Below are 115,343 nucleotides of genomic sequence, written 5' to 3'. Positions count from 1 at the left end.
ACGACGGATGCCTCCCTCGAGGCTGCGCGCGCCGACAAGTCCGGCCATGCCAGCACGGGCCGGCCGCTCGCTGTCGTGCACGCGCGCACGGTGAGCGACGTGCAGGCAACATTGCGCATCGCCTCGGGCACGGGTACACCCGTCGTCACTCGCGGCGCCGGGACAGGACTTGCCGGCGGCGCGAACGCCGGGCCGGGCGAAATCGCCCTCTCGCTCCGCGCGATGGACCGCATCCTGGAGGTGCGCCCCGATGACCTGCTCGCCGTCGTCGAGCCCGGCATCCTCAACGCCGACCTGAACCGCGCGCTCGCCGAGCACGGCCTGTGGTGGGCACCGGATCCCGCCAGCCGCGACATCTCCACTGTCGGCGGGAACATCGCCACCGGCGCCGGGGGCCTCTTGTGCGCGAAGTACGGCGTGGTGCGCGATGCCGTCCTCGGCGTCGACCTCGTCCTGGCCGACGGCCGACTGTTGCGCCTCGGGCACCGCACGGTCAAGGGTGTGACCGGCCTTGACCTCACCTCTCTCGTGATCGGTTCGGAAGGCATCCTCGGTGTCGTTGTCGGTGCCACCCTCAAACTCCGGCGGCTCACGCGCGGCGCGGTGTGCACCATCGCGGCGACCTTCACGGATGTCGGGACCGCCGCGAGCGCGTGCAGCGCCGTCACCGCGGCGGGGCTGCAGCCGGCGATCATGGAGCTGCTCGACGCCGCGTCGCTGGCCGCCATCCACGACCTTCTGGGCCTTGCGACACCGACGCCGGGCGAGGCACACGTGACGGTCCAGACCGACGGGGTCGCCGCAGCAGCAGACGCGGCGGCGATTGCCACGGTGCTCGAAGCGGCAGGTGGCCGGGTCGCGGTGTCGACGGATCCCACGGAGGGCGAACGGCTCCTCGCGATCCGGAGGTCGATGCACCCGGCGATGGCTCGGCTCGGCACGACGCTCATCGAGGACGTTTCGGTTCCACGCTCCGCGCTGGCCGCGATGTTCACGCGCATCGCAGAGATCGAGCGCCGCTACGGTCTCGTGATCCCCACGGTCGCGCATGCGGGCGACGGGAACCTGCATCCGAACTTCATCTTCGACGGCCCGGACGTCCCCGCCGTGATCTGGGAGGCCGCCGACGAGCTGTTCCACGCGGCACTCGATCTCGGCGGCACGCTCACCGGCGAGCACGGTATCGGGGCTCTCAAGCGCCGGTGGCTTGCCGACGAGCTCGGGGATGACCAGTGGGAGCTGCAGCGCCAGATCGCTCGCGTGTTCGATCCGCAGGGGATCCTCAACCCCGGCAAGGTGTTCGCAACGTGAGCGGCGTCGTACACGTGAGCGCGGCGGTGATCGTGTCCACCGATGGTCGCGCGCTGATCGTCCGCAAGCACGGCGCTGTCGTCTTTCAACAACCGGGCGGAAAGCCCGACCCGGGCGAGAGCGCGACGGATGCCGTCCTCCGTGAGGTCGCGGAAGAGACCGGCATCCGTGCCGCGGTCGAAGACCTCGTCGCGCTCGGCCGGTTCGAAGAGGCCGCCGCCAATGAGCCGGGGCATCGCGTGGTGGCGGATGCATATCTGCTGCGGGTCGGCGAGGCGCACGCGCAGGCGAGCGCCGAGATCGCGGAGCTGCGGTGGATCACCGAGGACGACGTGGCGTCGACGCCGCTGGCACCTCTCAGCCGCACGCACCTCATCCGCGTCGCCTGGAGCGGCGTGGCAGACGTCGACGTATAGACCCTGCCGGCGCGCAGCGCTCGACCTACAGGCCCTGCGAGGCGCGGAGCGCTCGGCCTAGAGACCCTGCCAGGCGCGGAGCGCTCGGCCTAGAGACCCTGCCAGGTCGGCTTGTTCGCGTAGGCGTAGCGGTAGTAGTCCGCGCGGGTGAGCTCGGCTGCAGCATCCTCGTCGACAACCACCGTGACGTGAGGGTGGAGCTGAATCGCCGAACCGGGAACGGATGCTGACACCGGGCCCTCGACGGCTGCCGCGAGGGCTGCCGCCTTGGACCTCCCGAAGGCGAGGAGCACGAGTTGGCCTGCCTCAAGGATCGTGCCGAGCCCCTGCGTGATGCAGTGCATTGGCACCTCGTCCGGCGAGGCGAAGAAGCGCGCGTTGTCGGCGCGCGTCTGTTCGGTGAGCGTCTTGACACGCGTGCGGGAGGCGAACGACGAGCCCGGTTCGTTGAAACCAATATGACCGTCGGTGCCGATCCCCAGGATCTGCAGAGCGATGCCACCGGCATCCATGATCGCTGCCTCGTAGACCTCGCCGGCGTGCGCGATCCCGTCGAGGCGCCCATCGGGGACTCGGATGCGCGCAGGGTCCAGTCCCAGCGGCTCGACCACTTCCCGCGCGATGACCGACCGGTAGCTCTGCGGGTGCGCGGGATCGAGCCCCACATACTCGTCGAGCGCGAATCCGCGAACGCCTGACACGTCGACTTCGGCGAGCGCGGGGCGTAGCGCCTCGTAGACCGGGAGCGGCGTCGACCCGGTCGCCAGCCCCAGCACAAGATCGGGGGTGGCGCGGATGCGCCGCGCGATCTCGCTCGCGACCAGGTTCCCGCCCTCCGCAGACCTGGGAACGATGATGACTTCAGCCACGGGATACGACCTCTCTCTCGCCCGCCGCTTCGGCGCCGATGAGGGCGGCTCCGAGCGCGGCGGCGGGGGCACCGACGGGAAGGATCTCGACGCGAGCAACCAGTTGGAGCGATCGCAGGAACGCGGACTCCCGGGCGCTCGCGTCCAGGTGAGCGGCCACCTCGCCCTGCAGGCGGGTGCCCAGAGTCGTGATGCCACCTCCGAGGACGACGGTGTCGACATCCGCCGTGAGCACGAGGACACGGATGGCGGCAGCAACGCCTCGGGCAAGGTCGGTGCGCAGGCGCACGGCCACCGGATCACCGGCGTCGGCAGCGTCGAACACGTCCCGGATCGGCAGCGCCCCCGGCTTGCCCCAGCGGGCCGAGACCGCGCCGCCGCCGGCGAGCGCCTCGATGCAGCCGCGTTGGCCGCACCGGCACACGGGGCCTGCCGGGTCGATCGACAGATGCCCGATCTCTCCCGCACCGCCGCGCGCACCGCGCCACAGGGCGCCGTCGGTCACGATGGCGGCCGCGATCCCCGTGCCGAGGTTCAGGTACCCCATGGACTGTGCCGCACCCCGCAACGAGGCTGCACCCAGCGCAGCAGCCTTGACGTCGTTCTCGACACGCACAGCAACGCCGAGCACGGGCGCCACGGCTGCGGCGAGGTCGAGCGTTTCGACACCGAGGTTGACGGCGTGTTCGACCCGCCCCGAGCCCGGTTCGATCCGGCCGGGGATGCCGATCCCGACCGAGCGGATATCGGCCGCCGCGAGCGCGGGGTCGGCCCGTAGCGCGGCGACGGCGTCGAGGATCGTCCGCACGACGGCATCCGCTCCCCACCCTGTCGCGAGGCGCGCGCGGGCGACGATTGTTCCGTTCGGGGCCATCGCGACAGCGTCAGTCTTGGTCCCTCCGACGTCGAGGCCGAGTCTCATCGCCCGCCCCCGATCGGTGGGCGGTGGGTGGTGCACATGTTCATCAGCCCTTGACCGCTCCGGCGACGAGTCCACCGGTCATCCGACCCTGGACGATGAGGAAGAAGATGACCACCGGGAGGGCGATCAGGGTGGATCCGGCCATCACCGCGCCCCAGTTCACGGCACCGCCGACCGACGAGGACTGGAAGGCGTTCAGCCACGGCATCAGCGTGAGGTTGTAGCCCTTCATCATGAGCAGGGCCATCGTGAACTCGTTCCACGACTGGATGAACGCGAAGATCCCCGTGGCCACGAGGCCGGGTGCCAGAAGCGGGAAGGTGACCTTCCAGAACGCCTGGGACTTGGTGCAGCCATCGATCATGGCTGCCTCTTCGAGGTCGGCCGGAACTCCCGCGACGAACCCACGGAGCGTCCAGATGGTGAACGGGATCACGGCGGCGGTGTAGACGATGCCCAGGCCCAGGAGGGTGTTCATGAGGTGCCAGTCGTCGATCATTCCGTAGATCGTGAACATCATCGCCTCGCCGGGGATCATCTGCACCACCAGCACGGCAACGATGAATCCGCGCTTGCCGCCGAACCGGAAGCGCGCGACGGCGACGGAGGCGAGGAAGGCGAACAGCAGCGTGACGATGAGGACGCCGATCGTGACCGTCACGGTGGTGCCGAGCGCGTGCGGGAAGTCCGTCTGGCCGGGAGCTGCCTCGCGCGTCCAGGCCGTGATGTAGTTCTCGAGCGTGAAGTCGAGCGGGACGAAGCTGGGGTCGCGGCTGATGATCTCGTTCGTGGGCGTGAACGACATGTTCACCATCCAGTAGACCGGGAACACCGACATCACGAAGACGACAGCTGCCGCGATGTTCAGGAACGTGCGCGTCAGAACCTTGCGGGGGCTGGGCCTGCGCAGTCCCTCTCGCCTCGGAGAACGCGCGCCGCGCGGACGGATGCGGGGCTCGTCGTCGATGCCGATCGTGCCGAGCTGGGTGGCGGGGGTGATCTGGGTGCTCACAGCTCCTCCTCCTTGAGCGTCGTGCGCACGTATCCCCAGGAGAGGATGAGCAGCAAGATGACCATGACGACACCGATCGCCGCGGTGGCACCGAACTCGCCGACACCCTGCCGGAACAGGTAGGTCCCCAGGACGTTCGTCTCGGAGGCCAGTCCCCGCGGCTTTGCAGCGCGTACACCTGCGTGAAGATGCGGAGGTTCCAGATGATCTGCAACACGAGCACGACAGTCAGGACGCTCCGCAGGTACGGAAACACGATGAGACGGAATCGCGACCATCCTGTTGCGCCGTCCAGCGACGCCGCTTCGAGCACCTCGTCGGGCACCTGTCCGAGCGCGGCGTAGGTCGTGAAGGCCACGAACGGCACGGACTGCCACACGACGATGATCGTCAGGACCATGAAGAAGGACCACGGGTTGAGCAGCCACGAGTGGTTCGTCCAGTTCTCGGTACCGGTGAGCGCGTTGAGCGTGGCGTTCACGAGGCCGTACTGCGTGTCGAAGATCCAGCCCCACACGACAGTCGCGGTCAGGGGCGGCATCGCCCACGCGACCAGGAGGCCGATGGAAACGACGATCCGCCACGCGCGGCTCAGGCGCACCATGAGGACGGCGACGAGAATGCCGAGACTGAGGTTCAGGACCGTGAGCACGACCATGATCCCGAGGCTGCGCATGAGGACGGCGGGGAAATCGGATGTCGTGAACAGATCGATGTAGTTCTCGAAGCCGACGAAGTTCGGCCAGGTGCCCTGGACCTTGTTCTTGACGGTGTAGTCCGTGAAGGACTGCACGACCATCAAGACGGCGGGGTAGATCGTCATCACCCCGATCACGATGAGAGCCGGCGTCAGCAGGCCCCAGGCGTTGCGGGCTTCGCGGCGGCTTCTGCGCTTCACGCGGTCAGCGATACGGTCCGGCGGCGGCGGCGCATCGGCGGCCGGCGGTGCGATGAGGGTGGTGGTCACGGCGATCCCTCCTTTCTGCGACGGATGAGGGGACGCGATCGACGTCTCGGGTGATGGCGGGGACGACGAACGACGGTGTGCGTCGATCATCGCGGACGGGGTGTCCGATCACTCGGTTCGATGCACAATCGGGGAGTTCATGCATCGGACGGAGCCATCGGGCGCGTGGTCGGGGTGCCGCCGCGCGGGTCTCTCCGCGCGGCGGCATCCGTCGATCACTGGTTGAGAATGGCCTCGATCTGCTCGTCGAGGGCGGTCGCTACCGCCTCGACGTCCTCACCTTGGGCGATGCGCACCAGAGCATCGGGGATGATCTGAGCCGCTTCGACCTCAGCCCAGTTCGGGCTGGCGGGCGTGCCCTTCGAGTTGGCGAGGGCCGCAGCCTGCGCCTGGGCGATCGGGGTGTCCGGAAGCGCAGAGGCCGCCGAAATGATTCCGGGAGTGAGGCCCTGCTCGGCGAGGAGCTTCTGGTAGTCCTCGGAGAGCATGATCTCCAGCGCAGCCTTGGCCTTCGTCGGTGCGGCGCTCTTGGTGGCGACAGCGACGTTGGAACCACCGGCGAAGATCGGGGCGGTCTCGCCGGCCTCGAGGCCCGGCAGGGCGAACGCGCCGAGGTCGGCAGCGTAGGTGTCGGGGCAGCCTTCGGAGTTCTGCCCGGCATCGTCATCAGCCCACGGCCACGCACCGGTCAGGTTGCCGGCGGCCCAGGCGGGGCTCGAGATGAACCCGGCTTCACCGTTGCAGAACGCGATGTTGGCCATCAGCTCGTTGCCGTCGGCCGGCGCGACCGTGGCATCCTCGTACACGGTCTGCAGGAGATTGAGACCCTCGAGGCTCTCGGGGCTCGAGAACTGCGCATCCCAGGTGCCGCCGTCCTGAACGGCGATCTCGCCGCCGTAGGCCCAGATGTAGGGAAGCGCGTTGTACCAGTCCTTGCCGGGCGCATAGATGCCCGAGACGGTGTCGGTGGTCATGGCGACGCCCTCGGCCACGTAGTCATCGAGGGTCGCGGGGACCTCGTCGACCATCATGGGGCTGTAGAAGACGATGCGGCCGCCCGCGTAGTAGGGCGCGGCGTACAGCGAGCCGTCGTACGTACCAGCCTCGACGAGACCGGGAAGCAGATCAGACCCGCCGAGCTGCTCCTGGATGTCGGAGATGTCGAGGAACAGGCCAGCGTCGGCGAAGCCGAGCGCCTGCGTGTTGCCGACCTCGACGACATCGGGCGAGTCGTTGGAAGACAGCGCGGCCGTGTACGTGTCGGACACGTCAGCCCAGGTCTTCTCCTCGATCGTGAGGGTCCACCCCTCGTTCTCGGACTCGAAGGTCTGCTTCAGGTAGTCACGAGCGGTCTGTGGCGTGTCAGCTCCGACGAGCCACACCGTGATGTCGCCCGTTTCGGGCTCCGCGGGGGCACCGCCGGCGCAGCCGGCCAGCACGACAGCCGCGGCGCCCGCGAGGGCGACGGCTCCGAGCGTCTTTTTCATGGTGTCTTCCTTCGTGTTTCTCTTGGTTTCGGAAGAGGTCGGGCGACCTATCCGGGGGGGGATGGATGGGGTGCGGGTCACGACACCCCGAGCTGGCCTGACAGGACCATGACAGCCGCGCCGCGCAGGACGATGTCCTGGCCTTGCGCTGTCATCCGGACGCGCACGCCGTCATGGAACCGGGCGAGTGTGCGGGTACGGATCGTCTCGACGGTGGCCTCTGCGAGAAGTCCGGCGAGAAGTTCATCGGGGCCGGAGAGTACGATCTCCGACACATCGAGCGCACCGACAATGGGCGCGAGGGCGATGCCGAGGCGTTCACCGGCGTCGCGCAGCTGCTGGTCACGGTCGGCGGGGGTCTTGGCGTCGGCCATGCGAGCGGTCAGCGCGGGCACCGAGAGCCACGCCTCGAGGCATCCGACCTTGCCGCACGCGCACTGAGGACCGCCGTCGGTGCCGACCGTGACGTGACCGATCTCCCCCGCGGCGAAGTGCGCGCCGCGCATGGGTTGACCGGCAGAGACGAGTCCGGAACCGACACCGCGCCCGACCTTCACGAGCACGACGTCATCGCCAGCGCCGCCGAAGGTGTATTCGGCGAGGACGGCGGCGTTGGCGTCGTTGGCGACGAGCACCGGCAGGGCGAGCGCCTCCTCGAGGATGCTGCGCAGTGGCAGCTGCGTCCACCCGAAGTTCGGTGCGCTCAAGATCACGCCACGGTCGTCGACGACACCGGGGGCTCCGACACCGACCCCGAGCACCGGGGCGTGCGCATCCGCGACGAGGCGCCGGGCCAGCTCGATCACGGCATCCCGGGCATCCTCTGCTCCGCGCGGCGCGGCCACCTCGTGGCGCGCGACGATGTCGCCGTCGATGGTCAGGATGGCGCCGAGGAAGGTATCGGGTCCCGAAAGGTCGATCCCGAGGATCCGATGGCCTGCGCGGTCAAGGTCGACGACCATCGCGGGCTTGCCCGGGCCCGATGCTTCACGGATGCCGAGCTCGGCCACGAGGCCGTCGCCGATGAGCTCGGCCACGAGGTCGGAGATCGTGACGCGGGTGAGGCCCGTCTCGCGAGAAAGATCGGCGCGGCTCATGGCGCCGTCGTGGAACAGCGTCTGCAGTACGAGCGAGCGATTGTGGGCCCGGGCGTGCTCGGGAAGCACCTTGACCCGGCGAAGACCCCGGCGCTGCGCAGTCGCGTGGCCGCCCGCTACAGCATCCGTCGAACCGGAAGACTGCTCGCGGGGAGCCGTGAGGGTGTGCGCGGATTCAGTGGAAGAGCCGCGCTGCACTTCCGATGCAGTCATGTTTGTTAGTACAGCTTACGAACAAAAGATCCGCAAGCGTGTGGACTGGTTTGGATGGACAGTTTACAAAACCGTTACATCTCACCGGACGCGACGCAGACGCCGCGCTACCACGCGGAAAAGGAACAGACCGCCACCTTCCCACGGCGGACATCCCCCGGACAGTGCTTGACGCGCTGCGCCCACGCGCATGAGGAAAGACCAGATCAAACTCATGTTCGCTCTCCCCTATGGCGGAGGACAGTGAGGGACAGCCGAGGGTTCAGCGTGTTGCCGCGACCGGCTGCGGTGCCTATCGTTGCCATGCCGACAATCACACACGGAGTTCTCATGCCCAGATTCGACCTGCCCCTCGACGAGCTTGAGCGCTACCGACCTCCGGTCAGGGAGCCCGCCGATTTCGACGACTTCTGGGCGACGACCCTCGACGAGACCCGCGTGGTCGGCGGTGAGGCGCTCGTCGAGGCGACCGACTCGCCGTTGCGCGCGTTCGAGGTCTTCGACGTCACGTTCCCCGGCTTCGCGGGAGACCCCGTGAAGGCATGGATGCTCACGCCCGCCGGGGCTTCGCGGCCGCTGCCGGCCGTCGTGGAGTTCAACGGCTACGGCGGTGGCCGCGGCCTCGCGGTAGAGCGCCTCGGATGGGTTTCGGCCGGCTATGTCTATCTGCTCATGGATACCCGCGGACAGGGGTCGATGTGGGGCAGCGGTGGGGCCACCGCCGACCCGCACGGCACCGGTCCCTCCGCGAGCGGATTCATGACACGCGGCATCGAGCGCCCGGAGGACTACTACTACCGACGGGTGTTCACGGACGCCGTCCGTGCGGTGGATGCCGTACGCACCCTTCCGCAGGTCGATCCCGACCGGGTCGCGGTGGTCGGCGGCAGCCAGGGAGGTGGCATTACGATCGCGGCTGCCGGATTGACCCCGGGGCTCGTCGCCGCGATGCCGGATGTGCCCTTTCTCAGCCACTTCGAGCGGGCGGTCGGCCTCACCGACGCGGACCCATACCAAGAGATCGTGCGGTACCTGTCCGTCCACCGCGGCGCTGAGGAGCGGGTCTTCGATACGCTGGCCTACTTCGATGTCGTGAACCTGGCCAAGCGCGCCACGGCGCCGGCACTGTTCTCCGTCGCACTACACGACCCGGTGTGCCCGCCCTCCACGGTCTTCGCTGCCTATAACCACTACGCCGGTGCGGACAAGGCGATCTCCGTCTACCACCACAACATGCACGAGGGCGGCCAGGCCTACCAGTGGCTTGCTCAAACCGCGTTCCTGAACGCGCGTGTCTAGCCCTCAGACCGACCGCATACCGCTCGTCGACGCCGAGGCCGTCCTCACAGCCGACGTCGAACGCGCACGGCCGCTGCGCTCGCTCTTGCGCCTGCTGCGGCCCTATCGCTGGGCGCTGGGCGGCGCACTTGGCGCCTTCGTCATCAAGGACAGCCCGACGTGGGTGCTGCCGCCCGTGACGGCCGCGGTCATCGACATCGTGGTCGCCGGCGGTCCGCTCTGGCACATCACCGTCTGGGCGGGTCTTGCTCTCGTGCTGCTGATCCTCAACTATCCATTCCAGATGATCTTCATCCGCATCACCAGCGCCGCGACCCGGAGCCTGGCGTATACGGTGCGCACGGGACTGGCCGCTCGCCTCCAGAGGCTCTCGTTCGGCGTGCACAACCGCCAGAGCGCATCCGTCGTACAGACGAAGATCGTCCGCGATGTCGAGAACCTCGAGCTCATGCTCGCGCAGTTGTTTCCCACGGTGCTCTCGGCCGCCGCGACGCTCGTGGGCGCGATCGTGATCACAGCATTCAACGTCCCCGCCTTCGTGCTCGTGTTCGCGCTCGCGATCCCCCTGGCTGCTGGCCTCGTGGCCTACATCCGACGTCGTGCAACGGAGCGCAACGAGGCCTTTCGCCGCGAGGTCGAACTTCTCTCGGCGCAGGTGACGGAGATGGCGGCGCTGCTTCCCATCACCCGAGGCCACGGACTGGAAGATGTCGCCACCGCGCGGGTCGCTGCCCGTGCCGAGTCGGTGCGGGAGGCGGGACGACAACTCGACGTTCTCAACGGGCGCTTCGGAGCCATGTCGTGGATCTCTTACCAGGTGCTGGGACTGATCTGTCTGGTCGGAGCCGCCACTCTCGCAGTGACGGGCGCTCTGCCGATCACCCCCGGCCAGGTCGTGTTGCTGAGCACGTACTTCGGATTGCTGACGAACGCTGTGGTCATGCTCATGAGCGTCGCTCCGCTGCTGACGCGGGGACTGGATGCGATGCGCTCGGTCGCCGATGTCGCCGAGGAACTCGATGTCGAAGACACGCGGGGACAGCGCGACCCCGGCCGTGTGACAGGTGCGATCGCACTGGAGGACGTCACCGTCCGGTATCCCGGCGCCAACGTCGCGGCGCTCGAAGGTGTCTCATTCCGCATCGAACCGGGTCAGACCGTCGCCTTCGTCGGGCCATCCGGATCGGGCAAGTCGACGATCCTGAACATCGTGCTCGGGTTTGTCCGTCCTACCAGAGGCCAGGTGAGGATCGATGGGATGGACCTCGCCACGCTCGACCTCCGCGCGCTGCGCCGCTCCGTCTCGATCGTTCCACAGGAGACGGTGCTACTGGCGGGCACGGTGCGGGAGAACGTCGCGTACGGCACGACCGATCTGAGCGACGAGGAGATTCTCCACGCCCTGCGCGACGCCAACGCGATGGACGTCATCGCCGACTCGCCGGATGGCCTGGACACCCTCGTCGGAGAACGCGGATCGCGGCTCTCGGGTGGTCAACGCCAGCGACTCGCCATCGCGCGCGCCCTGGTCCGCGAGCCGCGCATCCTGGTACTCGACGAGGCCACGAGCGCTCTGGACGCGGAGTCGGAGTCGAAGGTCACCGAGGCTCTTGACCGGGCGCGGCGCGGGCGTACGACGCTCATCGTCGCCCACCGGCTCTCGACGGTGCGTGGAGCGGATCGCATCGTCGTCATCTCGCACGGCCGTATCGTCGAGTCAGGCACTCACGAAGAACTGCTGCGGGCGGAGGGAGCCTACTCGCGTCTGACGTTGCTGCAGCGCTCCGCCGAGTGAGGGGCATACCCCTCACTCGGCCTCGAGGTGGATCACGAACGCCTGCAGCGGCCAGACCGTCGGAAGCTGCAGGCCGACCTCGTGGAGGAAGGCGCCGGTCAGGACGATCTCTCCCGCTTCTCCCAGCGCAGCGGCGAGTCCGCGTCGATCGCGTTCACGCGTCCTGGTTCCGTGGCGCCCTCTCGCCGGTGCCTCGCTCGATGATCCAGGTCGGCAGCGCAATCTGCTGGGTGAACCCGGCCGGATCCCGCATGCGCTCGAGCGCCAAACGCGCCGCCTGCCGGCCGAGCTCGACCGGGTCATAGGTGATGACGGTGACGCCGATGACATCAGCCGTGTCGAAGTCATCGAACCCCACAAGTGCCATCGATTCCATGATGCCGAGCTCGCGGAACACGCGGAGTGCGCCGATGGTCATGCGGTTGTTCCCCGTGATGAGCGCCGTCGGCGGACTCTCCGAACTCATGAGGTCGCGCACGATCACGTCCGGCGCAATCGAGAGATCGTCCTCGAGGCGCTCCCAGGGGCTCGTGTCGGCGATCCCGTCGGCGGCCATCGCGTCCCGGAAGCCGCGGAGGCGCTCAGCCTGGGTGTATACCGAGGCGGGGTTGCAGACATAGCCGATGCGGCGATGCCCGCGGGCGAGCAGGCGCCGCGTCGTCTCGTAGGTACCCTTCCCGTTCTCGAGCACGAGCGAGTCGGCGACGAGGTTGCGCGCCGGTCGGTCGATCGCGATGACGGGAGTGCCCAGCTGCCGCTCCCCCTCGAGATAGGACTGGTCGTCGGAGACGGGGATGATCAGGAGCGCCCCGATCCGCTGCGCGAGGAGCGCGTCGGCGACGCGCTCCTCGCCTTCGGGCGAGTCGTCGGTGGTGGCCACGATGAGCGCATAGCCCTGGTCGGCGAGCTCGCGCTCGATCCCCGAGGCGACCTTGTAGTAGAAAGGGTTGCTCAACTCGCCCATGATGAAGCCGAGGGCGTTCGTGCTGCCCCCGCGTCTGAGGCCGCGCGCCAGGGTGTTCGGCCGGAACCGCAGGCGCTTGGCTGCGCTTAGGACGCGCTCGACGGTCTCCGGCGAGACGAGCTCACGCTGGGTGAAGACGCGGGACACGGTCTTCGAGCTCACCCCGGCAAGCCGGGCCACATCATCGAGCGTCGCGCGTTGTTGAACCGTCATCGTCCTCCGTCCCGCGGATAGGCTAGCAGTTCGTTCACCAAATGACGACGATGGACATCGCAGAGACATTTCGGGTCATTTCGAATTAGTCGTGCGCTGAAAATGCCTGTTTAGAAGGATATTTTTGTTCTGCGAAGATCCTCAGACAAGAAAAGACAGCGTTGTCATATGTCCTTGCAAAGGCGCTCTCCGGCCCCTAGTGTGGGCGCGAAATAACGGCAGCGCGGCGGCGCCGCTCATCGCTTCAAGGGTGAACCGAAGAGGAGAAACGACCATGGCAAGAAAGATCTGGACCGTTGCCGCGGGATTGGCGGCGACGGGACTCGTGCTGACCGGATGCTCAGGGAGCGGCGGCGGCAACTCGACCGAGGGCACCGACGGAGACGTGTCCGGCGACGTGACGTTCGTCACGTGGCGCACCGACCTCATCCAGGACGGCACGTTCGACGAATACGCTGCTCAGTTCCACGAGATGTACCCCGATGCCACCGTCACGTTCGAGGGCATCACCGACTACGAAGGCGAGATGCGCACGCGCCTGAGCACCGACAACTACGGCGACGTGCTCGGCATCCCGAACAGCGTGCTTCCCGACCAGTTCTCGGACTTCTTCGAGCCGCTCGGCCAGACCGACGAGCTCGCCGACACCTATCGCTTCCTCGCGCCGAAGAGCTATGAGGGAGTCCAGTACGGCCTGGCGCTCGGCGGCAACGCGAACGGCATCGTGTACAACACGGACGTGTTCGAGCAGGCCGGCATCACCGCGCTCCCCAAGACGGAGGACGAGTGGCTGGACGCGCTCGCCAAGATCAAGGAGAACACCGACGCGATTCCGCTCTACACGAACTACAAGGACGGGTGGCCGCTGAGCCAGTGGTCCGGGAACATCGGCGCGATCACCGGCAACCCCGACGCGCAGAATGACATGGCGCACGACGACACCCCGTGGACCAACGACACCGACATCTATGCGATCGACTCGCTGATCTACGACTCGGTGGCGGCTAGACTCACCGAGGAAGATCCACTCACGACCAACTGGGAGCAGTCGAAGGTCGACTTCGCGACGGGCAAGATCGCCGCGATGGCCCTCGGATCGTGGGCGATCTCACAGTTGCAGGGCGCGGCAGAGGACAACGGCATCGACCCGTCCGTCGTCGGATACATGACGTTCCCGGCCACGGCTCCGGACGGCGAGCAGTACGCGGTGGTCGGCGGGGACTACAACCTCGGCATCAACGTGCACTCCGACGTGAAGCCGGCCGCCAAGGCGTGGATCGACTTCCTGCTGGAGGACTCGGGGTTCACCGACACTCAGGGCATGGTCTCGGCCCTGCTGGCCGACCCACTGCCCGACAACCTCGCCGGTCTCACCGACGAAGGCGTGCAGCTGATGGAGCTCAACCCCGCACCCGCGGGCGAGGAGGCGCTGTTCAACAACATCGCGGACGCGGCACAGATCGACATCTGGGGCAACATCTACCGGCAGAAGCTCATCGACATCGCTCGCGGCGCGGCCCCGGGTGACAAGCAGAGCTACTTCGACGAGCTCAACCAGCGATGGACTGACGCGATCGCCCAGGTGGGCTGAGCACCCGCAACCGCCCTCTCCCGCGGGGAGCCGCACCCGAGCGGCGCCCGCGGGAGACCATCGAGGAGCCTGACTGACAATGTCGATGTCCACCGCAGGACCAGAGACCACCGGCGTGACCGGGCCGATGACCCATGAGCGTCCGACGCGACGCCTGTTCCGGTCGCGGGCGCGCGCCACCCGCGCGACCGGAGCGCCGGCCGGCCGCAGCATCGTGGAACGTCTCACGCCATACCTGTTCATCGCGGCCGCTCTCGCGCTGCTCCTGCTGCTGACGTACCTGCCCGCCGCGAACATGGTCTGGTACAGCCTCACCGACTGGGACGGCATCGACAAGGAGCAGAACTTCATCGGGCTCGACAACTACGTCGCCGTCTTCACCGATCCGCGCATCTTCGGCGTCTTCTTCGTCAGCGTCTACTACTTCGTCGGGTCCTTCGTCCAGATGGCGATCGCGCTCTATTTCGCGGCGCTGCTGTCGAACTCGACCCGATTCTCCAACTTCTTCCGGGGCGTGCTGTTCTTCCCGTACCTCATCAACGGCGTGGCCATCGGGTTCGTCTTCCTCTACCTCTTCCAGCCGGGCGGCACGCTCGACGCCTTCCTCTCGTGGTTCGGAGTCACGAGTCCGCCGCAGTGGCTCGGCAACCCCGAGATCGCCAACTACTCGCTGGCCGCGACCAGCGTATGGCGCTACACGGGCCTGAACTTCGTGCTCTTCCTCGGCGCCATGCAGTCCATCCCCCACGAGCAGTACGAGGCCGCCGACATCGACGGCGCGAACAAGTGGCAGCAGTTCTGGGCTCTGACCTTCCCGGGCATCCGCCGGATCATCGGGCTCAGCTTCATCCTCGCCATCGCGGGCAGCCTCTCGGTCTTCGAGATCCCCTTCATCATGACCGGTGGCGCCAACGGGACCTCCACCTTCGTCATCCAGACCCTGCAGACCGCGTTCACCTTCCGACAGGTGGGCCTGGCGAGCGCCATGGCGATCGTCCTGCTGGTCATCGTGCTGGTGATCACCTGGGTGCAGCGAAGAGTGTTCCCCGACGAGAAGGTGGACCTGACATGAGCACGCCGATCCGCAGCGACCGCAGCATCCTGCTCTCGCGACTCTCGGGAAGCACCGTCAAGTACGTGTCGCTCATGCTGGGCGTGCTCGTGACCATCCTCCCGCTGACGGTGGTCTTCATCGCGAGCTTCAAGACCTCGGCCGAGTTCGGGCAGACCGGACCCTTCGACCCGCCCTCCAGCTGGTTCAACCTGGAGAACTACGTCGTCGCCTTCGAGGACGGCGGAATGGTCGAGGGCTTCATCAACACGACCATCGTGCTCGCCATCTCGCTCGTCGGCACCATCCTCATCGGCACGATGGCCGCCTACGCGATCGACCGCTTCCAGTTCCGCGGCAAGTTCCTGATCGTCGCGCTGTTCCTGATCGCCACGCTGATCCCGGGCGTGACCAGCCAGGTCGCGACGTTCCAGATCATCAACGGGCTCGGCCTCTACAACACGATGTGGGCGCTGATTCTGCTGTTCATGGGGACCGACATCATCTCGATCTACATCTTCATCCAGTTCATGCAGTCCATTCCGACCTCTCTCGACGAGGCCGCGATGATCGACGGCGCGAACCGGTGGACGATCTACTGGCGCGTCATCCTTCCCCTGCTCAAGCCCGCGATCGCGACCGTCGTGATCATCAAGGGGATAGCGATCTACAACGAGTTCTATCTCCCGTTCCTCTACCTTCCCAGCCGCGGTCTGATCTCCACCTCGCTGTTCCGGTTCAAGGGACCCTTCGGCGCGCACTGGGAGATCATCGCCGCCGGCACGATCCTCGTGATCGTGCCGACTCTGATCGCGTTCCTGCTGCTTCAGCGCTTCATCTACCGTGGACTCACGACGGGAGCAGTCAAGTGATCGCACGTCCCCTCCACTCGGGATGGACCCTCCGGGCCTCGGGCGGTCCCGCCCCCGACCCGGTCGCCGGCGCGACCGTGCCGGCCGCCGTCCCCGGGTGCGTGCACACCGATCTGCTCGCCGCCGGCCTCATCCCCGACCCGTACCTCGACGACAACGAGGCGCTACTGGCCTGGATCGGACTGGTCGACTGGACGTATCGCACCTCCTTCGACTGGTCCCCCGACGGGGCCGCCCGGCACGACCTCGTCTTCGACGGGCTCGACACGGTCGCCACGGTCGTGCTGAACGGCCGGGTGCTCGCCGAGACGGCGAACCAGCACCGCTCCTACCGGCTCGCCGTCGACGGCGTCATCCGCGAGGGCGCGAACGAGCTGGAGGTGAGATTCCGCTCGCCGGTGCGATACGCGAACGCCCAGAGCGTGGCGCTCGGCCCGCGCCCCCGCCCGTATCCCCTGCCGTACGAGGCGATCCGCAAGTCCGCCTGCAACTTCGGGTGGGACTGGGGCATCGCGACGTTCACGAGCGGCATCTGGAAGCCGGTGCGGCTCGAGTCCTGGTCGCGGGCGCGGCTCGCCGAGGTGCGGGTCGCCGCGCTCCCCGACGGCGACTCCGACGGCCGTGTCGTCGTCGACGTGCGCGTCGAGCGGGAGCCGGGCGACGAGGCGCCGCTCCAGGTGTCGGTCGACGTCGCCGGAGCGCACGTCGCAGCTCCCGTGGTCGACGGATGCGCACACCTCGAGGTCGCGGTCGCCGACGTCGAGCGATGGTGGCCCGTCGGCTACGGCACGCAGCCCCTGTACGACCTGTCCGTCGCGCTGCACGACGAGGACGTGCTCGATCGGACCTCGCGCCGCGTGGGCTTCCGCACCGTCGAATGGGAGACGACCCCCGACGAGGAGGGGACGCCGTTCACTCTTGTCGTGAACGGTCAGCCGGTCTTCGTCAAGGGTGCGAACTGGATCCCGGATGACGCCCTCCCGGTGCGCGTCGATCGCGCGCGCTACGAGAGGCGGCTGCACCAGGCGGTGGACGCCAACCTCAACCTGATCCGGGTGTGGGGCGGCGGGATCTACGAGAACGACGACTTCTACGAGCTCTGCGACGAACTCGGACTCCTCGCCTGGCAGGACCTCCTCTTCGCTTGCGCCGCCTACCCCGAGGAGGAGCCCCTCCGCTCCGAGATCGAGGCCGAGGCGCGCGAGAACGTCGTGCGGCTCGCCCACCACGCCTCCCTCGTGCTCCTCACGGGCAACAACGAGAACCTGTGGGGCTTCGAGGACTGGGGCTGGAAGGAGCGGCTCGACGGTCGCACGTGGGGCGCGTTCTACTATCACGAGCTCTTCCCGCGCCTCGTCTCGGAGCTGGCACCGCACGTCCCCTATGCGCCGGGCAGTCCGTTCAGCCCGGGCGGGCAGCATCCGAATGCCGAGGAACACGGCTCCATGCACCTGTGGGAGCAGTGGAACCGACGCGACTGGCTCACCTATCGCGAGCACCGCCCGCGCTTCGTCGCGGAGTTCGGGTGGCAGGGCCCTCCGACCTGGTCGACGCTGACGCGATCGATCGCCGACGACCCGCTGACCCCCGAGTCGCCCGGGATGATCGTGCACCAGAAGGCGATGGAGGGCAACGTCAAGCTCGCGTCGGGACTCGTGCCCCATCTGCGGGTGCCCGACGACATGGAGACGTGGCACTGGGGGATGCAGCTCAACCAGGCCGTCGCGGTGCGGACGGCGCTGGATCACTTCCGCTCCTGGGCTCCGCGCACGATGGGCGCCATCGTCTGGCAGCTCAACGACTGCTGGCCCGTCACCTCGTGGGCGGCGATCGACGGCGACGAGCGGCCGAAGCCGCTCTTCCATGCGCTGCGGAACGCGTTCGCGCCGCGGGTGGCCTCGATCCAGCCGCGCGACGAGGGGCTCGCGGTCGTCCTGGGCAACGACACTTCCGCCGCCTGGACGTCCGTGGTGCGCGTGCGCAGGCTCGGATTCGACGGCAGTGAGCGCGCGACCCAGACCGCGTCCGTCGATGTGCCGGCGCGCGGCAGCGTCACGGTCCCGATCGATCTGGGCATCGCGACGCCCGACCATGCGCCCGGAGAGCTCCTCGTCGCGGAGGCCGACGACATCCGGGGCTGGTGGTACTTCGCCGAGGCGCGCGACAGCGAGCTCGGCGACCCCCGGCTGACCCTCACGGCGGCGCCGATGGACGGGGGCACGGAGGTGACGATCACGGCGGCCGGGCTCGCGCGGGACGTCACGCTGCTGGCCGACAAGGTGCTCCCCGACGCCGTGGCCGACGAGGGACTGCTGACCCTGCTCCCGGGCGAGAGCGCTCGCGTGCGCATCCGCCACGGCGGAGAGCTGGATGCCGGCGCCCTCGCCGACCCGCGGGTGCTGCGCAGCACGAATCAGCTGGTGACGCGATGAGCGCCGGCTTCGCCGCACCGGTCTGCGGCATGACCTGGGGCTGGGTCGGCACGCGGGGGACGTGGGCGACCCCCGAGGCCGAGTCGTCGATGCGCGCGATGGCGGACACGAACGTCACCTGGGCGGCCATCGCGTATGCGTCCGTGCAGGCGACGCCGTTCGACACCGAGATCCCGTTCTCGGAGGCGCCCACGGTCACCGACGCCGAGATCGTCTGGGCGATCCGGGAGGCCAAGTCGTCGGGCATGCGCGTGTGCCTCAAGCCCGTGGTGAACTGCGCCGACGGCTCGTGGCGCGCGCACATCGGATTCCTCTGGCCGGACGTTCCCGGCGAGCCCACCTGGGACGAGTGGTTCGCCTCCTACCGCGCGTTCATCCTGCACGCGGCGCGTCTGGCGGCCGCCGAGGACTGTGAGATGCTCTGTGTCGGCTGCGAGATGGTGCGCGCCGACGCGCAGGACGCGCAGTGGCGCCGGCTCATCGCCGAGGTGCGCGAGGTCTACTCGGGGCTCATCACCTACAACTGCGACAAGTACCAGGAGGATCGTCTGACCTGGTGGGACGCCGTGGACGTGATCTCGTCGAGCGGCTACTACCCGATCGACGAGTGGGAGGCGCAGCTGGATCGGATCAAGGCCGTCGTCGACCGCCACGACAAGCCCTTCCTCTTCATGGAGGCGGGATGCCCGAGCCGCGAGGGCTCGGCTCAGCGCCCGAACGACTGGACGCTCGCCGGCGCACCGTCGGGTGAGGAGCAGTTGCGGTACTACGAGGCGATGTTCGCGCACTGCCGAGAGCGGACGTGGGTCTCGGGGTGGATGCTGTGGGACTGGCCCGCACGGCTGTACTCCGCCGCGGACGCGGCGAGCAACGACGACTACTGCCCCTGGGGCAAGCCCGCGGGCGCGTTCCTCCGGGACGTCTACGGCGCGATGAGCAAGGGAGAGGCGAGGTGAGCCGCAACGTCGTCGCCGTCGACGCGGGACAGACGTCCATGAAGGTCCGCGTCGTGACCGCGACGGGTGCGCAGGAGTATGCCTGGCCGGGCATACGCACGCACGAGGCACTGCTTCCGCAGCTCGCACGGGTCATGCGGGGGGCGCTGGCGACGCTGCCGCCCGACGATGGCGCCATCGTCACCGCCGGCGTGTCGGGTCTCACCGACGCCGACACGGCACCGGACGTGCTCCTCGGCCTGCTGCAGGGGACCGGTGCCGAGCACGTCATCCTCGCGCACGACTCGATCACATCCTTCCTCGGCGCGATCGGCGACCGGTGCGGCGCCGTCGTGGCGGCCGGGACCGGCGTGGTGACGCTCGCCGTCGGAGCGCAAGAGGTCGCCCGGGTCGACGGCTGGGGCAACATCATGGGCGACGCCGGCAGCGGCTATTGGATCGGTCGCGAGGCGCTTGAGAGCGTCATGCGCGCTCACGACGGACGAGGTCCGCGCACCGCGCTTACCGATGTCGTGCGCGAACGGTGGCCGAGACTGGAGGAGGCCTACATCGCGATCCAGACCGCGGACGATCGCATCCAGGTCGTCGCGGCCTTCGCGGAGGACGTCGCACGTCTCGCGCACGACGATGCCGTCGCGATGCGGATCACTCGGGCCGCGGCCCGCGAGCTCGCGCTGAGCGCGGTGACCGCCCTCGAACGGGTCGGGTGCCCGGCCTCGACGCATCCTGACGTGTGCGCCATTGGCGGCGCCTTCCGCTCGCAGCCACTCCTGGAGGCGTTTCTCGCGGAGCTCGTCGATGCAGGATACGACGACGGCATCATCGCCGCGCGCGGCACGGGTCTGGATGGCGCGACTGCGCTCGCCCACCTCGACGACGGCCACCCGCTTCACCGGCGCGTCAGCGTGGCCGACCCACCGTGAGCGCGTCCTCAGAGCCGCGTGGGGGTGGATGCCGCCGCATCCACCCCCACGCTTCAGCTCCGTCCGGCGCCGGATTCTGACTCGGACGCGGAGCCGACGTCCTCGTGACGCGCGACCCAACCGCCCAGAACCGGAATCCCCGACACGTCAGTCGCGACAATCTGCGAGGGCCGCACCCCCAGGGCCGCAGCACGGCGCGACCCAATGGTCCCGGGGCCGAACGCGTGGGCCCGGCCATGCCGCCAAGCCCATTTCCTTCAGTCGCGCCGTCGTGCGGGTGCGGCGCCGCGCCAACCGCGCCACGGCGCGACTGAAGGAGCAGCGCAGGCCGCCGCGCAACCAGGTCCGAGGTCAGCGCAATGCGTCGATGACGGCGTTGAGGGTGGCCGACGGGCGCATGACCTCGTCGACGAGCTCGCCATTCGGACGGTAGTAACCGCCGATCTCCACGGGAGAGCCCTGCACACCGTTCAGCTCTGCGACGATCTGATCCTCGTCAGCCGTCAGCTTCTCAGCGATCGGCGCGAAGATCGCCGCAAGCTCGGGATCCTCGGTCTGCTTCGCAAGCTCCTGCACCCAGTAGAGCGCGAGGTAGAAGTGGCTGCCGCGATTATCGATCGTGCCCAGCGCGCGCCCCGGGGACTTGTCGTTCTCGAGGAACGTTCCGGTGGCGGCATCCAGGGTGTCGGCCAGGATCTTCGCACGGGCGTTGCCCGTCGTCTCCGAGAGGTGCTCGAGCGATGCCGCGATCGCGAAGAACTCGCCGAGCGAGTCCCAGCGCAGGTAGTTCTCGCTCAGGAGCTGCTGCACATGCTTCGGGGCAGAGCCGCCCGCGCCCGTCTCGAACAGTCCGCCACCCGCGAGCAGCGGAACAATCGAGAGCATCTTGGCGCTCGTGCCGACCTCGAGGATCGGGAACAGGTCGGTGAGATAGTCGCGCAGGACGTTGCCGGTGACCGAGATGGTGTCCAGGCCGTGGCGCATCCGGGCCAGCGTGTAGCGGGTCGCCTCTTCGGGCGAAAGGATGCTGATCTGAACGCCCTTCGTGTCCAGCAGCGCAAGACCCTGGTGAACCTTGGCGATTAGTTGGGCATCGTGCGAGCGGTTGACGTCGAGCCAGAACACCGCCGGCGAGCCGGTAGCCCGGGCGCGGGTTACGGCCAGCTTGACCCAGTCCATGACGGCGATGTGCTTGGTCTGCGTCGCGCGCCAGATGTCGCCGGCGCCGACCTCGTGCTCCAGCAGCACCTCACCTGACGAGTCGAGCACCTGCACGAGCCCGTCCGAGGCGATCTCGAAGGTCTTGTCGTGGCTGCCGTACTCTTCGGCGGCCTGCGCCATGAGACCGACGTTTGGCACGGTGCCGATCGTGGTGGGGTCCAGCGGCCCGTTGGCGATGACATCGTCGATGACAGCCTGATAGACCCCCGCGTAGGACGAGTCCGGGATGACCGCGAGCGTGTCGTCTTCGCCGCCGTCGACGCCCCACAGCTTGCCGCCGTTGCGCACGAGGGCGGGCATCGACGCATCGACGATGACATCCGAGGGGACGTGGAGGTTCGTGATGCCCTTGTCGGAGTTCACGTACGACAGGCGCGGTCCGCGCTCGAGATCGGCATCGATCGCGGCCGTGATCTCATCTGCGCCGTCGAGCCCGGGAAGGCCCGCGAGGATCGAACCGAGACCGTTGTTGGGGGTCAGGCCTGCCGCCGCGAGCGTGTCGCCGTAGCGGTCGAAGACATCGGCGAAGTAGGTCTTCACAACGTGCCCGAAGATGATCGGGTCGCTGACCTTCATCATGGTGGCCTTGAGGTGCACGGAGTACAGCACGTCGTCGGCGGATGCCTCGGCAAGCGTCTCGGCGAGGAAGGCGTCCAGCGCGGATGCCGAGAGGAAGGTCGCGTCGATGATCTCGCGCGGGAGCACCTTCAGCCCTTCCTTGAGTACCGTCACGGTGCCGTCGGCAGCCACGTGCCGGATGGAGAGGACGTCGTCATGGGCAGCCACCCAGGACTTCTCGTTGCTCTTGAAGTCGTCGTGACCCATCGTGGCCACACGGGTCTTCGATCCGTCGGGGAACGGCTTGTTGCGGTGAGGGTGCTTGCGGGCGTAGTTCTTGACCGACAGCGGCGCGCGACGGTCACTGTTACCCTCGCGCAGCACGGGGTTAACGGCGGAGCCCTTGATGCGGTCGTACCGAGCTCGCACGTCCTTCTGCTCGATCGTCTGCGGCTCATCCGGGTAGTCGGGGATGTCGTAGCCCTGCTGCTGCAGCTCCGCGATTGCGGCCTTGAGCTGCGGGATGGATGCCGAGATGTTCGGCAGCTTGATGATGTTTGCCTCGGGGAGCGTGGCAAGGCCACCGAGCTCCGCGAGAGCGTCACCGACGGCCTGCTCGGGCGTCAACTGCTGCGGGAAAGCGGCAAGGATGCGGCCCGCGAGAGAGATGTCGCGGGTCTCGACATCCACGCCGGCCTGATGCGTGATCGCCTGCACGATGGGGAGAAAAGAAGCGGTGGCTAGAGCCGGTGCCTCGTCGGTGTACGTGTAGATGATCGTGGATTCGCTCACTCGCCTGTCTTTCCGCTCGGGTCGCCGGGCCAGCCTACCGCACCCCGAGAACTATCTCGATATCAAGATAAATTCCGGTGCGTGACAAGGCGCGGGATGCCGAACTGCGGCATCCCGGCTAGCCTGTGTGACATGGCCGATCTGCGACTTGCTGAACTGTCCGCCGCCACGGTGGAAGCTGTCAACAATATGTCGCTCAAGCCCGGGCAGGCTGAGTTCCTCGCCCCCGAGAGCTACGAGGTAGCGGCGGGGATGTCGACCCCCAGACGATGTGGCAGCGCGTCGTGCTCGACGGCGACGACGTTGTGGGGTTCATCAGCGCGAACTTCGACGGCGACAGCATGCCCGAGTACTTCCGCTCTGTGTTGTGGCGGATCAACGTGGACGCCGACGACCAGGGGCGCGGCATCGGTCGATTCGCCGTCGAAGGCCTGCTCGCGGAGGCCCGTGAGCACGGCGTCGACCACGTCAATGTCATCTATGGCTCGGGCGAGGAAGGCCCGCAGGCATTCTTCGAGCGCGTGGGCTTCACACCCGTTGGCGAAACCGAGTACGGTGAGGTTATCGCCGAGATCCGGCTCTGATCCGGCGAGTCCCACCCGCAGTTTCCGCCCCCACCCGAGGGGCTTTTGGGCTGGCGGCGGGGCCTCGGATTCCCCTCCCCCACCGAGGCCCCGTCGCCTTTTTCGTTCGGATCGCCACGCGGCCCCGGTGACGGTGGCGCGGTGACGGTAGCGGGGTGACGGTGGTTAGACGAGCGACTCCCGCCAGGCAGCGTGCAGCTGCGCGAACTTGCCCGTGCCGGCAATCAGTGTCTCGGGACTGTCGTCTTCGATGATCCGGCCGTGCTCCATCACGAGCACCCGGTCGGCGATAGCCACGGTCGACAGACGGTGCGCGATGATGATCGCCGTACGGTCGGCCAACAGTGTCTGCAGGGCATCCTGAATCGCACGCTCTGACGGGATGTCGAGAGACGCCGTGGCTTCGTCGAGGATCAGCACCGCGGGGTCCGCGAGGAAGGCCCGCGCGAACGAGATCAGCTGGCGCTGCCCGGCCGAAACCCGTCCGCCACGCTTGTTCACATCGGTGGCGTAGCCGTCCGGAAGCGCACGGATGAAGGCATCCGCCCCGACAGCCTTCGCCGCCGCCTCGATCTCATCGAGGGTGGCATCGGGCTTCCCAAGCGCGATGTTGTCGGCGACGGTTCCGCTGAACAGGTAGGCCTCCTGCGTGACCATCACGATCGCGCGTCGCAGATCCTTCGGGTGCAGACGCCGCAGGTCGACGCCGTCGAGGGTCACGGCACCGCGGGAGGGATCGTAGAAGCGCGAGACGAGCTTCGCGAGGGTCGACTTTCCCGCACCGGTGGTGCCGACCAGGGCGATCGTCTGCCCGGCCGGAATGTCCAGCGAGAAGTGCGGCAGGATGACGCGGTCATCGGCGTACCCGAACGTGACCTCATCGAAGCTGACGTGTCCGCGCGCGGTCCACAGGTCGACGGCATCCGTCGGGTCGGGCACCGTCGGCTCCTCCTCCAGCACTCCCGACACCTTCTCGAGTGCTGCCGTGGCGGCCTGATACGAGTTCAGGAACATCGCGACCTCCTGCAGGGGCGCGAAGAAGTTCCGCACGTACAGGACGCTTGCCAGCAGGATGCCGATGGCGATCGCCCCGTCGGCGACCCGGAGCCCTCCCCACAGCACCACCAGGGCAATGCTCACCGACGCGACGGCCATGAGGCCGGGCTCGAAGGTTCCGAACAGTCGGATCGAGCGCATGTTGACATCGCGATAGTCCTCGGCGACGTCACCGAACTCCTCGTCGTTGCGCGGCTCCTTGCGGAAGGCCTTGACGGCACGGATGCCGGTCATGGTCTCGACGAACTTCACGATGAGCTTCGCGCTGATCACCCGCGACTCGCGGTACACGACCTGCGAGCGGCGGTAGAACCACCGCATCAACAGGAACAGCGGCACTCCCATGACGGCGAGGATGACGCCGGACTGCCAGTCCAGCAGCAGCAGCGCAATGAGCGTGAACCCGCCGTAGAGCAGACCCGAGACCAGCTGATTGAGCCCGCCGTCCAGGAGCTCCCGAATGGACTCGAGGTCGCTCGTCTGCCGCGAAATGATGCGACCCGACGTATACGACTCGTGGAATTCGAGGCTGAGCTTCTGCGTGTGCAGGAAGATGCGCTTACGAAGGTCAAGCATCACCGCCTGCGTGAGACGCGCGGCAACGACGGCGTACCAGCCGACCAAGCCCGCGCCGCCGAGCCCGGCGACGAGGTACACGGCGACGACGCCAATCGTCGGCATCCAGTTCGCCTCGTCGAGCACTGCCGGAAGCGCGGTGTCGATCCCGTACGCGATCAGCGCGGGCCCGGCGACCTGCAGCGCGGTCGAGACGACCAGCACGACCCCGGCGAGCGCGACCTGCCACCGCAGCGGCGAGATCAGCGACCCGAGCAGGCGCAGCGAACGGCGACGGATCGCGCGACTTTCATCCTTCGTGTAGTCCGACCGGTCCTCGCCGGCCGTTCCGACGACCGTGGCGCTCACAGGGTCACCTCCCTCTCCCGCATGCGGGCTTCTTCGTCTTCAAGGCTCGAGATGACGTGCCGGTAGTGCTCGCTCTCGCGCAGCATCTCGGAGTGCGTGCCGACGGCGCTCACGCGTCCGTTCTCGATCAGAGCAACACGGTCGGCGAGCGTGACCGTTGACGGCCGATGCGCGATGACGAGGGCCGTCGTATCGGCGAGGACCCGACGCAGCGCATCCTCGACGAGAGCTTCCGTGTCAACATCCAGCGCCGACAGCGGGTCATCGAGGACGAGGACGGCGGGCTTTGCCGCGACCGCGCGGGCGAGCGCCAGCCGCTGACGTTGACCGCCAGAGAGGCTGAGCCCTTCTTCACCGATGACGGTGTCGACGCCGTCGGGGAGGTCGTCAACGAAGCTGGCCTGCGCGACCTCGAGCGCTTCCCGGAGCGCGGCCTCGGCCTCGGGGGATCCGGGGACGAGATCCTCGCGACCGAGCAGCACGTTCTCGCGCACGGTCTGCGAGAACAGCGTCGCGTCTTCGAACGCCATGCCGACGTGGGTGCGCAGCTCGGCGAGAGTCAGGTCACGGATGTCGACCCCATCGAGCGTCACCCGTCCCCCTGTCACGTCGTACAGGCGCGTGGGCAGGGTCGTGAGCGTCGTCTTTCCCGACCCGGTGAGACCGACGAGGGCCATCGTTTCGCCAGGCCGCAGCACGAGGTCAACCCCGTCGAGCAGGTCGCGCTGCGTATCCGGCGCGTCCTGATAGCGGAAGTGGACATCCTCGAACGCGAGCTCCCCGCGGGGAGCCGCAATGGTCGTCGGCTGCTCGGGGTCGGTGATGGTGTCGACCTCATCGAACACCTCGAAGATGCGGTCGGTCGCTGTACGCGCATCCAACAGGAACGAGAAGAGGAAACCGATCGACTCCATCGGCCAGCGCAGCACCGTCGCCATCGCGAAGAATGCGATCAATTCAGCGGCGTTCAGCTGGCCCATGTGAATGAGCGCGATCCCGGCACCGAGTGCGAGAGCGAACGCGATGTCAGGAAGCAGGACCAGCCAGAACCAGATCAGGCCGACCGCACGCGCCTTGTGAATCTCGGTCTCGCGCAGTGTCTCGGCCTGCCGGGCGAACTTCTGCAGGGCGTGCGAACCGCGACCGAAGGCCTTGAGCACCCGGATGCCGTGCACGCTCTCTTCAACGGAGGTGGCAAGGTCGCCGGCCTGATCCTGCGACTGCCGCGCAAGCGTGCCGTAGCGCTTCTCGAAGCGGTATCCGGCGTACCACAGCGGTGCAGAGGTGACCAGGAAGATGACACCGAGCAGCCAATGCCAGCGGAACAGCAGGATGGCGCCGACGAGGATCGTGAGGACGTTGACCACCAGCAGCACGAGACCGAAGGCAAGCCAGCGACGGATGATGCTGATGTCTTGCATCATCCGGGAGAGCAGCTGACCGGACTGCCAGCGGTCGTGGAACGCGACCGGCAACCGCTGCAGGCGCCGGTAGAAGGTCGTCCGCAGCTCGTACTCGACGCGCGTCGAGGGAGCCAGCACGAACCACCGGCGTGCCCAGACCATGACAGCCTCGGCAAGCCCCAGCGCAAGGATCGCCGCGGCCCCCAGGCGATCTGGCCGGGGTCGCCCGAGGCGATGGGGCCGCCGACGATCGCCTCGAGCACGAGCGGGAACATGAGGGCGAGCACCGAGGCGAGCATGGCGCTGGCCGCGCCGAGGACGAGGCGAGGAAGCACCGGGCGCGCGAACGGCAGCAGACGGGCGAGGGCGCGCAGCGTCGACGGATGGGACGGGGTGGGAGGGGACGTGACGGTCATGATCCTTGTGGGAGGGCGGAGCGAACCCGCTGAGACGCGGGCGGGGTAGGCGACTCCGAGTCAGTCGGAGCGCGGAGGCGAGGCGGACGATGTCGTGGGTGACAACGCAGCCGACAGCGAGGGTATGCCGCGCCGAAGCCGGTCGGCGCGGGCGCTCGTGCGTCGTGCTGGCGCTAGTGAGCCATCGCGGGGCCGCGGTGACGCAGAGGCGTCACGGCGATGAGGACGGCAGTGCTCGCGACGAGTGCGACCTGATACATGGCATCCTCCTTGGCGTATGGGCCCCCGCACGACGCGGCAGCCCTTCAGAATATGCCTGGGCGTCACCTCAAAGCAAGGACGGATTCTCGCGATCCAGAAGCGACCGCTTGACATCGAGTCCCCACGCAAATCCTCCGAGGCTGCCGTCGGTGCGCAACACGCGATGGCACGGCACGAACAGCGCCGGGGCGTTGCGGGCACAGACGGATGCTGCAGCCCGCACCGCTGTGGGCTGGCCGAGCGCCGCGGCGAACGTGGCGTATGACAGCGGCGCCCCGGGCGCGATCCGGCGTAGCACTGCCCATCCGGCGTGCTGCCCGGGAGTACCGAACTGCCGAACCCGCACGTCGTCGATCGCCGCGAGGTCGCCCGCGTAGTACGCGCGGACGGCGGCTGCGGCATCCGTCGTGCCGGGGCGGACAGTTGAGGGACGACGATCCGGGCGGATGCGTTCGACGATGCGTTCGGGCGAGTCGGTCCAGCCAGATGACAGCACCGCGCCGTCGTCTGCGGCGAGGATGGCAAACGGGCCGTCGGGGGTCTCGACGAACTCGAGAACGGCGGTGTCGCTCATGCGGGGATCTCCTCTTCGGCGGCGTGAGGGCCCACGGGCCTCTCGGTGATGCGGTGGACGGTGTCTGCGGGTGTCCGGCCCCGGCCGGACCGCGGCGGTGAGGTGCGGGGCGGCCGTGGGGGAACGGCGCGCCACAGGTGTGCGCACAGGTAGCTGCGCCACGGCGCGACGCCCGCCGCCCACTCCTCGAGCCCTTCGGGCTCGATGCCGATGGCATTCGCGCCGCTGCGCACGGCGACATCCGTGGGAAGCACGACGTCGGGGTCGCCGAGCACGCGCATCCGCACGTAGTCCGCCGTCCAGGGACCCACGCCGGGAAGGGCCAGAAGCGCGTGTCGCTGGTCGGCACCGTCGTCGGCGATCGTGAGTGCGAGCTCGCCGCCCGCCAGCGCGCCGGCGGCGCCGACGATCGCCCGGATGCGGGCAGCCGGTCCGCGCAAGACCTCCGTGCCGTGCTCGGCGATCGCGGCCATCGTCGGGAAGAGCCTTGTTGTCCCCTCGGGGCCGGGTACCTCTTCGCCCAGCGCAGCGGCGAGCGCGGTGAGCGCCGTGCGGGCGGCAGCGACACTGATCTGCTGGCCGACCATTGCGCGAACGAGCATCTCGTGGGGGTCCGCCGAGCCCGGCACGCGAATCCCGGGAATCGCGCGGACGCGCGGAGCCAGTTCGGGGTGCCGCGACAACGCAACATCGATCGCGAGGGGATCGGCGTCGAGGTCGAAGATGCGACGGACGCGACTGACCAGTGCCGCGAGGTCAGCGAGCGCGGTGACGGTAGCCCGCAGCCGCACACTGCCGTCGGCATCCGTTCTCACCTCGAACCAGCCCGGCCCCGACGCCAGTCGCACGGTACGCGCGAAGGATGCCTCCCCCGCACTCTCGACCCCGGGCAGCGCACGGGCACTCATCCAGGCGAACAGGCCCGCAGCGTCGAACGGACCGCGTACCGGCAGCGCGAGATCGATGTTCCCCGCGGCCGATCCGGCGCCCGCGCGGCGGGCACGCAGCTCGAGAGGGCTGAGGCTGAAGACCTCGCGGATCGTGTCGTTGAACTGGCGGACGCTCGCGAACCCCGACGCGAAGGCGATCTCCGATGCCGGCATTGCGGTGCCGACCAGCAGCATCCGAGCCGTGTGCGCCCGCTGTGCGCGACTGAGGGCGAGCGGGCCGGCCCCGAGTTCTGCCGTGAGAAGCCTCGTCAGATGCCGCGGGGAATAGCCGAGCCGACGCGCGAGTCCGGGCACGCCCTCGCGCTCGACGATCCCGTCGGCAATGAGGCGCATTGCCCGCGCCGCGACGTCGCCGCGCACATCCCAGTCCGGAGAGCCGGGCGCGGCCTCGGGCAGGCACCGCTTGCAGGCGCGGTAGCCGGCCTCGTGCGCCGCGGCGCTCGTCGGGTAGAACGTGACGTTCTCGGGCTTCGGTGTGCGGGCCGGGCAGCTGGGCCGGCAGTAGATGCCCGTCGAGCGCACAGCGGTGACGAACTGACCGTCGAAACGGCCGTCGCGCGACTGGATCGCGGCGTACCGTTCGTCGAAGGTCATCGAAAGCACGGGTCCAGACTGCCACGCCCCTCCCCCACGCACTGGCGGAAATCGGACACGGCAGCGGGAGCCATCCTGCCGAGAACCCCGCGCCGAGGGTGCCGAACGCAGGACCAGAGTGGCGCGTGGGCCCCTCGGTGGCACGAACGGGCACGTTGATCCTGCGATCGGCACGGCCACGCGGCTCAACCGGCGCGGAGCCGGGACCGGAGGCGGCAATGCGGGCGGTTTCTTCTCGCCGCGCTCTCCCCGCGACCCGGCATGGACCGGCGATGTCCCGAATGCAGGACCAGAACTGCGCCGCTACCCGTTCTCGGGCAGGATCGGCACGTTCATCCTGCGATCGGCACGGCGTGATGCCCGGAGCCGACGAGCCGCGGCGAAGCGCGACGCGCGACGCTCGCGCTCCGCTGCAGCCAGCCCGCGAGCGGAAAGTGGTCGCGGATGGTCGCTTCCGGCGAGGGATGCGGCAACACGCGCCCACAATCTCGACGGTCACGACAATCTGCGCCCCCTTTCTGGCGCGCTACCGGGGTGGGCGGGTTACCGTGGCATATGAGCGCGCGGGAGTATGACCTTGTTGTGATCGGGGCCGGACCGGTCGGCGAGAATGTGGCCGACCGGGCAGTGCAGGGGGGCCTGCGGGTCGTCATCGTCGAAAGCGAACTCGTCGGTGGCGAGTGCTCGTACTGGGCGTGCATGCCATCAAAGGCACTGCTGCGTAGTGGTGCGGTGCTGCGCGCCGCGCGAGCTGTCGACGGAGCCAAACAGGCAGTCACCGGTGAGCTAGACGTCGCCGCGACCCTGGCGCGGCGCACGGGCATGACCCACGACTGGAACGACTCTTCGCAGGTCGAGTGGCTCGAGAACACCGGGATCGACCTGGTCCGTGGCCACGCGCGGATCGCGGGCCGCAAGCGCGTCGAGGTGACCCGTCCCGGTGGCGAGGTCGTCGACCTCATCGCAACCCACGCCGTCGCCGTCTGCACCGGTTCGGCGGCACTGTTGCCGAACACCCCGGGGCTGCGGGAGATCGAACCGTGGACGAGCCGTGAAGCGACGAGCGCGCGATCGGCCCCGGCGTCGCTCGCGATCATCGGCGGCGGGGTCGTGGGATGCGAGATGGCAACCGCATACGCGAGCTTCGGCACGGATGTCACGCTCATCGCCCGCTCGGGCCTGCTCGGCGGCATGGAGCCGTTCGCCGGTGAGATAGTCGGAGAAGCGCTGACTGGGCAGGGCGCCCGGGTCCTCACGGGGGTGGATGTCGTCTCGGCATCCCGCGACGAGAATGGACGCACTCTCACCCTCTCGGACGGCACGTCGGTAACAGCGGACGAGGTGCTCGTGGCCACCGGACGGGTACCGCGAACGGCAGACCTCGGCCTCGAATCCGTCGATCTGAAGCCGGGCGCGTGGCTCGATGTCGACGACACGATGCTCGTGCGCGACACCGACTGGCTCTACGCGGTCGGCGATGTCAATCACCGCGCCCTCCTCACTCACCAGGGGAAGTATCAGGCGCGCGCTGCGGGGGATGTCATCGCCGCCCGCGCCCGCGGCGCCCACGTCGACACCTCCCGCTGGGGCACGCATGTCGCAACCGCCGACCACGACCACGTCCCTCAGGTGACCTTCACCGACCCCGAGGTCGCCTCGGTCGGGCTCACCGCCGAGCGTGCGGAGGCCGCAGGGATCAACATCCGGGTGCTGGACTACGACCTCGCGTGGGTCGCGGGAGCCTCCACGGCTTCGGATGACTACCGGGGCCAGGCACGCGCCGTCGTCGACCGGGAACGTGAGGTGCTGGTTGGTGCAACCTTCGTCGGGCCGGACGTGGCGGAGCTGCTGCACTCGGCCACGATCGCCATCGTCGGTGAGGTTCCGCTGAGCCGACTCTGGCACGCGGTGCCGTCATACCCGACCGTCAGCGAAGTGTGGCTGCGCTGGCTGGAGGCCTACGGCCGCCCCTGAGCGAGCGCATGGCCGGCCCACTCGCCGGACCGAACGCAGGATGATCGGCCCCTCCAGCCGCGTGGCAAGCAACCCGACCGGCGCTGATCCTGCAATCGGTCCGCCCGCGCGACCCGCTCCTAGTGGAAGAAGTGGCGCTCGCGCGTGAAGAACATCGTGATGCCCGCGTCGCGGGCGGCCTTCACGACCTCTTCATCGCGAACCGACCCTCCCGGCTGCACGATCGCCGAAACGCCGGCGTCGATGAGGACCTGGGGTCCGTCAGCGAACGGGAAGAATGCGTCGGATGCCGCAACCGCGCCCTGGACGCGATCGCCGGCGCGCTCGACGGCCAAGCGGCACGAGTCCACCCGGTTAACCTGGCCCATGCCGATCCCGACCGTCGCCGAGTCCTTCGCGAGGACGATCGCATTCGACTTCACGGCTCGGCAGGACTTCCACGCGAAGATCAGGTTCGTCATCGCATCGGCATCCGGCCGCTCGCCGGAGACGAGCTCCCAGTCGGTCGCGACGGATTCGATGTCATCGGGGAAGCGGTCGGCATCCTGCAGCAGCAGGCCGCCCGAGATGAGCCGAACATCCATCGGCTCCTGCTTCCAGTCGTCGGGCAGCTTGAGAACGCGCAGGTTGTTCTTGAGTCGGAAGACCTCGAGGGCTTCCGGCTCGAAGTCCGGCGCCACGATCACCTCGGTGAAGATGTCGCGCAGGTTCTCGGCCATCTTCAGCGTCACCTTGCGGTTGGCGGCAATGACACCTCCGAAAGCCGAGACCGGGTCGCATGCGTGAGCGCGCAGGTGTGCGCTGGCGATCGGGTCGAGCGCGTTGGGCGCCGTCACCGCGATGCCGCAGGGGTTCGCGTGCTTGATGATCGCGACGGCGGGCTTGACCAGGTCGAACGCGGCGCGCAGGGCGGCGTCGGCGTCGACGTAGTTGTTGTATGACATCTCCTTGCCCTGCAGCTGGGTTGCCTGGGCGATGCCGTGACCACCGGTGCGCGTGTAGATCGCCGCACGCTGGTGCATGTTCTCGCCGTAACGCAGCGTCGCGAGACGCTCCGCGCGGATCGTCAGGTGCGAGGGAAGGTCGACGTCCTCCCCCAGAGTCTCATCGGCGAACCAGGTGGCGACTGCCCGGTCGTACTCGGCGGTGTGCGCAAAGGCCCGAGCGGCAAGCTCGCGGCGCTGTGCCAGCGATGTGCCACCGGCACGGATCGACTCGATGACCGACCCGTACGACTCGGGCGAGACGACGATCGCGACGTTCGCGTAGTTCTTGGCCGAGGCCCGCACCATCGCCGGACCGCCGATATCGATCTGCTCGACGACATCGTCGCCCTGGGCGCCGGACGCTACCGTCTCGACGAACGGGTAGAGGTTGACCACGACGAGCTCGAAGGGCCGGATGCCGAGATCCTCGAGCTGGTTCTCGTGGTGCGCAAGGCGGAGGTCGGCAAGAAGCCCCGCGTGCACCGAGGGGTGCAGCGTCTTGACACGCCCGTCGAGCGACTCGGGAAAGCCGGTCACGGCCGCGACATCGGTCACGGCGAATCCGGCGTCCCGGATGGTCGCAGCCGTCGACCCCGTGGAAACGATCTCGACGCCGGCCTCGGCGAGCGCGGTGGCGAGGCTGATGAGGTCGGTCTTATCGCTGACCGAGACCAGTGCCCGGCGGACGGGCACGACGTCGCGGTCGCGGTACAGGGACGGGTCGTGACTGGGGCCTGCCATCAGGTCTCCTTGCTGTCGGGGCTCTGGGCTGTGGGGCTGGAAGCTCTGGTTCGGAAGCTGTCGGGTGGTCATCGGCCGCGCGTGCTGCGTCGTCGCGGCCCGGTCAGAGAAATCGTCAGGGAGCGGAGAGGTCGATCTCGCCGGTGGCGATGCGCCGCACGACGTCGATCAGAAGTCGTCTTTCGACCGGCTTGATCCTCTCATGAAGGCTCGCCTCGTCGTCGCCGGCGAGCACCGCGATGCGCTCCTGAGCGAGGATCGGACCGGTATCGACGCCGGCATCGACGACGATGACGCTCGCGCCGGTCTGGGTGGCGCCGGCCGCGAGCGCGTCCCGCACGCCGTGAGCGCCGGGGAACTCCGGCAGGTACGCGGGGTGGGTGTTGATGATTCGCGGCGCCCAGGGTTCAAGCACCGACGCAGGGAGCAGCCTCATCAGGCCGCTGAGCACGATGAGGTCGGGTTGCCAGGCAGCGAGCTGGTCACGCAACGCGTCGCCCCACTCCTCGCGGTTCGGGTACTCGGCATACGGCACGAAGAACCACGGGATGCCGAATGCCTCGGCGTGCGCGAGCCCCTCGGCCTCGCGGTCAGCGCCGACGACAACGATCCGCGCCGGATAGTCGGGCTCGTTCGCCGCCTCGAGCAGCGCCCGCAGGTTCGATCCGGCGCCGGAGATGAGAACGGCGACGGTGAGCACCGGCTCAGTCTATCGAGGGCTCCAGCAGTGCCGCGGGCGGCGAGGCGCTGGCCCCGTCATCGCGGGCTCGCCGCCGAGGCGAGAGCAGCAGGATGCCGGCGCTGACGCCGACCTCGACACCGATCGCCAGAGCGACGGGGCCTGCCTCCGGCCCCACCTGCGCGAGAGTTCCTGGCCCGAGCGAGCCGGAAGCGAGCACGGCGAGGATCGCGGCCGAGCCCGCGGCAAAGACCGCGATCCCGAGCGTCGTGGCGATGCGGGCGCTGATGCGCTCGGCATCCGCGGCGTACGATGACCGGGCAACCCACCCGGCGAAGGCCCCGACACCGACGGGAAGAAGCGCAAGCAGCAGCAGCCACGGTGACGTCGACTCGGGGAGTGCGCCGAGCAACGGCACGCCGGGCAGGACGCCCGTCGTGGTTCCGGATGCCGCGACCGTCGATCCTGCCCCCAGCGAAACGCCCGGTCCCGCGACGAACGCCAGCGCCCACACGACGAGGGTGGGAAGGTACAGAAGCTGACCGAGCGTGAGGACCACGGCCCCGAGGACATCCACGTTGGATGCCTCGTACAGGCCGACGATCTGGGAGCCGCGGGCAAAGATCACCACAGCAGTGGCCAGCGCTGCCACGCCGATGAGGCCGACGACGGTGATCGCCCCGGCCCGCGCGATGACCGTCGGGGCGAGGGACCAGTCCTCGGGCAGGTCCTCGGTGCGCTCCCGCAGCGCAGCAATGATGCCGCGGTCGGCATCCTGCCACTCCCCGACGAGTGCGCCGAGGATCGCGGGGATGCCGAAGATCAGCGCGGGGAAGAGGATAGCTTCGGTCAGATTCGAGTTCGCAACGGCATTCGCGCCGGTGAGGGCGATCCCGGCAGCTGCCGCGGCGAACACCACGGTTCCCGCGATCGCACCGGTGAATGCTGCGCCCGAGCGCGACGCCCGGCGACCCGAGCGAGCTGCCGAGATCGCGGTGAAGCCCGCGAAGGCGAGCGGGGCCAGCGAGAGCATGAAGGGTGCCGCCGCCGGGTCGATACCGGCCGTTGCCACGTAGTCGGCCGGCAGCGTGATCTCCTGGGGGACGACGTGCCCCAGCTGCCAGATGGTCGCGGCAGTCGGCCAGAGCGCGTCCCACGGCGCCAGCCCACCGAACTCGACCACCCAGAGCAGCGTCGCTGGCGCGAGGACGACGACGAGCCCGGCGGCGACGGTGACCAGCGCGTCGAAGGCGGCGAGAAGGAAGACGATGACCCGGTTCATGCGGGTTCGACCTTACCCATCCGCGGGCCGGCAGCCGGTCGACTCACCGGGCGCTGCGCCACGCCCCCGACGTCGGGACGTCGCCGCGGAACAGTTTCTCGATCGTGACGATCGTGAAGCCGCGATCGAGAAGGCCATCGCAGATCGCACCGACAGTACGTCCCGTGTTCTGGTGGATGTCGTGCTGCAGCACGATCGAGCCCGGCCGCGGCTGCGTGATGGCGCGCTCGATGAGCACGTCGTCGGCGATTCCCTTCCAGTCCTCGGTGTCGACGTCCCAGAGGATGGCGGGCATCCGCGCGATCGCGAGGACCCTCGCGGTGTACTCGCCGTAGGGTGGTCGGAACATCGTGATCGGCTGTCCGGATGCCGCCTGCAGCGCAGCCGACGTATCGCCGAGCTGCGCAGCGACCTGCGCATCGGTGAGCGTCGGCAGCGAGGGATGGTTCCACGAGTGGTTTCCGACCAGGTGTCCCTCGGCGACCATCCGCTGAAGGGTGGCGGCGTACCTCTTCGCCTTCTCACCCATCGCAAAGAAGGTCGCGCTCGCGCGATGCGCGCCCAGTGCGTCCAACATGCTCGGTGTGAGATCGCTCGGACCGTCATCGTAGGTGAGAGCAACGCACGGCGTCAGGGAACAGTCGACCGGAACATCGCCCGGGTTCTGGATGCTGGGGCCGGAGTACGGCTGCCCGACCGAGGCGAGCACTCGCCGGCCGAGGTCGGTGAGCAGCGGGTCGGCGCGCACCGCGGGAACCAGGATCGTCAGGGGCGCATCGGTCGGGGGGATGCCAAGGGCAGTGAGCGCGTCAGTCGTGAACCCCGCCGGGATCGTGAACTGCATGCCCCCGCGGCCGAGGGCATGGTGGTGGCGAAGGCGCCAGCCAGCTGCTCGAGCGTCGCGGGGTCCCCGAGCGGGGCGAGCGAGAGGGATCCGGCGGCGCGGCGCAACCCCTCGAACACGTCATCGGCGAGCGCTCCCGCGGCATCCGGAGCCCACAGCTGAGCCGCCGTCGACACGTCACCGTTCGCGGTGTCGGTGAAGAGCGTCTCGACGCTATCGCCCACCACGCCGTCGCCACTCGAGGTGACGGTTCGCAGGCGCTGCCCGAACACGCTGCCCGAGGCCCACACGACGTCACAGACGACGCTCGCCGACCCGCCGCCGACGATGGGTCCGGCAAGCGCGGGGTCAGCCAGCACCTCGGCGGCCGGAGTGAGGGTGGAGCCTGGCCGGCAGGACCGGTCGGCAAGTCCCGCGCCCACCGCTCCGGCCTGCGGTGAGTACCTGGCGCCGGTCGCGTCCTGGCGTGCGCCGATCGCCGTGCGGACGTAGGCGCGCACGGCGTCGTTGAAGGCGGCGTCCCCGGGCAGCAGGGCATACCGCGCCTGAATGCCGATGCCATCCTGGCGGATGCGTTCGGGCGAGACATTCGCGGCCAACGGCTGACCCGGTTCGGCGCTCAGCGGTTCCACATCTCCCCGAATGACCTGCAGCGTGGTGGCCGGCCATGCCGGTGGCGTCCAGTTCGCGTCGACGACCGGGGCGCAACCAGAGACGAGGAGCGCAGCCACGGCGACGCCGGCCAGGGCTGCGGGCCGGATGACGGGGCGGCTCATGGTCTCACCCCTTCGAGAAGGCTGGCCAGTGCCGGCCGATAGCGATCGAGGTCGTCGCTGGAGGCCGTGAAGACGACCGATCCGCCGGCCACCGGCCCAACGGCGGCGACGAGAGCGGGGACGTTCGCGGCATCCTCGTCGGCGGCCGGGACCGGCGGGCCGTGCGCGACGGTCAACCCCGAGGCGAGTGTCTCGACGAGCGGCGAGGCAACCCCGGCTGCCGCGGCTGCGGCGGAAGGATCTCCGGCCGCCGGCGTGACATCGACGATCATCCCGCGGTCCGGCGTTGCGATGAGGGTGTGCGCATCATCGGGGTGGGTGATCAGCCACCCATCCGGAACCGCGATCACAACGGATGCCGCCTCCGACCCGATCACGAGCGGGTCCTGCGCGCTGGCCACCTGTGTCCGCAGGTTTGCCAGCGCGGGCGGCACCACCACGAGCCCGATCACGACGAGGAAGGCGACGACCCCGGCCGCACCGACGCCTGCGAGCGTCCACACCCACCAGGGGGTGCGTCGCTGCGATGCCGAGTTCGCTGAGGCGGCTCGTGCGGTGTCGTTCATGGTGGCTCCGGGCGCACGGGCGGCGCTGTGGGTATTGTGCCGCCCCCGCGTGATCGGAACCTGGTGACGGGCCGGAAAAACCCGGGAACTGCGAGCAGACTCTCAGCCTGCGCAGAACCGTGCGCCCGCGCTCAGGCGGGGTCGAGCACGAAGACCGCGATCAGCCGATCGGTCTTCTTCTGATACTCGGCGTAGTCGGGCCAGACCTCGACGGCACGGGCCCACCACTGGTCGCGCTCGTCTCCCTCGACCTCGCGAGCGATGTAGTCGCGCTTGGCCGCGCCATCCTGCAGCTCGACGGCGGCATGCTTGCGCATGTTGCCGGCCCACTTGGGCTCGTCGGGCGCGCCACCCTTCGAGGCGATCACGGCATAGCTGCCGTCGTGTTCGACGCGCATGAGGGCGGTCTTGCGCAGCCCGCCGGTCTTCGCGCCCAGCGTCGTGAGCACGATGACGGGCTTGCCCCGCAATACTGCACCCTCGGCGCCTCCCGTGGCTTCGTAGGTTTCGGCCTGCGTGCGCGCCCACTCCGACGTGGACGGCTTGTACTCTCCGGTCAGCGGCATAGCATCAGGCTACCGTCCACCCCTCCCCCGCGCACCCGTCCGCGAGACACCATCGTCACAGCGAAACACCCTCCGACCCGCGGTGTTTCGCGGCGCGGAGGGTGTCTCGTCAAAGACTCGACGTCAGACCTTCGATGATCTCGCGCATCAGGGCGGCGGTCTCAGATGGCGTCTTGCCGACCTTGACGCCGGCGGCCTCGAGGGCCTCCTTCTTGGCCTGCGCCGTGCCCGCCGATCCCGAGACGATCGCGCCGGCGTGACCCATGGTCTTACCCTCGGGCGCCGTGAAACCGGCGACGTAGCCGACAACCGGCTTGGTGACGTTGGCCTTGATGAAGTCGGCGGCACGCTCTTCGGCATCCCCACCGATCTCACCGATCATGACGATCGCCTTGGTCTCGGGGTCAGCCTCGAAGGCGGCGAGCGCATCGATGTGCGTCGTGCCGATGACCGGGTCACCGCCGATGCCGATCGCGGTCGAAAAGCCCAGGTCGCGCAGTTCGAACATCATCTGGTAGGTCAGCGTGCCCGACTTCGACACGAGGCCGATCGGGCCCTTGCCGGTGATGTTGGCCGGGGTGATGCCCACGAGAGACTCGCCGGGGGTGATGATGCCGGGGCAGTTGGGACCGATGATGCGCGTCGTGTTGCCCTTGCTCTTCGCGTAGGCCCATGCCTCGGCGGTGTCGCCGACGGGGACACCCTCGGTGATGACGACCAAGAGCGGGATCTCGGCATCGATAGCCTCGATCATCGCGTCCTTGGTGAAGGCGGCGGGAACGAACGCGATCGAGACGTCGGCGCCGGTCTCAGCCATCGCCTCGGCCACGGATGCGAACACCGGCAGCTCGACCGGGTTGCCGTCCTTGTCGGTGTGGGAGACGGTCGTGCCGGCCTTGCGGGCGTTGACGCCCCCGACGACCTGCGTGCCGGCCTTGAGCATCAGCGCGGTGTGCTTGGTGCCCTCGCCGCCGGTGATGCCCTGGACGATGACCTTGGAGTCCTGGTTGAGGAAGATCGACATGTCTGTGAAGTCCTTCGGTGGGTTCCGGATGCGGGATCAGGCGTTGGCGAGCTCGGCAGCCTTGTCGGCGCCCTCGTCCATCGTCTCGGCCAGGGTCACGAGCGGGTGGGCGTACTCGCGCAGGATCGCGCGGCCCTCCTCGACGCGGTTGCCGTCCAGGCGCACGACCAGCGGCTTGGAGGCCGTGTCACCGAGCGTGTCGAGTGCGCCCTTGATGCCGTTGGCGACGGCGTCGCACGCCGTGATGCCGCCGAAGACGTTGACGAACACGCTCTTGACCTGCGGGTCGCCGAGGATGACATCCAGGCCCGCAGCCATCACGGCAGCTGACGCGCCACCGCCGATGTCGAGGAAGTTGGCGGGCTTGACGCCGCCGTGTGCCTCTCCGGCGTACGCGACGACGTCCAGCGTCGACATCACGAGGCCAGCACCGTTGCCGATGATGCCGACGGCGCCGTCCAGCTTGACGTAATTGAGGTCGTTGGCCTTGGCCTTGGCCTCCAGCGGGTCGGCGGCATCCTTGTCCTCGAGCTCGGCGTGCTCGGGGTGACGGAAGCCCGCGTTCTCGTCGATCGAGACCTTGCCATCGAGGGCGATGATGTCGCCGGACTCGGTGCGAACGAGCGGGTTGACTTCCACCAGGGTCGCGTCTTCGCCCTTGTAGACGTCGAAGAGCTTGACGAAGACATCCGCGACCTTCGGGGCAAGCTCGGCGTCAAAGCCCGCAGCCGAGGCGATCTCGAGAGCCTTCTCGGGGGTGATACCGGCGAGGGGATCGACCTCCACCCGGGCGAGGGCCTCGGGCTTCTCGACCGCGAGCTGTTCGATCTCCATGCCACCCTCGACCGAGCACAGGCTCAGGTACGACCGGTTGGCGCGGTCGAGCAGAACCGAGAAGTAGTACTCCTCCGCGATCTGCGCACCCGCGGCGACCATGACCCGCTTGACGATGTGGCCCTTGATGTCGAGCCCGAGAATCGCCTTGGCAGCCTCATAGGCCTCGTCGGCATTCTTTGCGACCTTGACGCCGCCGGCCTTGCCGCGGCCTCCGGTCTTGACCTGCGCCTTGACGACGACGACGCCACCGATCTTCTCGGCAGCCGCCCTCGCCTCCTCAGGCGTGTCGGCGATGATGCCGGGGAGCACCGGCACCTCGTACTTCTCGAATAGGTCTCGTGCCTGGTACTCGTACAGATCCACGCTGATGTCCTCCGCTGCGGCGTCGGGTGGGTGAAGGGTGTCTGATGTCTCGATGTCGAGAGAGTTCGACCGAGAAATCAGCCTACTACCCGCAGCAGAACGGTCCGAACTCCGAGGCTCGAGAGCGTTCAGCCGCTGCCGACGATCTGCTCGATCTGCGCCACGGTCAGCGGAACCCACGGCGATCCGTCGAGGTCGTCGGATGCCGCGGCCGGGCTATCGCCCTGCGTCCACCACTTCGCCTCGAAGGGCACGCCCTCGTAGAGGACCCGATCGCCCTCGCGGTAGACGGTGTCGCCCGACCAGTCGGGGTAGGTCCCGGGTGGGAGCGTCGGCACGACGTACGGGGTCTCCCCGGGAAGCACGGGACCCACGAGGTCCCACGGACTTTCGGCGCCGCTGACCATCGGGTCGTCGGGAACGTCACCTCGCGTCCACCACTTGGCCGTGTAGACCATGCCGTGCCACACCACTTTCGACCCCGCGAGGTAGCGCGTATCCGCGTTCCAGATCGGGTACGGGCTGGCGGCGGGGTCGTCGGTCACCGACGCGCTGGGTAGCGGCACAGGCGTATGGCTGGCGGCGGTCCCCGTCGTGGTGAGTCCGTCTCCGAGCGTCACCGCGAAGCTCTCCTGGCCCTGGTCGACGCCACTGCAATAGTTGGACACGATCCGGACGTCGGCGTAGTTGTCGCCGCAGGATCGGTCGCGATTAGCTGACCACATCGAGAGGCGTCCGAGTCCGGCATCCAGCGCGAACTGGTTGAGCTGGGCGGCATCCTCCATCGTGAACACTTCGTCAACGATGTCGTTCTGCCCGATCATCGGTGTTGCACCGATGCGAGCCCACGCAGCAGCGGAGGTCAGCGGCTCGTCGGTGCCTCGGAGCATGTCCACGAGCTGGTCACGAACACCGGTGATCGCCGAGATCGCAGCCTCGCCCATCGTCTGGCCGTCCAGGTCCACGCCGTAGTCCATCGTCATGGCGTTGATCCCGCCGAGTTGAACACCCGCGTCGATCAGCTGCGCGGCGGCGGCCTCACCGGCAGCGTCAAGGCCCGAGGGCGTGACGGGGAGGGTGACCCAGACCGTGAGTGGATCGTTCTCGTCACGCTCATCTTGAAGGATGCGCAGCGCCTGTGCTCTGCGCGCGCCGACCGCGGCATCCTGCAGCGCGTCGCCCTCGATGTCGAGATCGATGATGGTGAGGTCGTAGCGGTCGATGACCGCCTTGTAGGCCGCGGCGAGCGACTCGGCATCCGAGCAGGCCGCTGCCAACTCGGTGTTGTCGCGCCCGCCGAAGCTCACGACGACGTCGCCGCCCTGCTGTCTGAGCCGGGCAATGCGGCGGTCGAGATCCAGGTCTCGCGCGGCCTGATCCAGCGAATACGCTGCTCCCCAGGACGGTTCGCAGGTGCTCTCGTCGGCGGCCACGACAAAGCCGAGAACGACATCCTCGTCAGCGTCGGATGCCGGCGTCTCGAAGGGGTAGGCGGGCGTGAGCGTGGTGTCGACGTAGGCCGCGAACCAGGGCTGATTCGGATCGACGACGACGCGATCGGTGACGGTGTGGAACCCGAACCAGATGGCAACGCCGGCGGCTGCGGCGATGAGGATGCCGAGCATGACCCGCCACGGCGACAGACGCTTTCCGGCGTGCGGACCATCCGCTCGGCGCTCCTGGGCGCTGCTCGCCGCCTTGTCGCTCACCACCCGCGACCTCGGCCGCGCACGGGGCGCGACACGGGGGCATTCGGCGAGAGGGGGACCTCGTTGCGAATCGGCATCCGGCCCGGCGGGACACCGACCGGCACGGCATCGGGAGAGTTCCGCGCGGCGGTCTGCGGGGGCGCGGGCCACTCCGTCGGCGCCGGAACAGGAGCAGGAGCCCAGCCGGACCCAGCCGGCGCCTGATCCGGGACCATTTCCGGCGGGTAGAGATCGGACTGAACCGGGCTCTGCCACCCGGGGTGACCCTCGTGGGCTGCCGCCTGCTGAGCGTCCCACGGCGACGACGTCGACGGGTATGTGGCCTGTCCCCGCCAGGCAGGCAGCGTCGAGGGCGCGCCGCCATCCGACGTGGTGTCGTGCAGCTGCGCCGGGTACTGCGCCTGCGAGTAGTGCTGCGCCGGGTAGCGCTGTTCCTGGTGCTGCGGGGCCGAGTAGTGCTGTTCCGGGTACTGCTGCGCGACCGGGAACTGCTGTGCCGGGAACTGCTGTGCCGGGTAGTGCTGTGCCGGGTAGTGCTGTGCCGGGTAGTGCTGTGCCGGGTAGTGCTGTGCCGGGTAGTGCTGTGCCGGGTACTGCGCGGCCGAGGACGAGTGCACCTGCCACGGGGTTACCGCCGCCGGAGCGGAGGTTTCCCACCGCGGATACACGGGCTGCGGCGCATCCTGCTGCCACCACGGGGGCGGCTCCGGGGCGGACCGGGTGGCGATGTCCTGCTGCGTGGCCTCGCCCGTCGCCGGAACGGTCTGGCGCGGGAGCTGCGGTGCAGCACTCCACGCCGCGGGCGCCGGCTCGACGCGAGCGGGCTCGGCCGGCGGGAAGACCTGGATGGCCCGATCTGTGCTTTCTGCGGGCGTCCACGCGCTGACGGCGACGTCGATGGGATGGTCAGCGGCGTCACCGAAGTCATCCCACTCGGCCGAGACGACGTGTCCGCCCGGCCCCGGCATCCACAGGTCGGGGACCAGCTCCATGCCGTACGCGGGGGCGATCGCATAGGTGGGGCGGAACACCTCGGTCTGCGCGACAGGCTCGGGCTCGGGCGCGGACTCGACGGCAACTCCGGCCACCGTCGGTTCGGGCTCGGGCTGGAACGGGCTCGCGACAGGCTCGCGCGCGGGCTCGGCGAGGGGCGCTGCGTCGGCGCTCGGCACCCACTCCGGATCGCCGGTCTCGGCATCCGGCTCGGCGACATCCGCCTCATCGTCGCGAGCCGCCGGGGCGGCTGCCGGCACCGTTTCGGGTTCCGGCTCGGCAGCCACCTCGGCGTCGGCGACCTCGGGTTCGGTCGCCGGCACCGGATCGGGCTCCGGTGGGTCTATCGCGGTCGGCGCAGCCAGAACCAGCCCCTCAGGGTCGGCCATGGCCGGTTCGTCGAGGGTCGTGAGTTCGAGCATCATCGGCCGTACGGGAACCGTCGGCGGCGGCAGATAGGCCGGCGCGGTCTCGCCCGGGGCCGGGTGACCGTGGTAGAGCGCCGCCCGCCAATCCGCTTGCGGCCGTTGCCCGGTCTTGCTGCGCTTCCGCTTCTGCGGGTTCGCATCCACCCACATCCAGTCGGTGAGACCAAGCCACGTGTCGGCGATCGAGGCGAGGATGCCGATGTTCTCGACGATCGCCCACGCCGCGAGGGTCGCGTTGAATGCGGCAAAGGCCGCCGTGCCCCAGTTCTCGTGAAGGATGTTCCACCACGCGGTGAAGACCGAGAAGATGACGATCGCGTACGGAGCGACCACGTACAGCAGCTGCGTGGCCGTTCGGTTTCGCACCTTCGGGGTGCGCGCGAACGGGATCTTCTTGCCGGTGAGGGCCTGCTCGATCGACTTGAGGACGCCCGCGAGGTTGACGGGCAAGAGAATCAGGTTGAAACCGTAGATCCGGAAGATATCGATCGTGCGATAACCCGAGTAACGCAGGTCACTGGCCTGCGAGATGAAGTAGGGCAGAGCCGCGAACACGACCAGCGGGCTCAGCAGCCTGCTATCGAACGGATACGTCAGCAGCATGATCAGGCCAAAGGATGCCCACGCCAGCGATGCCATGTAGTTGGTGCGCAGCATCCACTCGGCGATCGTGATCGGCCGATGCGACTTGCGGCGCCGCTGCGCGTACTTCAGGAACTTCGGCATGATCAGCAGACCGCCGTTGGCCCACCGACGGCGCTGCACGACGAGCGATCCGAAGTCGGGCGGGGTCGCGCTGTAGCTCAGCCGCTCGGGGTAGTTGACCAGGGACCAGCCGTGGTCGGCAAGGTCGATGCTCGATTCGGTGTCCTCGATGACGGTACGGTCCTGCACGTAGCGGCGCACCTCGTAGCCGTTGACCGTCTCGACCTGCACGATGTCTTCGAGCGCCCGCCGCCGGATGACGGCGTTGGCGCCCACCCAGAACGTCGCGTCGTGCGCCGACATCCCCTGGTGCAGGATGTGCTGGATGTCGGTGGTCGCTCCCGCGAGACGCTCGATACGCGTCGGGGCGCCCCGGAACGACGAGTAGGGCGTCTGCGTCACCGCGACGCGCTCGTTCTCGGGCTGCTCCAGAAAGTGGACGAGCCGCAGACAGTAGTCGCGCAGCAGCAGCGAGTCGGCGTCGAGAGTGAGGAGATAGGGCGTGTCGGGGATGACGACGTCGGCCTCGTCCGCCGGACCGACCCTGACCAGAACGGTCCCTTCGTCGGTCGGGTGGGAGTGGTAGCGACCGCCCAGCAGCCCGATGTAGGCGTTGAGGTTCATCGCCTTGTTCGGCTCGTTCGACAGCGACGCGTACCGCTTGCGTTCGAAGGTCGTGGCTTCGACCGTGAAGATCCGCACCAGGCGACGGTGAAGTTCCAGCAGTCGCTCGCCGGTGGGGGCGGCATCGGCATCCAGCGCGGCCTGGAGAGCGCACGCGGTCGCATCGAGGTCGTCGGCAAGTCCTCCGATGACCTGGTCGATGAAGAACGTGTCGACGTGGTCTTCGTGCGGCCAGTCGTCGCCGAGGGCGCGCAACCACGCCACGGCCGCGACGTACTCGTCGCGGAGCGTATCGACGGCATCCGGGGCAATCGTGCCGCCCAGCAACCACTCGTTCTCGTAGGCCAGGAGCGCTTCCGTGAACCGCTCGCCCGGCTCGGCCAGAGCGTCCTCGATGTCGGAGGCGATGCGGCGGGTCTCGTCGAGCCGTTCCTGCACGACGGGGTCAGTCGGGAACGGGCTGTCATCGAGCAGCAGCACGACCCGCAGCGACGGGTACTCCTGCAGCGCTGCCGACCACATCGTCTTGCGCACGACGGCCGGCTCTTCCGCATACGAGGGGATGAGGACCGTCAGCCCGTCGTGGTGTCCGTCGGCGAAGTGGCGGTCGAGCTGCCCGCGCGGCGCGCGCACGTGACCGCGGAACCGCCGGAACGCTCCCTCGCGGGCGACGAGGTACATCAGCGCCGAGAACGTCAGGAACGTCACGACAGACGCGTAGAGGATCGCCTCCAGCGTCCGGAACACGCCCTCGTTCGCGAAGACCTGCGGCAGGATCGTGAAGATCATGTAGCCGATCCACGCGGCGATCGTCGCGCCGATCGCGATCCGCGCCCACACCACCTTCGCGGCCGACGGGCGCGCGTGCACGGTCGAGAGCGGCTCGCGCCGCTTCTCGGAACCCCACTGCGGCCGTCTGGTCGACGGCAACGCTGTGCGTGCACTCATCCTGCGTATCCATCCCGTGTCCATGGCCAGCGGCCTCACACAACAAAGGCGGGTCGACGGATGCTGGGCACCCGGAGCGTTCCCGCATCGCGACGCTACCGTCCGATACCGGAAAGCTGCGGTTTCGTGGGGTGATCCTGGGCTCGGCAGCCCCTTCCTTGAGGGAAAGCTGAGCCAAACTTGAGGTTCCCTCGGCGGTAGGCTCACGGCATGTCCGACACCACTGCCGCCGCGCCGTCATCGCGGACCGCGGTCGTCGCCGTCGCGCTCGACCTGTTCGATCGGAACGGCTTCGATGCGACATCCGTCGAGCAGATCGCGCAGGCCGCCGGCAGCTCCCGGTCGACATTCTTCCGTCAGTTCGGCGGCAAGGACGACGTCGTGTTCGCGGACCACGAGCTGCTCCTCGCCCAGCTGCGCGAGGACCTGTCGCGCCCGCACGAGAACCCGTGGGTCGCGGTGTGCGAGGCGGCGATCACGGTGTTCGAGCACTTCGCCGCCGACCCCGAGCTCGCTCGGCGCCGCTACTCGGTGGTCCGGAAGGTTCCGGCGCTTCGCGAGCGCGAGATCGTCACCGTGTTCCGCTACGAACGCCTCTTTGACGAGTACCTGCGCGGAGCCCTGCCGGGCCTCGATCCGATCGACGCGGTCGGTTTCTCGGCATCCGTCGCGGCTGTCCACAACCACGTGCTGCGGCAGTTGCTGCGCGACCGCGAACCCGTGCCGGTGTCGGTGCTGCGCACCGCGCTCGATGACCTCATGCGCAAATTCGGAGTGCACCCCGACCCCGAGCATCCGAGCCCCGACGACGTCGTGGTGGCGGTGTTCCCCAAGCGGATGCCGCTGGCCGAGGTCACGCGCCGCCTGCACTCCTCCCTCGACCTCTGACCCACGGCACGCCGCCCGCCCGCCCCGCCCTGCCTCACCGCCCCGCCTCACCAGCGACGGCATCCGCCCCTCCGACCCGCATCACCGCCGCCGCCATCCACCGCTCCCCGATACGGCATCCGTCCGCCCCTCCCCCGGCGGCGCGCGCCACAACCGACGGCGGCCGTGTCCCGAACGCAGGAGGAGAAGGCGCTTGGCCGCCCTGCCGAGGTCGGCCACCGTGATTGATCCTGCGATCGGGCCGGGCGGATCGGCGACGATTCCTCCCCAGCGCCGGTAGCTGAGGCCTCGTCCACCGGCGCCAAGACCTCGGAAAGCCTGGGGGCGGGAGGCGGGCAGGCTCGCGGCCATGCCGAGGTCACAGACACACCCCCGAGCCGGGAGCGCGCCGCCCTCCCGGCCCACGCTGTCCCCCACCGAACCGCGCGCGGTGACGACATCTGAACTTCGCGCGGAGGGCTGGAGCAAGCGACGGATCGCGAGGGCCGTCGACCGTGGCGAGCTCCTCCACCTCCACCGCGATGCCTACTGCGCACCGGATCTTCCCCTGCCCTGTATCGAGGCCGGGCGTCTGGGCGCCCGCCTCACGTGCACGTCGGAACTGGAGCGGCTCGGCGTCTTCGTCATGACCCACCCTGACCGCGTGCATGTGCACCTCCCGCGATCCGCCGCGCTGCGCAACCCGCAATCAGCACGGGCCAAGCGACATTGGATGATCCTCAACCGCCCTCGACCCCGCGGGGCTCTGTGCGTGTCGCCGCTTGACGCACTGATCCACGCGGTGGGATGCCAGGAGCCGCGAGCGGCTGTGGCGAGCCTGGACTCCGCGCTGCACCGGCGGGTGCTGCGCAGGTCGGAACTCGACGAACTGTTCGCCGCGCTTCCGGCACGCCATGGCGTGCTGTGGCGCCTGCTGGACGAGCGCGCTGAGTCCGGGCCGGAGTCGTTGCTGCGCCTCATCCTGCGCTCGATCGGATGCCGATATGACGTGCAGGTCACGATCGCGGGAGTCGGGCGGGTGGACTTCGTCGTCAATGGCTGGCTCATCGTCGAGTGCGACAGCCGTGAGTTTCACGGGGATTGGGCAGCCCAGCGTCGGGACCACGTGCGGGACCTGGCCAGTGCGGCGCTCGGATTCGCGACGCTGCGCGTCACCGCGGAGGACATCATGTGGCGCCCCGACGAGGTTCGGCGGGCGCTCACCGGGCTGCTGCGCTCACCGGGCGGGCGGCGCGGCCCGATTGCAGGATGATCGGCGGACTCACCGGCTTCTGAGCCGCGAATCCCCGGACTCCTCCTGCAATCGGGCCAGCCACGACGTTTCGGCTCGCTTCGCTCGCTCACCGACAGAGGCAGGGTCGGAGGGTGTACGTCACCGGACTGGGTCAAGATCGAGCTGGGGCGGGCAGGGGCGCGATATGACCGACAGCGGTCCGATCGCAGGATGATCGGCCGAACCAGCCACCTTTCGGCCCTGAATCCCGGGGTTTCTCCTGCAATCGGGCCGAGGCGGGCGGGGCCGGTGGGGGCGGGGCGAGAAGCCGGGAGGGGCCGGGCGAGGTGGGGCCGGACCGGGCGAGGCGGAGACGCCGCGGGTGGGGGCTGGCAGACTGGCGGCATGGCGGCGCACGCGACGATCGTGGGCAGCGGACCGAACGGTCTGACCGCCGCGGCGACACTCGCCCGGGCGGGACTGCACGTGCGCGTCCTCGAGGCGGCGGAGACGATCGGTGGCGGTCTCCGCACCGAAGCGCTGGCCCTCCCCGGATTCCGTCACGACGTGTGCTCGGCGGTGCACCCCGCGGCACTGACGTCCCCCGTGTTCCGAGCCCTCGGCCTCGACAGCGGCGTCTCGTGGCTGATCCCGGATGCCTCCTACGCGCATCCGCTCGATGACGGGCCGGCAGCAATCGCGTGGCGCGACATCGGCCGGACCGCCGACGATCTCGGGCCCGATGGCCGCGCGTGGCTCGCGACAATCCGGCCGCTCGCGCGTCACAGCGACGAGCTCGTGACGTTCACGGGTGATCAGCTGATCCGGATGCCGCGGCATCCCCTGACGGCGATCCGGTACGGCCTGCGGGTGCTCGAGCAGGGGACTGCACTCGGGGCAGGCAGCTTTCGCACCCCACGAGCCGCGGCGCTGCTGGCCGGTGCGATGGCCCACGCAAACACGTGGATGCCGTCCCTGGGCTCGGCCGCTGCGGGGCTCCTCCTCACGGCGCAGGCCCATGCCGGCGGGTGGCCTGTGCCACGAGGTGGCGCGCACACGATCGCCGATGCGCTCGCCGCCGACATCCGCGCCCACGGCGGCGTCATCGAGACCGGCACGCGGGTCACCTCGCTCGACGGCCTGGACTGGGGCGATCCGGCGGCAGGCGACCTGCTCATCCTGGACACCTCGCCGCGGCTGCTCCTGACGGACTCCGCGCTTCCGACCCGGTACGCCCAGGCGATCCGGCGCTACCGCTACGGTCCGGGCGTCATGAAGGTGGATCTCGCTCTCGACGGGCCGGTCCCGTGGCGCGATCCTGACGTGGGGCAGGCCCCGACGGTTCACCTCGGCGGAACGCGCGAGGAGATCATCGCCGCCGAACGCGAGGTCGCACGCGGCAGGATCCCCGAGAGCCCCTACGTGCTGGCCGTGCAGCCGTCGGTGATCGACGCGACACGGGCTCCCGCCGGAAAAGCAGTCCTGTGGGCTTACACGCACGTCCCGCTCGGCTCCCCCGCGGATGCCACCGATACCGTTCTCGCCCAGATCGAGCGCTTCGCCCCCGGTGTGCGGGATCAGGTGCTGGCGGTGCACGCGGCGACCGCCGCGACGCGGGAGCGCGCCAACCCGGCCGAGATCGGCGGCGACATCTCGGGCGGCGCATTCACGATGGCGCAGGCCATCCGCAGACCCGTGACCTCGCGGCATCCGTGGCGAACGCCGCTGCCGGGTGTCTATCTCGGGTCGGCATCGACCCCGCCAGGCCCTGGCGTGCACGGAATGAGCGGCTGGCATGCCGCCCGCACCGCTCTCAGTGACGCGGCAGGAGTCCCGATCACGCTCGACGACCTGTTCGGCGACCACTGACCTCGACGGGGGCGTTGCTGATTCGAGCCCTGCCGTCAAGGCCGTGCGCGGGTTCCGTGCGCCGACTACGGTCGAGCCATGGGATTGTTCGGGATCGGCTCCGCCAAAGACAGCACCAGCGCGCTTGCGGTACCCGATGACGGCATCGTCCCACCCAGCAAGCTGTGGGGCGACAAGTTCGGGATACTCGCGACCCGGGGGCTGCAGATCATCGTCGTGGTCGCCCTCGCGACAGGCCTGATCTGGGGATTCAACAGATCACGCTGGTGGTCATCCCGGTTCTGCTTGCGCTGATCTTCGCGTCGGCTTTCGCGCCCGCGATGAGCTGGATGCGGGGCCGCGGCGTCCCGTCGATCCTCGCGACCCTCATTGCGCTGTTCACGATCGTGCTGCTGCTCGCCGGCGTCGGCTGGCTCATCGTCTGGGCGGTCCGAGATCAGTGGGACTCCCTCTACAGCCAGGCCGAGGCTGGTGCCCAGCAACTGTGGCAATGGGTGCAGACCCTGCCCTTCGGTATCGACCAGCAACAGATCGACCAGTGGATCGCCTCGATCCAGGACTTCATCACGAGCGCACAGTTCGGCTCTGGCGCGATCGCCGGTGTGAGCATCGTCGCGAACTTCGCGACCGGCTTCGTGCTGCTGGTCGTCGTCCTGTTCTTCTTCTTGAAGGACGGTCCGCGGATGTGGGAGTTCCTGCTGCGCCCGTTCCGCGGCTCGGCCGAGGCGCGCGCCCGCCGCATCGGCGACAAGACGGTCTCCACTCTCGGCGCGTATGTGCGCGGCACGGCGTCCGTCGCGTTCGTTGACGCGGTCGGGATCGGCATCGGTCTGTGGATCCTGCAGGTCCCGCTCGCCCTCCCCCTTGCCGTGCTGGTCTTCCTGTTGGCGTTCATCCCGATCGTGGGGGCGACCCTGGCCGGCATCCTCGCGGCCCTCGTCGCACTCGTCTCGAACGGCCTGGTGAATGCGCTGTTCGTCGTCGGGGTGGTCGTGCTCGTCAACCAGCTGGAGGGCAACTTCCTGCAGCCGGTGCTGATGGGTCGCTCCATGAAGCTGCACGCGTTCGTCATCCTGATCGCCCTGACCGTCGGCACCGTGCTCGGCGGGATCGTCGGCGCTGTGCTGGCCGTACCGATCACGGCAGTCGCGTGGGGCATCGTGCAGGTGTGGGACGGGCCGAACACGCCAGCTCGCTGGGCGCGGCGCCGGAGCAGCGAACCGGCTCCCGACTGAATCTGGACACGCCCCTGACGACACAGGATGCTGGCCTCATGCCGTACGCGATCCCCGAGCCGATGCTCGCAAAGTCCGTCGATCGGATCCCCGACCCACGGGCGAGCACGGGCGGCCTGAGCTTCGAACCGAAGTGGGACGGCTTTCGCGCCCTCGTCTCGTGGGACGGGACGGATGTCGAGATCGGCAGTCGCGGCGCCAAACCCCTCACCCGGTACTTCCCCGAACTCGTCGAGGCTTTCGCGCGGGTGCTGCCGGAGCCCTGCCTGCTGGACGGTGAGATCGTCATCGCGCTCGGCGATCCGGGCTCCGAACGCCTCGATTGGGACGCGCTGACCCAGCGCATCCATCCCGCCGAATCGCGAGTGCGGATGCTGAGCGAACAGACTCCGGCGATGTTCATCGCGTTCGACATCCTCGCCCGCGGCGAGCGCGACCTCGCGAGCGAGCCGTTCTCGGCGCGGCGCGCAGAGCTCGTCGATCTGCTGCGGGCAGTTCCGCGCCCGGTCCACGTGACGCGCGCCACGGACGATCCTGCGCTCGCAGGGCGCTGGCTCGACGAGTTCGAGGGCGCCGGGCTCGACGGGGTCGTGGCCAAGCCGCTGGCTCAGCCGTATGCGCCGGGCAAGCGCACGATGTTCAAGATCAAGCACGCGCGCACGGCGGATGTCGTCGCGCTCGGCTACCGCGTGCACAAGAGCGGTCGCGGGGTCGGTTCGCTTCTCGTCGGCCTCTACACCGACGAGGGTCGGCTTGTTCAGGTCGGCGGGGTGGCAGCGTGGTCGGACAAGCGCCGCTTAGAACTGGTCGAGGAGCTCGATCCCCTCGTCGACCGCGACGAGAGCGGCGAGGCGATGACAGGCGAGGGCGAGCGGTCGCGTTTCGCGTCCGGCAAGGATGTCTCGTTCGTACGGCTGCGGCCCGAGCGCGTGCTCGAGGTGCGCTATGACCAGCTCGAGAAGTGGCGATTCCGCCACACCGTGCAGTTCGTGCGGTGGCGAGCGGACCGTGATCCGCGCTCCTGCACGTACGAACAGCTCGAGACGGTGCGTGCGTACGATGTCGGCGCGGTGCTCGAGAGCTGACGGTCAGCGCGTCGGCGGGGTGAACTCGACGACCGGGATGGTCGCATCAGCCCCGTTCAGTTCGCCCATCGCCGCCGTCAGATGCTCCCAGGCATCGGGATGCACTCGGGCGTAGCGGGCGAGGACCGCCGCGGCGTCGCTGTCGGGCAGGATGCGAGACGTCGCCGGTACGCCCTTCGAATGCCCAACCCAGAGTCGTGCGGTGGGATGGGCGGCAAGGTTCTTCAGCCACTGTGCCCGCGTGCCGTATCCGGAAGCGACGCGGATCGCGTTGGCCTCCCGTTCGATCACCTCGAGCACGACGTAGCGCGGCTGCCCGCTTGTGCGCCCGAGGTGCTCGACGAGCATGAGCCGACCGCCGAAGAGCCAGCCCAGGCCCGCGCGAAACAGCGGAATCGGGGCTCGGACAACCCAGCGCGTGCGAAGGAGGCGCGCGGCCCATCGATCGATGCCCACTGTCGTCTCGGCTCCGCTCGTGCCAGCTTCCGTCGTTTCGGTCACTCGCTGCCCTCCGTCTCGGATTCGCTCGGGTCGGTCTTGCGCGCCCGGCTCGGTTGCACGCGCGGTGGTTCACCGGGCATCTTCGGAAACTCGGGCGGGAATGGCAGCTCGCCGAGCCCGTCGGCAAGGTCCCTCTCCCACCACTCCAGCAGCGTGTCGATCGTGCCCGGCGACGCTCCGAACTGCGCCCACGGGTCACCGACCTCGGCGAGGCGCTGCGGCACGGTGCGCACGGTGAAGGATGCCGGGTCGACGCCGGCCAGCTCATCCCACGTGATCGGGGTGGCAACGGTCGCGGTCGGGAGCGCCCGAGGGCTGTAGGCACCGGCCATCGTGCGGTCACGGTTGGCTTGGTTGAAGTCGATGAAGACGCGCTTCCCGCGCTCCTCTTTCCACCAGTTGGTCGTGACGCGATCCGGCATCCGTCTCTCCAGTTCGCGTCCGGCGGCGATCACGGCGTGACGGACGTCGAGGAATTCCCACTCCGGTTCGATCGGGCAGAACAGGTGGATGCCGCGGTTGCCGCTGGTCTTGATCCACGCTTCCAGGCCCGCCTCGGCGAGCACCTCGCGCAGCGCCGGGGCAACGGCTGCGGCATCCGCGAAATCGGTGCCCGGCTGCGGATCGAGATCGATGCGCAGCTCGACGGGATTGTCGGTGTTCTCGGTGCGTGAGGCCCACGGATGGAAGACGACGGTGTTCATCTGCGCTGCCCACACGACGGCGGCGGGTTCGGTGAGCACGATTTGCGGATGCCGACGCCCGCTGTTGTACGTCACGGTGACGGTCTCGACGAAGGGCGGCGCGCCCTTGGGTGGGTTCTTCGAGAAGAACATCTCGCCCTCGATCGACGCGGGGTAGCGCTCCAGCGATACCGGACGGTGACCGTTGGCGGCAAGGAAGGGGCCCGCGACGGCCAGCAAGTACTCGGCTAGATCACGTTTGGTGATCCCGGCGGCCGGCCACAGGACGCGGTCGGGGCTGGACAGTCCGACCTCCCGGCCTCCGTCGGGGCCGGGAATCTCGAGGATGATCCGGTCAGTCGCCATCGCCCGGAGCCTCGACCATCAACGGGGCGAGGTGATCGCGGTCGAGTCTTATCCAGGGACCAGCAGGATCGATCAGGATGCCGGCGAGCTCAGGGTCAGCGCGCAGAGCCGAGCCCAACTGCGCACCGGTCACGGGCGCGGGGCGGTCGCCGCGTCCGAGGGCTGCGATCTCGATGGGGTGTGTGAACACCTCGATGAGACGGTCGCCGTCGGCAGCGCGGGCTTCGGCGACGCCGACCTGATCCGATCCCTCGGGCTTGTTTGCCGCGATCCATAGCCGTGAGGACGGAATCGCGGCGACGACCTCGTCTGGTGTGGTCTCGGTCCGACGGGCAGCGAGCAGCTTCTTGATACTGAACTCGGGATCGGCCTGCTCCATCATCTGAGCGATCAGTTCGCGCGAGAGCATCGCTCGCGCCGGCGCGGAGGCCGGGTCGACGATGAGACCCCCGTACGTGCCGCTGAGCAGGAATCGCAGCACAGCCTGTGCGGGCTGCGCCATCGCCGAGGTGTCTGTCGCCCCGTCGGCGGCCAGGCTCGCGCGCAGCGCCGCGACGCCGCTGTAGACGAGGACGTACTGCTTCTCGCCGATCGTCGTGATGGCCAGCGGAATGTTCTCGCCCTCGGCGAGCATCCGCTTTGCGTCCCCCTTGACCCGGAGGAAGAGGTGCCCCTGGAGGAGCTGGCGGGCAACCTGCAGCAGTTCAGCCGGCTCAGGCCGCTCGGGGAGCTTCGCCAGGGCCGCGACGAGCGGGCCGTTGTCGTGCAGGTCGGGCCGCGGGGCGCGTCGGCACCGTCGTCGCCGGGGTCTTCTGCCGGGGTATCCGCCTCAGGGGCGGGGGCGCCCAAGCCCTGGAACGACGACATCGAGATCCCGACGACCGCGTCGAAGTCGGGTTCGCTGTCTCCGGCATCGGGGTCCGACGCCGCTGCCGCCGTGGCGTCGGCGACCGGCGCATCCTCGGCGGAAGCCGTGTCGTCGGGAGCGCCCTCGGGCGTCTCGGCAGGCGTTGCTGCAGGGCGTCGAGAGAACAGAGCCATGTTTCGAGGCTACCGACCTCGGGCGCCGATCGGGGCCAGGGTTGTCACGGTTCGGGAAACGCGGCAGGCGTGTGGGGTGCTTCGACCGCAGATCGGCGGGGGCGTTTCGACTCGCTCCGCTCGCTCGACCACCGGGTTTCCTCACGCGCTCAACGACCGACTCTGGGCGTCACAGGAGCGTGAGCACCTGGGCAAGCAGGATCTTCACGACGAGCGCTGTCGGATACACGAGGCTGTAGCCGAGGGCGACACGGACGTCGTGACCGGTGCGCTCCTGCGCGAACGCGAGGATCGCGGTGTTCGTCTGCGCTCCCGCGATGACGCCCGACAGCTTGGTTCCGCCGAGTCGCAGGATGTGCCGCACCAGCAAGTACGTCCCGAACATCGCGAAGGATGTCACGACCAGCCCGATCCCGACGAGAGCGACGATCTCTCCCGATGCGATCGCCTGCAGGATCTGCGATCCCGCCTTGGACCCGGCGTACGCGAGGAAGATCAGCAGGCCGAGCTCGCCCAGGGCTGTCGCCGCGGCGTTCGGGATCGTCGTCACGAAGCGTCCGATCCGCCCGATCCTGCCCATCACGAGACCGACGATGAGCGCCCCGGCGGCGGCCCCGAGCGACAGGTGGGATCCGCCCGGCAGCGGCACTTCGATGAGGCCGAGAAGCATGCCCGCCGCGATACCCAGACCGAGAGCCACGGGGTTCAGCTCGGCCATCCCTCGCTCGGAGTCGCCGAGAAACGCTGTCACCGCGGGCAGCTGGTCACGGGGGCGACGACCCGCAGGCGGTCCCCCTGGTGCAGCACGAAGTCGGGGGTGCCCAGAAACTCGACATCCCCGCGCCGCACCCGCACGATGGTCGCGCCGAAGCGCTCGGCGACACCGAGCTGCGCGATGGTGCGTCCCGACCAGCGCGAGTCCGACAGGATGATCCGCCGATAGTCGAGCCGGCTGCGGTCGTGGGTGATGTTCAGCGTCGACGGATGACCCAGCTCGTCGGTGACGGCCGCGACGATCCGCTCGGGACCGACCACGTTGATGATCGAGCCCTTCTCGAGGACCGTGTCGGGACCGACGACGATGACCTCGCCGTCGGGGCGGCGTAGGCGCGAGACCAGCACGCGGCCACCGTGCCTGCGGGTGAGGTCGGTCATCGTCGGATTGCTGTCGGTATCGATACGGACCACGAGGTCGACGATCCGCGCGGGCGCGTCGGCGTCGGTGCGGCTGTGGCGAAGCGCGAGGACGACGGCCCCCATCGCGCCGATGACCCCGAAGATGTAGGTGCTCGCGTACCCGACCGTGGCGGCGGGGCTACCACCGGTTGCCGCCAGCGCTGGTGTGCTCGTGACCGATCCCGCGTAGGCACCCGCGATCGTCTCCGGCGAGAGATTCAGCATCGTCCCCAGGCCCAGCGTCAGGGCTGCGGCGGCGATCATGATGGCCGAGACGAGCAGCAGCATCCAGTACGACGTGCGCAACGCGTTCACGAACCCGGGCCCGGCGATGACCCCGATGCTGAAGGCGAACAGGACGAGGCCGAAGTCCCCGACGTACGAGGGCACCTCGATCACGACGCCTTGGGAGACACCCCAGGCCGTGAGCGCGATCATCGTGAAGAGCACCGCGACCGCCCCGAGCGACATTCCCCACAGGCGGATCCGACCGATCGCCGCGCCGATACCCGTGACCAGAAACAGCACGAGCACCGGATGATCGGCGAGCAGACGGAGGACAGGCGCGAGGGTCATGGGCCTCCTTCTGCGAGCGGGCCTGACCTTCTGCGGGCCCTGGGCGTCGGTGCACCCTCGCTCGCGCCGTCACCGCGATCGTACGCGCGGGTATCCCGACCTCTCAGGGGCCAAAGTCCTGGCGCCGCGGGTCAGAGTTTCTCGATCGGCGCGATCTTGATCAGGAGCTTCTTGGCCCCGGCAGAGTCGAACCGCACGTGCGCCACGCGCTTCGCGCCCTCACCGGTGACGGCATCCACCCGTCCCTCGCCGAAGTCGTCGTGGCGGATGCGATCGCCCGGCGCGAGTTCCATGTCGCCGTTGTCGCGCACCTTTGCGGGGATGCGGTTGGCGAACTTGTCGATCGAGGTCGACTTCGGCACGAGAGCGTCGCCGTAGCGGCCGGAGCCTCCCGCGCCTGACCCGAATCCGCCCCGCCCGGGCCGTGCGTTGAGGGCGCGCGACTGGGACCCGCCGCGGGAGTTCACATCACCGGGCGATTGCCGCCAGTCGATCAGAGTGGCGGGGATCTCTTGCAGGAATCGGCTGGGCATCGCCACGGACACCTCGCCGAACTGTGCTCGAGTCATCGCGAGCGTCAGGTACAGCCGCGCCCGGGCCCGTGTCACACCGACATAGAACAGGCGCCGCTCCTCTTGCGGACCGCCGGGCTCCCCCGCCGAGATCCGGTGCGGGATGAGGTCCTCCTCCACACCCGTGATGAAGACGGTGTCGTACTCCAGACCCTTCGCCGTGTGCATGGTCATGAGCGAAACCGACCCCGTGGCATCGTCGAGGTCATCGGCATCTGCGACGAGTGCCACCTCGGTGAGGAAGTCGATGATCGTGCCGTCAGGATTGTTGCGAGCGAACTCCCGGGTCACGGCGACGAGCTCGTCGAGGTTTTCGACCCGCGCTTCGTCCTGCGGATCGCGGGAGGCGCGCAGGGCGTCGAGGTACCCGGACTTGTTCAGCAGCAGCTGCAGTCCCTCAGCCACCGTCGTGGGCGGGGGCAGCTCACCCGAGGCCGGGAGCATCAGGGCGCTGGCCTCTGCCAGCACAGCATCCAGCTGCACGATCGCCGCCTGGATCTTCGGCCCCACGCCGATGGCAGACGCGTTGGCGAGGGCATCGCGGAAGGTGATCTGCTCATCGGCGGCGTAGCGGGCGATGGCCGTCTCGGTGACGTCACCGATGCCGCGACGCGGCTTGTTCAGGATGCGACGCACCGCCATCTCGTCGGCGGGGTTCGCAACAGCGACCAGGTACGCGAGGGCATCCTTGATCTCGGCGCGCTCGTAGAACTTCGTGCCGCCCATGATCTTGTAGGGCACCGCCGAGCGGATGAAGATCTCTTCCAGCGCACGCGACTGCGAGTTCGTTCGGTAGAACACCGCGACCTGCCCGTACTCGACGCCGCGCCGGTGGAGCGCCTCGATCTCGTCGGCAACGAACTGGGCCTCGTCGTGTTGTGAGTAGCCCGTGAAACCGACGATCTGCTCACCTGCGCCGACGTCGGTCCACAGCTTCTTGTCTTTGCGGTCGAAGTTGTTGCCGATCACGGCATTGGCTGCCGAGAGGATGTTCTGCGTCGAGCGGTAGTTCTGTTCGAGCAGCACGACCTTGGCGCCGGGGAAGTCGCGCTCGAATTCGCTGATGTTGCGGATGTCGGCGCCGCGGAACGCGTAGATCGACTGATCGGAATCGCCGACAACGGTGAGCGAGGCGCCCTCGAGCTCGGGCGCCTGATCCGGCTCGAAGATCATCATTCCACCGACGGAATACGGTTCGGCCGCCGCACCGGTCACGGGACGGGTGAGTTCGTGGATCAGCGCATACTGGGCGTGGTTGGTGTCCTGGTATTCGTCGACCAGGACGTGACGGAAGCGGCGTCGATAGACATCCGCGACCTGCGGGAAGGCGCGGAACAGGTAGACGGTCTGGGCGATCAGATCGTCGAAGTCGAACGCGTTGGCACGCTGGAGCGCGCGCTGGTAGTCACCGAAGATCTCCACGAACAGGCGCTCGGCGGGGTCGCTCATGTTCGCTTGACGGGCGAAGGATTCGGCATCCGCGAGTTCGTTCTTGAGCTTCGAGATCCGCCCTTGCACGCCCGCGGGAGTAAGACCGAGGGCATCGGCCTCGTGTTCTTTCACCAGGCGCTTGATGAGCGCTCGGGAGTCGCCGGAGTCGTAGATCGTGAACGCCTTCGTGAATCCGAACTGCTCGGCCTCACGCCGCAGGATCCGCACGCACGCGGAGTGGAACGTCGAGATCCACATGCCGCGTCCGCGTTCACCGACCAGCTGCGCGACACGCTCGCGCATCTCGCCAGCTGCCTTGTTGGTGAACGTGATCGCCAGGATCTGGCTCGGGTAGGCCTCGCCGCTGCGCAACAGCGACGCGATCCGATGGGTGAGCACGCGGGTCTTGCCGGAGCCGGCGCCCGCGACGATCAGGAGCGCCTGCCCCGGTACAGCACCGCTTCTCGCTGCGGCGGATTTAGGCCGGTCAGCAGCTCGTCATCCACCACATCCATAACCCCGCAAGTCTATTCGCGCCCACGGACATCCGCCGGGGCAGCCCGCGCGCCGCTCCGCCCGCAACCGGCCCATCCGTGCCGATTGCAGGAGCAGATGACCTGTTAGCCGCGCGAGGCGGCGAAAGCCGTCAATCCTCCTGCGATCGGGCCGGCGCCTCAGGGCGTCGAGAGGAAGATGACGCCCCGGTAGCCCTCGGGTCCCCAGGCGACGAGACGCTCGAGATCATCGACGTGGATCGGCAACTCGTGCGTGTCGACCCAGGTCTCACCGGTGGCGCGGTTGACCCAGGGGTCTTCGACCACGACGTAGGGCCCGGCGGCGGCGTGGGCGACGATCCAGTGCGGACCCGGATCGGCGTGCATCGGGGCCTCGTCGATGAGAAGCAGAGCTTGGTCGCCCGCGGCGACACGGGCAGCCACCTCCGTCATCGGGATGCGTGAGCCGTCGACCGAGATACCGAGATCTGCTGCACGCTTGCGGGATTCTCGCTGCAACTCGGCGCGGAAGTCGTAGTCGAAGCCGGTGAAGTCCTCCAGCAGCACGGGCCCCGCGTGATCCAGAGCGACCTTGACGGCGGCTCGGGATCCGAGATGCTCCTGCACCGTGACAGCGAGCCCGATCGGTTCACACGCCGGATAGTTACTGGCGCGACGCCAGAACTCGATCTCGAGATCCCGATCAGGTGCGTTCTGGCCCGCGAACCCGGGGGTGCCGTAGCGCTCGGTGGCGATGAGACCTGCCACCGCACCGCACGTGAACAGCGTCGTCTGACCGTAGTACCCGGGTTCCTCGTGGGGCATCGACACCAGCCACCGCACAAGCCCGCGCGTTGCCTCGGTTCCCACGGCACCCCAGGGCTTGCGCATCGGCGCAAACCCGTGGATGACGGCGCTCTCGGGCACGGCAGCGCCCTCGGGCAACTCCCACTTCACCGCTGCATCGCCGCGTTCGCTCGCTCGGGCAAGCACGCCGTCGATCAGCCGGTCGGCGGCATCGCCCGGCGCGTCGGGCGCCACCCACAGGTCCACGATCTTGGTCGCCGCTGTCGCGGGACGCCCGGAGGTAAGGACGGCTGCGAGGATGCCGTCGCTTCCGTCGAGGGTGTGTGCCGACGGGCGGTACCCGGAACGCTCGACGCGCCACAGCGCGGCGCGCTCGGGTCCCAGAGCGTCGGCAAGGCCCCTCGCCAGAACCGCCGCAACAGCGTCGGCTCCCTCCGCGAGCGCCGGTTCGATCGATTGCACGTCAATCCTCTCTGTCGCCGGTACTCACCGACGTGTTCTCGCGGTGCGCGGCGGCAACCAGCATCCGGGTGTATTCGTGTCGGGGGTCGGTGAGCACCTGTTCACACGGCCCCGTCTCGATGACGCGCCCATCCCACAGCACCGTGACGGTGTCTGCGAGCAACCTCACGACGGCGAGATCGTGCGAGATGAACAACAGCGAGATTCCCAGGTCATCACGCAGCTTCGTCAACAACGCCAGAATCTGCGACTGCACCGAGACATCCAGCGCAGACACTGACTCGTCACAGATCAGCAGTCTCGGGCGAGGAGCGAGGGCACGGGCTATCGCGACACGCTGCCGCTGCCCGCCCGACAGCTCAGCCGGCCGCTTCTTCGCGAATCCTGCGGGCAGTCCCACCGTCTCGAGCAGCTCGGTGACATCGGATGCCGGACGATGCGCGACCGCGAGGGCCTCGCGAAGGATGGCACCGATCGACATCATCGGATTCAGCGACGAGTACGGATCCTGAAACACGATCTGCATCTGCGCTGGCGTGCGCGAACGGCGACCGGGAGCGAGGTCATCACCGGCGAAGGTGATGACTCCGCCGTCTTCGCGCTCCAGGCCGGCGATGCAGCGCGCGAGCGTCGACTTGCCCGAGCCGGACTCGCCGACGACGCCGACGATCTCGCCGTCTCCGATGCGCAGGCCGACGCCGTCGAGCACGGTGCGCTCTCCGAAGTGCTTGGTCACCGAGCTCACCTGCACGAGCGTCGGGGCGGGGTTGTCGGCGGCGACGGGTGCGTCCCTGGGCGGCGCGAGGACCGGATCCGCGTCGATCAGCGCCCGTGTGTATGGATGCTTCGGTGCAGACAGCACCTCGGTGGTCGCTCCCCGCTCGACGATGACGCCGTGCTGCATGACCAGGACGTCATCGGTTCGGCCACGCACGAGGCCGAGGTCGTGGGAGATGAGGATCACCGAGAGGTCGCGACGGGCCTGCACGGCGCGCAAGAGGTCGAGGATCTCGGCCTGATTCGAGGCATCCAGCGCCGTCGTGGGTTCGTCGGCAATCAGCAGCCGCGGGTCGGCGGCGAGGGCAGCCGCGATCGCGACGCGCTGCCGCATACCCCCCGACAACTGGTGCGGGAAGGCGCGAGCAACCCGCTCGGGCAGCTTCACCTCCGCGAGCCGCGCGGCGACGTCGCGGGCCACCTCGGATGCCGACACCCGGCGATCGGATGCCGCCCGCAGGGTCCACGCGATCTGATCGCCGCATCGATGGACGGGTGAGAGGCTCGTGAACGGATCCTGCAGCAGCAGCGCTACCGTGCTCCCGCGCACCGCGGTCCAGGCGGCGGGCGGGGCATCCAGAGCAAGCGTGCGGTCTGCCACGACGGCCGTCCCGGCAGCGCGGAACCCACGCGGCAACAGGCCGATGAGGCTCTTCGCGCTGAGTGTCTTGCCCGAGCCGGACTCGCCGATGATCGCGAGGGTTCTGCCCGATGCGATGTCGGCGTCGAACGGCTCCACCATGACGCCCTGCGGCCCGAGCACGCTCAGCCCTCGGATCTGTACGCCGCTCATGCGTCTTCCCCTACCTGCGAGAGCCGCTGACCGACCCAGTCACCGACGAGGTTCACGGCGCACGCGACGAGGATGATGAGCGCCGCGGGAACCATCACCGCCGCCGGGTTGTCGAACATGATCGCCCGATTGTCGGTGAGCTGTCTGCCCCAGTCAGCCGTCCCGGGCGGGACCCCGACGCCGAGGAATGACAGCGACGAGAAGGCGACGATGGCGAAGGCGACGTTGAGCATCGCGTTCGTGATGACCAGCGTCGAGACGTTCGGGAGGATGTGGCGGAACATCACGCGCCACCGCGACAGGGAGAGCATCTGGGCTGCCTCGATGTACGGCCTCGCGGACTGCTCGAGCACGCCGGCCCGAACGATCCGAATGTCCGAGGGTGAGAACAACGCGATCAGCAGCAGAACCGTCACCCAGTAGCCGCCTCCGAACACGCCCGCGACGACGATGGCCGCCAGGAGCACCGGGAGGGCAAGCAGCAGGTCGGTCCAGCGGCTGATCAGAAAGTCGAGCCAGCCCCGCTCGTAGCCGGCAATCGTGCCGAGGAGGATGCCGAGAGCCATGGATCCAAGGGCGACGCACACGGGGCCGACGAGGGCCGACGCCGTTCCGGCGACAGTCATCGCGAAGACGTCGCGGCCGAGCTCGTCGGTGCCGAGCAGGTGTCCGTCCTGGCCGGGTGCCAGAAGCGCGGAGAGGATGTCCTGTCGCATCGCATCCGGGAACAGCAGCGGGCCGAGGATCGCAGCCAGCACGACGATCGCGAGGAGCCCCACCGAAAGCATGATGAGAATCGGCATCCGTCGCCGGCGACGCGTGGGCGCATTCATGAGTTCGATCGCCGCGGTCATGCCGGAACCCCCCGTTCGCGCACCCGCGGATCGAGCAGGATGTAGGCGATGTCGGCCAGCAGCGCGATGACCGCGATGACGATCGCGACCAGGAGTGTGAGCGACTGCACGACCGCGATGTCTTTGAAGAGCACCGAGTCCTGCAGCAGCGTCCCCAGGCCCGGGAGGGCGAACGTCGTCTCGGCCAGCACCGTGCCGCCGACCAGAAAGGTGAGGACGAGGCTCGCGCCGGTCACGATCGGAATGGCCGCGTTGCGCAGGGCGATCCGCTGGACGCTGCGCGCCGACAGACCACGGGCGCGGGCAGAGGTGACGTAATCGGTTTCGAGTTCGCGGAGCATGGCGGTGCGAGTGAGTTTGAGGATGATGGCCCCGAGCCCGAGCGCCAGGGTGATGGCAGGCAGGATCAGATGCCAGAGGGTGTCGAGACCGCCCGACCCCCCGCCGTACACGGGAAAGATCGGAAGGTAATACGCGAAGACGTAGAGCAGCAGCAGGCCCACGGCGAAGGTCGGGGCGCTGAGTCCGACAACGGCCAGACCACTGGCGATCCGGTCAGATGCGCCGCCGGCGCGCACGGCGCTGCGCACCCCGAGCGGGATCGCGACGACCAGCGCGAGAAGGAACGCGATCCCGGTCAGCATCGCGGTCAGCCCGACACGGGATCCGATCGCGGCGGCAACCGACGTCTGCAGTCTGATCGACTCGCCGAGGTCACCGGTGACAAAGCCCCCAGCCAGCGGAGGTACTGCACCGGCAGCGACTCATCGAGGTGGTACTGCGCACGGATCGCCGCAACCGCCTCGGGCGATGTCGGGCGGTTTCCCAGCAGGTTCTTGACGATGTCGCCGGGAGCGAGATACATGAGCGAGAAGACGACGATCGACAGCACAAGCAGCACGCCGATCATGCCCAGCACGCGCACCGCGAGCATGCGGCCAAGGGGCCGTGATCGCGGTGCGCGTGCGCGGAGCGGTGAACCCGTTGTCATTGAGGGGACTCCGTCATTGATCTGACTCCATCACTGTCAGGGGTTCGTCACTATCTGAGCTGGTGCGGTTACTGGGCCGCGCGGTAGAGCTGCGTCGGCCACGACGAGATGAACGCGAAGGAGCTGTAGTCGTTCATCCCGAGGTCGTTGGCGAACGCGGTAGCCGACTGGCCCCACCAGAGCGGGATGTTGACGGCATCCTCGGCCTGTAGCGTCTCGGCCTCGATGAGCAGGTCGATCCGTGCACTCGGGTCGGACTCGGCGCCGACCTCCGACAGCAGCGACATGATCTCGGGGTTGTCGTACGCAGCGGGGTTGCCGACGCCGAGGAGGTAGCTCGGGATCTCGGCGGGGTCGCCGAGCGTCGAGAAGTACCACATCATGTTCAGCCCGTAGTCGCTGGAGGCGTCCAGGCTGGCCAGCCACTCCTCGATCGGAACCTCACGCACGTTCAGCGTGATGCCGATCTCGGCGAGATTCTGGGAGAGAGCCTGCGCGGCGGTGCCGAGCTGGGGGCCCGTGTTCGGGGTCAGGATCTCGGCCTCGAACCCGTCGGGGTAGCCCGACTCGGCAAGGGCGGCCTTGGCAGCATCCAGGTCGAAGTCCCACTGCGGGATCTCGGCGAGCTTTTCGCGAGCGACATCCGGGGAGTACACCGCGGCGAGGGACTCGGGGGTCATGATCGCGGTCGCGGCTTCGCCGTGTCCGCGCAGCAGCTTGTCGACGTAGGCGTCGCGATCGACGGCGTGGGCGATCGCCTCGCGCACCTTGGGGTCATCGAACGGGGCGACTGTCGTGTTGAAGTACAGACCGACGTACGACAGGTCGTTGACGTAGTCGACACGCATCGTGTCGAGGTTCTCCCACTGCGTGGACTGCGCGAGCGGCACGTTGAAGGCAACGTCGATATCGCCGGACTGCGCAGCCAGCAGCCGCGTCGACTCATCCGGAATGAAGTTGACGGTGATGTTCTTGACCTTCGGCTCTTCGCCCCACCACGTATCGGATCGCTCGAAGGTGACGTGGGAGTCGGGCGCGAACTCGGTGACCTTGTAGGGGCCGGTACCCAGCAGCAGCGACGACGCGGTGCCGACGTTGCCGTCGTTGGCTTCCCAGAACGCCTTCGAGGTGATGAAGGCAGCGCCACCGGTGCTCATGTTCTTCGCAAAGGCGGCATCCGGCTCGGTGAGGGTGATCGTCACCTCGCTGTCGCCGGTCTTTTCGACCGACTCGACGTTGGTCATGTAGTACGCGAGTCCCGGCGAGGATGTCTCGTCGCGGGCCTCGTTGAGGCTGAAGACGACATCATCGGCCGTGACCGGGGTGCCGTCCTGGAACATGGCGTCGTCGCGAAGCTCGTAGATGTAGGTGACATCGTCGGGCTGCGACCAGGACTCGGCCAGCGCCGGCTGGATGGCGCCGTCAGCGTCGATCGCGACGAGACCCTCTTGGGCGATCGAGGCGATGTAGTAGTTCAGGATGCCGGACTCCTGGCCGACGTAGAGGTTGGACAGCGAGCCGGGCAGAGCGACCGTGATGCTGTCGATCTGCTCGCCGCTGTCAGCAAGGGCAGTGCTCGCCGAGGGCGCGGGGTCGCCGCTGCACGCGGTGAGCAAAAGCGCCCCCGCGGCGACGACGGCGCCCGCTTGGGCGAGGCGGGCGGTGGACGGGAAGGGCATGGGACTCTCCTCTGTGGGTGCGGTTCGGGCGGTTGGGGTCGGGCCGGGTGCCCCGAAACGGGCACGGTGGCTGGCGCTGCGTCGCCGTGCGTCGAGAATGACCTCGACGTCGGCGGGCGAGGGGCGAAGGGAGGCGAGGACGCGGAGCGCCGACTCGACGGCGGGGATCGTTGCGGCCTCGACGAGCACGGTTGCCGTCGCGCGACGGGTGACCGCTGGCGCCAGCCCCCACACGCGGACGCCGTCGGGAAGGTCGATTCCCGCCAGCGCGCTCTCGGCGACGAACGTGGTCCCGACGCGGTGGCGGGCGAGGGCGACGGCAGCCGCGGCGTTCGAGACCTGGATGTCATCCCCGGCCCGGGGACGCTCGAGGCGCTCGACCAGCAGGTCGCCCGGTGAACCCTCGCCACGAATCCAGATCTCGTCGGCAAGGAGCGCGGGATCGATGCGTCCCCCGGCCGTGGAGATCTCCGCGGCGCTCAGGGCGATGATCTCTTCGGCGAACAAGAACGTCGAGCGCATTCCGCTGCGCCGGGCGATCGGATGCCGTTCGCCGCTGACGGCAAGGGTGAGCGTCACCGCGATGTCGGCGCGACCGTCCTGCACGAGGGCGAGTGCCGCGGCGTTGTCGGAGGCTTCCACGAACGAGGCATCGATGTCGGGCTGCTGGGCGGCGAGGCGACCCAGGGTGGGCGCGACCACGGTTGCCACCGCGTCGACGGAGGCGGCGATGCGGACGAGGTCTGCACGGCGCCCCAGCATCCGGGCCAACTCGGTGGCCGCCGCCGTGAGACTCGCGTCGATCCGAGGCGCGTGCTGGGCCAGCAACGCGCCGGTAGGCGTCAGTCGAGCGGCCCGCGCGGTACGGACCACCAGCGCCACTCCGAGACGGGCTTCGAGCCGCTGCACGTGCTGCGTGATCGTCGGTTGCGAGTAGCCCAGGGATCGCGCAGCAGCGCTGATCGAGCCCGTCTGATCGATCGCGACGAGGATCCGAAGCGAGTGCACATCCAGCGCTCGCGTCAGCGCGTCGATGTCGATGTCGCTTCCTCGATCCATAGCGAGATGCTATCTATCCTCAGATTTCGATGGTGTAACAATATGTTTCACGGCCGTTTGTTCCGGCTCGGCCGACAGTGAGGCATCCACTCCACCCCCGAACGGAAGGACGGCCATGACGACCGACGAGGAATGGCGCGCGCGCCGCGACACCGCCGTATGGTCACCGGGCGGGATCGCGACGCTCGCCGCGACGCACTGGCTCGATCCCACGCCGCGCGCCTTCGACGGCGTCCCCGGACGCTGGCACGCCGAGGGCGACCGCGCGGTGGGATCGGTCGGGGACGGATTCGTCAGCCTGGCCCCCGGAGAACGCTGGGAGTCTGGGGATCTCGAGCTTCGGGGGTTCGAGCGCGACGGAGCGGTCGCGGTCCGCGTGTATGACCCCTCAGCCCCTGCGCACCGGGGGATCTCCGACATTGACCGCTGGCCTGTCGACAACCGCATGCGTCTCGTCGCGCGGCTGCGTCGCACCCCGCACCGCGACGTTCCCACCGTCGCCGTCGACGGGCACCAGAGCACTGGCGACTTCGACGGAGAGCTCGACCTCACGCTGCCGGACGGTGACGTGACGCTGTGCGTACAGACACTCGACGATGGTTCCCTCTTCGCTGCGTTTTCGGACGCAACCAGCGGAAACGAAAGCTACCGGTTCCGGTTTCTACGGATGTCGGCGCCGACATCCGACGGACTGGTCACCGTCGACCTGAACCGCGCCTACTTGCCGCCGTGTGCGTTCTCGGACGGTTACGTGTGTGTCTTCCCGCCCCCGACCAACCGCTGGGCCGTGCCGGTTCGCGCCGGCGAGCGGCTCGTCCGCTGACGGTCACATGTCCGCGTCCGGCGCGCTCCGGCGCTGTCTCGACTGCCGGCGTGCCGAATGCAGGATGAGATGGCCTCGCTGCCGCGCCCACACCGCAGGATCAGCGTTTCATCCTGCGATCGGCCCGCTCCGCGATCCGATCCAGCCCAGCCCAGCCCAGCCCAGCCGAGACTTTGATCACCCGGGGCCGCACCTGCTCGCCTCCGGCCCGCCCCTGCGCATCTCCGGTATGGGCGGCACAGCGCGGGCGCGCCGATTGCAGGATGAGATGACCTCTCTGCCCCGGCCACACCGGAAGATCGACGATTCGTCCTGCGATCGGCACGGCGGGCACCAGCGGTGCGCCGTCGGCTCAGAGCAGGCGGCGGGCGGAGGCCCAGGCTGTCAGCTCGTACCGCGACGAGAGCTGGAGCTTGCGCAGCACCGCCGAGACGTGCGTCTCGACCGTCTTCATCGAGATGAACAGCTCCGCCGCGACCTCCTTGTAGGCGTAGCCGCGGGCGATGAGCCGCATGACCTCCTGCTCGCGCGCCGAGAGCCGGTCGAGCTCGTCGCTCGCTGCCGCCGTCTCGCCCGAGACCGCACCGAACGCGTCGAGCACGAAGCCGGCCAGCCGCGGCGAGAAGACGGCGTCCCCCTCGGCCACGGCCCGCACTGCCGCACTGACCTCGGCCACCGACGAGCCCTTCGTGATGTAGCCGCGAGCGCCGGCGCGGATGACGCGCACGACGTCTTCGGCGGCATCCGACACGCTCAACGCCAGGAACCGGGTCGAGGGCGCGGCCGGTGCCGCGCGACGGATGACGGCTTCGCCGCCGGTCGCGGCAGCGACCTCGCCCGTCTCGCCGGGAAGGTGGACATCCAGCAACACGACCTCGGGCTGCTCTGCCGTGATGACGGCGACGGCGGATTCGACGTCCGAGGCCTCCCCCACGACCTCGACGCCGTCGAGGGTCGAGCGCAGTCCGGAGCGGAAGATCGAGTGGTCGTCGACGATCACGACACGGATGCCGCTCATGCCGTTCCTCCCAGCCGCAGGTGGACCTCGGTGCCGCCGCCGGCGCCGCGCCGCAGGGTCGCCGTGCCGCCCGCGCGGCGCATCCGTCCGATGACCGACTCGCGCACGCCGAGCCGGTCGGCGGGCACGGCATCGGGATCGAAGCCCGGCCCGCGGTCGCGGACGAACACGTCGACGGATGTCGCACTGCCCTCGATGTACACCGAGACCTCACCCCCTGCGTGGCGCGCCGCGTTGAGGATCGCCTCCCGGGCGGCAGCCGCGACCTCGCCGCTAGCTCGCTCGGTCGACGCGCCGGCGGCGACGACGTCGATCCGCACGGGGTAGTCGATCTCGAGCGCCGCCGCGTAGTCACGCAGGTCGGTGGACAGATCACTGTCGGCGGGCTCATCGCCGTCGTAGAGCCAGCCGCGCAACTCCCGCTCCTGGGCGCGGGCGATGCGGGCGACCTCGCTCGAGGCACCCGCGCGGTTCTGGATGAGCGCGAGCGTCTGCAGCACCGAGTCGTGCAGGTGCGCGGCCATCTCGCTGCGCTGCTCTTCGCGGATGCGGCGCACCCGCTCCCCCGACAGCGCCCGCCATTGCTCGACCAGCAGCGAGGAGTGCACCAGCGCGATCCCGATGATGAGCACGAGGGCGCCGGCGAAGGAGACCAGACCGCCCTGCTGCAGGGTTGTGAGCTGCACGATCAGAAGAGTGCCGAGGGCCGCGGATGCCGCGATCCGCACCGACAGGGCGTGACGCGGACCCCGCGCCGGGTCGGGAGCGTCTACCAGGGTGGCCCAGACGCCCGCCGTCACTGCGAGCAGAATCGCCGTGAGCACCGCACCCCACCACTCCGGCCTCGTCGCGTAGACCACTCCCCCGCGGGACAGAACGGCGGCCGCGACGCACGCGGCGATCACCGCGACCACCGACAGCGATGCAAGGACCCACGCCACCGGGGCCTGTCGTGAAGGCGCCTCGTCGCCGTCCTGCCACGGGGTGAACACCCAGATCCATGCGTAGAGCAGGATGCCGGCGCCCCACAGGAGGCAGAGCGCGATGAACAGCATCCGCACCGCGAGAATGCTCCACCCGAGGTGGGCAGACAGCCCCTCCGACGTGCCCGACACGAGGCACACGCGCGGCCGCTGCAGAGGCGGGCGCGCGGGAAGGGCGGTGGCCGAGGACATGCCGCCATCCAATCATCCGCACCGCGAGATCGTGAGCCACGGATGCCGGAATCAGGGTGCGCTCAGGGGATCACCCCATGGCCGGCGAGGCCCCCCGATTGCCACGATCGAAGCATGAGCACTTCCACCGACACTCCCGCGACCGATCCCGGCCCGCCTCCCGCGCCGCCGGGCGCACCGACCGGCTCGGACCGGTTCTTCGCCTGGGTCCGTGGACTCGGCGTCGTCCGCGCCGACGGTTGGCTCGGCGGCGTGTGCGCGGGCGTCGCGGCACGCATCCGCATCGACCCGGCGATCGTTCGCGGCGTCGTCGTCGTGGCAGCCGTGCTCGGTTTCCCGATGCTTCTCGTCTACGCGATCGCGTGGGCGCTCCTGCCCGACATCGGCGGCCGCATCCACTTTCGCGAGGCGCTGCGTGGTCGCGCCGACCCCGCGATGGTGGCGATCATCATCCTGGTGGCGCTCGGGTTCGTGCCCGTCGCGCCATGGTCCGGCTGGATGACACCGTGGTGGCAGGCTGGCACGCTCAGCGTCATTGGCTGGATCGTCGGGCTCGCCCTGGTGGTCGGTCTCGTGATCGTCGTGGCCCGTGCAAGCAAAACGGCCTCCCCGAGCGGCTCAGAGGCGGCGGCAGCGAGGACAGATCCGGGCTCTCCGGAGGGCGCGGATGCCGAGACCGCGGCTGACGCGGCACCAAGCACACCGCCCGCCGAGCCGCTCCCCCTGAGCGGGGAGCCGGCAACGCCGAGATCGCCGAGTGGCGAGCACGCCACGACGCATGGCGCGCGCAGAACGATGCGTGGCGACGCTCCCAGAAGGATGCCGACCGCATCGCTCGCGACCAGGCCCGGCGCGAGCGCGAGGCGGAGGCCGCGGCATTCGCCGCAGCTGCGAACGACACGCGCCGCATCCGTCGCCTCTCCCGTCCCCGCGCGAGTGGCGCATTCGTGGTCTCAGTGCTCGGAGTGGCGCTGGTCGCTGGTGCGGGGACGGCAGTGTGGCACATCGCGATCAATCCGATGAACACAGCGACCGCTGGCGCGTATGGCCTGCTCGCCGCGGCGCTCGTGCTGGCCGTGGCGATGATCGTCGCGGGGCTACTGCGACGACGCAGCGGCTTCCTCGCCTTCGCGACAGTGGTCACGCTGCTGGGAGGGACGGCGGCAGCCGTGATTCCGCCGATCGCGACCTACGTCAGCACGTTCAGGATCAGCGTGGCCAATTCGGTTGACCGTCTGGCCCCCATTGCACAACAACAGGGGGACCTCCACCTCGAACTGATGCCGCTTCCGACAGAAGAACCACCGCCGATACGGATCGAGAAAGGGGTTGGCTACACGAGCATCGTGGTGTGGCCCGGCGTGGCACTCGACCTCGACGCAAACCTCGGCGATACGGAGGTCTGGTACGAGCGCTGGGATGAGGGCACCGAAGAGTATGTCGGTCCGCAGCAGGTGCCCACCGACGACGACGGCAGGCTGCAGATCCAGCTCGCCTACCCTCAGATTCCCGTCGTGACAACGCAACGCGTCGTCCTCGATCAGGACAGCGGCGAGGTGCGCCTCTTCTTCACAAATCTTGACAACCGGGATCCGCTCAGAAACACGGCGCCGGAGCCGCTCCCCACCATGTCCGCCACTCCCGCGCCGGAGGGCGCACACCCTGACTCCACTTCGAGGTGATCACGATGTCCATGAACGACTCCACCCCCGCGTCCCCCAACGAGAACACCGACGCCGACGACCGCGACAGCGCCGAAAGCACTGACCAGCGCGATGACACGATGATCCTCGAGGTCGTCGCCGCTGACACGCCGCCGCTGTTTCGACCGCCGGCCGCCGAGGGCGCAGCGGCGGACGCCGCATCCGTTCCTCTCACCCCGGCGCCGGCTACCCAGGAGCCGCCGGCGCCGGTGCGCGTTGCCGAGCTGACCCCTGCGGAGACGGGCGTCGAGGCACCGCGGACCCGCTGGGCCGCCGTGGTGTGGGGGCTGTTCTTCGCCGCAGTGGCCATCGGGGGGTTGTGGCTCGTGTCCGAGCCGTCGCGTCCCACCGCCACCGTAGAGCGTGCGTTCACTGTGGATGCCGCGACCGGCATAGCCATCCTCATCCTGGGTCTTGGCATCGTCCTGCTGGTTGCGGGTGCGGCGGGACTGCTGCGGCGCACCCAGCGCCGCCGCACCGCCGACTGATCCCCGCGATGCCGTGCCGATTGCAGGATGAATGCCGGATCGGGGCAGTTCAGATGACGCCGAACCACATCTGATCCTGCAATCGGCCCGGCAGAACTGCCTCGGTTCACTCCGCACCCAGCCAGGTGCTTCTCCCGAATCCCACCTCGTGCACAGGAGTTACGCCCACAATGGACTTCATGCGAACCCTCCTGAACATCATCTGGCTCGTCCTGTCGGGGTTCTGGCTGTTCCTCGGCTATATGTTCGCGGGCGTCATCCTGTGTGTCCTGATCGTGACGATCCCCTGGGGCATCGCCTCGTTCCGCATCGGCATCTACACCCTGTGGCCGTTCGGTCGCGAGGTCGTCGACCATCCGCGTTCCGGGGTCTTCTCGTTCCTCGGCAACGTCGTGTGGGTCATCCTCGCCGGCTGGTGGCTGGCGATCGGGCACATTCTGTCGGGGTTGGCGCTGTGCCTCACGATCATCGGCATCCCGCTCGGGATCGCGAACTTCAAGCTCGTTCCGGTCTCGCTCATGCCACTGGGCAAAGAGATCGTCGAAAAGCGCCGCGGCGGCCAGTTCGACCGGGCAGCCGACTCCGTCGCTCGCTGATCCCGGGAGCTCAGCCGAGCGCCGAGATCCCCGCCGCGATGACGGATGCTCCGACCACCGCGAGCGAGAACGCGAGCACCACGACCCCGGCCCACAGCAGCGCCATCGCCCGGCCCGGCTTCTGCGGATCGCGACCGATCACCGACAGAAAGAACCCGGCGGGCACGAGAATCGCCGACGCGAGCACGCCGACGGCCGCCCATTCCCAGCCTCCCGTCACGCCCGCAGAGGCCTGCGCGAAGGCGCAGACGATCCCGAGGATGACGAGCACGCCGGCGTGGGCGTGACCGGCACGAAAGAACGTCTTCTGCAGCGGGTTGAAGGAGTAGCCGCCGGTCGTCGCACGCAAGACGAACGTGCCGCCGTAGGCGATGGTGATGACCGTCAGCAGGGTGGCGCCGACAACGATCGACATGATCGGGGACATGGATGCTCCGTCTCGACTCTCCGCGCCGACGGCGCGCATTGGATAGTGGCGCTACCCAATATAAGATAGTGAAACTATCTAAGCAAGGAGCAGCGTGCGCATCTCTGAACTCTCCGAGCAGAGCGGCATCCCCGTCGCCTCGATCAAGTTCTACATCCGCGAAGGGATGCTTCCCCGCGGCGCGACGACGTCGGCGACCCGCGCGGAGTACGACGAACAGCACCTCGCGCGCCTGCGCCTGATTCAGGCGCTCAGCGATGTGCGCGCCCTGCCCCTCGCACGCGTGAAGGAGATCCTGGCACTCGTCGACGCGCCCGAGGACTCGCCGTACGCGACCCTCGGGAAGGCCGTCAGCGCCCTGCCGCCGTACGCCGAAGAAGCCAGCACCGAGCGCGCCCGCGAGACGATCGAGATGCTGGGACTCACGTACGACGAGCGCTTCGCCGCCGTTGCGCAGTTGGAGGCAGCCATCCGCGGCATCGAGGCGGCGGGACTCGCCTGGGATGCCGAGACCGCGACGCGCTACGCCGCACCTTTGGCACAGATTGCGGCAGCAGAATTGGCGCCGCTCGCCGATCTGAACGAGAGCGAACAGGTGTCCTACGCCGTGCTCGGCACTGCGATGTACGAACCAGCGATCCTCGCAATCCGCCGGCTCGCCCATCAGCATCTGCTCGCGACCGGGCTGACGGATGACGACATGTGACGTCACGGTCAGAAACACGCCAGGTGCGCGTCAGGAGTCGGAGCTAGCGTTGGGTCCTATCGCGGCGAACCGGATGGTTCCGGGCACCGGTTCATACCCGGTTGCGCAGCGGGTTCGACTCCCGCCGTCGCGTCGAGAACGCACTGGGGGTCGAGCCGCCTAGCCGCCGAACTCGCCCTGCACGATGAGCGGTGTCTGGTTCGCGTTGCAGGCAGCGTTGATTGCGGACAGTGGCCCGTCGAGGTCGGGGTGCATGACCTGTCCGACCTGGTCGGCGCGAGCGGAGACAAGAGGGACGAGCCGTTCGAAGCTCTCGCGAAGCTCCGACTGAGCAGAGCCCGCAAGGGATCCGAGCTCGGCCGACGCCTCGTCGACGCGCGCGGCCCAGTGGTCGGCATCCAGTTCGCCGTAGAACGTGTACCCCTGGTCTGCGTTCATGAACGCGCTGTAGATGGGCCCGAACTGCTCGCAGTCCGCTGCGATGGTGGCATCCGTGGCGAAGCTCTCGTCGGAGAAGGTCGGCACGGCTGTCCAGTCCACGCCCTCGGCAACGGTGACACTCAGCGTCTCGGTGGTTCGCTCGGTGATCGGCCACGTGAGCGTCGCCGTGCCGGCGGCGCACTCCCCCGACACCGGCGCCTGCCCGAGCATCATCGAATCCGAGAGCTCGACGGAGTAGGCGCCGCTGCTGCACGCGAACTCGACCGAGACAGAGCGGGCACCTGCCTCAAGGGGGAAGTCGACGCCAGGGAAGCCCGTCGGCCCGGTTCCGGAAACGCCGTCGGGTGACGATGTTGCCGAGACGGTCGGGGTGGCCGTGGACGCGGGCGCACCCATCGCCTGCCCCGCGCAGCCCGCAAGCACAACGGATGCCGCCACAAGCGCACCGATCAGCATCCCTCGATGGATTCCTCGTCCGTCGTTCATGAGCCCCCGCTTCGATCGAACGTCAGTCGCTCCATCGTCGCACGCTCGGGGGTTACGTCAGGGACGGACGAAGTGCACCGAGCGCGGATGCATCTCCGAGATGCTCGCGCGAGATGACGCTGAGCTTCCCGTTGCTCTCGAGCACGACCGCGGCGACGGTACCGAGGTCACCGGTACCGCTCTGCCGAATCGCCTGTTCGACATCGGCACGGGCGATCCGTTGACGGAGCAAGGCAGCCTCATCCATCTGCCCGTCCCACAACACCAGCGTGGGCGCGGATGTCGTGAGCTTGCGGATGCGGCGCGAGACCGCCGCGGCGAACGCGACAACCGCCTGCAGCAAGAGGAGCAGGGAAAGAGCGACGATTCCCTCGACGAACGCAACATCCGAGGTCAGCAGGATCGTCGCCAGCGTCGAGCCGAGCGCGACAGTGACGATGAAGTCGAAGGCGTTGAGTTGCGCGAGGGTGCGTTTGCCCGACACCCGGATCGAGACGATGAGGAACGCGTAGGACGCGATCCCGACGAGAAGAACCCGGACGATATCTGACCAGCTGTCGAACCACATGACGCGACCGTATGCCGGGTCGCGGTGCCGCGGAACACCCTTGCGTACGCCGCCGAATGCCGATCTGAGCCAACTGAGCGTCTGGGCGGCACTGCTCGATGATGGCGCGGTTGCAACGGCAGCGGATGGTGCCCGCGAATCACTCCGAGGCTAGATCGTCACGACGAGACCTCATCGCGCCGCCAGGTCACAGCGAGGAACACGCCGATGAGCCCCACGACCGCGCCGACTCCCGCCGCGAACCAGGGTGTCTCGGGTGGGATATCGAGGTACGTCGTGATGCCCAGAATTCGCGCGAGACCCCAGGGCAGCAGTCCCATCTCGTCGTTCCAGAGCGTCAGCGCCGATTCAAGCCCGACGAGCCCGACGACCACAGCCGGGATCGCGAGCCCGGCGCCGATGCCGGCGAGCACGATTCCGGTAGCCCGGCGCGCACCGAACTGGCTCGACAGCGCCCACCCCGCCGCAACGAACAGCCACACGAACAGGGCGAACGCAATCGTGATGTAGATCGAGCGGCGAAGCGGATCGGTCCAGAAAATGAACCAGTATCCGCCCGGACCCGTGAACGAGAGCGCGAAGAGCGTGAGGATGCTGCGCAGCACAAGAACGCCACCGACCGCAGCGATGACCGGCCACGGCGAGCGCTCGCGCACGAACGCGCGCACGACGAGCAGGAAGACCAGCCAGGCCCCGAACACCACGGCAAGGTGGGTCCACGACAAGAACGAAGTCTGCACGGCGCGCGTTGCCACGAGCAGGCCGCCCGGGACGATGATCAACAGCCAGCGGTCCAGGGGCAGCATCCCGAGCGTCGATTCCCGCGCCCGCCAGGGTCGCGTCGCCGCAAGCCATGCCGCCCGCGCCGCCGCCGCACCAGGTCGGCGCACCAGGCGGGTCCGCGCCGACAGCATCCCGATCACCACCCACGTGACCGCGAGAACGAGAAGGATGCGGGCAAGCCACGCCATCGCCAGGTCGCGGTCCGCGCGCTCGACACCCAACTGCGCAGCGGTCAGGTTGTACGCGGGGTAGTTGACATCGCCGGTGTAGGTCGCCGTGTGCTCGGCGGCGAGCGCGACGAACGCGTCCCGGTCGCTCTGCCACGCGGCGTACGCGTCGGCAGAGCCCGTGTCGTGCCACTGCGCCTGATGCAGGATCATCGCCCGGTACGTCGAGAGCAGGTGCAACACGTCAGCTTCATACGCAAGGGTTCCGACGAACGCCTCCCGCATCGCGGGGTCACGCCAGGTGGCTGCATCCGTGGCCTCGACGAGCGCCTGCATCTCATCGACAGCAGCCGCGGCCCGCTCTCCCCCGGCGATCGCGTCATCGATCTGGTCGCGGGAAACCTCATAGATGACATCGAGCACGGCAGAGTCGCCGGTGAGGATGTCCCACTCGAAGATCCACATCATGGGTGGCGGCTCGAGACCGATCGCGAACACCCGTTGCTCGGCGAACGGTTCGATGTAGAGGCCCTGCGTGACCGCTTCGCGCGAGAGTGCCATCGCCTCGGTGATCGCCGACACGGTCGCCGGGTCATCGCTGAACCACTCCCGAGCCCACCCCGCGGTGATCGCGGCGACATCGGCATCCGGATCCCGCGCCAACGCCCCCGCGAGCTGGGTGTTCAGCTCATACAGCTGCCAGAATCCGGTCTTCAGGTACAGCGTCATGGGGCCCGCACGCCACGGGCCGCCATCCTGGGTCCACACCCAGACGCCTTCGATCTGGGGGTTCTCGGCGAGCAGCGTCTGCAGCGCGTACTGGTACTCGGGCCCGAGGTCGTTCGGGAACGCTCCGAAGTTCTCGAACTCGCGCCGGCTCTGAAACTCGATGATCCGGCGCTGGTCCCCCTGCGCGAGGGTGTCGTTGAGAGGCAGCCAACTGTAGAAGTCGCCGAGGGTGTACTTGGTCGAAACGATCAGCGCCGGCGAGTCGATCCCGGCGAGCACCTCGTCGTAGGACTGCACGTTCGTGTGCATGTCGCCGACAGCGCCGACCCCGACGCTCCACGACCGGAAGATCACCTCGCGATCGGAAGCCTCGGCCTGCGCGGTGAACGCCTCGAGCATCGCGTGAACGTCAGACGCCTCGGTCACCGCGAGCTTCGAGGACACGTCCCAACCATCGACGTCGTAGACCTCGCCTGCCTCACCGATGCGAAGCAGGATGCCGTCCACGGCCGGCGCGGCAGCGTACAGCTCATCGAGTCCGCTCGTGTACACGTCCCACAGCTCCGGGTTGGCGGTGTCGAGCGACCCGAACCGGCCCACGAGATACTGCTCGAGCGGGCTGGTGAGCGCAAGCATGTCGGTGCGCAGGAAGACGTCCATGCCGAGCTCGTCTGCGCGGTCCCAGAACGGCGTGAACGCCTCCCGGAGCGCACGCGCTCGTGCTGCATGATCATCGTCCGGAGCGTAGACACCGTCCACCGCGTCGAAGGTCACGTACTCGACGAACCCGGGAAAGGCGACGGCGGTGTATCCATCGGCAAGCACATGGCGAAGGAACGCGTCGAACTCTCCGTACGCCTCCGCGAGAGCGCCCTCGTCAATGTACGGCGCGTCCGGCACGATGACGTTCTCGAAGGCCCGGGATGCGTGTGAGTAGTCGGTGCCGGCAGCCCAGGCTTCGGCATCCGGCACGACGCCGACAGCGCCGAGGTCGACCATCCGGAACGGGAGGCGCGAGGCCACCTCGACGCCGAGGTCGACGACCGCGGGCTCCCCGGCTCGGATACGGGCAGCGATGTCGTAGATGCCGCGGACCGCGCCCGACTCCCCCGCCGCGACGATCGTCAGCTCACCCGCATCGCCCTCGAGGCGATAGGTCTCGTCGTCCGGATCGTTCCCCACCTCGATCGTGAGGGACGCGTCAGAGCCTCTCCGCGAAGCATCGGCGACGGCATCCAGCAGCTCGTCCAGCGCAGCGTCGTAGCGAGGTCCGCTCGGCGCGTCGACAGTCGTGAACCGCGGGGGCGGGGCGACGTCGGTCGCCGGGGCGACCTCCGGCGGCTGCGGCTGCATCTGCGCGGCGGGTTCGGTGCGGATGCCGAGAGCATCGGTCACGACCACGGCGACGCCAGCGCCCACGGCAAGCAAGACCGTCGCCGTGATAACGGCGAGGATGCTGCGCCGCACCGCCGAACTCATCCCCTCACGCTACTGCGAGTTGACTCATGCGATGCGCGTTCCCGGCGGCAGCGTGCGCGAGGGCGTCCGCGTGCGGGATCCGCCCCACCACAGCAGCCCGCCGGCGAGCAGGATCTGCACGGCAAGTCCGACGAACCAGCTGGGGGTGGTCTGGTTGTAGATGTCCTCGGGCGTCTCGGTGAAGCGGACCGTCTGCGTGCAGTCGTCCCAGGTCACGCTGTCTTCTGGTGGGATCTGGGCGTTCCGAACGAGGTAGGCGAAGTTGCCGAACAGATCCTCGGGATAGCCGCTCGAGTCGAAGCGCGCCGGGGTCGCGTCGGCGAGGATGACAAACGGGTTCGCCGACAGAATCCACCAGACAGCGTCAAACCTCGGTACCTCGTAGGTGAACGTGTCCCAGGGACCGCACTCGGGCGGGTTCGATGTCATACCCGAATCGTCGTAGACGTAGGAGCGCGACGACTGGGTGACCTCGGTGCGAATCGCTGCGCCACCGAGCCCAAACGCGATGGGTGTCCCGACGACGAGGGCCGCGACGACCAGATACGTAGCCGCAACCGAAAACAGCGGACGGGCGAGAATGCCGCTCAGACCCACGCCGATCGCGGCGATGATCGCGAGCTCGACGATCAGCACGACGAGCGACACGAGCACGACGAGCGGGTCCACCCCGCCGCTGAAGGCTGCGACGAGCATGAACGGCACCGCGATCACGGCGAAGGAGAGACCCGTGAGCCACGCGGCCAGGAACTTCGCGAGCACGATCTCGGCGGTCGTCGCAAGGGTCACTTGAACCGGCGCGAGGTTCGCGGCATCCCGGTCGCCGTTGATGGCGTTGCCCGACAGGGTCGGCGAGACGAGGACGGCCAGCAGCAGCACGACGAAGACGACCACCGAATAGAGGCCGGCACCCGCTGCTCCCGTGTACGAGAAGGCCAAGAGCGAGAGGGCCGTCACGACGACGAGAATCGCCGCGAAGACGCCGAGCATCACATACCAGGCGACGCTGCGCACCCGTTGGGTCAGATCGAGACGGATGAGGGTCCCGAGTCGGGCTCCGCTCACGAGCGCTCACCTCCGCGCAGGTCGAGGAACGTCTGTTCCAGGTCACCGACGGCGGGCGCGAACTCGCTGACCGGCACGCCGCGTTCGACGAGCCGGCGGAGGGCCCCTGCCGCGTCGTCATCCGTCGCGAGCGCGATGATGACATCCGCGCGGTCGACGCGCACGGCGTCGGCCGGCCACTCGAGAGCCGCGGCCACGGATGCCGCGGAATCCGGCGGCTGTCCGAGCAGTCGGATTCGCCAGTCGCGGGTGCGCCGCGCAGCGATCGCCGTCCCCGAGTCGACCGAGCTGCCCGCGACGAGGAAGACCGCGTCGTCGATGACCTCTTCGAGTTCGGCCAGGACGTGGCTGGAGACGAGCACCGTGCGCCCCTCAGCGGCGAAGCGGCGCAGGAGGTGGCGAAGCTCGACGCGGGCTGCGGGGTCGAGCCCGGATGCCGGCTCATCGAGAAGGAGCACGCGCGGGTCGTGCACGAGCGCGCGAGCAAGCCCGAGTCGCTGCTTCTGGCCGCGCGAGAGCACGCGGGCGGGAGCCTTGGCGAGGGAGGTCAGTTCCACGAGTTCGAGAAGCTCGTCGGCCCGGGCACGCGCGGCATCCTTGGACAGATTGTGCAGCCTGCCGGTGACGATGAGCGTCTCGCGCGCAGACAGCGCCCCCCAGGTCCCCAGGGCATCGGGCATCCAGCCGAGGATTGCCCGCGCCGCGTGCGGCTGCTCGACGGGATCGATGTCACCGATGCGGATCGTTCCGGCGTCCGGGGCCAAGAGCGAGGCGAGCATGAGGAACAGCGTCGTCTTGCCGGAGCCGTTCGGGCCGACCAGACCCGTCACCGCGCCGGGTCGGGCGTAGAGCGACACGTCGCGAACCGCCTCGACCCGACCGAACGAGCGTCGCAGTCCGGTCACGACGATGGCGGCATCCATGTGCCCACCCTACGGGAGCGGCCAGCGGGCTGCAGGCGCGCGGACCGGGGACCCGCCGGATGATGTCACCGCGGTCGTGTAGCATGTATACATGCTCTTCGAGAATTCGGGGTCGGAGCAGCGGACGGGCGAGATCGGGACTGCCTGCGGAGGTGGTCGATCGCGTCGCGACTGGCGCTTGATCGCGCTCGTCGTCGGGGTGGCGCTGGCGACTGCCGGTTCGGCCGTATCCGCCGACAGCATCCGCGCACATCCCTCCGGCGCCGCCACGGAACCGCAGCGCAGCACCGTCGTCGCACCCAGATGCCGAGATCACGGCGCGGACGGTGGCGCCAAATGAGAAGGTATACATGTGCATGTATCACCGACTCGTCCGCGACGCTGTATCCGTGGCCACCCCTGACGACGATCTTTGGACCGCCTATGTCGAGGCGCTGGGCGTCTCGCTTTCCCGCGCCCGCGCCGATCGCGGGTTGTCTCAGGAGCGTGTCGCGCACGCGGCCGGCATCTCGACGTTCACCTATCGCAAGCTCGAGAAGGGCGAATCGAACCCGGGAACGCCCGCGAACCCGAGGCTTCGCACGCTCGTCTCGCTCGCCGAGGTGCTGGACGTTCCGCTCCGCAGCATCCTTCCCCCTGATGCCCGGGGGATCGCCCCGGGCCGCTAGCGCACACGGGTCTTCCCGCAACGATGTCGGTGGTCCCTGGTGTCATGAACGCACCGTGCCCACCCCCGACACCGTTGGCGGACTTCGTCGACCCGCCTGAGAAGGAGCGGCATGTGCGAGTACGGCTGGTGCGCAACGGCGCACGCGGCGACGAACCATTCGGCGGACGAGGATCACCGCAGCCCGGGCGTCGCGATACGAGCACGCGTCCGCAGTGTGGACTCAGCGGATGCCGGGGACGACGTGGACCTCGAGGTCGGCATCCTGCGACGCGCGGACGAGGATCAGTCGTGGCTCGTCATCGACGCAGGGCGCGGAGTCGGCGTCGAGATCGCGCTCGACGATGTTCCCCGTGTCGTGAGGGATCTCGTGCGGGACACGACGCTGCGTTCGGTCGCCCACGCGTGATCAGCGACCCGGGCGGACATCGCGATCCGGCGCCGGCTTCGGGGCCCGGTTCGCGGACGGAAGCGCGAGTCGCACGGATGTCCCCCGCCCGGGCGCGGACCGCACGGACACGTCGATCCCGCACTGGTCACAGATCGTACGAACGATGTGCAGCCCCAATCCCGAGCCGGGGATCTGGCTGCGGTGGGCACTCTCGGTGCGATAGAACTTCTCGAAGATGCGCCGCTGCTCCCCCGGCGTCATCCCGATGCCCGTATCGCTCACGACGATCACGGGTTGCCCATCCTCGCGCTCTACGCTCACGCGGACGGCTCCACCCGGTGGCGTGAAGCGCAGGGCGTTCGAGAGCACCTCCTCGAGCGCACGGCGCAACAGGGAGGAGTCGACGTATGCCAGGAACGTGGACATCTCCCGGATCGAGAGGTCGACCCGCAGCTCGTCGGCGGCAGCCCGCCAGTTGGCCACCGCCTGCGCCACGATCAACGACGCATCGGTCACCTCCCGAGATGCAGACACCTGCTGGCGACCTGCAGCGATGACCTTGTCGACAATGTTCCGCAGCCTCGTTGCTGCAGCCTCGATCCGGGTGAGACGCGCGCGTTGCCCGGCTGGCGCTCCGTCGAGGTCGAGGAGATCCAGTTCGCCCAGCAGGACCGTGAGCGGTGTCCTCAGTTCATGACCGGCGATGTCGAGGAAACGATCTCGCACGTCCACCGCGTCGACAAGGCTGGTGATGTCGGCGGCGATGAACGCCGCACCGATGGTGTCGTCACCGCGGGCGATCGGCCTGACCGTGACGCTCATCGCCCGCTGGTCACCGGGCGACCCGACCCAGATCGTGCGCCGCTCGCTGCTCGACCGGCAGATGCTGGCGACCCGTGCCAGCATCTGCCGGTCGAGCAGCACGCGAGTCCTCCGGTCCTCGCCGTAGACGTGGGAAGCCGGACCATCCGACCAGTCGGTTGCCGCCTCGAGTCCGGCGCGCTCGACCAGTGAATCGAAGGAGTCGTTGCGGTGCAGGATGCGGCCTCGCGGCGTCATGACAGCAATCGCGTTGGGACTCGCGTCGAGCACGGATCGGAATACCTCGGCCTGGTCCCGCTGTGCTCGCATGGTGACCAGGACTCGGTCGTACGCCTCGGCGCCCCGCTCGAATTCCCTCCGCAGCAGACGCCCGACCACATGAGCTGACGCGGCAATGAGCGCACCCACCAGCGGAAACACCGGCACGCTCAGGAGGGCATCGTCGGAGAGCGAAAGGCCCCCTTCCTGCGCGAGTGTGACGAGGGGTGCGACGAACGTCAGCGCGACACCGAAAGCGGCGATCGGAATGGAGAAAGCGAGCCCGATCCACATGAGTGGCGGCAGGAACAGCAGCGCCGCCGATGGAACGACGCCTTGCACACCGGGCCAGATGAGCGCGACACCGATGACGTCGGCCAGGGGAACGACGGCGATCCAGCGACCCGGCCCGGATGGCCGCGTGACGGCGACGAAGATCATGACACCGAGTCCGACGACCAGGACCGCCAGGCCGTCGATGGCGTACCAGTACGACCAGTTCCCCCCGCGCAGGCCATCGACCAGCAGGACGACACATGCGGCAATCACGAGCCCCGCCTGCAGGTGCGGCTGATGACGCAGGCGCACGATCGGATCCCCGATCGCCGCTTCCCGCTTCACCACTGCATCATCCCTTAGACCCGTCTGGCTCACCCTGTCGGCCAGGCATGGATCTGTCAAGGACTGCTGCGCGTGTGGTGACGCCGCAGTACCGGACTCGACGCCGGATCCATGGACGGGGCGCCGGCGAACCCGCCATCGGTCAGGCCGCCTCCTCCCCGGGACGCAGCGCCGGTGGCAGACACACGCGCGCACGGGTGCCTCCCTCCGGCGCCGGCTCCAGCTCGATCGAGACGTCGTTTCCCTCCGCGAGGCTCTGCGCGATCGACAGTCCGAGCCCCACCCCTGGAATGGCGTGTTCACGGGCGAAGTCGGTGCGATAGAAGCGGTCGAAGGCGCGGCGGCGCTCGGTCTCGCTCATCCCGGCTCCACCGTCGGTGATCTCGACGACCGGCCGGTCCTGATCGCGCCGCGTGTCGATCGACACCGTGGCACCGGGCGGCGAATAGAGGACAGCGTTGCGGAGGAGTTCGTCGAGGATCGCCCTGAGGCTCCGGGCATCCACGCTCGCGGTGCCGACGCCGTGGTCAGCGAACCGCACGCGCACGTCGCGCTCCCGCGCGAGGGCCGCTTCCCGCTCCACGACATCCCCGACGGTCAGCGCAACGCTCGTCGTCTGCGGAAGCGCGCGCACCGCCGTGCGGTATGCGGACAGCAGATGCTCCACGGTGGCGAAGAGCCGCTGGGCTGCCTGATCCACACGCTCGAGGCGTGAGGCGACCTTCGCGGACACGTCCTCCATCTGGGCGAGCTCCGTCTCGCCCATGAGAACTGTCAGCGGCGTGCGCAGTTCGTGACTCACCGAGTCCAGGAAGCGGTCCCGCACCTCAATCGCCTCGACGAGATCTGTGACGTCGTGGGCGATCAGCACGTATCCGAGCGATTCGCCGTCGTGAGCGATCGGATGCGCGGAGTAACTGACGGCTACCTGGTCACGCTCGCCCAACCAGGCGATCCGCGCACGAACGCCGGGTCTGCGCGCAAGATCCGAGATCGCGTCGCGGGACAGCAGCAACGGCGTCCGCCGATCCGCCGAGTACACCCACCGGCCCCGCGAGAAGGACGAGCCCTCGAGGGCGACTCCCGCTCGCCGCGCCAGGCGATGGGCTAATCCGTTTGCGGTGAGCACTCGGCCGTCCGGGTCGAACACGATGACGGCATCCTTTGTCGCCTCGGATACCGCCTGGAAGATCGCGGATAGCCGCTCCCGGGCCTCGGATGCCTCCCGCGAGGCCGCGAGCGCAGCGTGACGATGCGACACCTCGCGTCGCAGCTGATGCGACGTGACGAAGGCCGACAATGCGATCAGCGCTGCGAACGCGAAGAAGACCCGAAGGCGATCCATTCCGGGGCCGAGCCGGGCGCGCGTCCGGCGATGAGCGCCGGGGACAGCGGTATCGCCCCCGCGAGCACGATCCCCAGCGCGATCGCGGGCAGGGGGAACGCCGCGCCGAGCCAGACCAACGGGAACACCATCATGAACCCGACGCCGTCGACGAGCTCGACCGCTGCGTTGCGAATGATTGGGATCCCGACCAAGTCGCTGAGCGGGATCACCGCAACCCAGGCGGTGTGTTCCCGCGGCCGGATCCGAGCCAGGATCACGATCACGACCGCACCGCCGACGATGATGCCCAGTCCGATGACGGCGCTCGACGTGAACATGTCGGCTCCGAACGCATGGGCAGCGACGACCACCCCGACGGCTGCAGCCAGCAACGCCAGCTGAGTCCACGGCTGGGTCCGCAACGTCACCGGCGAGCCCGCAGCCTCATGCCCACGGCTGCGCGTGTCAATGACTGCCGGACGACCATGTCCGCCGCGGGTTGTCTGGTCCATTGAGGTCACCCCTGCCTCAACCGTGCCCGGTGAGGTACGGGGTGTCAAGCAATCACGCGAAGTACGCGACCCCCAGATCGGGGTGGTCGACGAATACACCGTCGAGTCCGGCGCGGCGCAGCACCCCCCACTCGCCCCGCCAGTTGCCGTACTCGGCGAGGCCTCCGGTCCGAAACTCCGGAATGAGGAACGCGTTCTCGGGCCGACACGTCCACGCGAAGACGGCGAGCCCGCGCTCCTGAGCCTGGGCCACGACCGCAGCCGGGCCGGTGGCACGACCGTCTGCATCGGGAGCGAGGACGACGGTCTTATCGAGGCTGATCCCGTGGACCTCTGCCGCCAGGAGCTCCACCCCGTCGGGCCTCAGCCAGTCGGCGTAGCCGCGCGCGTCCGATCCCAGGACGGCGACCTGGTCCACCGGAGCGCCCTCCATCTCGAGGAGGAACACCAGGTCGGCCCGCGCGACCCGGGCGCGCAGCTGCCGCAGCACGGTGAGCTCGAACGACTCGATCACCACGCGGCGCCCCCGCCATCCCGCCGCGCGCAGCTCGTCGTCGAGGAGGGCAGCGAGGTCCCAGCCCTGGGACGCGAAATAGGTGGCGTGCTTGATCTCGACGACCGGGATGACGTCGCGCCCGCCAGCGCGATGCTCGTCGAGCAGCACGAGCAGATCCCGCAGCCGCAGCGGCGGCTCCTCGTCATCGAAGGCCGCGCTGTCCGGACGGATGCCCGGGATCCGCTCCCGGCAGCGAAGCCTCGCCAACTCATCCCACGTGAAGTCCTCGGTGAACCACCCGACGTGCTCGAGCCCGTCGATCCGCCTCGTGGTGCGCCGATCCGCGAACTCCGGTCGGTCAGCGACATCCGTCGTCGTGGACAGCTCGTTCTCGTGACGGATGACGAGCACGCCGTCGCGCGAGACCACGACGTCGGGTTCGACGGCATCCACGCCCATCTGGATCGCGAGCTCATACGAGCTCCGCGTGTGTTCGGGACGGTAGCCGGGCGCTCCGCGGTGGCCGATGATGAGGGGCCGGGTCACGCCGCCAGGCTACTCGTTCATAGCGGCTTCACAGCGCCCTCGGGTCATTCGAGCACGCCCGTCCGATAGCCTTGATCAACAGCAGACGGCTGTTTTTCACGAACTTTGGAGTGTGAGAACTCGTGGCGGCTGGAAACAACCCCGCATTCAACAACCCCGCGTTCCAGGAGCAGGGCGCGGGCCGTGCTTTCCCGACGAGCGGCCAGGGCGGCTTCGGAACGCAGACGCAGAGCGCATCGGCTCAGGCTGCCGCGACGGACGCCGCCGTCAACGCCCGGCTTGAGGGCGCCTACGCGGCTCCGTCGGCAGGCGCGATCGAGACCGGGCGGATGACGGTCGAAGACACCGTCATCAAGACGATCGGCCTGTTCGCGATCCTGCTGGTGACCGCTGTCGTCGGCTGGATGTGGTCGATGGCGACGGTCAACCCGACCGACCCGACCAGCATGCCGTCGATGGCGCCGTGGCTCATCGGTGCGCTCGGCGGTTTCGTGCTCGCGATGGTCGTGATCTTCACGTCGCGTAAGAAGATTCGCCCCGCACTGATCTGGGGCTACGCGGCCTTCGAGGGTCTGTTTGTCGGTTCCATCTCGGCGTTCTTCGAGTTCATCTGGTCCGGCATCGTCTTGCAGGCAACCATCGGAACTCTGGCCGTGGTTGGTGTCACCCTCGCCCTGTTCGCGAGCGGAAAGGTCCGGGCCTCGAAGAAGGCCACGAAGATCTTCATGGTCGCGATGATCGGCTACCTGGTGTTCTCGCTCGTGAACGTCATCATGATGATGTTCGGTGCGTTCAACGGGCCCGACAGCGGCGGACCGTTCGGCCTCTACAGCGTGCAGCTGTTCGGCTGGCTCCCGCTCGGCCTTGTCATCGGCGTGCTGGTAGTCATCATGGCGGCGTACTCGCTCGTGCTCGACTTCGACTCGATCCAGCAGGGCGTGCGTAACGGCGCCCCGCGTCAGTACGCGTGGCTCGGTGCCTTCGGCATCATGGTCACCGTCGTGTGGCTCTACATCGAGATCCTGCGCATTCTCGCGATCCTCCGCGGCAGCAACTGACGCGCTGATCCCCAGAAGGGCCGCCCACTCCTCGGAGTCGGGCGGCCCTTCTGCATCCGTCGACCTGTGGCGCCATCGTCGCAACGGCCACCGTCGCAACAGCGCACGTCGCAACGGCGCACGGATGTCGCGGCGCGCCGCATCCTCGGATCGACGCGCGGGGTGTCGGCCGACACATGCGCCGTTGCGACTCGCGTCCTCGGCAGGCGAGAGTGGCGGCGGTCAGCGCGGCGCGGGAGACGCCAGGGCGGCACGGACAGCATCCCCCAGGGCCCGCATGGATGCTGCAGCGTCCATGCGGGCGGCGGCAGCTCGCCCCTCGGCGGCGAGCTCGGCGCGACGCTCCCGATCCGAGAGCACGTCGATGAGCGCGGCAGCCAGAGCGTCCACATCGCCATCGTCAACAAGCACCCCGCCACCGCGCGCGAGGGTGTCGCGCGGCCCATACGGCATGTCGTACGCAACGACGGGAACCCCCGCTGCGAGCGCCTCGAGCACGACGAGGGGTTGACCTTCGTTCGTGCTCGCGAGCACGAGAACGTCGGCGGATGCCCAGGCCTGTGTCGCCGGATCGGCGACGTGGCCTGTCCACGCGACGGCATCGTCGATACCGAGCTCGGCCGCCAGCGCGCGAAGCTCACCGAGGGCAGCGCCGTCGCCGTACACGCGCAGGTGCGCGGCGGGCACCGCGGCTCGCACCGCGGGAAGCGCGCGCAGCACGTGATCGACGCGTTTGCGGGGAATCAGTGAGTTCAGGATGACGATGCGGCCAGCGACCGGATCCGTGGATGCCGACACGGCAGGAGCAGGATGCGGCACGACGAACGAGCGCAGCCGACTCTCACCGAACCGGCGCTCGACATCGTCGCGCTGCGAGGATGTCAGCCACAGCACACCGTCGAATCGGTCGGCGACCTCGAACCACCGCTCCCACGCGGCATCCATCGGCGAATCCCACCGGAACGGCGAGAGGACGTGGCAGGCGTGCGTTGTATGCAGCACGCGGATGCCCGCATCAAGCGCCGGTTCACCTGCGGCGACCAGCGTCTCACCGATCTGCCGTGCCTCGCACAGCACGACGACCGGAGCGCTGTGCCCGTCAGAGGCGTCGTCCCCGGGTTCGGCGCCGAGGGCATTCAGCCACGCGCGGTAGAGCCCCCCGAAACCGGGCAACCATCCGATCATCGCGCCGCCGTCGTAGACGCGCACCGGCGCATCCGTCAGATGCCACGCGGCGTTACCGCTCACGATCGGGAGCTCGAGCACGGTAGCTCCACCGTCGTCGGTGATCGCCCGCGTAGGCCACGGCGATGCCGGCGCGGGGCCCGGAATGGCGGCGCGGTACAGCCACGATGGATCGGACCGGGCATCGTCGAAGAGATTGCGCAGGCCCGCCGCGCTGCCCAGGAGCCCCCGCCGCACCCACTCGGCTCGGTGGGCGTCGTGATCGGCGGTCTCACCGGGGTCGACCGTCAGGAGCGTGACGTCGGCGCCCGCGGCGGCCATGTCAAGGGCTCGACGCAGCACCGAGATCGTGAACCCGCCGTCGAGGTCGGGCACGAGCCGCGACGCGAGAACGAGATAGCGCGCCGGCGGCAGCCTGACCGCCGCGTCGGGATCTACTCCCACTCGCCCGCTCCCGCGGTCGAGTGCCACGCTGCGCTCATACGAGTGTGAGCACCGCTTCGCTTCACTCCCACTCGATCGTCCCCGGGGTCGAGTGCCACACAGTGCCCATACGAGTGTGAGCGCCGCTCCGCGTCACTCCCACTCGATAGTCCCCGGGGGCTTGGAGGTGACGTCGAGCACGACACGGTTGACCTCACGCACCTCGTTCGTGATGCGGTTCGAGATACGCGAGAGCACGTCGTAGGGCAGCCGCGTCCAGTCCGCGGTCATCGCGTCCTCGCTCGAGACGGGGCGCAGCACGATCGGATGCCCATACGTGCGCCCGTCGCCCTGAACGCCGACCGATCTGACGTCGGCGAGGAGGACGACGGGGCACTGCCAGATCTCGGCATCCAGGCCCGCCTTCGTCAGCTCTTCGCGGGCGATGGCGTCGGCATCACGCAGAATCTCGAGTCGGTCAGCGGTAACCTCACCCACGATGCGGATGCCGAGGCCCGGCCCCGGAAAGGGCTGGCGGCCCACGATGACCTCGGGAAGACCGAGTTCACGGCCGATCGCACGCACCTCATCCTTGAAGAGGGTGCGCAGCGGCTCGACGAGCTCGAACTGCAGGTCTTCGGGAAGCCCGCCCACGTTGTGGTGGCTCTTGATGTTCGCCGTTCCCGCGCCGCCGCCCGACTCGACGACATCCGGGTAGAGGGTCCCCTGCACGAGGAACCGGATGGGCTCACCGTCGGCCTTGGCCTCATCGACGAGTTCACGCTGCACCCGCTCGAACGCGCGGATGAACTCGCGGCCGATGATCTTGCGCTTCTCCTCCGGGTCGCTCACCCCGGCAAGCGCCTCAAGGAAGGTGTGGCGCGCGTCGACGGTCACGAGGCGCACCCCGGTCGAGGCGACGTAGTCCTGCTCGACCTGCTCGCGCTCGCCCTTGCGCAGCAGTCCGTGGTCGACGAACACCGCGATCAGCTGATCACCGACGGCCTTGTGGACGAGGGCTGTCGAGACGGCAGAATCGACTCCGCCCGACAGGGCCGAGAGCACCCGACCCGAACCGACCTGCGCGCGAATCCGCTCGACCTGCTCGGCGATGACGTTCCCGCTGTTCCAGTCGGCGGCAAGCCCCGCTGCCTTGTGCAAGAAGTTCTCGATGATCCGCTGGCCGTGGTCGGAGTGCTTGACCTCCGGATGCCACTGCACACCGTACATGCGGCGCGCGTCGCTGCCGAACGCGGCGACCGGGGTCGCGCCAGTCCGGGCGAGCACATCGAACCCGGCGGGCGCCTCCGAGACCTGGTCGCCGTGGCTCATCCACACATTCTGCTCGGCGGGCTGACCGTCGAACAACACGCTCTCGTCGCGAATGATGCTGGCATCCGTCGCCCCGTACTCGCGCAGACCGGTGTTCGCGACGACGCCGCCGAGCGCCTGCGCCATCACCTGGAAGCCGTAACAGATGCCCAGCGTCGGCACGTTCAGATCGAACACGCCAGGATCGAGCGTCGGCGCACCGGGCTCGTACACCGACGAGGGGCCGCCCGAGAGGATGATGCCGATCGGATTCTTCGCCGCAATCTCGGCGGCGCTCGCGGTGTGCGGAACCAGCTCGCTGTACACGCCTGCTTCGCGCACGCGGCGGGCGATGAGCTGGGCATACTGCGCGCCGAAGTCGACGACGAGGACGGGTCGCTGCGAGGTTTCGGTCTGTTCTGTCACCGGGTGCTTTCGGTCGGTGCCTACGGGGGTCAGGAGCGTGGGTCGGGAGCGTTCTTAGGATGCGGTCGGGTTCTGACGGGGCAGCGTTGAGTGGTCGGCGAGATCGTGGCTCTCGGTCTCACGCGAGGCAAGATACCCCTTGACCTCACGGGCGACGCGCGCCTCCATGAAGAAGGAGAGGAAGGGCACGATGCCGCCGAGCGCGAGGGTGATGAAGCGGGGGAAACGCCACCGCATGAGGCTCCACACACGGAAGCACGCGAACAGGTAGACGACGTAGAACCAGCCGTGACCGACGAGGATCGACAGCGATACGTTGACGCCGTCGCCTGCCGATTCGAGGTCGCAGCCCAGACCTCCGGGGACGAACAGCGAATACCACTCGCATCCCGGACCGACGAGGACCGGAGCGAACCAGAGGAATCCACCCGATCCGCCGGCGAACAGCTCAGTGTGCAGCGGCGAATACTTGAGGATCATCTCCGCGAGCAACAGCAGCAGCATCACGCCCGTGATGATCGAGGCGACCTGGTAGAAGGTCAGAGCTCCGCGAATGGCCGGAAAAGACGACGGTTTCGGCTCGCGGGGCATGGCCCCATTCTAGTCGCCGGCCGCGGGCGCGCTTCCCGCCACGGATGCGGCAGCGACGGCATCCTCGAACTCTTCGACCTCTTTCTCCCACGCGTCCTTGGCGAGGCGGTACCAGAAGTAGAAGGCGAAGCCGGCGAAGACCACCCACTCGGCGGCGTAGAAGATGTTGAGCCAGTTCACGGTGGAACCGGCATCCGGCGCCGGCGAGGCGATATCGACGAGACCCGCCGGCGCCGACTGCGCGGCGATGTAACTGCGGTAGACGTCCAGGCCCGCGGTGTCATGCCACTGGGCGAGCAGGGCCGCCGGCGACATCCGCGTCATCGTGAAGGGGGGCTCCCCGCGCGGCGGCGGCACCGGGCCCTCGTCGGAAATCAGCCGGCCGACGACGGTGACCTCATCTCCCGCCGCAGCGGCTTCCTCCAGGGCGAGGGCAGCGGATTCGGCATCCGTCAGCGTCGGAGCCCAGCCAGCGGCGACGGCGACGGATGTCGGGGCCGCCGCGTCGGCAAGCCGCAGCTGACCGGTGACCCAATACCCCTCGACGTCGTCGTTGAAGCGGGAGGAAACGATCAGGAAGTCGCCCGGCACCCACGTGCCGGCTACCTCGACGCGCTGGCCGACGAGCGGCTCGGGAAGGTACTCGCCCGCTCCGGCGACTTCCGCAAGGGGGCGGACCTGTTCGGTGACACCCGGCGGAAGCGGATCGGTGTCGATCGCCCGGGCGAGCTGCCACTGGCCGAGCCACGCGAACACGCCAGCAACAACGAGCGCGAGCAGCAGAACCCCGATCCAACGGGGTCGGAGCATGACCTCCCGCAGGGTTGGGGGAAAGTCGGTTTGGTCTGTCATCCGCCCGTGTACGGCGCGACGACCACCTCGACGCGCTGGAACTCCTTGAGATCGGAGTACCCGGTCGTGGCCATCGACTTCTTCAGTGCCCCGATGAGGTTCGCGGTGCCGTCAGCGACCGGCGCCGGCCCGTAGAGCACGGACTCGAGGTTCGTCACCTGGTCGACCTTCACCCGGCGCCCGCGCGGGAGCTTCGGATGGTGAGCTTCGGGCCCCCAGTGGTAGCCGCGCCCCGGAGCGTCAGTCGCCCGCGCCAGAGAGACGCCGAGCATGACGGCATCGGCTCCCATTGCGAGCGCCTTGACGATGTCGCCGGAGGTTCCGACGCCACCGTCGGCGATCACGTGGACATAGCGGCCGCCCGACTCGTCGAGGTAGTCGCGGCGCGCACCGGCGACGTCGGCGACGGCCGTGGCCATCGGGGCGTGGATGCCGAGCACACCGCGCGTGGTTGACGCCGCCCCGCCGCCGAAGCCGACGAGAACGCCCGCCGCGCCCGTGCGCATGAGGTGAAGGGCTGCCGTGTAGGTCGCTGCCCCACCGACGATGACGGGCACGTCGAGGTCGTAGATGAACTTCTTGAGGTTCAGCGGTTCGTCGACGCTCGAGACGTGCTCTGCCGAGACGGTGGTGCCGCGGATGACGAACAGATCCACCCCGGCAGCGACGACGGTTTCGTACAACTGCTGGGTGCGCTGGGGCGTCAGGGACCCGGCCACCGTGACACCGGCGTCGCGAATCTGCTGCAGACGCTCACGGACGAGCTCGGGCTTGATCGGCTCGGAGTAGAGCTCCTGCATCCGGCACGTGGCTGTCGCCTCATCGAGGGAGGCGATCTCGGCCAGGAGCGGCTCGGGGTCGTCGTACCGGGTCCACAGCCCCTCGAGGTCGAGCACGCCGAGCCCGCCGAGCTGGCCGAGCATGATCGCGGTCTGAGGGCTCACGACGGAATCCATCGGAGCACCGAGGACCGGGATGCCGAACTGGAACGCGTCGATCGACCAGGCCGTCGAGACATCCTCGGGGTTGCGGGTGCGGCGCGACGGAACGACGGCGATGTCGTCGAACGAGTACGCGCGGCGAGCGCGCTTAGCGCGGCCGATCTCGATCTCCATGGTCACGGGCCCAGCCTACCGGTGGGGTGCGACGATGCCACGCGAGCCGTCGGTACCGTCACGGGCGGTACTCGTCAGCTGTACTCATCACCAGGGCTCATCACCGTGTGGCGCCACGAGGCGTACGGCACTCAACTCCGTGGGGAAACAGGTGTCGAAGATCTCTCGGGCAGCCCGGTCACCGTCGATGTCGTCGACCAGGCGCAGTCCGATCATGGTGTTGATGAGCATGCCCTGCGCGAGAAACTCTTGAGCCTGATCCGCCTCGAACCCGGCCTCATCCCGAAGGAATCGCCAGACCTGCAGGAACCCGTCCCGGGCCGCGGGCCCGATGACCGGATGCCCCCGAGAAGAAACGCGTACGACAGCGTCTGATGGAGCCCCCGGACCTTCAGCAGCTCGAGGTAGACCGCGCCCATGCGCTGTTCGACGGGTTCCTCGTGCTCCGGCGCCGCGAGCGTGGCGCGAAACCCGGTCATGAGTTGGTCGAGTGCGTCATGGAGGACCGCGAGGAAGAGTGATTCCTTCGTCCCGAACAGGCGCACCACGTAGGGCTGACTGACCCCTGCCGCCCGAGCGACCTCGTCGGTGGTCGCTCCCTCGTAGCCCCGGGCGCCGAAAACGGCGTGGGCAGCGCGCAGAATCTCGGTGCGCCGTTCGTCGGAGCTCATCCTCCGCTGTTTCGCGCCCTCACTCATGCTTGACATGTTATCAGTCGATTACTACAGTCTAAGTAATCATCCGATTACAACCGCGAGAGCAGGTGCGCCATGTCCGCCGTCGCCCCGTCCGTTTCCCCCGCCGGCGGCCTACGCCGCGCCCCGAAGAACCGGGCCTTCGGGGTTGTGGTTGCCGCGGCATCCGTCCCGATGTTCATGGCGACGCTCGACAACCTCGTGATGACCAACGCCCTCCCGGTGCTGCACCGCGACCTCGGCGCGAGCGTCGAACAGCTCCAGTGGTTCGTCAACGCCTACACGCTCGTGTTCGCCGGGACGATCCTGCTCGCCTCGGCCCTGGGCGACCGCTTCGGCCGCCGCACGGTCTTCGCGATCGGGATCGCGGTCTTCGGCCTCGGCTCGGTGTTCGCCGCCCTCAGCACCGACCCGTCGCAGCTCATCGCCGCGCGCGCGGTGCAAGGCCTCGGCGCAGCGGGCATCATGCCCCTCTCCCTCGCGCTCCTGTCCGCCGGGGTCGCACCCGCGCGGCGCCCGCTGGCGATCGGCATCTGGGGCGGCGTCTCCGGCCTCGGCGTCGCCGTCGGCCCCCTGGTTGGTGGGGCGATCATGGAGGGCTGGAACTGGCAGAGCATCTTCTGGCTCAACGTTCCCATCGCCATCCTCGCCATCCCCTTCGCGCTGTGGGCTCTGCGCAATGACCGCGGCGCACGCTTGCCCATCGACATCGTCGGCGGCCTCCTCATCGCCCCGAGCGTCATCCTGTTCGTCCACGCGATCGTCCGCGCCAACGACGACGGCTGGGGATCGGCGGGGATCATCCTCGAACTCATTGCGGGCGGCGCACTGCTGGCCCTCTTCGTCCTCTGGCAAACCCGCACTGCCGCGCCGCTGATCCCGCTGCGCCTCTTCCGCGACCGCAGCTTCACCGTGACGAACGTCGCCGGGTTCGGATTCAGCTTCGGGACCTTCGGCGCGATCTTCCTGCTCATCCAGTACATGCAGGTCGTGCTCGGCGCGACCCCCTGGGAAGCTGCCGTGCGCACGACACCGTGGACCCTCGCTCCGATGATCGTCGCTCCTCTCGCGGGCTTCATCGCGCCGCGCGTGGGCACCCGCGTCCTCATGGTCACGGGGCTCGTGCTGGAGGCGATCGCGCTGCTGTGGATCGCCGCGATCATGGATCTCGACACCTCCTACGCGAGCATGGTGCCGTCGTTCATCATCGCCGGCGTCGGCATGGGCCTGATCTTCGCCCCGTCGGCAACCGCTCTGCTGGCCACCCTCGGCATCGTCGATCACGCCAAGGCCTCGGGAGTCAACGCCACGGTGCGCGAGATCGGTCTGGCCCTGGGAACCGCTGTGATCACGGCGATCTTCCTCGGCGCGGGCGGCGAACTGGTCCCCGACCTCTACGTCGAGGCGGCCCGGCCGGCGATCCTGGTGGGCGGGCTCGTGCTCGTGGCCACCGCTGTCACCGCACTTTGGCTTCCCGCCGGGCGCGGGACACCGGCATCCGTGTCACCCGACCTCGACGGGAGCGCCGCGGCCGACCTCGATCCGGTCGGCGCCCGTGTAGATCGCTAGGCTCTGGCCCCGACTGAAGCCGACGAGGGTCATCCCGGATGCCGCGGCCAGGTCGACCGCGAGCGACGACGGAGCGCTGACGGCCGCGAGGATCGGGATGCCGGCCAGTCGCGCCTTCTGGACGAGCTCGAACGAGGCGCGACCCGAGACCTGCAGCACGGTTCCCGACAGCGGCAGGCGGTCTTCGCGGACGGCCCAGCCGACGATCTTGTCGACGGCGTTGTGGCGCCCCACGTCCTCCCGCAGGCACAGCAGTTCGCCCTCGGCGGTGAACAGCCCGGCAGCGTGGACGCCTCCGGTGCGATCGAAGAGGGCCTGGCTCTTGCGCAGCACGTCGGGCAGGCCTGCGAGGACGTCGGCGTCGACCCGGATGCCGTCACCGGCGACATCGAACCTCGACTGCTTGCTGACCGCCTCGATGGAGGTCGTGCCGCAGATACCGCAGGCAGACGTGGTGGTCGAGTGACGGGCGTGGGCGTCCGAGGGCGGCACAGCGCCGGGGCCGAGGATCGCGTCGATGACGTTGTACGTGTTCTCTTCCCGCCGGCCGAACTCGTCGAACCCGGCGCAGTAGCGCAGCGAGGCGAGTTCGTCGCGGGCGGCGATCACCCCTTCGGAGACCAGGAACCCGGCCACGAGATCGAAGTCGTCGCCGGGCGTACGCATCGTCACCGACCACGACGTTCCGTCGATCCGGATCTCCAGCGGCTCTTCGCGGGCCACGACATCCTCACGCGTCGACGTTGTTGCCGCAACCGCGCCATCGCCCCACCGCACGCGGGTCACGCGATGCCGCGCCATTCCTGTCGCCATCTTGGCCCCTTCGCTCTCGCTCCATTGTGCCCCGACCTCGCGGGGCGCGACCCGGCTGGGGCGGGGCCGGATGCAGGAATCGGCGTTAGTCTCGGGAGAACAGGTCGACGTCGACCGGCGGCGTGGAGAGGATCAGCCGCTCCCGCCGGAGAGTCCACCCGGAGAATCCACCATGGCCAAGTCCGCCCCCACCGCAGATATCGACGAGTCGAAACTCCGTGTCTCGGCGCCCGCGACCGAAGCGGTCGGCGTGCCCGCCGTGATGCACGCTCTCGAGATGTCGATCGAGCAGATGGGTCTCGTGCGCAGCGCCCGAGCGCTGCTGCGCGTGAACCAGAAGGACGGGTTCGACTGCCCAGGATGCGCGTGGCCCGAAGAGGACAAGCGCCACATCGCCGAATTCTGCGAGAACGGCGCGAAGGCCGTGGCCGAAGAGGCGACGGTCCGGCGCGTCACGCCGGAGTTTTTCGCGAAGCACTCGATCGCCGACCTTCTGGAACACGATGACTACTGGCTCGGCCAGCAGGGACGCCTTGTCGAACCGATGATCCTCGACGAGGGGGCCACCCACTACCGCCCGGCCAGCTGGGATGAAGCCCTCGACCTGATCGCCGACGAGCTGCGCGGACTCGACAGCCCCGACGAGGCGATCTTCTACACGTCCGGTCGCACCTCGAACGAGGCAGCGTTCCTCTACCAGTTGCTCGTGCGGGGTCTGGGCACGAACAACCTCCCCGACTGCTCGAACATGTGCCACGAGTCCAGCGGCGTCGCACTGTCCCAGACGCTCGGTATCGGCAAGGGCACGGTGTCGATCGAAGACGTCCACGACGCGAGCCTCATCATCGTGGCGGGACAGAACCCGGGCACCAACCACCCCCGCATGCTCAGCGCCCTCGAGAAGGCGAAGATGAAGGGCGCGACGATCGTCGCGGTGAACCCCTGCCGGAGGCGGGGCTCATGCGGTTCAAGAACCCGCAGATCCCGCGCGGCGTGATCGGTGACGGCACCGCGATCGCCGACGAGTTCGTACAGATCCGGATGGGCGGCGACCAGGCCCTGTTCCAGGCGCTGGCCAAGCACCTGCTCGAGCAGCACGAACGTCGTCTCGAGGCAGGCGAGCCCGGCATCCTGGATGCGGACTTCCTCACGCAGCACACGAGCGACTTCGCGGCGTATGCCGACCTCATTCAGGCGGCATCCTGGAGCGAGTTCGAGACCGCGACGGGGCTCACCGAGGCACGGATGCGGGAGATCGGCGACCTCGTGATCGCATCGCCCGCGACGATCGTGTGCTGGGCGATGGGCCTGACCCAGCACAAGCACTCGGTCGCGACGCTGCGAGATGTCGTCAACCTCCTGCTGCTGCAGGGCAACGTCGGCCGCACCGGCGCGGGCGTCTGCCCCGTGCGCGGACACTCGAACGTGCAGGGTGACCGCACCATGGGGATCTACGAGAAGATGCCCGAGCCGTTCCTCGCGGCCCTCGATGCCGAGTTCGGCTTCACGGCTCCCCGCAAGCACGGGTACGACACCGTCGAGGCGATCCGGGCGATGCGGGACGGCAAGGCCCGCTTCTTCATGGGCATGGGCGGCAACTTCGTCTCCGCCACCCCCGACACAGCGGTCACCGAAGCGGCGATGCGAAACCTCCGCCTCACCGTCGAGGTCTCGACCAAGCTCAACCGGTCGCACCTCGTGACGGGGACGCGAGCGGTCATCCTGCCGACCCTCGGGCGCACCGACCGCGACCACCGCGGCGGAATCGACCAGCGCGTCACTGTCGAGGACTCGATGGGCGCCGTCCACGCATCCCGCGGCCGGCTGAAGCCCCCGGCCGACGACATGCTGTCGGAGGTGGCGATCGTCACGCGGATCGCCGAGCGACTGTTCGCCGGGCCGAACGCACTCCCGAACGCCCCGCAGGCGGACTGGAAGGCCATCGAGGCCGACTACGCGGCGGCGCGAGCGCACATCGAAGCCGTCATTCCCGGGTTCGAGGACTACGAGGCCCGCATCGCGAAGGGACGCACGTTCTTCCTGCCCAACGGTCCGCGCGACGAGCGCCGATTCACGACCGTCACGGGCCGCGCGATCTTCACGGCGAACGGCCTCGAGTACCCGAAGATCCCCGCCGGTCACCTGCTGTTGCAGACCCTGCGCAGCCACGACCAGTACAACACCACGATCTACGGCAAGGACGACCGGTACCGCGGCATCCGTGACGGGCGCCGCGTCGTGCTCGTCAACGCGACGGATGCCGGCGCTGCCGGGGTCACCGACGGCGAGATCGTCGACCTCGTATCGGTGTGGACCGACGGAACCGAACGGCGCGCGGAGGAGTTCCGCGTCGTGCACTACGACACCCCCGTCGGCAACGCGGCGGCGTACTACCCCGAGACGAACGTCCTCGTGCCCCTGGATTCGACCGCGGACGGATCGGGGACGCCGACCTCGAAGTCCGTCGTCATCCGTCTCGAACGGCGGGATGCGGAGCAGCGGGCTGACACGGCGACGGGGCGGCCGACCTCGTGACAGCGGGCACGGATGCTGCTGCGCCGGCCCCCACGGAAGGCCGCGCCACGAACGGCCCGGTGCGTGCTGCCGTGGTGACGGCATCCGACCGGGCGGCATCCGGCGAGCGCCCCGACGCCACGGGTCCGGCCCTGATCAGCCGTCTCGTCGAGGCCGGCTACGCCTGCGACGCGGCCATCGTGGTGCCTGACGGCGAAGGATCGGTCGCTGACGGCATCCGTCGCGCGATCGACACCGGTGCGCGCCTGGTCGTGACGACCGGCGGCACAGGAGTAGGGCCGCGCGACCGCAGCCCCGAAGCGACGCGGACCGTGATCGACCGGGAGGTGCCGGGGCTTGCCGAGCTGCTGCGACGCGAGGGGGCGGCATCCACGCCGATGGCTGCACTCTCTCGCGGCATCGTCGGTGTCGTCGACGGACCTGGCGCGGTGATCGCCAACCTCCCCGGATCGACGCGCGGCGCCGCGGAGGGCCTCGACACGCTGCTGCCCCTGCTGCCTCATGTCCTCGACCAGCTCGCGGGCGGTGACCACTGATGTCGGAGTCCGTAGCTATATCCGGTGTCCGGGCGAACGCCGTGCGGATCGCGCGAATCAGCGACGCCCCTCTCGACCTGGCGGCCCACATCGCGGCAGTATCGGGCCCGACCGCGGGGGGCATCGCCACCTTCGTGGGCACGGTCCGCGACCACGATCCGGGCGCGCGCGGTGCTGTCACGCTGCTCGAGTATTCGGCGCATCCCGACGCGGAGCGCATTCTCGGCGACATCGCTGCCTCGTGTCTCGACGAGACGGATGCCGACTGCGCCATCGCCGTGACGCACCGGATCGGAAAGCTCGACGTCGGTGATCTCGCCGTCGTCGTCGCCGTCTCCAGCGCTCACCGCGCGCCCGCGTTCGAGGTGTGCCGCGCGCTTATCGAGCGCATCAAGACCGATCTGCCGATCTGGAAGCGTCAGCACGAGCACGACGGCACCGCGAGCTGGGTGGGATTGGACGCATGAGCGTCGTCCACCTTCCGCTGCCGACGACGCTCGCGCGCCCTGCCGGCGCCGCGGCACCCGTCGGGGCCGATTCAGCGCCCGGCGACGACGCGGCACCAGGCTCGCGCGGGCAACTCGTCGACAGGTTCGGGCGCGTGCACCGGGACCTGCGGATCTCGCTCACCGACCGATGCTCGCTGCGCTGCACCTACTGCATGCCCGAGCAGGGCGTCGAGTGGCTCGCCAAGAGCAGCATCCTGACAACCGACGAGATCGTGCGAGTCGCGGGCGTGCTCGCAACCCTCGGGATCGTCGAGGTGCGGCTAACCGGCGGCGAGCCGCTCCTGCGTCGCGACATCGTGGATGTCGTCCGTCGCGTCGCCGAGATCGAGGGCGTCGCGGGCCCGCTCGAGGTATCGATGACGACCAACGGGCTCAAGCTTCCCGAGCTCGCCGACCCCCTGCGTGAGGCGGGTCTTGCGCGAGTGAACGTCTCGATCGACACGCTGCGGCGCGACCGCTTCGCCGAGCTGACACGCCGCGATCGCCTGGATGACGTCCTCTCCGGCATCCGTGCCGCTCGCCGCGCCGGGTTCTCGCCACTCAAGCTCAACGCCGTGCCGATGCGCGGGGTCAACGACGACGAGATCGTCGACCTCGTGCAATTCGCGGTCGACAACGGCGCGCAGATGCGGTTCATCGAGCAGATGCCGCTGGATGCCGGGCACACCTGGTCGCGCTCCGAGATGGTCGATGCGGGAGAGATTCTCGACAAGCTCACGCAGCGCTTCACGCTGACGCCGGTCGGTGAGCGCGGCTCGTCACCCTCGCAGGATTACCTCGTGGACGGCGGACCGACGACGGTCGGACTCATCGCTTCGGTATCCGCGCCGTTCTGCGGCGCCTGCGACCGGGTGCGACTCACCGCCGACGGACAGGTGCGCAACTGCCTCTTCGCCCGCGAGGAATCCGACCTGCTCCCCCTGCTCCGCGGCACCGACGGTCACACGCCGGCTGACGACGACGCGATCGCCGAGCTCCTGCGTCGCTCGATCGCCGGCAAGCGCGCCGGCCACGGCATCGACGACCCAGGATTTCTGCAGCCCCAGCGCCCCATGAGCGCCATCGGCGGCTGACGCCGGCACCCACACTCCCGGCACCCTGCCCTGCGCCCCCTGCCTCGCGCCCCCTGCCTAGTTTGCGCGCACCCACACATTCCTCGCTGAACCCACACCTTCCAGGCGCAGATACGCGCGGGGTCGGCGCAAGACCTGTGGGTTCGGCGGAGCAGTCGCGCCGGGCGGACCGACAAGATCGGATGGGGCGCGGGATGTCGAGCGCGACTCATCCGCCAGCGAAGGGCGGCAGGATGTCGACGACATCGGATGCCGAAAGCGGCATATCGGCATCCGTGCGCTCTCCGTTGACGAGCACCGCGCACCGCGGGAGCACGAACCCGAGCCGCTCGTGGTCGGCGACGACGGCGGCGCGCAGGGCGTCGAGCGTCCCCTCCGTGCGGAGTTCCTCTTCGGCACCGGCCGCGTCGGCCGCGCCGGCGAAATAGCGAACCGTCGCCATCAGACTCCGCCACCGCCGCTCCGGGGAGCACGGCCCTCGGCCCAAGCGCGCGCCAACGCGACGACCTCGGCGACCGTCGCCGCCGTGTCCTCCGCGCTTCCGCCGGCACGGCCGGCAACGAGTCCGGCGATGAAGGCGCTCAGCGGCGCTGCGGGGCGCGCGACGTCATGCGCGACATCCCTCGCGAGATCGAGAACGAGCGCGATCGGCACCTGTTCGGCATCCAACCCGAAGCGGTCGCGCAGCACCGAGGCCCACTCATCGAGCGCCTCAGGCGGAAGGGTGCGGTCGTTCATGCGGGCTCCTGACTCTCGAGACCGGGCACGGGACAGATCCTGCCACGTGTCGACATCGGCCGTCACCCCGGTGACATCCGGCAGATCATGACATCGCAGGTCGGCGAACAGGTCGCTCATCCGCGCGCCCCTCGGCTCTGTCAGGCGCGCGGCTGCGTCGGCGAGCGCCTGCGTCCGCATCCGGGCGCAGAGCCACTGGCGCCGGCCGGCCTCATCCACGAGCACGACGCCGTCCGCTCCCGCAGCGTCATCGGGGCGCCCCGCGAGAAGAGCCGCGACGGCACGATCGCCCTCCGCGAGGTCACCGGCCAGTAGCAGGACCTCGTCGGCATCCACGCGGCCGATCGCCGCGACGATCGCCGCGACCGGTCCGCCTCCCGGCGGTTCCTCGCGCATCACGACGACCCCCGACGCACTCGACGGTGCCGAACGCAGGATGGATGGCGTATCCACACCCGCCCGGGCCGCTCCAAGCCGCGTTGATCCTGCAATCGGTCCGGCTTCGGTGATCTGCGCGCCGGTCCCCTGGCCCTCCTCGGGTGGGGCGCCGACGATCACGACCGTGCCGTCGCACGCGACGCGCGCGGCTGCGACAGTGCGGCTGAGCAGGGTCGCACCAGCAAGGCCCAGGGAGGTCTTGTCGACCCCGCCCATGCGTCGCGCGCGTCCCCCCGACAGGATGATCGCGCCGATCCGCGGTCGGGAACCGGTTCCCGACCCCGTTGGTCCTGCAATCGGTCCGGCACCGGCCGATTCAGCTGCCGACGGCATCCTCAACCTCGCGCGTCCATGATCCCGATCGCCCGCCCTCCTTGGCGGTGATGCACGCCTGCGCGATCGTCACGGTGCGGTCGATGCCCTTGACCATGTCGACGATCGACAGGGCCGCGACGGTCACGGCGGTCAGCGCCTCCATCTCGACCCCGGTGCGGTCGGCGGTGCGCACGGTCGCGGTGATCTGGACCCCGTCGTCCTCAATCTCGAGGTCCACGACGACGCCGTGCACGCCGATGACATGCGCGAGCGGCAGCAGTTCGGGGGTGCGCTTGGCGGCCTGGATGCCGGCGATCCGCGCGACAGCGAGCACGTCGCCCTTCGGTACGGAGCCATCGCGTAGCGCCGCGACGGTGTCGGATGCCATCGTCACGAACGCTCGCGCGGATGCCGCCCGCACCGTCGGCTGCTTGCCCGTGACATCCACCATGCGGGCGTTTCCAGAGTCGTCGAGGTGCGTGAAGCTCATGGCACCAGCATGACATCGACCACGTCACCCGCGGCGACCTCGTCGACGGATGCCGGGATCACCGCCCATGCCTCAGCGAGCGCGAGCGCGCCGGCGCGGTGGGAGCCGGATCCCCCTGCAGTCGCGGGGCGCACTGTCCATGCCGCCGGGTCAGATCGATCGATCGCGACGGGCATGAATTGCTCGCGGGCGGGCGGGGTGCGCCATCCGTCTGACACCCGCAGGCGCACGACCGGGCGCAGCAGGTCGCGACGCCCCTGCATCCGCAGCAGCGCGGGGCGCACGAACGCCTCGAACGACACGGCGACGCTGACGGGGTTGCCGGGCAGGCAGAACACCGGGATGCCGCCCACAGCGCCATGCCCCTGCGGTTTGCCCGGCTGCATCGCGACGGTGAGGAACTGGACGCCAGTGGGCTCGAGCACCTCGCGCACCACCTCGTAGGCGCCGACGCTGGCCCCGCCCGTCAGCACGATCGCGTCAGGGGCGTCAGCGTCGATGCGGGCGAGCACCCGCCGCAGGGTTGCCGGGTCGTCGCCGACGCGCAGCAGCTCGGTCACGAGAGCGTCAGCACCCTGAACAAGCCCGTCCAGGAGCAGACCGTTCGACTCGGGAATCTGCCCCGGGCCGACAGGCTCACCCGGCGCGACCAGTTCGTCGCCGCTCGCGATGACGACAACACGCGGGGCCGGGTGCACGAGAACGGATGCCGCTCCCGCCGCGGCCGCCGCTGACCGCTGCAACGGCCCGAGGCGCTCCGCTGACGCGACGACGACATCGCCGACCGAGACGTCATCGCCCCGGCGGCGAATGTGGGCACCCGCTACGGGTTCCGCATCGAGGTGCACGACGGATCCCGGCGCCACGTCACGGAATGACTCACGGGTCTGCTCGTGCGGCACGATCGCATCAGCGCCAGCGGGCAGCGGTGCTCCTGTCATGATCCGCGCCGCCTTACCGGCACCGATCACGGCGTCGGGAAAGACCCCGGCCGGGATGTCGGCGACGACGGTGCGCGGACCGGCGCCGTCATCCGACCGGACGGCGTACCCATCCATTGCGGAGTTCTCGAACGCCGGGATCTCGAGGGTCGCGACGACGGGTTCCGCGGTCGTTCGGCCCAAGACGTCAGTGATGGGAACGCGAACGGGCGGCAGGACGGTGGTCGAGGCGAGAATCGCGTCGCGGTGCTCGGCGACCGTGCGTGTGAAACTCATGCGGGCATCGGCATGTGAGTACTGGCGGCCGAACGGACCTCGAGCTCTCGCATCGTCCCGGCGAGGGCGTCAATGACGGCGATCCGCCCGAGGAGGGGGCGACCCTCGCCGACGATGAGCTTGATCGCCTCCGAGGCCATGAGCGAGCCGGTCTGCATGCAGACCGATGCCAGCACCCCGACCTGTTCACACGTGAAGACCTGACCCGTCGAGCCGGCGGGGAACAGGTCGCTCAGCCGCACCGGATCGTTGCCGGCCGGCGGCGCCGACCAGAAGACCGTGACCTGCGACCAGAACTCCAGGACGCTCCCCCAGACCACCGGCAGTCGAAGTTCGGCCGCTGCAGCATCCACGACGTCGCGGGTCTCGAACGTGTCGGACCCGTCGAGCACCAGGTCGTAGCCCGCGAGGATCTCCCGGGCATTGGCGGCGGTCAGGCGCACCGGATGCTCGATGATGCGCACGCCGGGCGCGAGACCGCGTGCCCGGGTCGCGGCACTCTCGGTCTTGGGGTCACCGACGGTGTCAATGGAATGGATGATCTGTCGGTGGAGATTGCTGAGGTCCACGACGTCGTCATCGATGATCCCGATGGTTCCCACACCGGCCGCCGCAAGGCCCAGGATGACGGATGATCCAAGGCCTCCGGCACCCACGACGGCAACGCGCGCTGCCGCGAGGCGCCGCTGGCCAAGGTCGCCGATGGCGAACAGCTTCCGGTGACGTGCGGTGCGATCGCGTTCGGCGTCCGTCAACGCATCGACGGGCTCGACGAGAGGAGGAAGTGACATGCCCCTACGCTAGCCGCGCCCCAGCTGCCCCGGACCGTCGGGCGCCCGACGAACTCCGCAGAATCGCACGAACTCCGCATCCCGGGGCCAGAATCCTGCGGACTTCGCGCAACACTGCGGACCTTGCACACCCCGGGACGACGAACCCGCCGGCAAACGGATGCCGCGAGCTGCCTTACGCGACCGAGTACCGGCCCGACGCGATGGCCCGCGCGCGAGCCTTCGCCGCCTCTTCCTCACGGTTCTTGGGTGGAGTGACGGCGACGAGGTCGTCGAGCAGGTGCTGTGTCGCGTGGGCGATCTCGTGGACCGCGCGATCGAAGGCATCCTGATTCGCCTTGGACGGCTTGGTCGTCCCGGCGATCTTGCGCACGTACTGCAGCGCTGCCGCATGAACCTCATCAGAAGTCGCGGCCGGCTCAAAGTTGTGGAGCGTGTGGATGTTCCGGCACATGCCCCCGACCATACGCCCGGCGCTCCGGGCCGGGTACCCCCGCCGCGGTCAGCCCCGCCCGCGCCCTTGGCCCTTGGCCCTTGCCCCTGGCCCTGCCCTTGACCTTGGCCTGCCCTGCCCTGCCCTGCCCTGCCCTGCCCTGCCCTGGCCTGACCTGCCGTTGCCCTTGCCCTGCCCTGAACTCCGCAGAATTGCGCGAAGTTCGCACGATTGGCCCGGCATCCTGCGAACTTCGCGCAGTTCTGAGGGCCTGAGAGGCGCGGGAGGGCGCGCGGCAGGACAGGATGCGCACGGCACGCGGGACGGGCGCGGCGCGGGAGGGGCGCGGGTGGGAGGGGCGCGGCAGGACGTCAGGAGGCGAGGTGCAGGCGAGCGGCGAGGGCGCTGCGGATGCGGCGCTCGACCGCGGGCCAGTCGTAGACGATCTGGGCGTAGCTCAGGCGCAGCACCGTATAGCCGCGAAGCGTGAGCTCCGCGTCGTGGGCGATGTCTTTGGTGCGCTGGGCGCTCGAGGCGTGGTGCGCGAAACCGTCGATCTGCAGCACGAGCCGTTCGCCGACGAGGAGGTCGACGAACCTGCCGCCGACCCTTGCCTGTTGCACGACCGGCACACCCCAGCGGCGCAGTGGCAGAACGACGAGAGTCTCGAGCCCAGAGTCGGAGAGCCCGACCACCTCATCTGCCAGCTCACGGGCGGCCCGCGAGGTCCACCCGACGCGCCTCACCGCCTCGGGAGCAAAGCCCTCGACGCGAATCGCCGACTCCCACAGCGCAAGTGCCGCGTCGTGGGGCGCGCATCCGGAGATGTGAAGCAGGGCGTCCTCGACCGTCGCGGTGAGCCCGCGTTCCTGCGGCGCGAGAGGTGTCGTCCAGTGCACGCGACCACGCCATCCGGCGGGCAAGCGCGCCGACCCGGAGCCCGGAATCAGATGCAGATGAGGATGCGGGTCGAGGTCCGGCGGCATCCACCACCCCCTCCGCCTCGCAAGGGAGAGGCACGAGATCCGCCCGCCCGCACTGGCGGCGAGGACGAGATCGGGCGCGGCATCCGGGAGCGTCACCCACGCACGACGGATGACACGTGCCCGCCTGTCGCGCACGAAACGGCGCATCTCAGCGACCCTGTAGCCGGCGCGCAAGATGTCGGCGCGATGCGCGATACCCTCCCGCTGCGCCAGCCACTCGACGAGCTCCATCCCAGCAGTTTCCTGCCGCGCCGCGGGCATGGCAGGCGTCGGCATCCTGTCTGTTCGAACCGAATCCCCACGTCACACTGGGGAGGAGGCGCCGGCACCCTGACACGGGCTCGCCAACCTCGCACAACTGCACGTACTGCGCAGAATGACGCCAGAATCCTGCGAACCTCGCGCGATTCTGCGAACCTCGCGCGAGACGGATGCCGCGAGCGCCGCCCCGGACCGGGGCAGCCCAAACGCGCGTCAGCGCTTGTAGTTCGGGGCCTCGACGACGATCTGCACGTCGTGCGGGTGGGACTCTTTGAGCCCCGCCGAGGTGATGCGCACGAACTTGCCCTTGGCCTTGAGTTCCTCGACCGTGCGGGCACCGACGTAGAACATGGACTGCCGCAGGCCGCCCACGAGCTGGTAGGCGACAGCCGCGAGCGGGCCACGGTAGGCGACCTGCCCCTCGATCCCCTCGGGGATGAGCTTGTCGTCGGTCGGGACGTCAGCCTGGAAGTACCGGTCCTTCGAGTACGAGGTCTTCTTGCCGCGGGTCTGCAGCGCGCCGAGCGACCCCATGCCCCGATACTGCTTGAACTGCTTGCCGCCCTGGAAGACGATCTCGCCCGGGGCCTCATCGGTGCCGGCGAAGAGCGAGCCGATCATGACCGAGTCGGCGCCCGCGACCAGCGCCTTGGCGATGTCGCCGGAGTACTGCAGCCCGCCGTCGGCGATGACCGGCACCCCGGCCTCGCGCGCGGCCTGGAAGGCCTCGTAGATCGCGGTGACCTGGGGAACCCCGACACCGGCGACGATGCGCGTCGTGCAGATCGAGCCCGGACCGACGCCGACCTTGACGGCATCCACCCCCGCGTCGATGAGCGCCTGCGCGCCCTCGCGGGTCGCGACGTTGCCGCCGATGATGTCGATGCCAGCGAACGAGGGGTCGGCCTTCAGTCGCCGCACGATGTCGATCACGCCGGCCGACTGCCCGTTCGCCGTGTCGACGACCAGCACATCGACACCGACATCGCGCAGCGCCTCGGCCCGCTCCCACGCGTCGCCGAAGAAACCGATCGCCGCCCCACGCGGAGGCGCCCGTGCTCGTCCTTTGTTGCGAGCGGATACTTCTCGCTCTTGTCGAAGTCCTTGATGGTGATCAGGCCGGCGAGCTTGCCGTTGTCATCGATGAGCGGCAGCTTCTCGACACGGTGCTTGGCGAAGGTCGCGATGACGTCGTTCGCGCCGATGCCGACAGGCGCGGTGATGAGGCCCTCGCTGGTCATGACGTCCTTGACGAGGGTCGTCTTGCGCTCGAAGCCCGACACGAAGCGCATGTCACGGTTCGTGACGATGCCCACGAGCACGCCCTCGTCGTCGATGACCGGGAGTCCGGAGATGCGGTAGGTCGCGCACATCGCGTCGACCTCTTCGATCGTGGCGTCCGGCGTCGTGGTGACCGGATCGGAAATCATCCCCGATTCGCTGCGCTTGACGCGGTCGACCTGCGCGGCTTGATCTTCGATCGAGAGGTTCCGGTGCAGGATGCCGAGGCCACCCTCCCGGGCGACCGCGATCGCCAACCGCGCCTCGGTGACGGTATCCATCGCGCTGGAGATGAGCGGAATCGCCACCGTGATGCGGCGCGTCACGCGGGAGGACGTATCGGCCTCGCTCGGGATGACGTCGGTATGACCGGGCAACAGAAGCACGTCGTCATAGGTGAGTCCGACGAATCCGAACGGGTCGTGAGTGTCCATGCTTCTCCTGGGGACGGCGGGCCTTATAGAGAATTCTACGTTCGCGCGACCGCGCGCATTCCCGGTAGCGCCCGGCAACCGGATTCACAACGGATTGGGATCGTTCTCAGTCGAATATCCCCGGAAACACCGTGGACACAATACGCTCGTACGGTCGTCTATCACGGTCGAAGCGACTTCCTCGGCCGTTGCCGTCCGGGAGGTCTGAGTGCCACATCCGAATGCCCCAGCCAGGACGACGCGGAATCGCCTCGGCGCGTTTCTCGCGTTGTCGCTGACCGTCCTCGGCCTCCTCGCCCTGCCAACCGCGGCCCACGCCGCCGACGATGATCCCTACCGCATCAGCGGCAACGTGCAGCTCGAGGGTGAACCGCTCGAGGGTGTTGAGCTGATCGTGGACGGCCCCGGTGGCGAACAGGCGGTCGAAACGGATGCCGGTGGGCAGTGGTCGGTCGGGGTGCCCGAGCGCAACGCTGACTACACCGTGACGCTCAACGAAGACACCCTCCCCGAGGGGATCGCCGTGATCGACGAGACCGGCGAAGACACCTCTCCCAATGTCCGCGAGGTCACGGTCGGCCCCGGGGGCGCGTGACGACGAACTTCTTCATCGGCGAAGGCGAACGCAACACGACGAGCTTCTTCGACCAGCTCGTGGAGCGTCTGGTCAACGGCGTCAACTTCGGTCTGATGCTCGCCCTCGCCGCGATCGGCCTCTCGCTGGTCTATGGGACGACGGGGATCTCGAACTTCGCGCACGGTGAGATGGTGACTTTCGGTGCGCTGATAGCACTGCTGTTCGCCGTGGGGTTGAGTCTGCCGCTGCTGATCGCCGTCCCGTTGGCGGTGATCGTCTCGGGAGCGTTCGGGTACGCGATGGATGCCGGGCTCTGGCGCCCCCTGCGCCGAAAAGGCCTCGGCGTCGTGCAGCTGATGATCGTGTCGATCGGACTCTCGCTGGCCCTCCGCTACGTCTTCCAGATGTTCGTCGGCGGCGGCACGCTGCAGCTGCCGAATCCGCTGTCGGGCGTCATCCCGCTGCCCGGCTCGATCGTGCTGACCTGGATGGACCTCGTCAGCATGCTGATCTCGGTCGTCGTGATCATCATCTTCGCGCTGTGGCTCACCCGCAGCCGGATCGGGCGCGCAACCCGCGCGGTCTCCGACAACCCGTCGCTTGCGGCGGCATCCGGAATCGACGTCGACGCGATCGTGCGGATCGTGTGGATCCTCGCGGCAGCCCTCGCTGGCCTGTCCGGAGTCCTCTGGGCCTACTTCCGCCCCGGCATCAAGTGGGACATGGGAACCAGCATCCTGCTGCTGCTGTTTGCCGCCGTGGTCCTCGGCGGTCTCGGCACCGCGCTCGGGGCGCTCGTGGGCTCACTCATCGTCGGCATCCTCGTCGAGACAACGAGCCTGTTCGGGGTCCCCGACGATCTCAAGTACGTGGGCGCGCTGGTCGTGCTGATCCTGATTCTCCTCTTCCGACCGCAGGGCATCCTCGGTCGAAAAGAGCGAGTGGGCTGAAGGGGGTACGACGATGGACTTCGGTCAGATTCTGAACAACACGCTGAGCCAGATTCTCAGCCCCACGACCCTCGGCTTCGCGCTCGCGGCGATCGGCCTGTCGATCCACTTCGGGTTCGCGGGCCTGCTGAACATGGGTGTCGCCGGTTTTATGGCGGTCGGCGCCTACGGCTTCGCGATCTCGATCCTGACGTTCGGGCTGCCGTGGTGGGCAGCCGCGCTCGTCGGATTCGTTCTCGCCGCCGTCTTCGCGTTGATTCTCGGCATCCCGACGCTGCGGCTTCGCGGCGACTACCTCGCGATCGTGACGATCGCCGCCGCCGAGGTCGTGCGGCTGCTCTTCCTCTCGACCGCCTATAAGGACGTCACGGGGTCGGCTGACGGACTGTTCGGCTTCCAAGCCGAGTTCCGGGCTGCGAACCCGCTGCCGGAGGGCACCTACGGCTTCGGTCCGTGGATCTACACGAGCGACCAGTGGTGGGTAATCATCATCGGCGTGGCCCTGACCGCGGTGGCTGTCCTCTTCACCTGGTCGCTGATGCGCAGCCCCTGGGGCCGCGTCATCAAGGGCATCCGTGAAGACGAGGATGCCGTGCGGTCGCTGGGTAAGAACGTGTTCTCGTTCAAGATGCAGGCCCTCGTGATCGGCGGTGTGATCATCGCGGCCGGCGGCATCGTCACGGCGATGGGGACGAACGTGAACCCCAACGTCTATGTGACGTCGCAGACGTTCTTCATCTGGACGGCCCTGCTGCTCGGCGGTGCCGCAACGATCTTCGGTCCGGTGCTCGGCGCCGTGCTGTTCTGGGTCGTGCGCGCGTTCCTGTCGAACCTGTTGCCCGCCCTGGTGGATGCCGGGCTCTTGCCCTTCCTGTCTCGCGAGCAGGCGCAGCAGTCGGTGTTCGTCCTCATCGGGGTCGCGCTCATGCTGCTGATCATCTTCCGCCCGCAGGGGATCCTCGGGAACAAGAAGGAGTTGAGCTTTGTCCGATGAGCCGCTGGCGCCGGAAGCGCGCCCCAAGACAACCGGACTCCATGTTGTCGGCGACGCCGATGTCGAGATCCGGCCCGGCGTCGCGAAGGTCGACCCGATCATCATCGCCGACGGCGTCAAGCGCACATTCGGCGGGCTCACCGCCGTGGATGTCGAGCACCTCGAGATCCCCCGGAACGCCATCACCGCGCTCATCGGCCCCAACGGCGCCGGCAAGACGACGTTCTTCAACCTGCTGACCGGATTCGACAAGCCGGATGAGGGATCGTGGACCTTCGACGGGACGGCGCTCGCGGGAGTCCCGGCGTTCAAGGTGTCGCGAATGGGCGCGGTGCGCACCTTCCAGCTGACGAAGGCTCTGGGCCTGCTGACGGTGCTCGAGAACATGAAGCTCGGCGCAACGGGTCAGCGCGGCGAGAGCTTCTTCTCATCGCTGTTCCCGTTCCTGTGGCGTAAGCAGGATGTCGAGATCGAAGAGCGCGCGCGCGTGCTGTTGAAGAAGTTCAAGCTCGATACGAAAGAGACCGACTTCGCCGCGAGCCTGTCGGGCGGGCAGCGAAAGCTCCTCGAGATGGCCCGTGCCCTCATGAGCTCGCCGCAGTTCGTCATGCTCGATGAGCCGATGGCCGGTGTGAACCCGGCCCTCACGCAGTCACTGCTGGATCACATCCTTGACCTCAAGGACGAGGGGATGACGGTGCTGTTCGTCGAGCACGACATGCACATGGTCCGTCACATCGCCGACTGGGTCGTCGTGATGGCCGAGGGCAAGATCGTCGCCGAGGGCCCACCCGATACCGTCATGCAGAACCCTGCGGTGATCGATGCCTATCTCGGGTCGCATCAGGATGTCGACCTGGGCGTTGTCACCGGGCGCGTCCCCGGCGAGCTCAACACCGCGGCCATCGAGTTGCAGCGCGAAGCGCAGGAGTTCGACGAGGCCATCGAGAAGTCACACGAGAAGTCGCACCACCAGCAGTCGGATGCCGCCCCGAAAAGACGCAGGAACCGGGCGCGGGCACCGGGACGGAGAAGTCATGACCGATGCAGCCGCCACCGACGAGCGTCCCCCCGTCCGCGAGGGAACGCCGGTCGTCCTGGTCGACGAGGTCCACGCGGGGTATCTGCCCGGGGTCAACATCCTCAACGGCGCGACCCTGACCGCCTGGGATGGCGAACTGATCGGCATCATCGGCCCCAACGGTGCCGGCAAGTCCACGCTGCTGAAGGCGATCTTCGGTCAGGTCAAGGTGCGACAGGGCGACATCTCGCTCAACGGTGAGAAGATCACGGGCCTGCGGGCCAACAAGCTCGTCGCCAAGGGCGTCGGGTTCGTGCCGCAGAACAACAACGTCTTCCCGAGCCTCACGATCGCGGAGAACCTGCAGATGGGGCTGTTCCAGCGCCCCAAGCTCTACACCGAGCGTCTGGATTTCGTCACCGGCATCTTCACCGAGCTCGGCAAGCGACTGAACCAGCGGGCGGGCTCGCTGTCGGGTGGCGAACGGCAGATGGTGGCGATGAGCCGCGCACTCATGATGGACCCGGCTGTCATCCTGCTCGACGAACCGTCGGCTGGCCTGTCGCCCGCCCGGCAGGATGACGCGTTCCTCCGGGTCTCGGAGATCAACAAGGCGGGCGTGACCACGATCATGGTCGAGCAGAACGCCCGTCGCTGCCTGCAGATCTGCGATCGTGGCTACGTGCTGGACCAGGGCAAGGATGCCTACACCGGCACCGGCCGCGAACTGCTGAACGACCCGAAGGTCATCGGCCTCTACCTCGGCACCCTCGGCGCCTAAGCCTCGATCCACCGATGAGCCTTGGGCGAGGGGCTCGACTTGATGGATGCGGCTTTGACCGGCCGCGGGCAGGGTTGTGTTCCGGGCGTCGCATCCCGGTCGTCCACTGTGTTCTCGGTCGGGCCGTCGTCGCGGCGGTGGTCAGTTCGTGCTGACGTGTGGTGGGGCGTGGGTGGCCGTGAACAGGCGATCGAACGCGGCCTGCCAGGGCCAGGCCGCGGGCAGGTGCATGGTGATGCGCCGGGCGGATCGTGCGAGGCGTGCCGGGACAGTGATGAGGGTGCGGCGGATCGTCGCGGTTGTCGCTCTGGCGAGCCGCCCGGCGCGGTCGGAGATGAGTCCGGCGGTGCGGGTGAGGTTGAACGCGATCACCGCGAGCACGAGCCAGGCGCTGTTCGCGGTGAACACCCCGGACGGAAGGTGAGCGAGCGGTCCGCCCTTCAGATCGGCGTGGACCTGTTCGATGATCGCGTGGGCACGGTGGGTCTTGTCCGCCGCGACGGTGCCCATCGTCTGCTTGTCGGTGGTGGTGAAGAACGCGTGGTGCCGGTAGACGTCGAACAAGGTCGGCTGCTCCACCTTGTTCGGGTTCAGGTCCGGGATGCGCCGCACCACGAGACGTCCTTCGACCCGTTCGGCGATCTTCCGGGAGCGGAACGCGACGAAGGGCACTTCGGCGACTTCGGCTTTCGAGATCCACCGCCCGGTGGCCTCGTCACGGATCGCGTTCGGATACTCGATCGTCTCCCACCCGTCCTCGGGGATCGACGAGATCGCTGTCTTCACCGCAGGGTCCATCCGGACCGTGACAGATACGTCCGCGCCGGACTTGATCGCGGTGCCAACGGTGCCGTGCCCATAGAACGCGGAGTCGGCCCGCAGCAGCGGCCGGACACTGCTCCCGATGTTCATGCGGCGGAGGGTTGCGAGGACGTCACCGACGATCCTGGCGGCGCCTTTCGGGGAGCCGGTCTTCCCCTGCCGGAGCCGCTGACCCAGGATCACCGGTGCTGACGAGGTCGTCGACGCCGTCGCAAGGAGTGCGTTGAGTCCGCGGACGCCGGAGTACCCGAACGAGGCGCCCTGCTTCTTGTATCCGTGGACCTCGACGATCGTGTCGTCCAGATCCACCATCACCCGCTCACCGCCCCGAACCTGCAGCAGCGGTGCGGCCGAGGCGAGGTTCACCAGAGTCCGGGAAGCGACGGCATCGAGCTGGCGGACATGCCCGAAACGGAACTCGCGCAGGAACGAGCCCAACGTCGACGGCGCATACGTCCGATCGAACAATCGCCCCATCCCGCCGTGACGGAGCAGGTTCATGTCGTCGATCGAGTCCGCACCGGCGAGCATCCCCGCCACCAGCGCCATCACCTTCGACCCGGCGTTCGCGCCCCTGTCCGTCGGGACGCTCAACCTCGACTGCGCGAGCTCGTCGAGGCCCACGGAACGGGCGAGGCGGAGCATCGGGACCAGACCCGCGGCCGACACGAGATTCGGATCATCGAACATCGCTGACACAGCAGCGGGAGCATGCTTGAATTGCACCTACGAGATGCCTCTCGGATCGGTCGAACAGCGGTCTAGACAATCACTATTCTTCCTGATCAGAGGGGCATTTCTGCGTCACCGCGCCCGCTCAACCCCACGGCTCATCGGTGGATCAAGGCTAAGGCCTGCAGGCCCGACGCCTCACGCGAGGGGTCGCAACATGCCGTGCAGACGTTGATCGCTGCGGCGTGTTGCGACCCTCGCGTACGGCTTCCGGGACGGATGCGACACCACAGTCGCGGCCCAGCAACGCACACTCGCCGTCGCGAGGGTGCCGCTAACTCCTCACAATCGACCCGATTTCGGCTCCGCTCGCCTGCCCGACTGCTCCGGCTGACCCAGCTTTGCTGAGTTAGCCACAGGCAGGGCGGATCTCGCGGGCGGGACGGATGCCACAGGCGGGACGGATGTCGCGGGCGGGACGGATGGTCGCGGGCGGGGTGGGATGCTGCACCACGCGGGAGCGGGGCCCCGACCCGAAGGTCGGAGCCCCGCTCGCTAGCCGTGAGGCTTACTGGTACGCGACGTAGTCGTTGTCGGCCGTGTACTGGTAGATGCCGATCGACGCGTCGGTCGGGTCGCCCACGTCATCGAACGTGATCTTGCCCGAGATACCGTCGTAGTCGGCGACGCCACCGCTGTTGATGATCTCGGCGCACTCGGCGAACGAGGTGCAGGTGGTGCCGTCACCGGAACCGCCCGAGACTTCCTGCAGCTTGTCGGCAATCGCCGCGCCGTCGGTCGAGCCGGCGGCCAGGGATGCCAGGGCGAGCAGGACGACCGCGTCGTAGGACTCTGCGGCGTAGCTGAACTCCGTCAGCTCGTCGTTGCCCTCGTCGGTCCAGAAGGTCTGGAGCGAGGAGGTGAAGTCCGTGATCGCGTCGATCGACAGGCCGGGGAGAGTTCCCTTGGCGCCCTCGAGCGAACCGCCCACGTCGATGCCGTTGCTGCCGAAGTTGGCGAGGTTGCCGTCGACGAAGTACAGCTTGTCGGCGGGCACGCCTGCGGCGAACAGCTCGGGGAGCATCGTCTTGACCTCTTCGAACGTGATCAGGGCGATCGCGTCGGGGTTGGCGGCGACGACCTCCGAGATCTGAGCCGAGAAGTTCGTGTCACCCGTGTTGTAGGTGGGCTCGGCAACGACCGTGCCACCCGCAGCTTCGAACGCATCCTTCACGAAGCCCGCCAGGCCGGTGCCGTACGAGTCGTTGAGGACGATCATGCCCAGGGTCTGCGCGCCCGACTCGGCGATCAGGTTGCCGAGCACTTCACCCTGCAGGGTGTCGGAAGGGGCGGTGCGGAAGTACAGACCGTTGTCGTCGTAGGTCGTGAACGCCGCCGACGTGTTGGCGGGCGAGAACTGGATGACACCGGCGCCGACGACCTGGTCGATGAACTGCAGGGAGGTACCCGACGAGGCAGCACCGATGATCGCGGAGACTCCCTCGTTGAGAAGACGCGGGATCTCGGTCTCGTAGGCCTTGTTGTCGGTGTCGCCCGAGTCACCCTGGATCATCTCGATGGTCACGCCGGCGTTTGCCGCGTTGACCTCCGAAGCGGCGTACTCGGTACCCGCGATTTCCGGCGGGCCGAGGAAGGCCAGGTTGCCCGTGACAGGCAGCGCAGTGCCGATCTTGAGGTCGAGGGACTCGGACGGGTCAGTGGTACCGCTCCCGCCACCGGAGTCGCCGGCGCAGCCCGCCAGGAAGACCGCGCTGACACCGACGACGGCGATACCGCCGAGGATCGAGCCTGCGCGGGATGGTGTGAAGACGCCCATGATGCTCCTTGCTGTGGATGGATGCGGGTCCGTCAAGAGCCCGCATAGTGCCAATAACCTATCCGTGGACTGGTCTC

Annotated in this window: 94 protein-coding genes, 1 tRNA gene and 7 pseudogenes (1 of these 102 cut by a window edge); 37 read left to right on the top strand and 65 right to left on the bottom strand. The window is 68.6% G+C overall.

Annotated elements, in window-relative coordinates:
- Positions 1 to 1,311, top strand: partial view of an FAD-binding oxidoreductase gene (locus IT882_RS03250; protein WP_195693147.1) — the 3' portion only. It extends 57 nt beyond the left edge of the window; 1,311 of the gene's 1,368 nt are visible here — the last part of the coding sequence; its start codon lies off the left edge, out of view; its stop codon occupies positions 1,309 to 1,311.
- Positions 1,308 to 1,727 (top strand): NUDIX hydrolase, encoded by a 420-nt coding sequence (locus IT882_RS03245; protein ID WP_195693146.1) that lies wholly within the window; start codon positions 1,308 to 1,310, stop codon positions 1,725 to 1,727. The genes IT882_RS03250 and IT882_RS03245 overlap by 4 nt, the downstream gene beginning before the upstream one ends.
- Before the next feature lie 89 nt (positions 1,728 to 1,816).
- Here the strand turns inward: IT882_RS03245 and IT882_RS03240 are convergent, their stop codons facing one another.
- From IT882_RS03240 to IT882_RS03215, 6 genes and pseudogenes are all read right to left on the bottom strand, one after another.
- Entirely contained in the window at positions 1,817 to 2,596 is a 780-nt protein-coding gene (locus IT882_RS03240) for a glucosamine-6-phosphate deaminase (protein WP_195693145.1), read from the bottom strand.
- Complete coding sequence (locus IT882_RS03235; protein ID WP_195693144.1) at positions 2,589 to 3,518, bottom strand: ROK family protein; 930 nt, start codon at positions 3,516 to 3,518, stop codon at positions 2,589 to 2,591. Before IT882_RS03235 ends, IT882_RS03240 begins: the two co-directional genes overlap by 8 nt.
- Positions 3,519 to 3,561: 43 nt before the next feature.
- Positions 3,562 to 4,530, bottom strand: coding sequence for a carbohydrate ABC transporter permease (locus IT882_RS03230; protein WP_195693143.1), 969 nt, complete (start codon positions 4,528 to 4,530; stop codon positions 3,562 to 3,564).
- A gap of 226 nt (positions 4,531 to 4,756) precedes the next feature.
- A pseudogene (locus IT882_RS16260) lies at positions 4,757 to 5,134 on the bottom strand (carbohydrate ABC transporter permease); the annotation flags it as partial.
- A gap of 578 nt (positions 5,135 to 5,712) precedes the next feature.
- Positions 5,713 to 6,984, bottom strand: a complete 1,272-nt coding sequence (locus tag IT882_RS03220) for an extracellular solute-binding protein (protein ID WP_195693142.1) — start codon at positions 6,982 to 6,984, stop codon at positions 5,713 to 5,715.
- A gap of 77 nt (positions 6,985 to 7,061) precedes the next feature.
- Complete coding sequence (locus IT882_RS03215) at positions 7,062 to 8,294, bottom strand: ROK family transcriptional regulator (protein ID WP_195693141.1); 1,233 nt, start codon at positions 8,292 to 8,294, stop codon at positions 7,062 to 7,064.
- Between the two features lie 330 nt (positions 8,295 to 8,624).
- Here IT882_RS03215 and IT882_RS03210 point away from each other — a divergent pair, with 330 nt between their 5' ends.
- Together IT882_RS03210 and IT882_RS03205 are read left to right on the top strand one after the other, a co-directional pair.
- Positions 8,625 to 9,593: an acetylxylan esterase gene (locus IT882_RS03210; RefSeq protein ID WP_195693140.1), complete on the top strand. Its 969-nt coding sequence runs from the start codon at positions 8,625 to 8,627 to the stop codon at positions 9,591 to 9,593.
- Positions 9,586 to 11,388, top strand: coding sequence for an ABC transporter ATP-binding protein (locus tag IT882_RS03205; RefSeq protein WP_229382275.1), 1,803 nt, complete (start codon positions 9,586 to 9,588; stop codon positions 11,386 to 11,388). Before IT882_RS03210 ends, IT882_RS03205 begins: the two co-directional genes overlap by 8 nt.
- A 154-nt stretch (positions 11,389 to 11,542) precedes the next feature.
- Here IT882_RS03205 and IT882_RS03200 read toward each other — a convergent pair whose 3' ends face one another.
- Entirely contained in the window at positions 11,543 to 12,565 is a 1,023-nt protein-coding gene (locus IT882_RS03200; RefSeq protein WP_195693139.1) for a LacI family DNA-binding transcriptional regulator, read from the bottom strand.
- A gap of 274 nt (positions 12,566 to 12,839) precedes the next feature.
- On the opposite strand from IT882_RS03200, the gene IT882_RS03195 reads away from it, so the two are divergent.
- From IT882_RS03195 to IT882_RS03170, 6 genes are all read left to right on the top strand, one after another.
- On the top strand, positions 12,840 to 14,156 hold the full coding sequence (locus tag IT882_RS03195) for an ABC transporter substrate-binding protein (protein WP_195693138.1): 1,317 nt from the start codon (positions 12,840 to 12,842) through the stop codon (positions 14,154 to 14,156).
- A gap of 85 nt (positions 14,157 to 14,241) precedes the next feature.
- Entirely contained in the window at positions 14,242 to 15,228 is a 987-nt protein-coding gene (locus tag IT882_RS03190) for a carbohydrate ABC transporter permease (RefSeq protein WP_195694048.1), read from the top strand.
- Positions 15,225 to 16,079, top strand: a complete 855-nt coding sequence (locus IT882_RS03185; RefSeq protein WP_195693137.1) for a carbohydrate ABC transporter permease — start codon at positions 15,225 to 15,227, stop codon at positions 16,077 to 16,079. The genes IT882_RS03190 and IT882_RS03185 overlap by 4 nt, the downstream gene beginning before the upstream one ends.
- Positions 16,076 to 18,511 carry a glycoside hydrolase family 2 protein gene (locus IT882_RS03180; RefSeq protein ID WP_195693136.1) on the top strand — a complete coding sequence of 812 codons (2,436 nt, stop codon included), beginning with the start codon at positions 16,076 to 16,078 and terminating at the stop codon, positions 18,509 to 18,511. The genes IT882_RS03185 and IT882_RS03180 overlap by 4 nt, the downstream gene beginning before the upstream one ends.
- Positions 18,508 to 19,467 (top strand): glycoside hydrolase family 113, encoded by a 960-nt coding sequence (locus IT882_RS03175; protein ID WP_195693135.1) that lies wholly within the window; start codon positions 18,508 to 18,510, stop codon positions 19,465 to 19,467. Before IT882_RS03180 ends, IT882_RS03175 begins: the two co-directional genes overlap by 4 nt.
- The gene (locus tag IT882_RS03170; protein WP_229382274.1) at positions 19,464 to 20,390 is read left to right on the top strand and encodes an N-acetylglucosamine kinase; all 927 of its coding nucleotides are present in this window, start codon (positions 19,464 to 19,466) and stop codon (positions 20,388 to 20,390) included. Before IT882_RS03175 ends, IT882_RS03170 begins: the two co-directional genes overlap by 4 nt.
- A gap of 351 nt (positions 20,391 to 20,741) precedes the next feature.
- Here IT882_RS03170 and IT882_RS03165 read toward each other — a convergent pair whose 3' ends face one another.
- Entirely contained in the window at positions 20,742 to 22,961 is a 2,220-nt protein-coding gene (locus IT882_RS03165; RefSeq protein ID WP_195693134.1) for an NADP-dependent isocitrate dehydrogenase, read from the bottom strand.
- Positions 22,962 to 23,093: 132 nt separating this feature from the next.
- On the opposite strand from IT882_RS03165, the pseudogene IT882_RS03160 reads away from it, so the two are divergent.
- Positions 23,094 to 23,545 (top strand): annotated as a pseudogene (locus IT882_RS03160) (N-acetyltransferase family protein).
- A gap of 165 nt (positions 23,546 to 23,710) precedes the next feature.
- Here the strand turns inward: IT882_RS03160 and IT882_RS03155 are convergent.
- From IT882_RS03155 to IT882_RS03140, 4 genes and pseudogenes are all read right to left on the bottom strand, one after another.
- Positions 23,711 to 25,525: an ABC transporter ATP-binding protein gene (locus tag IT882_RS03155; protein WP_195693133.1), complete on the bottom strand. Its 1,815-nt coding sequence runs from the start codon at positions 25,523 to 25,525 to the stop codon at positions 23,711 to 23,713.
- Positions 25,522 to 27,344, bottom strand: a pseudogene (locus IT882_RS03150) (ABC transporter ATP-binding protein). The gene IT882_RS03155 and the pseudogene IT882_RS03150 overlap by 4 nt, the downstream one beginning before the upstream one ends.
- 328 nt (positions 27,345 to 27,672) lie before the next feature.
- Positions 27,673 to 28,179 (bottom strand): methylated-DNA--[protein]-cysteine S-methyltransferase, encoded by a 507-nt coding sequence (locus tag IT882_RS03145; protein WP_195693132.1) that lies wholly within the window; start codon positions 28,177 to 28,179, stop codon positions 27,673 to 27,675.
- On the bottom strand, positions 28,176 to 29,723 hold the full coding sequence (locus IT882_RS03140) for an AlkA N-terminal domain-containing protein (RefSeq protein WP_195694044.1): 1,548 nt from the start codon (positions 29,721 to 29,723) through the stop codon (positions 28,176 to 28,178). Before IT882_RS03140 ends, IT882_RS03145 begins: the two co-directional genes overlap by 4 nt.
- Before the next feature lie 555 nt (positions 29,724 to 30,278).
- Between IT882_RS03140 and IT882_RS03135 the strand changes: the two genes are divergently transcribed.
- Positions 30,279 to 31,697 carry a dihydrolipoyl dehydrogenase family protein gene (locus IT882_RS03135; RefSeq protein WP_195693131.1) on the top strand — a complete coding sequence of 473 codons (1,419 nt, stop codon included), beginning with the start codon at positions 30,279 to 30,281 and terminating at the stop codon, positions 31,695 to 31,697.
- Positions 31,698 to 31,816: 119 nt separating this feature from the next.
- Here the strand turns inward: IT882_RS03135 and purH are convergent, their stop codons facing one another.
- The 11 genes from purH to IT882_RS16255 form a co-directional block, all read right to left on the bottom strand.
- Positions 31,817 to 33,424 (bottom strand): bifunctional phosphoribosylaminoimidazolecarboxamide formyltransferase/IMP cyclohydrolase, encoded by a 1,608-nt coding sequence (purH, locus tag IT882_RS03130; RefSeq protein ID WP_195693130.1) that lies wholly within the window; start codon positions 33,422 to 33,424, stop codon positions 31,817 to 31,819.
- Between the two features lie 115 nt (positions 33,425 to 33,539).
- Positions 33,540 to 34,124, bottom strand: a complete 585-nt coding sequence (purN, locus tag IT882_RS03125) for a phosphoribosylglycinamide formyltransferase (RefSeq protein ID WP_195693129.1) — start codon at positions 34,122 to 34,124, stop codon at positions 33,540 to 33,542.
- 4 nt (positions 34,125 to 34,128) lie between these two features.
- Positions 34,129 to 35,385: a DUF6350 family protein gene (locus IT882_RS03120; RefSeq protein WP_195693128.1), complete on the bottom strand. Its 1,257-nt coding sequence runs from the start codon at positions 35,383 to 35,385 to the stop codon at positions 34,129 to 34,131.
- Positions 35,386 to 35,428: 43 nt separating this feature from the next.
- Entirely contained in the window at positions 35,429 to 36,229 is an 801-nt protein-coding gene (locus IT882_RS03115) for a polysaccharide deacetylase family protein (protein ID WP_195693127.1), read from the bottom strand.
- Positions 36,151 to 37,005, bottom strand: a complete 855-nt coding sequence (locus IT882_RS03110) for a hypothetical protein (RefSeq protein ID WP_195693126.1) — start codon at positions 37,003 to 37,005, stop codon at positions 36,151 to 36,153. The genes IT882_RS03115 and IT882_RS03110 overlap by 79 nt, the downstream gene beginning before the upstream one ends.
- Positions 37,002 to 37,571 (bottom strand): hypothetical protein, encoded by a 570-nt coding sequence (locus IT882_RS03105; protein WP_195693125.1) that lies wholly within the window; start codon positions 37,569 to 37,571, stop codon positions 37,002 to 37,004. The genes IT882_RS03110 and IT882_RS03105 overlap by 4 nt, the downstream gene beginning before the upstream one ends.
- A gap of 131 nt (positions 37,572 to 37,702) precedes the next feature.
- Entirely contained in the window at positions 37,703 to 38,137 is a 435-nt protein-coding gene (locus IT882_RS03100) for a nitroreductase family deazaflavin-dependent oxidoreductase (protein ID WP_195693124.1), read from the bottom strand.
- 109 nt (positions 38,138 to 38,246) lie between these two features.
- The gene (gene sucD / locus IT882_RS03095; RefSeq protein WP_195693123.1) at positions 38,247 to 39,161 is read right to left on the bottom strand and encodes a succinate--CoA ligase subunit alpha; all 915 of its coding nucleotides are present in this window, start codon (positions 39,159 to 39,161) and stop codon (positions 38,247 to 38,249) included.
- Positions 39,162 to 39,197: 36 nt separating this feature from the next.
- Positions 39,198 to 40,361, bottom strand: coding sequence for an ADP-forming succinate--CoA ligase subunit beta (sucC, locus tag IT882_RS03090; protein ID WP_195693122.1), 1,164 nt, complete (start codon positions 40,359 to 40,361; stop codon positions 39,198 to 39,200).
- 128 nt (positions 40,362 to 40,489) lie between these two features.
- Complete coding sequence (locus IT882_RS03085) at positions 40,490 to 42,070, bottom strand: chitinase (protein WP_229382273.1); 1,581 nt, start codon at positions 42,068 to 42,070, stop codon at positions 40,490 to 40,492.
- The gene (locus tag IT882_RS16255; protein ID WP_229382272.1) at positions 42,067 to 45,768 is read right to left on the bottom strand and encodes a glycosyltransferase family 2 protein; all 3,702 of its coding nucleotides are present in this window, start codon (positions 45,766 to 45,768) and stop codon (positions 42,067 to 42,069) included. Before IT882_RS16255 ends, IT882_RS03085 begins: the two co-directional genes overlap by 4 nt.
- A gap of 210 nt (positions 45,769 to 45,978) precedes the next feature.
- Between IT882_RS16255 and IT882_RS03075 the strand changes: the two genes are divergently transcribed.
- From IT882_RS03075 to IT882_RS03055, 5 genes and pseudogenes are all read left to right on the top strand, one after another.
- Positions 45,979 to 46,656, top strand: a complete 678-nt coding sequence (locus IT882_RS03075) for a TetR family transcriptional regulator (protein ID WP_195693121.1) — start codon at positions 45,979 to 45,981, stop codon at positions 46,654 to 46,656.
- A 430-nt stretch (positions 46,657 to 47,086) separates the two neighbouring features.
- On the top strand, positions 47,087 to 47,908 hold the full coding sequence (locus tag IT882_RS03070) for an endonuclease domain-containing protein (RefSeq protein ID WP_195693120.1): 822 nt from the start codon (positions 47,087 to 47,089) through the stop codon (positions 47,906 to 47,908).
- Positions 47,909 to 48,274: 366 nt separating this feature from the next.
- Positions 48,275 to 49,738: a phytoene desaturase family protein gene (locus IT882_RS03065; RefSeq protein ID WP_195693119.1), complete on the top strand. Its 1,464-nt coding sequence runs from the start codon at positions 48,275 to 48,277 to the stop codon at positions 49,736 to 49,738.
- A gap of 144 nt (positions 49,739 to 49,882) precedes the next feature.
- Positions 49,883 to 50,973, top strand: a pseudogene (locus tag IT882_RS03060) (AI-2E family transporter).
- A gap of 38 nt (positions 50,974 to 51,011) precedes the next feature.
- A complete protein-coding gene (locus IT882_RS03055; RefSeq protein WP_195693118.1) occupies positions 51,012 to 52,058 on the top strand; it encodes an ATP-dependent DNA ligase in 1,047 nt (348 codons plus the stop codon).
- Positions 52,059 to 52,061: 3 nt separating this feature from the next.
- Here the strand turns inward: IT882_RS03055 and IT882_RS03050 are convergent, their stop codons facing one another.
- From IT882_RS03050 to IT882_RS03005, 12 genes are all read right to left on the bottom strand, one after another.
- The gene (locus IT882_RS03050; RefSeq protein ID WP_195693117.1) at positions 52,062 to 52,559 is read right to left on the bottom strand and encodes a nitroreductase family deazaflavin-dependent oxidoreductase; all 498 of its coding nucleotides are present in this window, start codon (positions 52,557 to 52,559) and stop codon (positions 52,062 to 52,064) included.
- Positions 52,556 to 53,608 carry a non-homologous end-joining DNA ligase gene (gene ligD, locus IT882_RS03045; protein WP_195693116.1) on the bottom strand — a complete coding sequence of 351 codons (1,053 nt, stop codon included), beginning with the start codon at positions 53,606 to 53,608 and terminating at the stop codon, positions 52,556 to 52,558. Before ligD ends, IT882_RS03050 begins: the two co-directional genes overlap by 4 nt.
- On the bottom strand, positions 53,598 to 54,347 hold the full coding sequence (locus IT882_RS03040) for an SseB family protein (protein WP_267490561.1): 750 nt from the start codon (positions 54,345 to 54,347) through the stop codon (positions 53,598 to 53,600). Before IT882_RS03040 ends, ligD begins: the two co-directional genes overlap by 11 nt.
- A gap of 471 nt (positions 54,348 to 54,818) precedes the next feature.
- On the bottom strand, positions 54,819 to 55,400 hold the full coding sequence (locus IT882_RS16250; RefSeq protein WP_229382271.1) for a hypothetical protein: 582 nt from the start codon (positions 55,398 to 55,400) through the stop codon (positions 54,819 to 54,821).
- Complete coding sequence (locus IT882_RS16245; RefSeq protein WP_229382270.1) at positions 55,397 to 56,401, bottom strand: TrkA C-terminal domain-containing protein; 1,005 nt, start codon at positions 56,399 to 56,401, stop codon at positions 55,397 to 55,399. Before IT882_RS16245 ends, IT882_RS16250 begins: the two co-directional genes overlap by 4 nt.
- Positions 56,402 to 56,532: 131 nt before the next feature.
- On the bottom strand, positions 56,533 to 58,836 hold the full coding sequence (locus IT882_RS03030; RefSeq protein ID WP_418887804.1) for an ATP-dependent helicase: 2,304 nt from the start codon (positions 58,834 to 58,836) through the stop codon (positions 56,533 to 56,535).
- A 242-nt stretch (positions 58,837 to 59,078) separates the two neighbouring features.
- A complete protein-coding gene (locus IT882_RS03025; protein ID WP_195693114.1) occupies positions 59,079 to 60,167 on the bottom strand; it encodes a peptidase C39 family protein in 1,089 nt (362 codons plus the stop codon).
- A gap of 1 nt (position 60,168) precedes the next feature.
- Positions 60,169 to 61,737, bottom strand: coding sequence for an ATP-binding cassette domain-containing protein (locus IT882_RS03020; protein ID WP_195693113.1), 1,569 nt, complete (start codon positions 61,735 to 61,737; stop codon positions 60,169 to 60,171).
- Entirely contained in the window at positions 61,734 to 62,591 is an 858-nt protein-coding gene (locus IT882_RS03015) for an ABC transporter permease (protein WP_195693112.1), read from the bottom strand. Before IT882_RS03015 ends, IT882_RS03020 begins: the two co-directional genes overlap by 4 nt.
- On the bottom strand, positions 62,588 to 63,235 hold the full coding sequence (locus tag IT882_RS03010) for an ABC transporter permease (protein WP_229382269.1): 648 nt from the start codon (positions 63,233 to 63,235) through the stop codon (positions 62,588 to 62,590). The genes IT882_RS03015 and IT882_RS03010 overlap by 4 nt, the downstream gene beginning before the upstream one ends.
- A 5-nt stretch (positions 63,236 to 63,240) precedes the next feature.
- Positions 63,241 to 63,582 (bottom strand): hypothetical protein, encoded by a 342-nt coding sequence (locus IT882_RS16240; protein WP_229382268.1) that lies wholly within the window; start codon positions 63,580 to 63,582, stop codon positions 63,241 to 63,243.
- Positions 63,583 to 63,650: 68 nt separating this feature from the next.
- A complete protein-coding gene (locus IT882_RS03005; protein WP_195693111.1) occupies positions 63,651 to 66,320 on the bottom strand; it encodes an ABC transporter substrate-binding protein in 2,670 nt (889 codons plus the stop codon).
- Between the two features lie 115 nt (positions 66,321 to 66,435).
- Here IT882_RS03005 and IT882_RS03000 point away from each other — a divergent pair, with 115 nt between their 5' ends.
- Entirely contained in the window at positions 66,436 to 67,143 is a 708-nt protein-coding gene (locus IT882_RS03000; RefSeq protein ID WP_195693110.1) for a DUF1684 domain-containing protein, read from the top strand.
- Between the two features lie 352 nt (positions 67,144 to 67,495).
- Here IT882_RS03000 and IT882_RS02995 read toward each other — a convergent pair whose 3' ends face one another.
- Positions 67,496 to 68,161, bottom strand: coding sequence for a LuxR C-terminal-related transcriptional regulator (locus tag IT882_RS02995; RefSeq protein ID WP_195693109.1), 666 nt, complete (start codon positions 68,159 to 68,161; stop codon positions 67,496 to 67,498).
- Positions 68,158 to 69,336, bottom strand: a complete 1,179-nt coding sequence (locus IT882_RS02990) for an ATP-binding protein (RefSeq protein ID WP_195693108.1) — start codon at positions 69,334 to 69,336, stop codon at positions 68,158 to 68,160. The genes IT882_RS02995 and IT882_RS02990 overlap by 4 nt, the downstream gene beginning before the upstream one ends.
- Before the next feature lie 114 nt (positions 69,337 to 69,450).
- Between IT882_RS02990 and IT882_RS02985 the strand changes: the two genes are divergently transcribed.
- From IT882_RS02985 to IT882_RS02970, 4 genes are all read left to right on the top strand, one after another.
- Positions 69,451 to 70,359 (top strand): PspC domain-containing protein, encoded by a 909-nt coding sequence (locus IT882_RS02985; RefSeq protein WP_195693107.1) that lies wholly within the window; start codon positions 69,451 to 69,453, stop codon positions 70,357 to 70,359.
- Positions 70,332 to 71,018 carry a hypothetical protein gene (locus IT882_RS02980; RefSeq protein WP_195693106.1) on the top strand — a complete coding sequence of 229 codons (687 nt, stop codon included), beginning with the start codon at positions 70,332 to 70,334 and terminating at the stop codon, positions 71,016 to 71,018. The genes IT882_RS02985 and IT882_RS02980 overlap by 28 nt, the downstream gene beginning before the upstream one ends.
- Positions 71,019 to 71,023: 5 nt before the next feature.
- Entirely contained in the window at positions 71,024 to 71,527 is a 504-nt protein-coding gene (locus IT882_RS16235; RefSeq protein ID WP_229382267.1) for a hypothetical protein, read from the top strand.
- Between the two features lie 179 nt (positions 71,528 to 71,706).
- A complete protein-coding gene (locus IT882_RS02970; RefSeq protein ID WP_195693105.1) occupies positions 71,707 to 72,123 on the top strand; it encodes a YccF domain-containing protein in 417 nt (138 codons plus the stop codon).
- A 10-nt stretch (positions 72,124 to 72,133) separates the two neighbouring features.
- Here the strand turns inward: IT882_RS02970 and IT882_RS02965 are convergent, their stop codons facing one another.
- Positions 72,134 to 72,550 carry a hypothetical protein gene (locus IT882_RS02965; protein ID WP_195693104.1) on the bottom strand — a complete coding sequence of 139 codons (417 nt, stop codon included), beginning with the start codon at positions 72,548 to 72,550 and terminating at the stop codon, positions 72,134 to 72,136.
- 94 nt (positions 72,551 to 72,644) lie between these two features.
- Between IT882_RS02965 and IT882_RS02960 the strand changes: the two genes are divergently transcribed.
- Together IT882_RS02960 and IT882_RS02955 are read left to right on the top strand one after the other, a co-directional pair.
- The gene (locus tag IT882_RS02960; protein WP_195693103.1) at positions 72,645 to 73,256 is read left to right on the top strand and encodes a MerR family transcriptional regulator; all 612 of its coding nucleotides are present in this window, start codon (positions 72,645 to 72,647) and stop codon (positions 73,254 to 73,256) included.
- Between the two features lie 60 nt (positions 73,257 to 73,316).
- Positions 73,317 to 73,389 (top strand) — tRNA-Met (locus IT882_RS02955).
- 26 nt (positions 73,390 to 73,415) lie between these two features.
- Here IT882_RS02955 and IT882_RS02950 read toward each other — a convergent pair.
- From IT882_RS02950 to IT882_RS02930, 5 genes are all read right to left on the bottom strand, one after another.
- Positions 73,416 to 74,183, bottom strand: coding sequence for a hypothetical protein (locus tag IT882_RS02950; protein ID WP_195693102.1), 768 nt, complete (start codon positions 74,181 to 74,183; stop codon positions 73,416 to 73,418).
- Between the two features lie 52 nt (positions 74,184 to 74,235).
- The gene (locus IT882_RS02945; RefSeq protein ID WP_195693101.1) at positions 74,236 to 74,751 is read right to left on the bottom strand and encodes a DUF421 domain-containing protein; all 516 of its coding nucleotides are present in this window, start codon (positions 74,749 to 74,751) and stop codon (positions 74,236 to 74,238) included.
- A 158-nt stretch (positions 74,752 to 74,909) separates the two neighbouring features.
- On the bottom strand, positions 74,910 to 77,909 hold the full coding sequence (locus IT882_RS02940; protein ID WP_195693100.1) for a hypothetical protein: 3,000 nt from the start codon (positions 77,907 to 77,909) through the stop codon (positions 74,910 to 74,912).
- A gap of 24 nt (positions 77,910 to 77,933) precedes the next feature.
- Entirely contained in the window at positions 77,934 to 78,974 is a 1,041-nt protein-coding gene (locus IT882_RS02935; protein ID WP_195693099.1) for an ABC transporter permease, read from the bottom strand.
- Positions 78,971 to 79,897, bottom strand: coding sequence for an ABC transporter ATP-binding protein (locus tag IT882_RS02930; RefSeq protein ID WP_195693098.1), 927 nt, complete (start codon positions 79,895 to 79,897; stop codon positions 78,971 to 78,973). Before IT882_RS02930 ends, IT882_RS02935 begins: the two co-directional genes overlap by 4 nt.
- Before the next feature lie 389 nt (positions 79,898 to 80,286).
- Between IT882_RS02930 and IT882_RS02925 the strand changes: the two genes are divergently transcribed.
- Positions 80,287 to 80,565: a helix-turn-helix transcriptional regulator gene (locus IT882_RS02925; RefSeq protein WP_229382266.1), complete on the top strand. Its 279-nt coding sequence runs from the start codon at positions 80,287 to 80,289 to the stop codon at positions 80,563 to 80,565.
- Positions 80,566 to 80,676: 111 nt separating this feature from the next.
- Positions 80,677 to 80,973 carry a hypothetical protein gene (locus IT882_RS02920; protein ID WP_195693097.1) on the top strand — a complete coding sequence of 99 codons (297 nt, stop codon included), beginning with the start codon at positions 80,677 to 80,679 and terminating at the stop codon, positions 80,971 to 80,973.
- Here IT882_RS02920 and IT882_RS02915 read toward each other — a convergent pair whose 3' ends face one another.
- The 4 genes from IT882_RS02915 to IT882_RS02900 form a co-directional block, all read right to left on the bottom strand.
- Positions 80,974 to 82,656, bottom strand: a complete 1,683-nt coding sequence (locus tag IT882_RS02915; RefSeq protein ID WP_195693096.1) for a sensor histidine kinase — start codon at positions 82,654 to 82,656, stop codon at positions 80,974 to 80,976.
- Positions 82,657 to 82,798: 142 nt separating this feature from the next.
- On the bottom strand, positions 82,799 to 84,001 hold the full coding sequence (locus IT882_RS02910; RefSeq protein WP_195693095.1) for a PAS domain-containing sensor histidine kinase: 1,203 nt from the start codon (positions 83,999 to 84,001) through the stop codon (positions 82,799 to 82,801).
- Positions 83,962 to 84,495, bottom strand: coding sequence for a hypothetical protein (locus IT882_RS02905; RefSeq protein WP_195693094.1), 534 nt, complete (start codon positions 84,493 to 84,495; stop codon positions 83,962 to 83,964). Before IT882_RS02905 ends, IT882_RS02910 begins: the two co-directional genes overlap by 40 nt.
- 52 nt (positions 84,496 to 84,547) lie before the next feature.
- A complete protein-coding gene (locus IT882_RS02900; protein ID WP_195693093.1) occupies positions 84,548 to 85,537 on the bottom strand; it encodes a glycerophosphodiester phosphodiesterase family protein in 990 nt (329 codons plus the stop codon).
- Between the two features lie 122 nt (positions 85,538 to 85,659).
- On the opposite strand from IT882_RS02900, the gene IT882_RS02895 reads away from it, so the two are divergent.
- Positions 85,660 to 86,595 (top strand): Bax inhibitor-1/YccA family membrane protein, encoded by a 936-nt coding sequence (locus tag IT882_RS02895; RefSeq protein WP_195693092.1) that lies wholly within the window; start codon positions 85,660 to 85,662, stop codon positions 86,593 to 86,595.
- A 222-nt stretch (positions 86,596 to 86,817) separates the two neighbouring features.
- On the opposite strand, the gene IT882_RS02890 is transcribed toward IT882_RS02895, so the two are convergent.
- The 7 genes from IT882_RS02890 to IT882_RS02860 all read right to left on the bottom strand — a co-directional run bounded on the left by IT882_RS02890 (position 86,818) and on the right by IT882_RS02860 (position 93,169).
- Positions 86,818 to 88,224 (bottom strand): glycosyltransferase family 4 protein, encoded by a 1,407-nt coding sequence (locus IT882_RS02890; RefSeq protein ID WP_229382265.1) that lies wholly within the window; start codon positions 88,222 to 88,224, stop codon positions 86,818 to 86,820.
- A gap of 132 nt (positions 88,225 to 88,356) precedes the next feature.
- Positions 88,357 to 89,940, bottom strand: coding sequence for a glutamine-hydrolyzing GMP synthase (gene guaA / locus IT882_RS02885; RefSeq protein ID WP_195693091.1), 1,584 nt, complete (start codon positions 89,938 to 89,940; stop codon positions 88,357 to 88,359).
- A 54-nt stretch (positions 89,941 to 89,994) separates the two neighbouring features.
- Positions 89,995 to 90,531 (bottom strand): DUF3817 domain-containing protein, encoded by a 537-nt coding sequence (locus tag IT882_RS02880; RefSeq protein ID WP_195693090.1) that lies wholly within the window; start codon positions 90,529 to 90,531, stop codon positions 89,995 to 89,997.
- 9 nt (positions 90,532 to 90,540) lie between these two features.
- Positions 90,541 to 91,341, bottom strand: a complete 801-nt coding sequence (locus tag IT882_RS02875; protein ID WP_195693089.1) for an SURF1 family protein — start codon at positions 91,339 to 91,341, stop codon at positions 90,541 to 90,543.
- Between the two features lie 38 nt (positions 91,342 to 91,379).
- Positions 91,380 to 92,498: a GuaB3 family IMP dehydrogenase-related protein gene (locus IT882_RS02870; protein WP_195694034.1), complete on the bottom strand. Its 1,119-nt coding sequence runs from the start codon at positions 92,496 to 92,498 to the stop codon at positions 91,380 to 91,382.
- Positions 92,499 to 92,585: 87 nt separating this feature from the next.
- Entirely contained in the window at positions 92,586 to 92,729 is a 144-nt protein-coding gene (locus IT882_RS02865) for a hypothetical protein (RefSeq protein ID WP_195693088.1), read from the bottom strand.
- The gene (locus IT882_RS02860; protein WP_195693087.1) at positions 92,711 to 93,169 is read right to left on the bottom strand and encodes a TetR/AcrR family transcriptional regulator; all 459 of its coding nucleotides are present in this window, start codon (positions 93,167 to 93,169) and stop codon (positions 92,711 to 92,713) included. Before IT882_RS02860 ends, IT882_RS02865 begins: the two co-directional genes overlap by 19 nt.
- A gap of 99 nt (positions 93,170 to 93,268) precedes the next feature.
- On the opposite strand from IT882_RS02860, the gene IT882_RS02855 reads away from it, so the two are divergent.
- Positions 93,269 to 94,762, top strand: a complete 1,494-nt coding sequence (locus IT882_RS02855) for a DHA2 family efflux MFS transporter permease subunit (RefSeq protein ID WP_195693086.1) — start codon at positions 93,269 to 93,271, stop codon at positions 94,760 to 94,762.
- Here IT882_RS02855 and fdhD read toward each other — a convergent pair.
- Positions 94,697 to 95,575, bottom strand: a complete 879-nt coding sequence (fdhD, locus tag IT882_RS02850; protein WP_195693085.1) for a formate dehydrogenase accessory sulfurtransferase FdhD — start codon at positions 95,573 to 95,575, stop codon at positions 94,697 to 94,699. The two genes, IT882_RS02855 and fdhD, sit on opposite strands and share 66 nt — an antisense overlap.
- A gap of 172 nt (positions 95,576 to 95,747) precedes the next feature.
- Here fdhD and IT882_RS02845 point away from each other — a divergent pair.
- The 4 genes and pseudogenes from IT882_RS02845 (at position 95,748) to moaA (ending at position 100,228) form a co-directional block, all read left to right on the top strand.
- Positions 95,748 to 98,110 (top strand): annotated as a pseudogene (locus IT882_RS02845) (FdhF/YdeP family oxidoreductase).
- Positions 98,107 to 98,646 (top strand): MogA/MoaB family molybdenum cofactor biosynthesis protein, encoded by a 540-nt coding sequence (locus tag IT882_RS02840; RefSeq protein ID WP_324253914.1) that lies wholly within the window; start codon positions 98,107 to 98,109, stop codon positions 98,644 to 98,646. The pseudogene IT882_RS02845 and the gene IT882_RS02840 overlap by 4 nt, the downstream one beginning before the upstream one ends.
- The gene (locus IT882_RS02835; protein WP_195693084.1) at positions 98,646 to 99,113 is read left to right on the top strand and encodes a molybdenum cofactor biosynthesis protein MoaE; all 468 of its coding nucleotides are present in this window, start codon (positions 98,646 to 98,648) and stop codon (positions 99,111 to 99,113) included. The genes IT882_RS02840 and IT882_RS02835 overlap by 1 nt, the downstream gene beginning before the upstream one ends.
- Entirely contained in the window at positions 99,110 to 100,228 is a 1,119-nt protein-coding gene (moaA, locus tag IT882_RS02830) for a GTP 3',8-cyclase MoaA (protein ID WP_195693083.1), read from the top strand. The genes IT882_RS02835 and moaA overlap by 4 nt, the downstream gene beginning before the upstream one ends.
- A 208-nt stretch (positions 100,229 to 100,436) precedes the next feature.
- On the opposite strand, the gene IT882_RS02825 is transcribed toward moaA, so the two are convergent.
- The 8 genes and pseudogenes from IT882_RS02825 to guaB all read right to left on the bottom strand — a co-directional run bounded on the left by IT882_RS02825 (position 100,437) and on the right by guaB (position 107,612).
- Positions 100,437 to 100,670 carry a MoaD/ThiS family protein gene (locus IT882_RS02825; protein WP_195693082.1) on the bottom strand — a complete coding sequence of 78 codons (234 nt, stop codon included), beginning with the start codon at positions 100,668 to 100,670 and terminating at the stop codon, positions 100,437 to 100,439.
- Positions 100,670 to 101,737 (bottom strand): DUF6457 domain-containing protein, encoded by a 1,068-nt coding sequence (locus IT882_RS02820; protein WP_267490538.1) that lies wholly within the window; start codon positions 101,735 to 101,737, stop codon positions 100,670 to 100,672. The genes IT882_RS02825 and IT882_RS02820 overlap by 1 nt, the downstream gene beginning before the upstream one ends.
- Positions 101,721 to 102,209 (bottom strand): cyclic pyranopterin monophosphate synthase MoaC, encoded by a 489-nt coding sequence (moaC, locus tag IT882_RS02815; protein WP_195693080.1) that lies wholly within the window; start codon positions 102,207 to 102,209, stop codon positions 101,721 to 101,723. Before moaC ends, IT882_RS02820 begins: the two co-directional genes overlap by 17 nt.
- Positions 102,206 to 103,426 (bottom strand): gephyrin-like molybdotransferase Glp, encoded by a 1,221-nt coding sequence (gene glp, locus IT882_RS02810; protein ID WP_195693079.1) that lies wholly within the window; start codon positions 103,424 to 103,426, stop codon positions 102,206 to 102,208. Before glp ends, moaC begins: the two co-directional genes overlap by 4 nt.
- On the bottom strand, positions 103,423 to 104,217 hold the full coding sequence (locus tag IT882_RS02805; protein ID WP_195693078.1) for a HesA/MoeB/ThiF family protein: 795 nt from the start codon (positions 104,215 to 104,217) through the stop codon (positions 103,423 to 103,425). Before IT882_RS02805 ends, glp begins: the two co-directional genes overlap by 4 nt.
- A gap of 175 nt (positions 104,218 to 104,392) precedes the next feature.
- Positions 104,393 to 104,671: a DUF2277 domain-containing protein gene (locus tag IT882_RS02800; RefSeq protein ID WP_195693077.1), complete on the bottom strand. Its 279-nt coding sequence runs from the start codon at positions 104,669 to 104,671 to the stop codon at positions 104,393 to 104,395.
- 350 nt (positions 104,672 to 105,021) lie between these two features.
- A complete protein-coding gene (locus IT882_RS02795; protein ID WP_195693076.1) occupies positions 105,022 to 105,867 on the bottom strand; it encodes an endonuclease domain-containing protein in 846 nt (281 codons plus the stop codon).
- Between the two features lie 243 nt (positions 105,868 to 106,110).
- A pseudogene (gene guaB, locus IT882_RS02790) lies at positions 106,111 to 107,612 on the bottom strand (IMP dehydrogenase).
- Between the two features lie 208 nt (positions 107,613 to 107,820).
- On the opposite strand from guaB, the gene IT882_RS16230 reads away from it, so the two are divergent.
- The 5 genes and pseudogenes from IT882_RS16230 to IT882_RS02770 all read left to right on the top strand — a co-directional run bounded on the left by IT882_RS16230 (position 107,821) and on the right by IT882_RS02770 (position 111,935).
- Positions 107,821 to 108,207, top strand: a complete 387-nt coding sequence (locus IT882_RS16230) for a hypothetical protein (RefSeq protein ID WP_229382264.1) — start codon at positions 107,821 to 107,823, stop codon at positions 108,205 to 108,207.
- Positions 108,204 to 109,139 (top strand): branched-chain amino acid ABC transporter permease, encoded by a 936-nt coding sequence (locus tag IT882_RS02785; protein WP_229382263.1) that lies wholly within the window; start codon positions 108,204 to 108,206, stop codon positions 109,137 to 109,139. Before IT882_RS16230 ends, IT882_RS02785 begins: the two co-directional genes overlap by 4 nt.
- 13 nt (positions 109,140 to 109,152) lie before the next feature.
- A complete protein-coding gene (locus IT882_RS02780) occupies positions 109,153 to 110,133 on the top strand; it encodes a branched-chain amino acid ABC transporter permease (protein WP_195693075.1) in 981 nt (326 codons plus the stop codon).
- A gap of 67 nt (positions 110,134 to 110,200) precedes the next feature.
- Positions 110,201 to 111,008 (top strand): annotated as a pseudogene (locus IT882_RS02775) (ABC transporter ATP-binding protein); the annotation flags it as partial.
- A gap of 162 nt (positions 111,009 to 111,170) precedes the next feature.
- Positions 111,171 to 111,935 (top strand): ABC transporter ATP-binding protein, encoded by a 765-nt coding sequence (locus IT882_RS02770; protein WP_195693074.1) that lies wholly within the window; start codon positions 111,171 to 111,173, stop codon positions 111,933 to 111,935.
- Between the two features lie 141 nt (positions 111,936 to 112,076).
- Here IT882_RS02770 and IT882_RS02765 read toward each other — a convergent pair whose 3' ends face one another.
- Together IT882_RS02765 and IT882_RS02760 are read right to left on the bottom strand one after the other, a co-directional pair.
- Complete coding sequence (locus IT882_RS02765) at positions 112,077 to 113,483, bottom strand: IS1380 family transposase (RefSeq protein ID WP_195692261.1); 1,407 nt, start codon at positions 113,481 to 113,483, stop codon at positions 112,077 to 112,079.
- A gap of 514 nt (positions 113,484 to 113,997) precedes the next feature.
- A complete protein-coding gene (locus tag IT882_RS02760; RefSeq protein WP_195693073.1) occupies positions 113,998 to 115,266 on the bottom strand; it encodes an ABC transporter substrate-binding protein in 1,269 nt (422 codons plus the stop codon).
- Positions 115,267 to 115,343: the final 77 nt, after the last annotated feature.

The organism is Microbacterium schleiferi (assembly GCF_015565955.1).
GTDB lineage: Bacteria > Actinomycetota > Actinomycetes > Actinomycetales > Microbacteriaceae > Microbacterium > Microbacterium schleiferi_A.
Note: the sequence above shows the minus strand (reverse complement) of the source record. Positions and strands in the feature narration are given on the sequence as shown.

Coding starts and splice junctions, on each gene's coding strand:
- IT882_RS03100 (WP_195693124.1), bottom strand. CDS start 38,137: ATGCCGCTGACCGGAGAGTACAAGCCGTCCACGTCGGAGTGGGCGCGC.
- IT882_RS16235 (WP_229382267.1), top strand. CDS start 71,024: ATGTCCATGAACGACTCCACCCCCGCGTCCCCCAACGAGAACACCGAC.
- IT882_RS02825 (WP_195693082.1), bottom strand. CDS start 100,670: ATGGCGACGGTTCGCTATTTCGCCGGCGCGGCCGACGCGGCCGGTGCC.
- IT882_RS02870 (WP_195694034.1), bottom strand. CDS start 92,498: ATGGAGATCGAGATCGGCCGCGCTAAGCGCGCTCGCCGCGCGTACTCG.
- IT882_RS03020 (WP_195693113.1), bottom strand. CDS start 61,737: ATGAGCGGCGTACAGATCCGAGGGCTGAGCGTGCTCGGGCCGCAGGGC.
- IT882_RS03120 (WP_195693128.1), bottom strand. CDS start 35,385: ATGAACCGGGTCATCGTCTTCCTTCTCGCCGCCTTCGACGCGCTGGTC.
- IT882_RS03110 (WP_195693126.1), bottom strand. CDS start 37,005: ATGAGCCGCCCCGTCATCCGGCCCGCAGCCCTGGCCGGCGTCGCCGTG.
- IT882_RS03220 (WP_195693142.1), bottom strand. CDS start 6,984: ATGAAAAAGACGCTCGGAGCCGTCGCCCTCGCGGGCGCCGCGGCTGTC.
- IT882_RS02970 (WP_195693105.1), top strand. CDS start 71,707: ATGCGAACCCTCCTGAACATCATCTGGCTCGTCCTGTCGGGGTTCTGG.
- IT882_RS02985 (WP_195693107.1), top strand. CDS start 69,451: ATGAGCACTTCCACCGACACTCCCGCGACCGATCCCGGCCCGCCTCCC.
- IT882_RS03195 (WP_195693138.1), top strand. CDS start 12,840: ATGGCAAGAAAGATCTGGACCGTTGCCGCGGGATTGGCGGCGACGGGA.
- moaC (WP_195693080.1), bottom strand. CDS start 102,209: ATGAGCTTCACGCACCTCGACGACTCTGGAAACGCCCGCATGGTGGAT.
- moaA (WP_195693083.1), top strand. CDS start 99,110: ATGAGCGTCGTCCACCTTCCGCTGCCGACGACGCTCGCGCGCCCTGCC.
- IT882_RS02855 (WP_195693086.1), top strand. CDS start 93,269: ATGTCCGCCGTCGCCCCGTCCGTTTCCCCCGCCGGCGGCCTACGCCGC.
- IT882_RS02805 (WP_195693078.1), bottom strand. CDS start 104,217: ATGTCACTTCCTCCTCTCGTCGAGCCCGTCGATGCGTTGACGGACGCC.
- fdhD (WP_195693085.1), bottom strand. CDS start 95,575: ATGGCGACAGGAATGGCGCGGCATCGCGTGACCCGCGTGCGGTGGGGC.
- ligD (WP_195693116.1), bottom strand. CDS start 53,608: ATGGCGACTGACCGGATCATCCTCGAGATTCCCGGCCCCGACGGAGGC.
- IT882_RS03200 (WP_195693139.1), bottom strand. CDS start 12,565: ATGACGGTTCAACAACGCGCGACGCTCGATGATGTGGCCCGGCTTGCC.
- glp (WP_195693079.1), bottom strand. CDS start 103,426: ATGAGTTTCACACGCACGGTCGCCGAGCACCGCGACGCGATTCTCGCC.
- IT882_RS03075 (WP_195693121.1), top strand. CDS start 45,979: ATGTCCGACACCACTGCCGCCGCGCCGTCATCGCGGACCGCGGTCGTC.
- IT882_RS02780 (WP_195693075.1), top strand. CDS start 109,153: ATGGACTTCGGTCAGATTCTGAACAACACGCTGAGCCAGATTCTCAGC.
- IT882_RS02990 (WP_195693108.1), bottom strand. CDS start 69,336: ATGTCCTCGGCCACCGCCCTTCCCGCGCGCCCGCCTCTGCAGCGGCCG.
- IT882_RS03015 (WP_195693112.1), bottom strand. CDS start 62,591: ATGACCGCGGCGATCGAACTCATGAATGCGCCCACGCGTCGCCGGCGA.
- IT882_RS16245 (WP_229382270.1), bottom strand. CDS start 56,401: ATGACCCTCGCGCCTGTCCTCCGTCTGCTCGCCGATCATCCGGTGCTC.
- IT882_RS02950 (WP_195693102.1), bottom strand. CDS start 74,183: ATGAACGACGGACGAGGAATCCATCGAGGGATGCTGATCGGTGCGCTT.
- IT882_RS02770 (WP_195693074.1), top strand. CDS start 111,171: ATGACCGATGCAGCCGCCACCGACGAGCGTCCCCCCGTCCGCGAGGGA.
- IT882_RS02800 (WP_195693077.1), bottom strand. CDS start 104,671: ATGTGCCGGAACATCCACACGCTCCACAACTTTGAGCCGGCCGCGACT.
- IT882_RS02820 (WP_267490538.1), bottom strand. CDS start 101,737: ATGCCGTCGGCAGCTGAATCGGCCGGTGCCGGACCGATTGCAGGACCA.
- IT882_RS03215 (WP_195693141.1), bottom strand. CDS start 8,294: ATGACTGCATCGGAAGTGCAGCGCGGCTCTTCCACTGAATCCGCGCAC.
- IT882_RS03010 (WP_229382269.1), bottom strand. CDS start 63,235: ATGCTGACCGGGATCGCGTTCCTTCTCGCGCTGGTCGTCGCGATCCCG.
- IT882_RS03140 (WP_195694044.1), bottom strand. CDS start 29,723: ATGACCTTCGACGAACGGTACGCCGCGATCCAGTCGCGCGACGGCCGT.
- IT882_RS02965 (WP_195693104.1), bottom strand. CDS start 72,550: ATGTCCCCGATCATGTCGATCGTTGTCGGCGCCACCCTGCTGACGGTC.
- IT882_RS02795 (WP_195693076.1), bottom strand. CDS start 105,867: ATGGAGCTCGTCGAGTGGCTGGCGCAGCGGGAGGGTATCGCGCATCGC.
- IT882_RS03210 (WP_195693140.1), top strand. CDS start 8,625: ATGCCCAGATTCGACCTGCCCCTCGACGAGCTTGAGCGCTACCGACCT.
- IT882_RS03235 (WP_195693144.1), bottom strand. CDS start 3,518: ATGAGACTCGGCCTCGACGTCGGAGGGACCAAGACTGACGCTGTCGCG.
- IT882_RS03135 (WP_195693131.1), top strand. CDS start 30,279: ATGAGCGCGCGGGAGTATGACCTTGTTGTGATCGGGGCCGGACCGGTC.
- IT882_RS16240 (WP_229382268.1), bottom strand. CDS start 63,582: ATGACAACGGGTTCACCGCTCCGCGCACGCGCACCGCGATCACGGCCC.
- IT882_RS02945 (WP_195693101.1), bottom strand. CDS start 74,751: ATGTGGTTCGACAGCTGGTCAGATATCGTCCGGGTTCTTCTCGTCGGG.
- IT882_RS02860 (WP_195693087.1), bottom strand. CDS start 93,169: ATGAGCTCCGACGAACGGCGCACCGAGATTCTGCGCGCTGCCCACGCC.
- IT882_RS02910 (WP_195693095.1), bottom strand. CDS start 84,001: ATGGATCGCCTTCGGGTCTTCTTCGCGTTCGCAGCGCTGATCGCATTG.
- IT882_RS02835 (WP_195693084.1), top strand. CDS start 98,646: ATGTCGGAGTCCGTAGCTATATCCGGTGTCCGGGCGAACGCCGTGCGG.
- IT882_RS03055 (WP_195693118.1), top strand. CDS start 51,012: ATGCCGTACGCGATCCCCGAGCCGATGCTCGCAAAGTCCGTCGATCGG.
- IT882_RS03000 (WP_195693110.1), top strand. CDS start 66,436: ATGACGACCGACGAGGAATGGCGCGCGCGCCGCGACACCGCCGTATGG.
- IT882_RS16255 (WP_229382272.1), bottom strand. CDS start 45,768: ATGAGTGCACGCACAGCGTTGCCGTCGACCAGACGGCCGCAGTGGGGT.
- IT882_RS02995 (WP_195693109.1), bottom strand. CDS start 68,161: ATGAGCGGCATCCGTGTCGTGATCGTCGACGACCACTCGATCTTCCGC.
- IT882_RS03005 (WP_195693111.1), bottom strand. CDS start 66,320: ATGGATCGAGGAAGCGACATCGACATCGACGCGCTGACGCGAGCGCTG.
- purH (WP_195693130.1), bottom strand. CDS start 33,424: ATGGCAGGCCCCAGTCACGACCCGTCCCTGTACCGCGACCGCGACGTC.
- IT882_RS02880 (WP_195693090.1), bottom strand. CDS start 90,531: ATGCCCCGCGAGCCGAAACCGTCGTCTTTTCCGGCCATTCGCGGAGCT.
- IT882_RS03105 (WP_195693125.1), bottom strand. CDS start 37,571: ATGAACGACACCGCACGAGCCGCCTCAGCGAACTCGGCATCGCAGCGA.
- IT882_RS02760 (WP_195693073.1), bottom strand. CDS start 115,266: ATGGGCGTCTTCACACCATCCCGCGCAGGCTCGATCCTCGGCGGTATC.
- IT882_RS03190 (WP_195694048.1), top strand. CDS start 14,242: ATGTCCACCGCAGGACCAGAGACCACCGGCGTGACCGGGCCGATGACC.
- sucD (WP_195693123.1), bottom strand. CDS start 39,161: ATGTCGATCTTCCTCAACCAGGACTCCAAGGTCATCGTCCAGGGCATC.
- IT882_RS03065 (WP_195693119.1), top strand. CDS start 48,275: ATGGCGGCGCACGCGACGATCGTGGGCAGCGGACCGAACGGTCTGACC.
- IT882_RS02930 (WP_195693098.1), bottom strand. CDS start 79,897: ATGGATGCCGCCATCGTCGTGACCGGACTGCGACGCTCGTTCGGTCGG.
- IT882_RS03145 (WP_195693132.1), bottom strand. CDS start 28,179: ATGAGCGACACCGCCGTTCTCGAGTTCGTCGAGACCCCCGACGGCCCG.
- IT882_RS03175 (WP_195693135.1), top strand. CDS start 18,508: ATGAGCGCCGGCTTCGCCGCACCGGTCTGCGGCATGACCTGGGGCTGG.
- IT882_RS02865 (WP_195693088.1), bottom strand. CDS start 92,729: ATGCTCATCAACACCATGATCGGACTGCGCCTGGTCGACGACATCGAC.
- IT882_RS02940 (WP_195693100.1), bottom strand. CDS start 77,909: ATGAGTTCGGCGGTGCGGCGCAGCATCCTCGCCGTTATCACGGCGACG.
- IT882_RS02920 (WP_195693097.1), top strand. CDS start 80,677: ATGTGCGAGTACGGCTGGTGCGCAACGGCGCACGCGGCGACGAACCAT.
- IT882_RS02875 (WP_195693089.1), bottom strand. CDS start 91,341: ATGCTCCGACCCCGTTGGATCGGGGTTCTGCTGCTCGCGCTCGTTGTT.
- IT882_RS02905 (WP_195693094.1), bottom strand. CDS start 84,495: ATGGACCAGACAACCCGCGGCGGACATGGTCGTCCGGCAGTCATTGAC.
- IT882_RS03115 (WP_195693127.1), bottom strand. CDS start 36,229: ATGCAGTTCACGATCCCGGCGGGGTTCACGACTGACGCGCTCACTGCC.
- IT882_RS03185 (WP_195693137.1), top strand. CDS start 15,225: ATGAGCACGCCGATCCGCAGCGACCGCAGCATCCTGCTCTCGCGACTC.